The sequence below is a fragment of the Leptotrichia massiliensis genome (assembly GCF_900104625.1).
Taxonomy (GTDB): Bacteria; Fusobacteriota; Fusobacteriia; order Fusobacteriales; family Leptotrichiaceae; genus Leptotrichia; species Leptotrichia massiliensis.
This window is the reverse complement of sequence record NZ_FNVZ01000005.1, coordinates 686,368-798,278: the sequence shown is the minus strand read 5'-3', so window position 1 is coordinate 798,278 and position 111,911 is coordinate 686,368. Positions and strand designations below refer to the sequence as shown.

The following is a 111,911-nucleotide window of genomic DNA, read 5'->3' as shown; positions in this document are numbered from 1 at the left end:
ATAGCATAGTTATTATTTTTTATAAAGTTATAAACTCCAAAATTTCCAATAAATTCTTTTGTTTTTTCAAAATTTATGAAAAAATTATCATAAGAACTTACAAGTTTACTATCCGAAAGTGTGGTCAAATTTTCTTCAGGATTTAAAATATACTTGACGTTATATTTATCAGCCATATTTTTAAAAGCCATATTGTCAGCAGGCGTATTAAAATCCCCAGCGATAATTATATCATCCTCATCTGTCAATTTAGAAAAATATTCATAAACATTTACATAATTTGCCGCCTCAAGCAGTCTCTGCTTTTCCTTATCACCAAAAACCGAATGTGCAATGATATATACAAAATCAAAGTTTCCAGCCTTAAAATAAGCACCATACGGCTCTCTCATAAACTCATTCTCATCCTTTTCCTTATAAAATCCAAGCCCTCTTGCCTCAGAAAATTTGCTTTTCCTATAAATAAATGCAAAATATTCACGATAGTTTTCACTTCCTACAGAATTTTCCGAAATAATATAATCCCACTTCTCACTAGTCAGCTTTTCCAAATATGCTTGCGTTTTTTTAACTCCCTTCTCATTCATAACCTCTTCCAGCCCGATTAAATCAAACTTTGCCAAAATCTGTGCAAATGTCCGATAATCTTTTTGTTTCTCTCCAAGCCGTAATGCATTAAATGATGCTACCAAAATCGTATTTTCATGCTTATTTATATCAATTTCCTCACTTATCTGCCCCTTTTTAAAACAAGAAAATATTCCAAAAATTAAAAATACAAAAATTATCCTTTTTACTGTTCTATTTTTCATCTCAATCAACCCCTTGATCTTTTAATTTTCTATTTTAAATTCAATATTATTCATAACACACCATTTCGGTATTTCCTCCAAAATTTCCAAAAATTTCTTCTGTTCACTCTTAATCAATTCATAATCTACCATTTTTGTAAAATTTATACCAAAATTACAGCGTATCTCCTCTCTTTTCTTAGATATTCTAAACTCCAAATTATATTTGCTCGCTTTATCCACTGCCATACTTATAATTTCCTCAACTTTTATTCTGTTAATGTAATCTCCAGTATCTATAACTATTTTATCTTGATAAAAAGTTATGCTGTAAATCAATGCTTCCAACTTTTTTCTCAAATTATTTTTTTTAATAAGAAATTTTACAATTATTATAAAAAGAATTATTACTACCATAACTGGATTTAAAAATTTTACATATGCAAGAATTCCCAATGTTAAAACATAATAAAATACTTCTGTAAACGATAGGTTTAAAAAATTTACAAATCCAGAATTCTTTTTAAAATCGTCTAAAAGTTCAGCTTTTCTAATTTTAAAAACTTTTTTCTCATAATTTGATAAAAATTTTTCTCGTGCCTCATTGTCTTCTATCTGCTCATCGTATTTCTCTTGAAGCTTTTCTCTACTTATTTTTCTTGAATCATAATTCCAAATCCACTCATTTATCAATTCATCTTTCATATGAAACTTCTGCTCATCTAAAATCAGCCTTTTTGTTTTCAAACTTTCGATATAATCTGCCAACTTTTTGAACTCATAATCATCCAGTTCACTTACATCTATTTCTTTTCCATCTAAAAATTTCAATTTTTTATATTTTATTAACTCTTTATACTTATTTTTATCTCTAATTTTATAATTTGGTTCTGGTGTGATAATTTCCAAAAAAAGACTAAATCCTTCTTTATTTACATACTCTGTTTCAATAACTCTTTTATCAAATTTTTCAACATAAATAGCTTCTTTCAAATCATCATCTTCAAAATAATAAATTATTTCATTTTTTATTACAATTTTCTTTTCAAAAAATGACTTTTCATAAATTTCTGTGTTCATTTTGTCTATCTTTCACAATCTAAAATTTAAATTCCAAAACAATACTCTCACTAATTATTTTCCTCAATTTTTCCTTGTCCTCAAAACTCAACCAATCCGTACTTTCCTGTAAAACCATTCGCCTTCCAAAATATTTTACTTTTTTAAAAGCTCTTAAAACTTCAACTATAACAGTTCTTCTAGGATGCCTTCCTGCAAATCTTTCATATGAAACTTCCTCCAAAACGACTTCCTTTTCCATAAAGTTCAAATTAGCTTTCCTTATCCCAAATTCATAAAATTTTACATTTTTATCCTCAACAACTATTTTTATCATAGAATAATAAGAAATGTATAAAAATAAATAACTAAATATAAAAATAATTATTTGAATTCTATTAACAAATACGCTGTAATTAAATATAGCTGCTAACATAAAGATATTGCTTTCTATTATTTGAGCCTTTCTCTTTAGTACTTCAAAAAGCAATATAAATATTGCATTTAAAATTGGAAAAATAATAATTTTTAAATGAATAGAACTTTCATCTACTGGGAAATTTTGAATATTTGGAACAAACATCCATAAACATAAAATCACTATAAAGATAAATACTTTTATGAGTTTTCTTTTCAAAATTTCAAAATCCGTCTTAAATACAATTTTCTCCATTCACATTTTTCCTTTCTAAACATTTCAATATCCGTTTACTTTTATTTTTAACTCTCTGAGATAATTCCTATATTTTTGACTATCTTCTCAACATCTTCGCTGCAATCTCCACCATCTTAATTGCCAGCTCATGATTTTCCCCAAACAAATTATAAGCTCCGTCTTCGCTCAAAACTCCACATTTCAAGTCTTGTGGCAAAACACCGTTATTAAAATCTTCTACATCTAAAAACCAATTTTCACTGCTGTAATATTCATCCAGCTTTTTATAATCTGACAAATTTTCTTCCAGCTTATCCAACACTATATTCAGTTTCCTAAAAATATCTGCTGATTTATCCATAATTTTTTCCATTTCTTCAACTCTTTTTATTTTATCATTTTTCATTAAATTTACCTCTTTTCTTATTTTTAATTTATATTTAATTTTTTCTTATTTTTTCAAAAAAAGCTACCGGTTTGCGATAGCTGTATTTTTATTATTATATTCCTAATTTTAAATTTTTATTAATTTGCTCTTTCGATGTATTCACCAGTTCTTGTGTCAATTTTGATTTTATCTCCAATTGCTACAAACAAAGGTACTTGTAAAGTGTAACCTGTTGATACTGTGGCAGGTTTTGTTGCACGTCCGATTGTATCTCCTTTTAGTCCTGGCTCTGTATAAGTTACTTCTCTAACTACAGTATTTGGTAATTCTACACCAACTGGAGTTCCTTCGTACATTAACACTTGTATAATCATTTCTTCTTCCAAAAAGTTTACCGCATCTCCCAAATCCTCAGTTGACAAAGTAATTTGCTCAAAAGTTTCCTGATCCATGAAGTTATATTCCCCATCAATTTCATATAAAAATTGCATTTGATTTCTGTCAAGAATGATGTCATCCATAAGTTCTGTTGCCAAAACTGTAATTTCCTGAATTTTTCCAGAAATTAATTCTTTTGTTTTAAATTTTACTTCTGCTGCTCTTTGTCTTTTTCCTGATGTTGACTGATGTCTTTCAGCTTTTAATATTAAATATGGGATGTTGTCCTTTCTATATGTACTTCCTTGTCTTAATTCTGCTGCTGGTTTCATTAATTTTTTCCTCCTAAATTTTTACTTTATTTATAATTTATTTTTTAACCTATTATTTTTCATAACTATAATAGAACGATCATAGCTTTAAATTCTACATCTAATATTTTATCAAATAAGTTGCAGTTACTACTACTCTTAACTTTTTATAAATTTGATTAGCCTCATTTTCATTGATTCTTCTTACATCTTCTGTATCTTCAAGCATTTCAAACTGTCCTTGACTAATATTTTTTAGCCCACCAATTTCATTGTTATTTACTTTTAACATTTCAATTGCTCTTATTTCAGCATTTCTTGAAGCATCGACAACTAAATCCTTTTTGTATCTTTCAATATTTGTTATAAAATATTTAGGCATATTTATTTCTATATTGTTACTTTCAAGTTTAAGTTCTGATAATTTTTCATAAAACTCTTCTGCCTTATCAATATTTTTTGTAACTATTGAAATTGTTTCAATTCCATCATAACTAGAAATTTTAACAGCTGGTAACATTGCTGTAGAATTTGAAGATGATTGTTTTGTATTTAATGCATTTTCCAGATAATTGGGCTGAATACGCAGATTTCCTATACTATATTCATTTGTGTCAATTTTAAGGCTTTTAATTAAATCAGTTACCAACGTTTCCCTGTCTGATATTTGTTTTTTCAATTCATCCAGATTATCAGACTTTTGAGTAATAACGATGTTTATAAGTGCCTTATCTGCTTTTATTCTACGTTCAGCGACTCCCTTTACCGTAATTCTGTTTTCATCCTTATTCGCTTTATTCATAGCATTTGAAACTAATGCCGAAGATATTATTAATCCAAAGGATAATATTATAGGGATTATTATAAATTGTATCTTTTTCAATTTTTACTCCTTTACTGAACTTTACACCTGTTATAGTATTTAAGTATCTAAAATTATGATTTATTTACATAAAAGTTCTATCAAATTATAGATTATTTTAATAAAAAAGTCAATTGCTATACAAAACTTTTTTAACTTTTCTTTTTTGATTTAAAAAAAAATAAAACAAGGGTAATAATTATACTACCCCTGTATTAATATTAATTACTTTGTTTATACATTAACCAGCCATTAAAGTATAAAAAGCTACTGTCTCGTCCACTTATTCTATTAATCTGTCCATTTTCCAGATACCATTTATTTCTATTCATTACTGCATCGTAATTTTTTTCTTCTGCTAAGCTAACTGTGATTGTTACAGGTCCTGTATTTTTTACAGAGCCTCCACTGTTAATTACACAATTCTCAAAGGCAATATCAGCCATATATCCATGCTCAGCAAATGAATCATCAACTGTATCAGTACCAAATGCAGATTCAGCAGGATTTGGATTTATACAATAACTACCTTTTTTTACTGTCACTGGATTTTGTACAGTTAATTTTCCATCTGATTTTTGGACTTCCCCATCATCTGTTTTTGGCTCAATTTTTGGTAATTCCGTAGTCTGTTCTTGAGTCGTTGGATTGTTTTGAGGTTCTGTTACAGCTGTTATATTTTCTTTCTTTGATACTGTTGCCATTTCTTTTTTTAAACTCTCTCTTTTTTTCTTATTTTGACTTCTCAAGTAAAAGATTCCAGATCCAACAATAACTATTGCTACTGCAACTAATGCTGCTAGAATTGTAGTCATTTTATTTGAAATATACTTTTCTTCAACTATTTCTTCTTCCTGAGACTCTTCTTCTATCTGTTTAGGTTCCGTTTCTTGTTTTTCAGCTGCTCCACCTAATCCACCAAATACAGTTTTTTCAAGTTCTTCTTTCTGCTTTTTTAAATCTATGATTTCCTTTTGGCGTTTTAATTCCTCTATTTCTCTTTCCAGCTGCTCCTTCATATTTTCACCAAATTGGTTATCATCCATAATATCCTCCTAAAAATTAACAATACTAGTCAACAGTAAACTTTATACTGTTATAGTTATTTTTTACATATCCAAATTAAATGTCATAAGTTTATTAAACTTAGAATCCATTTTATCAGGAGCTGTCCATTCACCATTTATTTTTGTATATGGCACGTCAAAGGTTTCTTCCATATATTTTAAATTAGGATCTTTCACTTTTTGATCAATTAATTCCTTCATCCATTCAAAAATTTTATGATTCATCTCCTCTTCTGTTACGGATTTTCCTTTCATTTGTTGTGCTCCTTTTTCTGCTTTTTGATTAAGAAGTGTTCGTATTTCTGACAAATCAGGAGATTTTAGCGTTACATTTAAAATAACTTTATCCCCATTTTCTGTTACATTATTTATCGTATAAGTTATTTTTTTATATGCTTCACTAAATGCATTTGTTGCTTCAAGAGCATCTTTATCCGTAATTTGAGAAGCATATTCTCCTCTCTGAAAAATTCCAATAGCTTCCTTAAAAATAGCTTCAGCTGCTTCTTTTCCACTCATTTGATCTGTTTGTACTTTTGGAGTTGTCACACTTGCCATAGTTTGACCTTGAAATACGCTAGCTACTGAGTCACTCTTAAAACTTGATTTTTTCTTTTTATTATTTGAATTTAAGAAAAAAATTCCAGTTCCTGCGGCAATAGTAACTAATGAAATTGCAGCAAATAAAATTATAATTTTCTTTTTATTTGAAAAAAAGTTTGTTCCTTCATATGAACTATATTCATTTTGCTTATCTTTTTGAACTTTTTTATCAGTATTTTCATTCTTTTCTGTAGTCTTACTTCCTCCTACGCTATCCAACATTGTCTTTTGAAGTTCTTCTTTTTGTCTTTGCAGCTCCCTAATTTCTTTTTGACGTTTTAATTCCTGAATTTCTCTTTCCAATTCTTCTTTTGATTCTTCATTAAATTTATTATTGTCCATAATATATTCCTCCTAAAAAATTATATCTATCTTTTACAGTAAATATTATACCACAAAAAATTAAAAAAGCAAGTATTTTTTTACAGAATTTTTTTTACTGTTATTTTATAGTATATTTTTAGTTGTAAAAGTATGAACTATTTTTTACATTTGATAATTAAATGACATTACTTTATTAAACTGTGGATTATTGTTTTCTAACTCCCAATTACCATCTTGTTTTACATACACCATATCAAATGTTTCTTCTAGATATTTTAAGTTAGGATCATTTAACTTTTCATTTATTGCTTCTCTTAAAAATTGTTTACTTTTTTCTTCTACTTCAGCATCTGATTTTCCAGCCAGTTGTTCTGCGACTTTTATTATTTTATCTTTAAATATTTTTCCTGCTTCTGACAGATCAGGATATTTCATAGTAATATTTACAAGAACCTTATCTTTGCTTTCTTCTGTTGTTTTGTTAATTTTATAAGTTATTTTTTTATATGCACCACCAAATATTTCTAGTGCTTCAATTGATTCCTTATCATAATTTAATTTAGAAAAGTCTCCTTTTTGAAGTGCTTGCATTGAGTCTTTTACATCATTTTCAGCGGCTTTCTTTCCATTTTGACAACCCACTACTGTCAACATCAAAACTAGTCCTATAACAATTGATACTATTTTTTTCATATCCATTCCTTCTTTCTTTCTTTTTTTTGTTTTTTATCTTCCCCATTTTTCAGGATTTTTACTCCATTCCAAAGCGATTTTCGCCTCATCCTGTGTCAAATAATCACTTTGAGCTAGTAATTTTATTAAAACATCAAAATTTGAAAGTGAACTGAATTTACAACTATATTTTGCATAATTTTCCTTTGCACTGTCAAATCCATAAGAAAAAATTGATTTTACTTCCAGTTCCTTCACTTCTTCCTTTTGAAGTACATCAACTGCAATAAGGCTGCTTTTTCCAGTTGTAATCAAATCTTCAATTACAACGACTTTTTTCCCCTTGACTTCGGCACCTTCAATCTGTTTTCCTGCACCATGATCTTTTGGTTTATTTCTAACATACGCAAGTGGTTTTTTGATTCTGTCAGCAATAAATGCAGCCCAAGGTATTCCAGCAGTTGCAACTCCTACAATCACATCCACATTTTTGTCAATTCTTTCAACAAACGCTTCTACAATCGTGTCTCTTTCGTCTGAAAATCCTAATACATAACGGTTATCACAATAAATCGGACTTTTTATTCCAGACGCAAACGTAAAAGGCTCTCCCACATTGATTTTTACTGCTTTCACATCAAACAATGCCTTTGCCACTTTTTCTTCCAGTGTTAAATTAGCCATATTCCCATTTCCTTTCAAATTTTGATTTTTTGTTTTATTTCTTAAAAATTATCAGTATAACGGTAAAATATTTACTTCGAAAAATCAATTTCTTTTCCTTTATGAATATCATTAATTTTTCCATTTTTATAAACAATCTCACCATTTACAATTGTCAATGTATTTTTCCCTTTCAATTTCCAATTTTCATAAGGAGTCCATCCACATTTTGACTCAATTGTATCATCTACAGCAACAATCCATTCTTTTTGGGTATCAACAACAATTATATCAGCAAAAAAACCTTCCTCTAATTTTCCTCTTTTTTCAATTTTCATTATTTTTGCAGGATTTTCGCACATTAATTTTTGAATCATTTCAAGCGATATTCTTCCTTCATTAAAAGCGTTAATCATAAGTGCAAGCGAAGTTTCCACTCCTGGCATTCCAAATATAATTTTTTCCAGCTTTTCGCTTATCAAATGTGGAGCATGATCTGTTCCAATTGTGTCAATTTCTCCACGATTTATTGCTTCCCACAAAAATTCATTGTCAGATTTTTCCCTTAGTTCAGGTTTCATTCTCAAAAGCATTTTATTTCGTTCTGTACTTTCACGAATTTCAGTATTTAAAAATAAATGATGGGGAGTAACTTCAGCATAAATTGGATGTTCTTTTGTATTCAATTCATTATTTTTTTTGGCGTTTATAACTTTTTTCAATTCATTCTCTGATGGGATATGACAAACATAAAGCCCTTTTCCACAATTTTTATTTAATTCTATTGCCTTATCAATCATTTCATTCTCAGCGTGGACTAGCACCAACTTAGAGTTTTTAAATACTTTTTTCAATATTTCATCATCTTCAATAAGCATTTCCCCAGTTGTTACATTCATAAAAATTTTTACTGTATTTGCTTCACCACTACTTAGAACTTTTTTTATTTCTTCAACATTATCATTTTTGCTTCCACCAAAATGAAATCCAAAATTCACAATTGCCTTTTCACTCGCCAACTTTTTCTTTTCCAGTAAATTTTCCAATGTTGTAGTAGTAGGAATCGTATTGGGCATATCGTAAAAAGTCGTAATACCAGCTTTGGCACACGCACGTGAACCTGTTGTAAAATCCTCTTTGTACGTAATTCCTGGCTCTCTCATATGTGTATGCACATCAATAACTCCTGGCATTACTAATTTTTCTTCAATATCAATAATTTTTGTATTTTCATTATTTTCAAATCGGCTTTCATCAATATTTTCAGAAATTTTTTGAATAATTTCGCCATTTATCAAAATTTCAATTTTTTTTCCAAAAACATCTATCCCATTTTTTAAAATAGTAATTTTATTTTTTGCCATTTTTACTCCCAAATTCATCAATTAATTTATTTTTTATCTACCTTCCAAACTTTTTAACAATCTTTCCATTTTCAAAATTTGTAAATCTAGTTTTTCATCCAATGACATATTTTTTTCTTTATTTTTTTTAGCTTTTGCTTCTAATCTTTTTTCTTGTGCTGGTGTAAGTTTTTTAGCCTTTGGTGCCTCTTTTTGAATTGGTGCTACTGCTGTCTGAGGTTCTTCTTCATTTTTTGCTGTTTGATCTGATTCTGTTTCCTCAGATTCTGTCTGGTTTTGTTTCATTTCTACCTTTGGAGCTTCTTCAGCTTTTGTGTCTAGGTTTTCACTATACCCCAGTTGATATGCTCCTAAAATTCCCAATACTAATAGTAATACTTTTTTTTTCATAACTTTCTCCTTTATTTTTATAAATTTAATACTCCTTATTTTAATACAGCTTTCTTTGAATTTCATTAATTCTGTTACAGATTTTATATTTTTTTATTATTTTTATTTTTTATCTAAAAAGATTTAAGCTTTATAGTGCTTCTGAAATTTCTTCCAAAACTAATTTTGCACTTTCCAGAGGGTTTTCAGCCTTAGTTATTGGACGTCCAACTACAAGAAAATCCACTCCTTGTTTTATCGCCTCTGCCGGTGTCATAATCCGTGTCTGATCATCGTTACTTTTTCCATCAGCATTTAGTGTAAATTTAGGACGTACACCTGGACAGACTGCCATAAAATCCTTCCCCAGTTTCTCCTTCACATCTTTTGCCTCCTGTGGCGAACATACGATTCCGTGCATTCCACTATTTCTGGCAATTTTGGCAAGATTTAGTACAATTTCCTCCAATTTCAGCTCACTTTTAAACATTTCAAAAATGTCATTTTCTCCCAAGTTTGTCAAAATTGTTACTCCAATCAGAAGACTTTCTGATTTACTTTCTTTTACCAATTCAGCAACTTCCTTCATAGTTTTGCTTCCATTTGAACAATGAATATTAAACATAAATACATTTTTTTTAATAGCATTTGCACAAGCCATTTTCACAGTATTTGTAATATCATGAAACTTCAAGTCCAAAAACACCTTTTTCCCTTTTTCGTGAAGATAATCCACCAGTTTCCCATCTGTATTAAGATAACTTTCCAGCCCAACTTTGTACATCGAAATATTATCTCCCAACTCTTCAACTAGCTTCTTTGCACCTTCCATATTATCGTAATCCAATGCAACAAATATTCTTTCTTTTGCTCTCTCATCAATTTTACTCATTTATTCATTATCCTTTCTTTTAATTTCCCTTATTTCAAATATTCCCATAAAAATTAAAATCAAAAAATTTGTTATAACTATTATAAATGCTGTAAAAAATGGAATTGCTGCAAAAACAAATATCGACAATATCATTATAATATTTAAAAAAGTTACAATTCCCCATGCTTTATAATTAAGTGTAATTTTATATTTTTGATTATCTGATTCCACATTTATAATTTTTTTAGGCGTTTTTGCAAATAAATTATTATATATTTGGAGTGTTTGTTCTCCATAATCTACATCAATTTCTGTTTTTCCATTAGATTTTACTTCTATATTTCCTTCATCATTTATTCTTAATTTGAAATTATCTTCCCTACCATTTAAAGATATTTTTGATTCTATAATAATTTTAGGCATTAAATATCCTCGCTTTCTTCAAATCAACTATTTTAAATTACTTTGATTAATAGTTTTTTTTCTTATCTTTTGTGTTGTTTTAAACAAATCTAGTTATTGTAATTAGACTAAAAACATAGTATTATTGAAAATACTTATTAACACTACTTTACGGTGTATTTAAAATTAAATTATTGAATTTGTATTTCATCTTCCAAAATTACTTTTTCACAATAAAAGCATTTATATTTTTCTTTTTCTTCTAAATTATTCTCATTTAAATTTTCAGTGTTTTCTTTTATACGAATAAATTTTGTTTCAATATTTTCATGATTCGAAATACATTTCGGATTATCACATTTCATAAGTCCGATAACTTTATCCAATTTTTCTAATTTTGACTTTTCTACAACTTCATAATTATCAATTATGTTTATTGTAACATTTGGAGCTAGCAGTGAAATATTGTTTAATTCCTTTTCTTCTAATATTTTTTCTTCAATCTTTATAATCCCTTTTCTCCTAAGTGAACTGCTTGGCATATTTGTTGCGACTGTGATTCTTTCGCTATATTCCTTTAATTTTAAAATTTCCACAATTGCAAAAACTTTTTCTGACGGGATGTGATCTATTACAATTCCATTTTTTATTGCCCGTATCAGTAATTCTCTTCCTTCAGACATAATCTTTTCCTTTCCTGAACATAAATTTTCTATTTCAAAATAATAAATTTACAAAAAAAACTCCTTATCTTTTTTCAAAACAGCCATCATCATTGCCTGTCTTACAGGAATCCCATTTTTAGCCTGTTTAAAATATAAAGCATATTTTGTGTTGTCTAAATTTGTATCAATTTCGTCTACTCTTGGCAAAGGATGCAAAATTATCATATCATCTTTACATTTTCCTTCGATATTTTCACGGTTTATAACATAAATACCCCTTACTTTCTCATAATCTTCAATATCTGGAAATCTTTCCTTCTGAATCCGAGTCATGTAAAAAACGTCAATTTTATCAAGACAATCCCTGAAATCCTCTAAAATTTCATATTTTATCCCATTTTTTTTCAGATCTTCCAATAAATAATCTGGCATTTGCAAAATTTGTGGTGCTACAAAATAAATTACCGGTTTAAAATGCGTAAGTGCCTTTACCAACGAATGAACTGTCCTTCCATACTTCAAATCCCCAACAAATGCAATTTGTAAATTTTCAAGTGTCCCTTTTTCCTCCAGAATTGTGTACAGGTCGAGTAAAGTCTGGCTAGGGTGCTGATTAGAGCCATCTCCTGCATTAATTACAGGTTTTTGTGAAGTTTCTGAGGCAAGCCGAGCTGCTCCGTCAAACGGGTGTCTTACAACTATTACGTCTGAATATGCTTCCACCATTTTTATTGTATCTCTAAAGGATTCCCCTTTTTTTACAGACGACTGCTCCACAGGGGGTAATGATAAAACATTTGCACCAAGACGCATTGCAGCCGACTCAAACGACATCTTAGTACGTGTACTCGGCTCAAAAAATAAAGTCGAAATAATCTTTCCATGCAGAAACTTCAACTTCTCTTCTTCCGAACACCCCTCAATCTTCTTTGCCAGCTCTAAAATATCAAGAATCTCCTCTTTTTTCATATCATTCATAGAAATAATATTTTCCACCACTATCTCTCCCTTGAATTTCAATATTTATAGTCAATCCACCTAAAAATAAGATTAAAAATATATAACCAATGGATTTCTCATTTGAAACTAGAATTACTATATTTTCTTTAAATTTATGATAACAAATTTTAATGCCATTTGCAAACTTTTCTTTGAATAATAATTTTTTTATATGCTTGAATAAAATTAAATAATCATAACTACTATATTTAATACTAAGCCCCATTTTGAAAATAGGAATAAATTTTTATAATAGAGTTGTTTGATAATTAATTCATAATCATTCAACTAAATTATTTTTTATTATTTTTTGGACATTTTATTAATAAATATTTTTTCATATTACTATGTTTTTTCTTTTTTATTTTCGTAGGATTGCTCATTGCCGCAAATCCTACAACCTATGGCTAGTCTACGACATTTTTCTGCACTGACAAAAAACTCGCTATGCTCAGACAGTTTTGCCAGCACAGAAAAATGCTCCGACGGATTAATTTATACTAGAATCTGTTTAAAAAGTGAAAATTATGTTTTAACCATTTGAAAATATTAAGTTTATATCCTTTAATTAGAAAAATTTGTAATAAATTCGTTATTTAAATGAGGTTTGGTATAACTTTAAAAACTTTGGTACAAATAAAAATAGAGGGAAAAATTAAAACTCCCTCTTTTCTATAAAAAAACTATTTCAAATCCTTACTTCCCTCTTCTAGAATTTTTATCTGACAAAGTATTTGCTCATCTTTAACAGTTTTTTCTTTCCCATTTTTTATTGCCTCATACAAATCATCATAAACTCTGCCATAATCACCTTTTTCCGAAATAACTTTTTCTTCATGATAATTTCCATTATCATCATAATAAATTAACGTCCCATAATGTTTTGACAAATCTATTCCAAAATCTGCATTATCTGGCATATAAAATAACTTCAGATGTTCTTCTTGTCTATCCTCCGTTTTTTTTATAAAGCATCCTTTAGTTCCGTATACAATAAATGATGCTCTAGGTTTTATCCTAAAGTAGCTTCCTTTTAAACTTACTTTTAAACTTTTACCATTTTCCCTTTCATAAAACAAGTCTATATCATAATAGTCATTCATCCGATTTGTCCCAAGAAGCTGCCTTACATCATAATGCACTTTATCAGGGTTACCGTATCGTGAAATTATCTGATCCAAGACATGCGTCCCATGCCCATATAAAAATGTATTTGCCTGTTTCCCGTCATATTCATTCACATTTTCAGGCACTTCTGCCCTATAATAATCATAGTTAGACTCAATTTCTAAAATTTCTCCTAATTTCCCACTTTCAATAACTTTCATTGTGGTCAAGAAATCGCTGTCAAATCTTCTATTGTGATAAGGCTGCACAATTAGACCTTTTTCCTTAGCTAACCTAAATAACTCCTGTGCTTCTTCCAAAGTTTCAACAAAAGGTTTTTCCACAAGGCAGTTTTTTCCATGTTCCAGCACCTCTTTAGCGTATTTATAATGTAAGTCGGATCTCAGGCAGATAACAACCAAATCAATTTCAGAATCGTTATACAGTTCTTCAATTTTATCAGTGTAATAAATCCCGTCTATTCTCTCCCAAGTCTTATTTTCCAAATTATTTGTAACAATAGTCTTAACTTTTATTTTGTCTTTTCTTTGCAGTAAAAATGGCAAATGGTATCTGTTTGCACTTTTTCCATTTCCAATAATTCCTATCGTCATCATAAAAATTATCCTTTCTAATCAGTATTATAAAAAATTAGAGTAAAAAATACATAAAAAAATGAATTGGCTGTATATAGCCTAATTCTCTACTCTGACTTTAAACTAAGATTTCTTTTAAAATATTATATAATTTAAAAGAGAAAAATTCAAATAAAATATCACAAAATGATTTTTATTCTAAAAATTTCCCTTTTAAACAATTTATAATTCTTTAGTATCTTTTACAATTCCTTTCCATTACTTTCAATTACTTTTTTATACCAGTAAAATGAATCTTTTTTACTTCTTTCCAGCGTTCCGCTTCCATCGTTATTTTTATCCACATAAATAAATCCATAACGTTTTTTCATTTCCCCAGTTGTGAATGAAACCAAGTCAATACATCCCCAAGGAGTATATCCCAAAAGTTCCACACCATCAATTTCAATCGCTTTCTGCATTTCTTCAATGTGTCTTCTTAAATAATCAATTCTATAATCATCGTGAACTTCGCCTTTTTCATCCTTCACATCAATTGCTCCAAAACCATTTTCTACAATAAATAAAGGTTTGTTGTATCTTTCGTACATTACGTTAAGAGCATATCGAAGTCCAACAGGATCAATTGGCCAGCCCCAGTCAGATTCTTTTATGTATGGGTTTTTAACACTTCCGACTAATTTGTCCCCACTTTCCACATCTGATTTATCTGCCTTGTCAACTGACGACATATAATAGCTAAATCCAATATAATCAACAGTTCCTTCCTTCAAGTCAATCAGATCCTGCGGCTCAATATGTATGTTAAATCCTTTTCTTTCCCACATTTTCTTAGTGTAGGCAGGATACTCCCCTCTTACGTGAACATCAAGAAAGTGCCATCTCTTATGCATTTCTTCTACAGATTTCATCATATCGTCAGGATTGCATGAATATGGATAAATCGGTACAAACGCAACCATACATCCAATTTCAAAATTAGGATTTATTTTTTTACCAGCTCTAACGGCTCTTGCACTTGCCACAAATTCATTATGAACAACTTGATACATTGTTTCCTCACGGTTTTCGCCATCTTTGTAAGTAACTCCAGAACAAGTGAATGCAAATATATCAACATCAAGATTTGAAGCCTGATTATTGATTTCATTAAATGTCATCCAGTATTTTACTTTATTTTTATATCTTTCAAAAACGGTAATTGCAAACTTTTCAAAAAAATCAATTACTTTTCTGCTTCTAAATCCACCATAATTTTTTACAAGATTATACGGAATTTCAAAGTGCGACAATGTAATTACAGGCTCAATTCCATATTTTAATAATTCATCAAACAAATCATCATAAAATTGCAGTCCTGTCTCATTGGGCTGTTCGTCATCTCCATTAGGAAAAATTCTGCTCCATCCAATAGAAGTTCTAAAACATTTAAATCCCATTTCCGCAAACAATGCCACATCTTCCTTATATCTATGATAAAAGTCTATTGCTTCATGATTTGGATAATTTTTTCCTTCTATTATTCCATCAGTAATTTCTCTGGGAACTCCATGTGCTCCAGCAGTCATTACATCCGCTGTGCTTGGTCCTTTTCCACCTTCATTCCATCCACCTTCAAGCTGATGAGCAGCAACCGCTCCTCCCCACAGAAATCCTTCTAGAAATCCTTTATTTATCATTTTCATCCTCCTAAATTTTATTTGTAAGACAGCATTTTATAAAAATTTATCAAATTTCATTAGTACATCATTTTTCAATTTTTACTTCCTTGATTATTGCCTTCTAATTAATACTTTCCCATTTAAAAAAGTTATATTTAATTATTTTGGAATATTGGTTTTTATCCCTTGTAAAAAAAGTCTTTAATAACTTTGTTATTCAACGAGGCTTAATCTAAATCCCTTTATTATGAATACAGGAAACTCACACATAAAATAATATTTTTATACGTAATTGCCCTGTTAATATATTTCAAAATTCAATCCAAAACTATTTTTGTTCTAATCTCTTGTACACTTCGATAAATTCTTTTGCCAGCTCCTTAAACAAAATTGCTGTCATCAAGTGATCTTGTGAATGTACCATAATTAATCCAACATCAAGTTTTTCTCCTCCAGCTTCCCTTACAATCAAATCTGTCTGTAATTCATGTGCCTTCAGCATTTGCTCAGTAGACTGCTTCATAAATTCTTCCGCTTCATCAAATTTCCCTGCCTTCGCCGCATTCATAGCCTGATAAGCCAAACTTTTAGTTTCCCCTGCGTGTCCAATTAATGTCATCGCAATCATTTCAATATCCAATACTTCTTCAGCCATGGTAATTCCTCCTAAATGATTATTTTTTGTTTTATCAAATTTTATATTAAAATTTCTTCTTAATTTTGTTATAACACACGTTTCCCTGTATGTCAATTTTTCATATTTTTAATTCATTTTTCGTCTATTTTTATTAATTTTATTATTAATTAAAGCATAAATCCGATATTCTATGAAAATAAACGATTTACAATTATACATTTTTTCGTGTATAATATATATTGAAAATTTTAAAAAAATATAAATTATAATAAAATATTTCACAAAATCTTTATTATAAGGAGAAAAATCACATTATGGATATTTATGCACCAATTAACAAACATTTTTTAGAAAATAAAAAAATAAAAATTTCATTTTCAAAGGTATTGAATAAAAAAGAAAAATATTTTTTAAAGTTTCTTTTTATGGAATATAAGTTGCTGGAAAAATTTGAGAAAGCGACTATTTTACAAGATGTTGATTTAAATGAAATATTAGAGGTGCTTAAATTTTCTACATTTGAACAATTAAAAAAATTTTTGGATAATTTACAAGTGAAAAAGCTGGAGTTCTCAATTTTTAGTAATGATAAAATTGTACTTTATGGACGATTTCCAATTTTGGTGTCTTACAATATTGTTTATTCCAAAATTGAATTTCAATTTGCAAGAGAAATTCAAAATGCTCGAAAAAATAATACTCTATTCTCACTTCTTAGATTTGATTTTCTAGTTTTTATGGGAGACGAGGCTACTTATAATTTTTATACTTATTTAATTTCTGATAAAAACTATAATAATGATACTGTAATTACGTTAGAAAGACTAAAAGAAATGTTTGATACTGGGGATAAATATGAACGTTTTTTTGACTTTGAAAAACAGGTTTTAAAAAAAGCGATTGAAACTATAAATCTTTTTTCTGACATTAAGGTTGTCTATAAAAAAATTAAGGTTGGAGAACATGTAAATAATAAAGTGGAAAAAATTCGTTTTAAGATAATTGATAACAGTAAATCTTCTGAAGAGAAAAACAAGGAGCTTGTTCAGCATATAAACAGCATTATGGACTTGATAAAAAATGATGTAAAAGATTTTCACGCTACTTATGAATTGATAAAAAAGTATATTTTGAAGAAAAATTACGATTATGTTTATACAAATGTTATTTTTACAAAAAAGCAATTTAAAAACAATATAGAAAAGCAGTTAAAAAAAGTTTTGTTGCTTGACTTGGCACAATTTTCAAAAACTAATTTCAGAAATGAATTGGAAATTATTAACATTAAGAGAAAATATATCACATCTTTTTTTCTTCAGTTAGATGTAGCAAATATTCTAAGACAAAATCATTTAGAAAAGGAACTCAGAATAATAGTCGATGATGGTTATTTTAATGAAATTCTTACTTTAAAACATACACAAGTTATGGAAAAAAACTTTTATGATTTTAAAATCTATATTCAATATTTTCAAAATTCAGAGAGTATTATAAAATTTACTAAATTTTTATAAAAAAATATATAAAATTTTATTTTTTTTAAAATATTTGCCTAAAAACTAAACGAAAAACTAAATAGGACCTTATCGTTTATTTTATTTTTAGATTTATAAAGACTTATTTTGATTATATTTAAAACAAAATATAGACGAAAAATAATGGTTTTTTTATAAAATTTGACTTATAGAAAATTAATGGTATACTATGGATATAAAAGTTAATCTCATTGATTTGATAAAACAATGAAGTATAGAACAATAAAAATTTTAAGAAAAGAAGGAAGGATGATTAGAAATGAAAAAAATCTTATTATGTTGTGCAGCAGGAATGTCTACTAGCCTATTAGTAAACAAAATGAAAGCAGAAGCTGAAAAAAGAGGAATTGAAGTAGAAATTTGGGCAGAGCCACTTGATAAAGCAAAAGAAGAATTTGCAAAAGCTGATGTTGTTTTATTAGGACCACAAGTAAAATATGCTTTACCAGAAGCTAAAAAAATCGCTGAAGAAAATAACATTAACATAGATGTAATTAATATGGTTGATTATGGAATGATGAATGGTGCTAAAGTATTAGATCAAGCACTAAATTTACTTTAAAATATTGTATTTATAGTATATTTTTTGTTTAAAGTTTAAATACTAATATTTTTTATTTTTAAATACTTATATTAATCTTGAAATATTAGTATTTAGCTTTAGAACAACTTATTTTAATTCTGTTTGGAATATAGAAAAACCACTTTAATATTAAACTTTAATTTTGTGACTTTACTAGTCTAATTTTGAGAAAGTTAAAGATTAATTTGAAACTTTATAGTTATCCATATCATTTTATTACTTTAATAATTTATTCTTATAAATTATTTTGATAAATATTTTTAAAATTAACATATTAATTACATCATCTATTCGTTTTATATACGACAAATACTTTATTCATTAAATGAAATTGAATATTATTTTAGATAAAATATAGAATATTTACAACTAAAAATTAAAATTTCAAACAATTATTATTTAGGAGGAATTAAAATGGCAAGCATTATGAACAAATTTACACAATTTTTAGAAGAAAAATTAATGCCAGTTGCTGTAAAAGTGGCTAACCAGAGACACTTGGCAGCAGTTAAAGACGGAATGGTTATTACATTACCATTTATTATTGCAGGATCTGTATTTTTGATTTTAGGAAACTTACCAATACCAGCATTAGCTGACTTTTATAAAAATAACGCAACTGGGCAGATTATCGCAAAATGGTTATCTTATCCTGTTGGTGTAACATTTAGTTTATTAGGATTTATTGCATGTGTCGGTATTTCATACAAATTGGCTCAATACTATAAATTAGATGAAATTTCCAGTACAATCTTAGGAGTTTTGGCATTTTTACTAGTAACACCTTTTGATAACAACGGAATTCCATTAGCTAGTATGGGAAGTGGAGGTTTATTTGTAGCTATAATAATGTCACTTTTAGCAATAGAGATTGTAAACCTTATTGTGAAAAAGAACATTATTATTAAAATGCCTGATTCTGTACCGCCTGCAGTATCAAAATCATTTGCTGCATTAATTCCAGGATTTTTTGTTATTTTAGTTTCATTAATAATAAGAATTGCATTCGAAGTTTCTCCATTTGGAAATATTCATAAGGTTGTTGAAATGGTATTAACTAAACCACTTACAGCATTGGGAGGATCTTTCTTTGGAATGATGGGACTTTCTTTCATAACTAATTTACTATGGACTGCTGGAATACATGGTTCAAACCTAGTAACAGGAGGTATAGCAAGACCTGTACTGGATACATTAATGGATCAGAATAGAATTGCACTTAGTGCACACCAACCTCTTCCAAATATAGTTACAACTCAGTTTTTTGATATTTTCCATAATATGGGAGGTTCTGGAACTACTTTCTCTCTTGCTATTATGCTACTTTTCCTTTCTAAGAGTAAACAGCTTAAAGAAATTGGTAAATTAGCAATTGGTCCTGCTTTTTTCAATATTAACGAGCCTATTTTATTTGGACTTCCAATAGTTATGAACCCTATTTTAATTATTCCGTTTATATTGGCTCCTTTAGTTACAGTAATGGTTACTTATCTAGCTATGTACTCAGGATTAGTTGCAAAAGTAACTGGAGTCGCCTTGCCTTGGACAACGCCTCCTTTCATTTCTGGTTTCCTTGCAACGAACCATTGGACAGGGACAGCCATACAAGTAGTAAATTTCTTCATAACAGCGGCTATTTACTATCCATTCTTTAAATTATGGGATGATAAGAAACTTCAGGAAGAAAATGGAACAGCAAGTACAAATTAATCATTAGCGAAAGTTATGGTTAAATTAATAAAATATATTTTACAAAATACATTTTTTGTGATATATTATTTGTAAAGTAAAATAATAAATAAAAATTTTTAAGGAGTGATTACAATGATTAGACAAACTTGGACTTGGTGGAAAAAATTAAATACAATTTAATATTTTTTTGCCAGCTATGTTGAAATTTATTGTAATTACTATTATTAAATATTGTGAGAAAAGCATTGGTGAAACAAAATCAATGCTTTTATTTTATACAATTCTCTTAGTCGGTAAAACGATTTAAGAGAATTTTTTTATTATAAATTTCAACAAAAAATAAAAACAGAGAAAGGAATACACTTATGTTAGCAAATAAACCTACTTATTACTACTCTATTATCAGAAAAAAATTTAGCAATTCCTATTTTGCTGAAGATGAAAGGCAAGTTATTATTGGGATTGACTGTGAATATTTTGATTCTAATGAATATAGCTATGACTCGTTAAAAAAAATATACAATTCTTTTGTAAAACAGAAAAGACTTTCCCCTTTTGCAGGATTTTTTGGGACATTTGCTTATGAGTCGATACATTTTTTTGAAAAAATTGGAAAAATTGAAAAAGAGCAATTTAAATTTCCGCAGTTTATTTTTGCCAATGCAAAGGCATATTTACATTATTCAAAGACTAGTAAAGAATTTTCCTTTTATGGCGACGAAGAAAAATATTTTAATTTTTTAAATGATGAAATTTCTGAAAAATTTAATGATTCTGATTTATTTTATGATATAAAAACAGATTTTGAAGAGGAACAATTACATTATTATGGAATTATTGAAAAAGCAAAGGAATATATTAAGTCTGGAGATATTTTTCAAGTTGTACTAAGCGAACAGTTAAAACTTACGTCAAATATGGATTCTCTTGATTTTTATGTAAAATTGTCAAAGGCAAATCCGAGTCCGTATATGTACCATTTTCCTACGAAATATGGAGACATTGTTGGTTCTAGTCCTGAAATACTGGTTGATATTTCATCCGATAATATTTATATCGCTCCTATCGCGGGAACTCGTCCTAGAGGAAAAGATGCCAACGAAGACGCATTTTTAGCAAACGACTTATTAAATGATGAAAAAGAATGTGCTGAACATATTATGCTTGTTGACTTAGCTAGAAATGATATTGGGAAATTTGCAGAAAGTGGCTCAGTTGTTGTAAAAAATCTTATGCATATTAAGAATTATGAACATGTAATGCACATTGTGACTGATGTTTATGGGAAAAAGAGAAAAGATGTGTCGATATTTGAAGTTATTGCTCAGGCTCTTCCAGCGGGAACGCTTTCTGGATCGCCAAAAATTCGTGCTATGCAAATTATTTCAGAACTTGAGACATTTAAAAGAAATGTTTATGCTGGCGGAATTGGATTTTTGAGATTTAATGGTGATGTTCAACTTGCGATTATTATTCGTACTGCATTTTTTGAAAATAAAAATTATGACTTAAATGAAGTTGATGAGGTTCGGAATGTATTTATTCAGGCTGGAGCAGGAATTGTGTTTGATTCTGTAAAAGAAAAAGAATATGATGAAATTTGCCATAAAAGGGCATCTGTGCTAAACATTTTTAAAAAATTCTGTAATGAAGAAAAAAATAAAAACAATGAAAATAAAAGTGAAAAGGATGTGAAATAAATGATTTTGATGATTGACAATTATGATTCTTTTGTATTTAATGTTGAGCAATATTTGAAGGAAATGACTGATGATGAAGTTATTACTGTTAGAAATGACGCAATAACAATTGATGATATAAAAAAAATGAATCCTAGCAAAATAATTTTTTCTCCTGGTCCAAAACATCCAAAGGACAGTGGAATTTGCCTAGAAATTTTAAATAATACTGATGAACTAGGAAATATTCCAATTTTAGGAATTTGTCTTGGACATCAGGCAATTGGAATGAATTTTGGCGGGGAAATAAAAAGGCTTGAAAATCCGTTGCATGGTAAAACTTCAGAAATTACAGTTTTATCCGAGAATTCTGTATTATTTAAAAACTTGCCAAAAAAATTTAAAGTTATGAGGTATCATTCACTTTATGTTGACGATATTCCAGAAGAACTTGAAGTTACGGCAAAGTCTGAAGATGGGGTTGTGATGGCTGTGGAACACAAAAGTAAAAATATTTTTGGAATACAGTTCCATCCAGAATCAATTTTTACTGAATATGGAAAAAATATGATACGAAACTTCTTGAATATTGAAGTTTCAAAAACTTTGAAAAATAATGAAAATTTAAAAAATAATAACGAGAAAGGAAACTTTATAGATATGAATAAATATTTAAAAAAATTACAGGAAAATATTGCATTAACAGATACTGATTTTCGTGAAATCTGTAAAATTATTGACAGCAAAAATTATGACATTGTACAACTTGGAGCCTTGCTTGTATTAATTTCAGAAAAAAGCCTTTATCCTGAATCGCTTACAGCATTTGTAAAAAATATCCTGGAATATAGCGCAACTTTTGAAGATGATTCTGATATGATTGATGTTTGCGGGACTGGCGGTGATGGATTCAAGACAATAAATATTTCGACAGCAGTTGCATTTATTCTAGGAGCAATGGGAGTAAATGTGGCAAAACACGGAAACCGTGCAATCTCAAGTAAAAGTGGAAGCAGTGATGTGCTTGATAAACTAGGAGTACCGCTTGAAAACTCTCTTGCAAATCAAATTGAAAAACTGCATGTAAAAAATCTTGCTTTCTTTCATGCCCCATTTTTCCACAAATTAGTTGGAGAAGTGCGAGAAGTTAGAAGCCGTCTTGGAATCAGAACTGTCTTTAATATTTTAGGTCCACTGCTTCACCCAAACACAAAATTAAAATACCAATTGGTCGGACTTTACCACGAGCCTGTACACAGATTGTACGCTGAAACATTACAATTACTGGGAAGAAAACATGCATTAGCTGTTCGAGGAAATGATGGGCTTGATGAAATAACAATTTGTGATGACACTAAAATTATTGAAGTAAAAGGTGAACAAATTCTCGAATATACAGTATCTCCTGAAAGTTTTGGCTTTAAGCGGGCTTTCCATTCTGAAATTGAAGGCGGAACTCCAGAGGAAAATGCTGAAATTTTGGTAAAAATCCTAAAAGGTGAAGAAAAATCAGCAAAATTTGATATTGTCGTATTGAATGCAATGTTCGCGCTTTATACTGCGGATGTAGTAGATCACCCTGCGAAAGCAAAGGATATGGTTTTAGAAGCGATTGAGAGCGGGAAGGTTTATGAGTTTTATAAAAATTATGTGAAAATCACAAAATAATTTTTTGGATATAATTAATAAAATTACTAATTTGTGTTTTTTTATAGATTGTAACTGATAAAAATTTGAAAAATATCTTTTTTATTAGTTGTAAGTATGATAAAATATTTATAGAGGTGATTTTATGATAGAAAGAAAAATTTATTTTGAAAAAATTAAACCCTTTATAGATAAAGATATTATTAAAGTTTTGACTGGAATTAGGAGAAGCGGTAAATCTGTAATGTTAAAATTGATTATGAAAGAATTGAAAAAAAATGGTATTGACGAAAATCAATTTATTTATATCAATTTTGAAAATTTAAGAAATAGACATCTTTGCTATGCGGATACATTGAATGAATATATATTGGAAAAAGCAGAAAATATTCAAGAAAAATGCTATTTATTTTTGGATGAAATTCAGGAAGTAAAAGAATGGGAAAAGTGTATAAATTCATTAAGAACAGAAGATAAGCAATTTGATATTTATATAACAGGTTCCAACGCTAAACTATTATCAGGAGAACTTGCAACTTACCTTGCAGGAAGATATGTTGAAGTTGAAATTTATCCTTTTTCATTTAAAGAGTTTTGTTCAATATACCAAAATATAAATCAAAATATTTCAAAAGAAGAAATGTTTGAAAAGTTTGTCAAACTAGGTGGAATGCCATTTTTACATAATTTGAATTATGAAGTGGAATCAAGCATGCAATATTTAAAAGATATATATTCATCAATAATATTAAAAGATATTACTCAAAGAAACAATATAAGAAATACTGAATTATTAGAGCGAATCATCAATTACATTGTAATGAACATTGGGAATACATTTTCTGCAAATTCAATTTCAAAATATTTTAAAAGCGAAAATAGAAAAGTTGCAGTAGATACTGTGCTAAATTACATAAAAGCCTGTGAAAACGCATTTTTGATTCACAAAGTCCCTCGTTACGAAATACAAGGTAAAGAAGTTCTAAATGTGAGTGAAAAATATTATATTGCAGACCATGGAATAAGAGAAGCAATTTTGGAAACAAACGAAAGAGATATAAATCAAATTTTTGAAAATATTGTATATATGGAATTATTGCGAAAAGGCTATAACATAAAAATCGGAAAATTGAATAATTTAGAAATAGATTTTGTCTGTACAAAAATAAATAATGAGAAAATTTATATTCAGGTAGCATATTTACTTGCATCTGAAGACACTATAAAAAGGGAATTTTTACCATTTGAAAAAATTAATGATAATTATCCAAAATATGTAATTTCTATGGACAGATTTGATATGTCAAGAAACGGGATAAAACATTTGAATATTATTGATTTTTTATTGAAAAACTAAAAAGAAACTGAAAATATCTATAAATTAAAATTTTTGGAAAGAATGGTGCGAATATGATAAAAACTTTATATAGGGAACAGTGTTTAAGATATTTTATAGTACCTGAAATGGTATTGTTAGCTATATTTATCTGTTTTGTTCCATTTGGGTTTACTATATTATTAATCTATCTTTTAAATAATTTATTTGGTAATATTTTTCAAAATATTCCTCTAATTTATCTTTTGCTTAAAATAATACTAATGTATTTAAGTTCAATGAAATTAAAAAAAATAAATAAAATTGAAGATGAAGAAAAAAAGAAAAAATCAAAAAATAGATTCAAATTAGTAATTTTTCTAGTAAATATAACAATATTCAGTATCTATGTTGGCTTAATGATAAATGATGTTTTGAATGCATTACCATACATTTAAAATCGAAAGGAGAAATATGGATATTTTAGAAAAAATAAAAATAAAAAGAGATATACAGCTTGAAGACGAATTAAAGTCTTTTGAACAGCCATCCTTAAAAAAGGCACTTAATCAAAAGGGAATTCAGATTATTGGGGAAATTAAGAGGGCTTCTCCATCGAAGGGAAAAATTGCGAAAGATGATTTTGATTTGTTAAAACAGGCACAAAGTTATGTAGATAAAGGGATTGCGGCTTTTTCGATATTGACGGAAAAGGAATATTTTAAAGGGGAGAATGATTTTATAAAAATTGTTCGGAAAAAATTTCCAGAAATGCCAATTTTGAGGAAGGATTTTATTTATACTCCGTTTCAGGTGGCGCATGCTAAATTTTTAGGAGCTTCAGCGATTTTACTGATTGTGAGAATGCTGGATGATAAGACGCTTTTGGAACTTCATAAGCTGGCACAAGATTTGGAAATGGATGTTTTAGTAGAAACTCATGATGAAGAGGAAATAAAAAGAGCTTTGAAGATTCCGAATTTGGAGATTTTGGGGATAAATAACCGAAATTTGAATACTTTTGAAGTTGATATTAAAACTACGGAAAAACTGATAAATGAAATTCCAAGCGATGTTTTGAAAAATTTGACTATTGTAAGTGAAAGTGGATTTTTGTCAAAAGAAGATGTGAAGTATGCAGAAAAATTGAATGTGGATGGACTGCTAATCGGAGAGGCACTTATGAAAGGGCTTCTTTAGAATTTGATAAAATAAATATTCTGAAACAAGGGGTCAAAGATTCTTGGGAAAATAAAAAACTTAGGTTGTTAAACTGGTCTTAGAAAAATAACTTTAAATTTATGGAAGGAAAAAAATTGGAGAAAAAAGAAAATAATGTAGCAACTGACAATCTTGTAGAAAATACTACCAAATTAAAAGTTTGTGGAATTAGGAGCATTACTGAAATTAATGAATTGAAAACTTTGGATATTGACTATTTCGGATGTATTTTTGCAGAAAGTCAAAGGCAAGTGGATAGTGAACTTGCGGCTAAAATTACACGGATTGCACATAGACATGGGAAAAGAACTGTTGGAGTGTTTGTGAATGCTATGATTGAGAATATTATAAAAATTGTGGAAGAAACAGATATTGATGTCGTTCAGCTGCATGGAGATGAGTCAGTGGAATATTGTATGGAACTTACTCAAAAATTAGAAAAATTGTACGAAAAAAATTGTTTTAGAAAACGTAAAAACTTCCCTGCTAAAACAAGGCTTTGGAAAGTTTTTGGCGTGACTGATGAACTTCCGAATATTACTGACTACAAGCCATATATTGAATATCCTCTATTTGACGCAAAAGGAGTAAATCGTGGTGGAAATGGAATTGTCTTTGATTGGAATATTTTAAAAGAATTGGAAGAATATTCGTTTGTGTTAGCTGGAGGGCTGTCGATTGAGAATATTCAAAAAGCGCTTGACTACAAGCCTGCCATTTTGGATATAAACAGCAAAGTTGAAGTTAATAATAGAAAAAGTAAGGAATTAGTTGAAAATGTTGTAAATTTGGTAAAAAAGAAATAATAATAATTTAAAAAGATTGATATGAAAGGAAAAAAATATGGGAAATAAACATTTTAATGAAAAGGCATATTTTGGGCAATTTGGTGGACAATTTGTACCTGAAACTGCGATGTTTGCTTTATCGGAACTGGAAACCGAATATGAAAAACTAAAGAATGACAAGGAATTTTTTGAAGAATTTGATAATTTGCTAAAAAATTATGTTGGGCGTGAGACTCCGCTCTATTATGCCAAAAATTTGAGCGAACATTATAACCACGATATTTACTTGAAAAGAGAAGACTTGAACCATACTGGTGCTCATAAAATTAATAATGCGCTTGGACAGGTTTTGCTTGCTAAAAAAATGGGAAAGAAAAAAGTGATTGCTGAAACTGGAGCTGGACAGCACGGAGTTGCTACTGCTACTGCGGCCGCTCTATTAGGTTTAGAATGTGATGTTTACATGGGGGCTGTTGACATTGAACGGCAAAAATTAAATGTTTTTAGAATGGAGCTTTTGGGTGCGAGAGTTATTTCTATTGAAGACGGGCTTAAAACTTTGAAGGAAGCGACAACTGCGGCTATTCAGTCTTGGGTTGCTGAGATAGAAACTGTGTTTTATGTAATCGGTTCTGTTGTAGGGCCTCATCCATATCCGACTATTGTGCGTGATTTTCAGTCAATTATCGGTTACGAAGCAAAAGCACAGCTGGAGGAACTTGGAAAACATGCTGATCATGTGATTGCCTGTGTTGGTGGAGGAAGTAATGCTATTGGTATTTTTAGTGCATTTTTAGAAGACAGCTCAACAAAACTTTACGGGGTCGAAGCTGGAGGATATGGAATTGACACAGATATGCACGCTGCCACATTGACACTTGGAAAACCTGGAATTATTCATGGAATGAAAACTTATGTTCTTCAAAACAAATATGGACAAATAAGTCCAGTTCACTCAATTTCCGCTGGACTTGACTATCCAGGAGTAGGTCCCGAACATTCACATCTATTTGATACAAAAAGAGCAACTTACGCACCGATTACTGATGATGAAGCAATGAAGGCGTTAATGCTTGTTACAAAAAAAGAAGGAATTATTCCAGCAATTGAGAGTTCCCATGCGTTAGCCTATCTTGAAAAATTATGTCCTACGCTTTCTAAAGACAAAAGAGAAACTATCGTCGTAAACGTTTCTGGACGTGGAGATAAAGATATGCACACTGTTTTTTCTGTGTTAAAAGATAAGGAAACTGGCGGAAAAAATGGAATTTATGAGTTAAATGGAGGTTTGGAAAATGAGTGAAAAAAGATTAGATAAGAAAATTATTGATATTTTTAGAGAAAAAGAAAAAGTAAACATTGGTTATATTGTCGCAGGATACCCAAGCGTTGATTTTACAAAACAATTTTTAAAAAATTTAGATAACACGGCTCTTGATATGCTAGAAGTCGGTATTCCCTACTCTGATCCCATAGCTGATGGAAAATTGATTTCACATGCTTCATTTCTCGCTTCAGAAGCTGGAGTTACTACCGACACCGTATTTGATTTACTAACAGAAATAAAAAACGATATTTCAAAACCTTTAATTTTCTTAATTTACTACAACTTAATATTTGCTTATGGAATTGACGAATTTATCAAAAAATGCTGTGAAGCTAACATTAAAGGTATAATCATTCCAGACTTGCCTTACGAAGAAGCCTTTGAAATGTCGGAAAAACTAAGAGAAAACAATATCGCTCTTATCCCTCTTGTAAGCGTTACTTCTGGAAGCAGAATGAAAAAAATTATTTCTCAAGGTGACGGCTTCATTTATGCAATCGGTTCTCTTGGAGTTACAGGTTCAAAACAAGTTGATTTGCCACGTTTAGAATCTTTTATTAATGAAATTAGAGAAGTTTCAAACTTGCCAGTTTCATTAGGATTTGGAATAAAAAATAATGATAATGTGAATACGATGAGAAAATATGCGGATGGAGTGATTGTGGGAACGAGTATTGTTGAATTTTTAGAAAAAAATGATGTGAATTATTTGATTCAGAAAATTAATGAGTTGTTTGAGTAGCTATTATTAAACTTAAAAAGAGGTCTCATAAGTGAAAATTTTTTTGTTATTAAATTAAATATAAAATTTATGATTTTAAATTTTTCTTACCTTATGAGACGTGCTCCTTTATATGAAATATAAATAAAAAGCAAATTATGTTAATTTCTATTTTGTTAAAAATTTTCTATTCCCTTCAACAGTTCTCTTAATGTATCAGAATTCGCTTTTGGCTCATTAATAGCTCTTTTCCAAGCCTTACTACCACGTACGTTGTGAAATAATCCATGAGAATGCATTAGAAACAAATGTGGTCGAAGAGATTGTTTTTCCATATTTTCAACATAATAAATCATTTTTTCAATAATTTCTTTACGAGTAATATTTATTTCTTTTCCATAATATTTTCCAAATTCAGTTAAAATCATAGGATTGTCATAAACTTCACGCCCTAACATTACGGAATCCACATATTTTAAATGATTGTCAATTTCTTCGATTGTTTTTATTCCCCCATTAATTTCTATATGTAAATCTGGATTTTCATTTTTTACACGGTAAACTTCATCATATCTAAGCGGTGGAATAGTTCTGTTTTGTTTTGGATCAAGTCCTGCCAATATCGCTATTCTTGCATGAATTATATATTTGTTTACACCAGCTCTTCTAGTGATATTAATAAAATTCATCATATCTTCGTATTTGTCAAGCAGTGTACGCTCAAAGCTCTCAGGCAGTATATTTTTCCCATCAATCCCAATTCTATGCTTTATCGAAATTGGCTTACTTGTTGCATCTTTCATTGCTCTAACAATATCTGCAACTTCTTCTGGAAATCCCATAAGATAAGCCCCCATCATATTTCCAGAAACTCTGTCAGACGGACAACCAACATTTAGATTTATTTCATCATAATTATATTTTTCAGCAATTTTTATGGCTTCATATGCCTCTTTTGGATTAGTTGCTGCAATTTGCAAAACAATAGGATGCTCAACTTCATTAAACCCCAAAATATAATCTAAATCTCCATTTAAAATTGCTTGTGCAGTTATCATTTCAGTATACAGCAAAACATCCTTATTTATCATTCTCACAAAATTTCTAAAATTCTTATCCGTCCTATCCACCATCGGAGCTATGCTTATCTTATTTTCCACTACATTTCCTTTCATACATTTTTTATTATTTCAATTTATCTTGCCTTGTAATATTTCATTGCTTCAGGTAAAAATTTTCTAGCAGCCTCAATTCTATTTTTTCCAGATGGATGTGTAGAAAGGATTTCTGCTCCTTTTCCTGTTCCTAGCGAATCCATTCTCTCAAGAGCTGTAATCGCTTCAGACGGATTATATCCAGCCATTGCCATAAATATCATTCCGTATTTATCTGCTTCATATTCCTGAGTTCTATTAAATTTTAAAAGGGTAATAGAAAGTCCACCAGAAACAAGCGAAGATACTCCACTTCCACCTGTCACTGCATCTGTCACAGTAGCAGCAATTCCAGCAAGAGCTTTGTTGCTTGAAGATTCAGCATGGTGCCCTCCAATAACATGCCCAATTTCATGCCCCATTACAAATGCAATTCCAGCATCAGTATTTAAAACTGGTAATATTCCAGTATAAAAAGCAATTTTCCCACCTGGCATAGCAAACGCATTTACCTCATTTGTTTTTATCAAATTAAATTCCCATTGTAAGTTTGAAACTTTGTTCGACATTCCATTTTCATTTAAATATCGTTCTACTGCTGATGAAATTCTACTACCAATTGTTCTTAATCTTTGTCCATCTGCTGTATTATTTGCAAGCAATCCCTTTGCATTTGCCTGCTGTATAAGTTGTCTATAAGCTGAAACCGAACTTGAGGCTACACTTTCATCACTCACAAGTTTAAGCTGCCTTCTCCCAGTAAGCGGTGCTACTGTACAACTAGCAATCATTCCTAAGGCTGTTATTAAAAATAATATTTTTGAATACTTTTTCATTATTAATCCTCTCTCTTTTTTATTTTATAAATTAATATTCTTTATATAATTTTACAATTTTTTCTTAAAATTTTCAATATTAATTTTCTTATAATTGTTTTAAAATTTGTAAGTTCTGTTAATACCGCATAAAAAGCGATTTAAACGCTAGTTATTTTTTACAGTACTTATTCTTTTTGTTACGTACTTGTTACATACGGTACAATTTACAAAAATAATTTTACAAGTTTTTTCTTATTTTCCTTTATAGTTTCATCACTTTCTTCAAATACTCCGAACCTGTCGAATCCAACTATCAACATTAAAGCAACTGCGTTTGTGCCTATCAAAAGCCACAAGTCCTCTCTTTTGGATTTCTCTTCTATATCCTCGAATATTCTTTCAGAAGTTTTTCCTTTCAGCTCGTTTCTTATGGTTGTTAAATTGTTTTTTCTTTGATAGCCTCTTAATTTTAACGTTGATACCGAACTTAAAAAGATTATTCCTAGTATTACTATTAAAAATTTTCTACTTCTGTGATACATTTTCATCTTTACCATCTCTCTTCTTGACAAAACCGAGCTTTTCCAGCAGAAGTTCTAAAAATCCTGTACTGATACCATATCTTTTCTGGTTTACTGTTTCCAATAAAGCCTCTCCAAAAAATCCTAAAACAGGACTCCAAGGGTATAGGAAGCCAGCATTGAAATGTCCTACAACCTTGTTAAGCGATAAGGCGATAGCCATTGTCATTCCAGCAACGGCTATCCTTTTTATATATGGTTTCACTGGCTGGTTGTCTATCATTTTCTGTGCAACTACACCAAACAGCACTCCTGAAAAGAAAAGTATGAGGAAAAGTCCGTGATTGTCTATTATTACCTTTAAATCCTCTATCATTGATTATGCTCCTTATATTCCTATTGCTGTTTTTTCTTCTCCAAGTATTTTGTGTATTATTTCATCCACATTTACAGTTTTTTCAAGTGCTTCAGCACCTTTTAATAATAAATCCTCAGTGAATCTCTCAATATCATCAGGAATGTATGGGTTGTTTATCTCTTGTGCTTTTTTTACAAATTCCTTAAACTTTCCAAAAAAGTTGTTTTTAACAGCTTCCAATTTTTCTATTCCTTTTTTAGCTCCAAAGATTATTTCCTTCTCTAGTACTTCTTTTCTAGTGAAATCTACCAACATCCCTATTAAAATTACTTGTAACTGTTTATCCATTTTTTATCTCTCCCTTTTCTTATTTTAATTAATATCAATTTTAAGCTAACTAGAAGATTCTATAATCAATTTTACCTTGCTAGCTAACCAATTTATACCAAAATTATTTTTAACGCTTGTATTAGGCTTATATCAAAGCCATTTTCACATTACTTCAGTTCAAAGTGTGGCGTATCTTTCATTTTCCAGTTTCCACCCCATTCAATATTTACATTTTTGGATTTTGCTACTTCCAAGATGTGATTTGCAATCAATTTCAATTTCTTTTCATCATACCCTTCTTCAGATGTAAATTTTCTGTACACACCGTTCTCGATAACTCCACAAGGGAATATGTCAACAGCATGCCCAAATCCATCAGACTTGATTTGATGGTTTGATTTTGAAGTAACACCATTGGTATATGTTACGATTTTCCCTGGTTTAGTCCTTCCTAACGCAAATAATGCTTTTTGTTCTTCTGTTGTTCTTGCTCCACTCGTAATTCTAAAATCATACGGACTGTTTTCAATTGCAGCTTTCATTACTTCGACAAGTTTTGGATGTACTTTTTTCATTTTATCCAGACTTGATTGGGCAAAAGAATATTTTTTGTTATCTGTTGCTGTACTTTCCTTATCCCAATCTTTCAAATACTCCTCCTTTCTCTGAACTCTGTTTAACCAACCTGTCAAAAACTTTTCTTGAGTTCTGTCAGCTTCAACTTTTCCTTTGTAATAGATTCTTTGTAAGTTATGATAAACTTCCAAAAATTTTTCAGGATCTACTGAATTTAATGCTTCCAATGTTTTGTTTCCGATTATTCCGTCCACAACCAAATCACTTCCGTTAATCTGATTCAATGCTACCTGTACGTTTTTTGTTCCATTTCTGCCGCTATTTACAGCCCAGTCGCATATAGATAGTGCCACTTTATCATTTACAACTTTATCCAGCTTGTTTCCTAAGTAATATTTTTTCAGATATATATTTTTTGGAAAATCTATTGTTAAATCTTGCATATCTCCCTTATATCCAAAGTCTCTTGCTTCTTCTTCAATGATTCCGTATTTTGTTTCTCCTCCCTTGTCATTCTTATCATTTGAATATCCGCCCTCAACTTTTAGTAGATAGTCAAAAATCTTTTCAAATCTGTTCATTTTTATTCCACCTTTCTTCCTAATAATTCCATATTTTTTAAATATTTGTATAATTTTGCAGGGCTGAACTGATAGCCAACCCTATCCTTTAATGATTTACCTTTATAGGTCAATGTGAACTGCAAAGCGTAATCTATTGCATTGAGACAAAATTCACTGCAAAAATACCTATTATCATCCTGCACCTTATCAGCATAGAAAAATTGTCCTAAAATTCCTAAATAATCATAGCCCTTACCTTGAGCTGTTCTAAAAAATTCAATCACATCTTTGGGATCGATATTTTTATCAAGCTCATAAATTTCCATATTTTTCTGATACTCAAATTTCCTTGTCCTAACTCCTCCAGGATTAGATAAAAAAATTTGACCATTGTAAATAAATTCACAGTGAGAGTATTTACCTAGCGTCCACAATGCTATTAAATGCCCTATCAGTCTCTTGGGCTTGTGGAAACATATATATAGCTTATCCTGTTCAAGTTTCATAAAAATCTCCTAACTTTGCTTTATTTCGCTTTCAAATAATTTGTTATATTCAACTTCAGAATTAAACGTTTTCAGCTCCTCAACTGTTTTACTTTCTAAACTATGTGATAGAGTTGTCTCGGCAACCATTGAAGTAGTCGTGTGTTTTCTCATTATTTCCGACATCTCTATGAACTTCTGCACCGAAACATTCACATACTTTTCGGATCCGTCCTCGGTATAGAACTTCCAGTTGCTGTACTCTGTACTCATTAAATCACTCATTACTTGAGTGAAGTCCAGTTTTCCACCTTTGGCTATTTTGCCCATTAATCCAAGAATGAATTTTAAAACTAAACTGAATAATATTTTGGTTATATTACTTTGGTCTATCGTCCTGTTATGTTGTAAATACTTTGTTCCTTTCACTTCAAACTCAAAAGGTTTTTTCTCCCTTTCAATTCTCAGTTCATAAAGCTCCTGTTTTAATTTTTCAATCTTCTCTTCCTTCTTATACTTGACTTGATTGTCTTCAATGTACTCAAATTCAGATAACTCAACTGTCTTGATTTTTCCGTTTTCTATCAGTTCATTTTCAGCTAAAGTATATTTTCCAGCCTTGTAAAGTTCCTCTTTTGTTGACTCTCTTAATTTCCCTTTTTCTAAAACTGGATTTTGGTATTCAATTTCTGAAAAAATATGATTTTCCGAATCCCAGTCTGGAAAAAATAAATTCGGCTCTTTTTTAAAATCTTCTAATCCTGAAACAACAGGTCTTCCAATTATTTCCAATGTGTTTTTATCGTATATATTTATTATCATTTTTACCTCCTATATAATATAGCTAACTGAAAATATTATACTTGCTGTAGACACTGTCGAACCTCTCCATTTAGCAGTTCCATCCGGTTGTATATATATTGTCCCAGCAGTTCCATTAAATTGTGAAGCGTTCACAGACAAAAAGGATTTCGGTCTATAGCCTTCAGGAATACTGAAGATTACTGTATTATCGTTTGTGTATCTCAAAGTATCTCCACTATCAAATATGATAGTCACTACGTTTCCAACTTTTTGAACGATGTTACAAGTTGTTCTACCTTGTCCTGTTGCTTCAGAATGAACGTACAACTTAGCTTGCTGAACTTTGGATAAATTTTCCACTTTATCCGAAAGTGGCTTATTACTTATAGCTCTAAATTTAGAACTTTCGTTGTACGTTAAATTTGTGTCCGCGATACATTCGTAATAAAATTTAGTCACGCTATCAAAGTAAAATTTCCCTTTAACTTTATTTCCTGTGTCTTGAATATTCCCTCCAAACTCTAGACCTATTATTTTCGCCAATGCCTGTATTTCCAAATATTTTCTGTCTGCTGACTCTCTTGTTAAATATGTTAGCGAATTGTCTATCGTTACATTTATAGTTGCAGCCTGATCTATTACAATGATACATTTTTCAATAATATCAATTGCATTTTTCCCATTGTAAACCGGAATATAGTCGCCGTCTGTCCCTTTATTGTATGCATACAAAATCTCTGTTCCTGAATCATCTTGGGCGTATATTCCCATTTCAGAAATTTTATAAGAGTTTGCTATAACACTTGCTCCACTTCCAGTTTTGTTAGAAACGACAAATGTAAATTCCACGTTTCCGTTGGCTTTTCTCTCATAAGAATTTATCGGAAATTCATTTCTCTTGTCAATCAAATCTGTTAATTCTCTATCATTTCCTGTATTGTATCCTGCTCCAATTTTAAATTTTGTAACATTTATTTTGGTTTCGTTATTTACGGCTCTTGCTATAAGCTCTCTCCCTTTGTTTGTTATTTCCCATCCAATATAATTAGCCATTTCCTCCTCCTATCTTATTCCTAAATTATTTTCTTTTACTACTACATTTACAATTCCTTGATTCAATTTTTGCTCCATCCAAGGAAGTTCAAAATCTCTTTCATTCAGAATATTAATCACTTGTTTTTCAGAAAAAATTCCTACATATTTACCCAAATTTGAGCTTCTTTCAAACGTCAACGCTTCCAGCCAGCTACGTTCGTTCTTGTATTCGTTTACAACATCAAGAACTTTCAAATAATCTTTTTCATCTTTAAGTTCTCCCAAAGTAGATATTTTAAAATATCCTGGTCGACCACCATACTCAAACCATTCTTTTATTTCTGCATTTCCAAAAAGAATTTTACAAATAGCCTTTACACTTCCAAGTGTTCCTTTGTTAAAATGGGCTATTACTGCTATTTTTACCAATTCTCTCTTGCTTTCAAGACTGGCATTTTCTCCAACATAATCTACGTGATATTCCCACAATAAATAATCAATTTCCGTTTCACTTAATTTATCAATATCAAGAAAAAATTTACTTATTATTCTGTTTTTCTGTTGTTTTATTGCATAATCTATTGATTCGTATATCCATTTTGTTGTTTTATCTGTAAGAGTCGATTTTGCGGCAATGTCAGTTAATTTTAAATCTTGTACAGTTATCATAACTCTTCAACTCCTTGATAGTTGCTTGTTATATCGTTATTTATTCCAACCTGGTTAAAATTCAATTTTTGGAATACAGGGCTTCTTAGTACCACTCTTTTTACTCCAGCAATTTTTAATCTTTTAATCAGTTCGTCTGGATTAATATCCTTGCCTATCTTTTCTTTCTGCCAACTAATAAATTCCTGAATAGTTTTATCAACATTGGATTTTATAATATTTACAAGTGTTTCGTTATCCTTATCAATATAATAATCAAAATCTATAGAATAGTTGATTTTATTTGGTTCCTTTATATTTACATTATCAGTTAGCGGTCTTACATTTTCTTCATTAAGTACTGCCTTTACTTTTTCCTTAAGCTCCTGACTCACTGTACCGGTATCTGTCCAAATGTACACATCTACATTAGTAGCACTAGGAGAATGAACTTTGACATCAATAATGTTAGTACTTGCAGTTTTAGTCCAAAATATATAAGCTCCTGAACTTCCAGCTGTTGTGAAAGATTCAGGAATTTCTCTTATTCTTTCCCTGTAATTTTCGTCCGCTTCTTCATTTGTTCCTGAATTACTTTCTGTAATGTTTTCAACCTTCTGATAATTTGGAAATATATCCACCATATCTTTAATTTGTCCAACTGGAATACCATTTCCAATTGTTCCTACTTTATTACATGTAGCTTTTCCGTCTATTGACAGATTTCCTTTCAATATTTTGTATTCCTCATTTGTTTCAAAATAAAGTTCATTGTAACGTATTCTTGAGCCTTTCGGAATAACTATGTCAGTTGCTTGAACACTAGATATATAAAATCTAAATGTTGCTATTGCTGGTTGTTCTACAAGTCTTTTTCCTCTGTTCCCATAGATTTCTCCTTTCAGGTCAAGCCTTTCATTTCTGGCATATCTCAAATAATTCTGTTTTATATCATCATTATATTTCTCTTCTAACAAAGCTAGCTGATACGCTACTGTGCTGAAAATTAATGTTTCAGGGCTTGCTTCTGTCAAACTCCTTCCGCTAAGTTCCTTAAATTTATTAATCATATCTCTTTTTATTTCCCAAGCATCGCTATCTATTGCTTCATATTCCTCAAAATCATCCAATATTTATCACCTCAATTCCCAGTTCAATATCAAAATCATTATTGTGTTTATCTATCATTTTTATTTCTGTGGTTTTTAAAATTGCCCTCGGCTCATATTTCCTGAACATCTCAAGCAACTGAGACATTATTTTATTTTCCACAACGTTTATATTTTTATCAATCAAATCACTATCAAAACTGAAATCACGGTTAAGTGGCTGTTCTTCCTTACAAACTCTTAAAAGCATTCCAACATTTGTTACAACTTCCTCAATATAATTTTTGGGAGAATAATTTATTTCCTGATTAGATGAAACATGTATCACTATTTACCTCCAATCTGATTTCTTAAAAAATTTAACAAGATCTGTCTGTCGGTTTCAGAAAAATTTTTAGCATAATCAATCATTTCATTAACTTTATCTGCTGTAATCATTCCAGCCCTTACTAAATTCATCAGTTCATCAATTTTGGCATCTTTTTTGATTTTTTCAAGCTGGCTCAATATTTCGTTTTTCTTGTTTTCTGCGATTTGAATAGCTTTATCTACTTTTTCAAGCGTGCTGTCTACTTTATTTTTTACTTTTTCCGCAAATTCCTGTAATTTTGTTTTCTGCTCGATTTCAACATTCGCAGCTTCTACTTCAACAAGCTCTTCCTGCTCTTTCTTTTGAGCTTTTAATTGTTCTATTATCTGATTATATTTTTTAGGATCATCTATATATTCCTTTAACGTCAAGTCTAAATTTATATAATCAAATTCGGAAGTTTCTTTGTTGAAATAAGAATTCTTTTCACTCATATCTATTATCAAAAACGGAAAAGCTCCAAATGTCTGTCCTCCTAATGTTAAATAACCATACTCTCCGAACTCCCACATAGTCTTTATTTTATCAAGCTGTTCCGATGGTGTTGTTTCTTGTAATAATGAAGAAATCAATGTAATTCCAAAAGTTATTTCCGTTAATTCTCTGCCTTGATGTCTTAACATACCAGGACCATATATTGGGTTGTGTTCAGAAATTTTAGATTTATATGATCTATTTATCTGATTATTGATTGAAAATACTTTTTTGTCGGATACTTCAAATATTACATCTCCGAGACTTCCTATCATTATTCAGGTCCTCCTGTCTTATCGCCGCCAATCATGATACCACTATGTTTATGTGTATTAAGATTAATACTTCCACCAGTTTTTGTAGTTCCACTCACTTCTAAATCTCCATTAATTACAACTTTTCCGACATTCAAAGTCAATGTATTATCATCATAAGTCCAACTACCTCCATCAGAAAAGGTCCTTTTTACTTCACTTTCACTACTAGAAGCACCTCGCATAGGACAGCCAAGCACTACTCCCTGTTCAGGCATTTCCGAGAAAAATAAACAATAAACAGTTTGCCCTAGTCCAAGTGTATAATTATCACTGTGGCTTTCAGAATAAGAAACTAACACATTAAGCCAATCCGTTGTTTTATCGTCGTCGCCTTTTAACAGAACTCTTACTTTTCCAGTTTTTGAATCTATCGCACTCACTTCTCCTGCTTTTAATGTTTCAATCAATTTAACCACCTGCCTCATCACTTTTTTTGTAACAAAAAAATCACAGCTAAATTAATAACTGTGATAATAGTTTTTATATTGACTTTTTTCCAAAATATGCTATAATATAATCAAATAAAATTCGATTATGTTCAAGCCCTCGTTGTTGGGCTTATTTTTTTTTGCTTTTTTTCCATTTTATAAATTTTATAGTCCAGAAAGTGCAGAATAAAATTATTATCGTTATTGATAATACCAGTTGTATTTTTTCATACATAATAGCTACCTCTTTCTATTTTTTAATTTAAGTGTAGAGAAAAGGCTAGAGGGTTTGGCAACCATAGCCTCGTTGTTGGTTATTTCTTCTTGTCGTTTCCGTCTTTATACTCTTTGTATATCATATATACAAATTGTAATATTGTACAGATACTGGCAAGTAGATGAATTTTTTCGATTATGTTCATTACCTTATATCCTCCTTTCCGTTCTCTACAGAACTATTATATTGCACCTCTTGGAATTTGTCAATGTATCATCACAGTTATTATATTTAGTTGTAATTGTCCTATAAATAATTTACTTCTTCTTATTTCTGGCTTTTCGTCCTCTTTTCTTGCTAGAACTCTTACTGCTTCTACCTTTTCTGCCTTTAGATTTAGCCTGTTTTTCTGCTTCTTTTTGCCGTTGTTCCTCTTTAGTCTGGGCAATCGCATTTTGTTCAGCATTTTCTCTTGCCCCAAGTTTCATAGCATTGATTTCACAGGCGTAGTCGCCAGTTACATTATGCGTTACTTTATCTATTACATATTTACCTTCAAACTTTCCCCAACTCTCATCTAGTTCTATTATTGCTCCAGCCAAGTATTTAGTATTTCCATCAACATTTAAAGTTATCTGATATTCCTGTTTCATATTCTCTTTTAATGTTTTTTTGGCTACTTTCTTGGCTGTGCTTTTCCCTTTTGTCTTAACTTTTAAAGTTTTTTCTTTTTTACTTCTGCCCTTTTTACCTTCGGCTTTATTTTTTAACTTCTCTTTCGATTCCTTAACTGTTTTTCCTTTTTTGGAGGAATTTTTACTTCCTGATTTTTTACTTTTTTCCTTTTTAAAAGACGCATAACTCATTTTTACCTCTTATTTTTTCTTGGATTTAACCTTTTTACTGGACTTCTTATTTTTAGAAGATTTGCTACTGTTCTTTGGTTTTTTATTTTCTGATGATTTTTCTTCTGAGCTTTCAGTTGTAACTTGATTACGTTTTTCAAGCTCCTGTTTCGTGATAATTTCCCTGACAACCTTTTTCCTGTCGGGATCATAATAGGAAACTTCAACCTTGTCATAAATTCCCTTGTTTTTCTTTTTCAAGGTAAAACTTCTGATTCTTTCATCCCTAACATTAAAAATGTCAATAGTCTCATTTTTTTCCATTTCTTCGTCATCGAAAATGATTATCTTGTCATCAGACACTTTCATATTCAGTCCTGTTTCCTTGACAACTCTATTAATAAAAGCCAAATCTGTTTCTTGATTTTGGTCAAGTCTTTCAAAAAATTCGTTATCTGCATATATTTCTGCATTCATTTCATGCTTATTTGCAATCTGTGTAACGAGTTCTTTCAAGGTTATCCTTTCCCAAGCAACACTATTCTTTTGGTCTCTAATATTCTGGTCTAAAGGCAAAGCCAAGCATTTCAGATTAAGCCTATTATTTTCAAATGTCGGCTCATCCACATAAAAAGTTCCCAAATCCAAAAAATTAGTTTCATTTTCCTTTTCTTCGTGAATGCCAACAAGTAATTGAGCATTCTCATCAGGATACCACTCTTTCAGCCAACGATAATCTAAATTTTCCAGTTCCAGCTCCAAGTCGTCTATTGCATTCTTAGAGTTGTCGGTATAGTTTAGAGATGAAATAGAATGGGCTATCTCATCAGAAATATCAACTTTATTAAAAATAACAATTACTCTTATATTCCTAGCAAAAGCCACTTCTATTCACCTCTTTTCCAAGGCGGCAAACGCTCATCGTTATCATTTTCTTCATCAGTGATTTCAGGAATAATAATAGGAATGTTGGCATCGAAAATGGCAATGTCAATTAATCTTAAATTGCTTCTTATCAAATCATGGAAGTACCCTTCACTTCCGTAAACTTTGTAGGATATTAAGTCCCAAGTGTCGCCTGAAACTGTTCTATACACTTTTACCTTTGCCATTATCCAAATGCCGTCCTTTCTCTTTTGTTTATATCTCCTGCTATTACTTTCCTTACAATTCTTTCAACTTCCGATGGATTTCCACCATTTACATTTATAACGATTGAATAATTGTTTCCGCCATAAGAATTACCACCTTTTAAATTGCTTACTCTGTCTTTTAAATTAGCCACTTTATCCCTCAAAGTGCTTCTAGTTTGAGAATTATTAAGTATTCTCGTACCTTTCGGAAGATTCAAAAGCATTTCACTTTCAGCTAGAAAGGCTGGTTTGCCTGGTATCTGAATTAATTCTGCCCCACGTTCTGCTACTGTTGTAAGTCCACCTTCAAAATAATTTGTTCCTGTCCATTTTTGTCCAAAAAGCCCTCCTATACCTGCTGATATTGGATTATTTGCAGCAAAATTTTTAATCCCGTCCCAAGCTTTTTTAAAATAATCTGCCACTCCGTCAATTGCTTTTTTTAATCCTCCAGCCATAGTATCGAAAGCACTTTTTACTCCATTCCAAACTTCCGTTGCCTTTGTTTTTATTTCATTCCACTTGGTCGAAAAAGAAGATTTAACACCTTCAAATCCTGATTTTAAACCTCCCCATAAAGCCATTGCTTTACTTTTTATAGCATTCCATACAGCTATTGCCGCTGCTTTAATTTTGTTCCAAATTGCTTTAAAAAATGGGGCGAAAGGTCGAAATATTGCTTTGATTACTGTAACTGCAGTTATAATAACAACACAAATTGCAGCCCATACAACAACAGCAACAACTTTAATTGCTGTCCAAACTGCTTTAAAGACTACAACAAGTGTCATCACAATTCCTTTTATTACTGCAACTGCTCCTATTATTATCGTTTTTATAACATTAAACACAACCACCACAACTACTCTTATGGCAGTAAATGCGACTTTAAAAATTGCAACGAGCACTTTTATACGCACATTCATTTCCATTAAAGCACCGATAATAACAAATTTTATAACATTGCCTATTACAGATAAAACAGGTTTTAAAGAATCAAATAACGGTTTCATTTTTCCTAACTCTTTTGTTGCTGATGAAGATAATTGACCAAAGGCATTTTTTAAAGTATCTGCTACAGCTTTAAAATGTGGGGCTATCTGTTTTATTCCATTATTGACACCATCTCTAAACCATTTCCATTTAGCATACAACAATACAAACACGCCTACAATGACTGCTCCTGCCAAAACATAAGGATTGGATAGTAATGGTCCTAATTTCATCATTGCTGGTCCTAATTTATTAATAATTGGAAATGCTGTTTTAAGTCCACCGGCAAAATTTCCGGCGATTTTAAATTTATCGAATATCAAGATTCCTTTGGATATAGTGCTGAACAAAGGAGAAAATACTTTTATAGCTCCACCAACTCCCAGCGATAACAAAGCAAAACTGGCTACTGCCTTCATAATTCCTGATGCTAGTTTTGGATTTTGTCTTATCCATTCAGCAACTTTCTTTATCATTGGTGTTAAGGCTTCCACTGCACTTTTTATAGTAGGTGCTAGAGCTAATCCTAAATCAGCTAAAGCATTCATCATTTGATTTTTAGCTAATTTCAAGCTGTTTGCTAAAGTATCCATTCTATTTTTATATTCTTTTTCAACCGCACCATTAGCCATTTCTGATTTCGCTTTTACCAAATTTTCTCTTAATTTATCAGTTTGATTTGATAATGTTGCAATACTGTCTATTGCCTGCTCTCCGAATAAATCGTTCAAGACTCCTGCTTTATCAGCAGTATTTAACCCTTTTATTTTTTCTAAAACTTTTAGAATTGTTCCTTCAGCATCTTTTGCCATATCTTGTGCAATTTGGTCTCCGTTAAGTCCTAAAAACTCAAAAGCACTTGCCTTTCTTTTAGTATCTGCCCCTTTTCCAAGTTCTAAATACAGTTGTTTTATTCCTGTTGCCGCTACTTCAGGCTGTTTTCCCATTGATATTAGTGTTGCTCCAAAAGCAATGTTAGCTTCTTTTGCTATTCCCATAGTTTTGGCAACACCACCAACTCTATTTGAGAAATCAACTAATTGAGCCGCACTTGAAGCTGTATTATCAGCCATATAGTTTATCGTGTCAGCAAATGCAAAAACTTGTTCCTTTGTAAGTCCTAACTGCTCTTTTGTTTTAGCCAAAAATTCTCCAGAAGCCTGTGTAGACATATCGAATGCAACCTTTAGTTGTTGAGCTTTATTTGTGTATTCAACAATTTGATCTCCTACTATTCCTGACTGTGCTAAAGAGCCAGCAATTTCATATAGTTCTGGTTGAGATAATGGTGAATTTTCCGAAATTTTTCTAATGTCTGCATAATATTTTTTTGCTTCATCGCCTAACATTTTTCGCAAATCCGCCTGACTTTCCTCTACATCCATATAAACTTTCATAGGTACTGCCAATGCTCCAGCTGTTGCTATTCCTCTATTAAAAGTTCTGTCACCAAATTCTTTAACTTTCCCAATGTTTTCCTGTCGAGCTTGGTATCTTTTTTGAGCTTCTTTCAGTTTATTCATCTTTTCAAGTTCAGAATTTACTTTGGTTAATTGAGATTTATAACTTCCTAAACTTTGATTTTCACCTTCAATTGCACTTCTTGCAGCTTCAAACACATGTTTTTGACGTTCTTTTTGTTTGTTTAAACTGTTTACAACTTTTTCTTGCTCTTTTATTTTTTTTGCAAGTTCAGTATTACTTTGCCCTGTCTTGTTGTATGCTTCTTTGAGTTCGTGAAGTTTTCTTGCGGCATTAAGATATTCCTTGCTTACATTTACATAAGCACTTTTTAATTTTTCGACTTTTTCCAAAGCTCTTTGAGCCTTTTCCAATTCCTTAGCCTTTTTGCTTAATTCTTCTGCACTTTTTGCCGTACCTTTCATAGCATTTGCAACCTGTGCCATTCCAGTCAATGCTCCTGCTACAGCCGCACTCATAACTATATTCAGTTCCATATTTTTAGCCATAAATTCCTCCTTTCCTGTTGCTTTTTTACACTTTTCAATGTATAATCCTAATGAAAATAAATTTTAAATTAGGTGATTTTATGAAAAATAATAAAAAAGATAATATTCTTTATATAATTTTTGCATTTTTGGGAACTCTCCCTGCATTATTTTTAAATATTTTTCCAATCTTATTTTGGGGAATATTCCTATTTTTTATGATACTTTTGTGTCTTTCTCTAGGAACATTTGGTATTTTTATCATAATAGCAATGATAATTACTGTTATAATATCAGCAGTTTATATTTTTGGAGGCAAATAGTCTCCATTTTTTTATTCCTTGCTTTCCTCATACCTCATTTCTGCTTCCTGTATCAGTTCCTCTGCTCTTGTCTGCCAATATTCCAGTTCATACAGGCTACAAGACATTAGTGTCTCATAGCTCATATTTAAACTGCTTTTATATTCATTTGAAAAATTCAATGCTTCAAGAATATCAGTTACTGTATCAAGCAGCTGTATTATTTCTGGTCTTCTTTCTTCATTTCTTCCTCTTGTACTTCCGTTTCCTCTATCACGAAGTTCTCTGTATCGTCTGCTGAACCCAAGCCTGTGTTCAAAAAACCCTTAGTTTTATTCAAAACTTTTATATAATCAGTCCCTTTAAGCCCAAGCAAGTCGCCATATTTGATTCCGCTAGCTTTTGATGCAACCGTTAAAGCCCAGCCATCTTCAAGCTCCTTTACTGTTGCCCCTTTATTCCTTGCCTTATATTCTTTCTCTGCAAAAACTAAATCTTGCCCTGATAACTCTTCTAAATCTAATACAATTTCCTTAACATTTTTTGCTCCAAATTTATATTCTCTTCTTAATTTAATTACTTCTGCCATTTTATATCCTCCTAAATTTTTACATCAATCCTAACAGTCTTCTGATTTTTCCATTAGTTTCTCCATTTATATTACTAATTCTATTAAATACATCAAGAAGTGCTATTTCTTTACCATCTATCATCACTTTATAATAACTTAATGATAAATCAAGCGATGCTTCAAGTTTATTTCCTGGTTTTAATTTTGGTCCGTCAAACTTTTTAAGCATCCCTTTAAAAGTTACATCTATTCCTATGTAAGTTGGTGCGTGCGTTATTTTATTCATTTTTTGAATTACACCTTTACATTCAATCATTAACTCTCCTTCGTTATTAAAATTCAAAAGAGTTTCATCAATGCATTCCATTTTTATTTTTGCTTCCAGCTTTTTATAGTGCCCTGTAAGCACAGCATCGTATTCTGACACCATTCCAATTTGATTTAAACTTACAGTTGCCGTTTCCAAATTAGGCAGCTCCACTTCACCGATTCCTACCAGGTTATTTTGACCATTGATAAATATTTCAACATCGTTTAACGCTACTGGTATATTTGCTTTTCCCATTTTTTAACCTCCTAACTTCCTAAATTATTTGCAAACGCCTGTAAAGCATCCACGTCGTATTTTTTCTTAAATGTCATGGATTTTAACCCTGGAGCAATTCCAAGTTTTATAATCCAAGTAACATCTCCATTTATTACATTTGTTAAATTATTATCTTCTTCTGATAATACAGCCTCTGCAGCAAGGAAATGATTAGCCGCAACAAGTCCATTTAACCTTATGTTCATAGATTTTGTAATAGTTTCAGCCAATTTAAGTGTAAATCTCTTATCTATGCTATTGAAATAACTAATTACTAATTCATTTCCTATATACTTGAACATTCTACGAGTATAGCCAAATTTGTCTTTCGGATCTGTTGCTAGAGGATTCTTTGCTGTTTCAGTTCCCCAGCAACGCCACCCTTTAAAGTTTATTGCCGTTACAGCTCCGTTTTTATTCAAAAAGTTCGCTTGTTGTTCCTTATCTAGCATTATTTCTTCAAAATTTCCACTTGAATTTTTATATGCTAAGGCATCTATCTTATAAGCATGGTTTGAAGGTGCTTGCGATGGAATGTTGTCGTTTTCTGAATCCACTTTTAATGATAACGCTCCATAGTGGATAGAGTGAAAATACACATTTCCTGATAGTTTCGGGTAACCGTATAAAATTACCTGATCTTCTGACAATATATTTTCACTGTCTTTCCAAGATACGATTTCATCATATCTTTTATCCGCGGGTGCATTTATCAAAGCTACTGCCTCAAACATTCCTGAATTTATATTTTTAGCTTTTGTTGCCATTACAGCCGCTACTGCACTGTCGTTTGAAAAATCTGGAACATCAATGAATGCTGGAAGTTCTGAAAATTTCAAATACACTTCATCAACCAAATCAAGCCCAGTTCTCTGCATTGTGTTAATGTTATATCCACCAATTGCTTCTTCTTTTTTCACTTTTGTTAAATCCACTTCATAATATTCAATATCAATTTTATTATTATTTGGTGCAGTTGCATAAATTTCCAGTCCTTCTTCTGTCCATAAATATCTTGCATCCGATATTTCAGAACTTGTCGAATTATCTTTTATAACAAGAGTGTCTGTTATAATTTTGTGGTTTTTCACAAGCACTTTCCCGCTTTTCATTTCCAGCCCCTGTGCTGTTTTTTTGTTATCAGACTTGTGTTTATCCAAATCTAAGATATTTACGACAAACAAAGGTGCTACTGCATAAAGCTCAAAAAATACTTTTACTGCCTGAGAAATACTGAAGTCTAAATCATAAGTATCTCCAAAGTATTCAAGGGCTTCTCTTAACGTTCCAATTCTCACAACTTCATTAGTTTTCCTTTTTCCCTTTTTAACCTTATGAATTGGTGCCATTCCCACGATAAAATGCCCATAATCGAGCGTAACAGGCAAATTTATATCACTTGCCGCCTCTGTCTGATACGTTCCGTGTTTATACGCCATCATTTTCTCCTTTCACACTTTCTAAAAGTTCATCTGTTAGTTGCTCAAGCAAGATTTCATTCTTTTCTGCAAAAGGTAAATCATCTGCTTTAATAAGCAATTTTTCAAGTAAAGGATATTTTTTTCTTATTTCTTCAATTTCTTCTCCAAAATATATCCCGCTCTTGTTAAGTCTCACATCAGGCAAATCAATATTCTTGCCTATATAAACATATCTTGTTTCTGTTTCCATTTTTCCTCCTATAAATTTGTATATTCTGACACAATAGGTTCTGCATAAGCTGTAAATTTTAACCTAGAATAAAAATATGGATTAGCCTGATCACTATAAAAAGCAACCTTGATTTCTTTATTCTGTTCCAATACAAACTCTGCATTTCCGATATTATTTTTAACCCTTGTTGTTTCTTCAAGAAGTTTTCCAGCTATATATCTAGCCATTTCTAAATTTTTTAGATAATCCTCTTCCTTTTCCTCTTTTGTCCCAACCCAAATTTCAAAATCAGAAAAAGCATTATAATAGTCAACACCAGCTCTATCTTGTCTGAATTCTAATGCTCTTAAAATAACAAACGGAAAATAATCATTCGTCTTTTTCCCATTCTCCCTATCTTCAAAACTGTTCGAAGGTAAGAAACCTCTATAAACATTAAATCCTTTTTCTTCCATTATCTTTTTAAGAAACTCATAAATCTTCTTTTCTGTATGAATCATTATTCCAATATCCTTCCAAGTTCGTGATCTATTCTTATATTAAATTTCTCTTCCATAAATCCTTGTAAATAATCAAGGATACTTAATTCTCCAAGCATTTGAGGAGCAGATGGTCCCATTCTACGTTTTATTGGCAAAGATTTTCCTGTTTCTCTTGTAAATGCCCCCAATCTTCCATCAGAATAAGCGATAAAGGCGTTTGGTAAATCTCCACCTTCTCCTTTTTTGACTACTGCTGAAACCATTGTTTTTCTTCTTGTTTTTGGATTTAATTTGAAATGATCTAACCCAATCATTCCCCCTTTTGAATTTATTTTTCCAACCAAGTTTCCTGGATTGGCATTAAATACGTTTATTGATTCTGCCAATTTTCCTCTTGCAACAGTATACATTGCAGTAGTTCTTCTCATTTGCTCCGTTTTCGTCATTGCAAGAGAACGATTTACTGCAAATGCCACAGCTTTTGGAAATTTATCAGGAAATTGACTCAATGCACTTTTTACTTTTTCTAGTTGATGCGGATCTAATTTTATATCAAACATTTAGACCTCCTCATATTTCACCAAATCTATCTCATGTATTCCCATATCAAATTTACTTAGCATAACTTCATAAGTTTCTCCATCCAATGTCATCATTTCCCCAGGATGTGGCTTAATTCTTAAATCCTTTTCTCCAACAAAGACTGTAAATCCTTCCTGAAAAGTTCCTTCTTCCTGTGTAATAAGTCCATTTTTCTGTTTATTCTGAAATTTTTCCTCATCAATCACACATTTAATTTCACGTCCATTAAAAGTGTGTGTTGTACCAAATTCATCAATATTCAAAAATACATTTCCAATATCATTGGCAACCATTTCTTTAAAATTCATAGATTATCACCTATTTATTTTTATTCTTTTTATCTCCTTTATCATCTTTTTCTGTATCTTGATTATCTTCATCAACTAAAGTTTTAGATACTACTTTTTCAGTAGTATCCGTTATTTCTTCAATCAATTCTCTTTCAATACAACTTTTTACAACTGATTTTTCTAAAATATCCACTTCTGCCCCTGCTTCATAACTAACTCCGCTATAAATCAAAGGCTTTAATGCTTTATACTTCATCACAACCTCCTATTTAACCTTCAGTATTTTTATAGCTTCTATGTCATAAACTACTGGAAGCGGTCTTGATTCTGTTCTAATTTCCACTGTATTTGATTTTGAATCTTCATCAGTAAATACTGAACGCTCTGCCACAATAATTCCTTGTTTTACATCCGCTGCTGGTCCATAGACAATCGTATTGTTGCTTGGTGCTAGCAAAACTTTACCTTCAGGGATAAGTGGCTTATTTTCATACGTTTTACCATCAGCTTTTAATACAGAATGTTGTGATTGATAAGAATAAATAGGCAATCCAAATGGTGCAAGAGTTCCAATATAGATTGCTCCACCTGCAACTTCTCTAGGATTGATTTCTCCCGCATGATAATTTCTAATATCCAGTAATTTCTGAATTTTTTCATTTTCTACAAATAATTTTGCAGCCACAGGATCCATTAAAATCATTTCAGGTCTTAATCCTGTAGTTTCCCCAATTTTTGTTATAGCTGCCTGTAAATCTCCAATTATATCTGCATTAGGCTGTGTCCATAAAGTAGCAGGAGTAATTTCTTCAACTGTTCCAAATTTAATTTCTCCTTTTATTCCTTCACCTTCCACAACAACTTTTCCATTAAACAATGCTTCAGTACACATAATTTCTTCACGTCTTGTAATTTGTTCCTCAAATTCTGCAAACGATTCAGCAAGCAAGTCCGCTTTTCTTTCTTCAGGACTTTTTCCACCATATATAGTTTCCCCTGCCGTTTTATTAAAAAATAACTCGAAAGCTGAAAAAGTTCTTTTTGGTGCTACTTTTGGAGCTTGAAAAAATTTACTTTCGTAAGTGTTTTTTACCATTTCTGTTCCTGGAATAAATTCAGATACAAAAGGTGCTACAAGCTGTCTTCCTTTTCTAAATTCTATTTCCATTTTTTGATTTTCTGATGTTTTCCTGTTTTTAAAAAAATTATCTCTAATAAATGATTTTGGTCTAATTACATTCTGGTCATACAACCCGATAAATTCTATTACTGCTGGCATTATTCCTTACCTCCTAATCCTTTTATTACAATTCCTTTATCTCTAGCCGCTTTTGTAAACTCCGCTTTTTGTGTACCTGCTTTCACATTTAATCCCTCAAAAATAAATTCCCCTGAAATAGCTACAGTTGTTTTAGTTTTTGCCGTTGTTCCGTCAGCATTTTCCATAACTATTCCAAATAAATCAGTTCCATCTGAAAGTTCAGCACCTGCATTTACAGCGTCTCCTCTTTTTACATTCTTACCTTGTGGCACTTCAAATTCCATATATTTATGCCCTGTACCACTTAAAAACTGTTCGCTGGCATATTCGTTGCCTTTTGTTACAAAATCCATTATTTGCCCTCCTCTGTTTTTTTATTCATTAAAGAAAAAATGTTTGAAATATTCACTCCCATAAATTTTTTCTCTTCATTATTTTCCGCTGTACCATTATTTGGAACTGGCGGTGTAAAATTATTTTGACTATCATTCTTAATATTTTGTAATTTCTTAATTCTTTCTTCCTTCTGTTTATTCAAAATATTTACTGCCAATACACTAGCTTCTACTGGCTCATTATATTTAGCATTTTCAATAAGTTCAGAATAATTTGATACATCCAAGTTATCAATTTCTCTCATTCTTTCCCTTTCTTTGGTTATTCCAGCTTCCTTACCTTCATTAAAGATTTGATTGTAAAGTTCTGGAAATTTGTTTTTTAACTCTTCTAACGTCATATTTCCTCCTTCATTTTTCTGATTTTCTGTCGAATTTAATATATCTCTAAATTTATCAGCTATTTCTTCAGGACTTCCTGTACTATTTACAGAAATATTTATAATTCTTGAATCTTGATTTTTCTTTTCTTTAAAATTTTTAAATCTTGAAATATCAAAAGCCATATTGTTTATAATCAATTTATTCTCAATAACTTCTTTTTCCACACTTTCATCTAATATTTCATCAACAAATCCATATTCCTTAGCTTCTTCTGCACTCATCCAAGTTTCGTTATCCATTAATTCCGACAACGTTTCCTTGTCAGTCTTTGCTTTATTTAGATATGTCTCAATAATGCTATTTTTAACTTTATTTAACATTTCAAGTGTTTTTTGCATATCTTGATTATTTCCGTAAGCGAAAGTTATTGGATTATGTACCATAAATAAAGCATTTTTAGGCATTCTTACAGTATCACAAGCACTTGTTATGATAGTTGCAGCACTTGCTGCCAATCCATCTATATTTGCTGTTATTTTAGCCTTATGATTTTTAAGAGTATTCGCTATTGCTACAGCACTAAATACACTCCCTCCCGGACTATTTATGTGCAAAGTTATATTTTCCACATCCCCAAGATTTTCAATATCCTGTTTAAACGCCTTATCAGATATATCATCCCAATATTCATCACTTCCAATGCTCCCATAAAGTATCAGTTCAGCTGATTTTTCCTCATCATTCTTCATCACGTTCCAAAATTTGAGTTGTTTCGGCATTCAATACCACTCCTTTCTCTGTTAATAATTTATTTTCCTTTGCCAAAATTCTTATATTCTGCTCAAAATCTCCTCCATTAAGTTCGGCTGTTTCTCTCGTCCTAGTCGATAATCCATTATTGATTCTTATAACTGCCGCATTAGCCTCTTTCAACGGATCTATTTGCCCTTGAGATGGTCCGTTCCATTGAGAGCCACACCACGCTTTATCTATAAGAAAATCAGTTCCATAATTTTTAAGTTCAACTCTACCTAACAAATACGCTTCGTTTAACCATTCTTCATAAATAGGCTGGGTAAAATTCTCTACAAACCATTCACGCCTTTTCCTAAACATTTTCCACGCTTCCAGAAGTGCTGCACGACTTGCTGAATAACTTGCCGTAAAATGCTTTATTAAAAGTTCATAAGGAACTTCCAAAGCACTTCCTATTTGTCTTAGAATACTTGTAACAAAAGGATCAAATTGAGCATTAGGTCTTCCTGGATTAGTAGCTTTTGCTTTTTCTCCTGGATTAAGCCCTACAACCATTCCTGGTGCAAGTTCTATAGTAGTTTCATCTTCCGAATCTACCAGCAAATCATTTTCGACTGCTTCAAGTTCACCTACATCAGCACCGCTCGAATTCTCGGCTTCACTTTCAATAAAAATTGCATACATTCCGCTTATAACTGCTGCCATTAGTTCGGCTTCGGTATAATTTCCAAGCTGCTTTAAATTCTCAATAACTGGAGATAATATTGGAATTCCCCTTACCTGTTCAGGTCTTTCTGTGAAAAGTAGATGTATTATATTTTTTTGATTTTCACTTCCATAAACTTTTACAAATTTTTCACTTACTCCCCCAGTTGCGTCTAATGGATGTTCAGACGAAACATAATAGCCTTCTATTCTTCCATTTTTATCTATTTTCACACCTTCGACTACACTTTTATCTGAAATCAGATTGTTTGGAGTGTATATTCTGTCAGGTTCTAAAATTTCCAGTTTCAAACTGTATGGATTTTTTGGAGTTTCAAAATAATTCAATTTTATAAAGCATTCTCCATTCATTAATACTGTCAAAAATACAAGTTCCTGAATCTGATAAAAGTTCATAGTCCCTAGATTATCAATCTTGTCTTTCGACCAAAGCTCAAATTCTTTTTCTATCAAACTTTCTATAGTTTCTGCCTCTTCATCACTAATACCTATTGTCTCATTATCAATAGCAGACTTTAATTTTAATCCGCTCCCAACAACATTTGTATTAATAGTTTTCAATGCACCAGTAGCCACAGAAGTTCCCATATATAAATCTCTCGAACGTTCAATCAACTTTTTACGGTTCTTATAAATATCCTTTTTTACTCCACCACCAGCACTTTGCCAGCCTAGCATTGATTTTTTAGTAGTTGAAGCACCGTGATTTGAATATCCAGTATTAAGAATTTCTAATTTTCTTCTTGCTTGAAATCTTTTAAGTCCTTTTTCTGGATTAAATGCCGTTACCAATTTATCAATAAAATTCATAAAACACCTCCTTTTCTGCTAAAGATTTCTAGGCACACCTCTTCTCACTTTCCTGTTGCCTTTGCCATTTATTTTTTGAAGTTCATTTTCCCAGTAAGCTCTTCCTTTTCTTATTGCATCTATTCCCATTCGAGTAAGTTCCCTAGTTCCAATTTTATAACTAGTTCCAGCCAAAGCTGCTCGTTCAGCTTTGCCGTATTCAACTATCATTTCTAAAATATATTCTCTTGAATAATTTGATTTTCCCATTTTCTAAATTCCTTTCGACAATATTTTTCTTTTTGTTTGCACTTTTGGTCTTTCTGTAACATCAATCAAATATTTTTTACTCAAATCAGGATTAGCTATTTTTAACGCAGCATAAGCATAATTTCTAATATCCAACGGTTCATTCCTTTTAGTTCCTGTAACAACCCACTTAGTTTTTCTTACTCCTTTTTCAAAAGTTGTAATCTTAACTTCTGCAGTCAATCCTTTAAAGTATGTTTCATCATACCCTCTTTCTGCATTATCTGGAAAATGCATATATCTTGGTCCAGGTAAATCAATTCTCAATCTGGCCATAATAGTTTCTTTCCCTGTATCAGTATTTAATACAAATAGCGAAATTTGTCCTTTATTTGTTTTTGTTGGTCTAGTAATAAAAGGCTTCCCTTCAACACTTCCACCCTTTACTCCAAAAATTCTCTTAATCTCACGAGGTTTCACAAATCCATAAGTTGACATAGTATGATTTCCTCCTGTATCAATACAGGTACATATTATTTTTATTTTCTGTCCATTAGCATAGGTAAATTCAGTATCCAAAAACCTTTCAAGCTGATTCCACACATGAGTTTCAGCAGGATTTCCTATGAATACTTTATAATAAATCCCCCAACTTTCTTCATCAGCTCCCCAACCTACAACTTCACATTCCAATCTATCATCTTGAACATCAACTCCCGCAGTCAAAACGTTTACGTTTTCAGGAATTTCGCAGCCATAATGTTCTTTTCTGTGAGATATTTTTTCAAAATCCATTTTATCTCTTTTTTCCTCAAAAGTTTCACCTAATGCAGTATTAGTGAAAACCTTCATAAGTTGAACATCGCCTTTAGATTCCTTGAATTTTTTTATTATACTTTTCCAAGTCGAAAAAGGACTATACAATTCGTTAATATGAAATCCTCTTACTGCTTTCGGATCAATTTCAACATTTCCTGCAATCCATTCTCCCTCTTTCATATTCTTTTTCCACTCATATTCACTTGAAACTTCAAGGCAATCTTGACATTTGTGTCCAATATTTTCAAAAACAATATTTTTCCATTCCAATCTTTGCATTGTTCCACATTTTGGACAAGGGATATAATATTCTTCCTGTGTACTGTTTTCATACTCCTGTTCTATTCTTGATTCCCCTCTTACTGTTGGCGTACTTGTTAAAACAATTTTTTTGTTCCAAAATGTTTTTGTTCTCTCAATTGCTAAATTTAACGGATCACCTTCACCCTTTACATCATTTGGAAATCTATCAATCTCATCTGCCAATAATATCCGTATTGGTCTACTCGCAAGTTCAGCTGCTGAATTACTTCCAGTTAAAATAATATATCCACCTGGAAAATCTTTTTGAGTTTTAGTATCTCTTGACGTTTCATTTTCAATTATTTTACTTTTTAATTGTGGTGTACTAAGTATCATGTCATTTAATCTTGTTGTTGCAAAATCTTCTGCCATTTTTTGAGTCGGCATTAAAAACATTATAGGAGCAGGGTCATAATCTGCATGATGTCCAAAAGTATTCAATAAAAGTTCTGTTTTGGATAATTGAGCTCCATACATCATTATCACTTTTTCTGTTTGTTTATCAGATATTGCTTTCATTACTTCTCTCTGAAACGGTACTCTATCAGTATTCCACCTACCTGGTTCCGCAGAAGTTTTGGAACTTAATATTCTATAATTGTCTGCCCATTCATCAATCGTTAATTTTGGCGGTGGCTTTAATACCGAAATAATTTTTTTAAACAAATTATTTGCTTTTTTTAGGTCTGCCTCTCTTTTTCGGATTGTCATTTTTCTCTTCCTTTAAATTTTTTTTAATTGATTTAGTGTTTGAATCCTCTTCATCCTCATCTTCATCAATATAATTTTTACTTTTAAACATTTCAGGACTATATTCACTTAATTCTGTCAAAGTATCAGATATTCCTGTTAAAATGATGTCCTGTATTTCTCCCAAGTTATCACAAGCAATTACAGCAGGTGCTAATTTATTAGGCAATGAAAGCAATTTTCCCTTTATATTGACAAGCATACTCGTCATTACTTCTTCAATTACTCCCGCCGGATGTAATTGATTCTTTAACTCCGATATTTTTAAGGCTTTCAATTCTGTATCTTTTTTTATTTTCTTTATTTCTTCCCTAATTTTTTCATCTTTCAAATCTACATCTGCATCATTTTTTAACTCCAGATACTCAATATATGAATGAATACTTTCCAAAAATAAATATTTATTTTGTCCGTTTTTTTTGATAACATTTTCCTCTGCCAAACGCCTTAGATGCCTTTCGCTCAAATTCAATATTTTAGCCAGCACAACACCTTTTACAATCTCGTCATATTTTGCTTCCATTTCCACCTCCTATCGGACAGGACATAAACTTAAAAAAAATTAATATCGGGATGTTTTTCGGGACTCGCAAGACCCACAGGGCAAAAAAGTCTCTCCAAAGTACCTTTTTTATTTTTTTGATATTTTGTCTTTTATCTTCTGTGTCATTCGCCTAACCTCTTTATCCATTTCTCTTTTCTTTCTCAAGCTCTCTCTACATCTATCAAGATACATATTATATATTTTTATCTTTACACTATCTATTTTTGTATCCAGTTCATCATTTATATTCTCAAGGTTTTCTAAAAGAGTAAGGCCCTCATCAATACTTTTCTCTATATATTTTTGTAGCCATCTTTTTATTAAACTTGTAAGAATTATCAAATACAACTGGTATTACTAAATAATAAAATATAATTGCCATGATCATCATATCTTTAAATCCTTTTTTATTTTTTGAAAAAAAAAGAGCCACTAAACAAATAGACTATTTCTAATCTATCTATTCAGTAGCTCACTCATCTGAGGTTTATCTTGCTCTGTTTTTATTATTAAATTTTCTTACTGTATATTCTTTTCCAGTGATTTTACCTTTTTTTAATACTAATGTTATTTTTATATCATCTTGATATTCTTTTGATTTTTTCAAATCCTCAAGTAAATATAAAATTTCTTCATCTTTTAATAATTCTGTTATATCTTCTTTTGTAAATTCTTTGTTATTCACATTACCTCCTAATTATACCTTATTCTGTTGATTTTTTCAATCCCATTTTTTTAAAATATTCCTCTTTTAGTTCTTCTACACTCATTTTATTCACTTTGTCGAATTCCAAAATTTTATTTTTAAATTTTTCAAATTCACTTTCCAATTTTTCTATTAATTCGTCCGGATCTGTTTCTTTGTAATCCCATCCACTATCACCAGAAAATGATTTTGTGCTAATAATTTAAATTCCCTATTTTTGTATTCAACATAAACCACAAAATTTTTAAGTATAACTTCATCTTCAATTCCATAACTAATTTCAAATTTTCTATTTCCCATAAAATTTTTGATTAATTCCTTAAACTCTTTATAAATCAAATAATCTAAATTAATTTTTCCCACGGTTTTTCCCTTCTTGTTTCTTATTTATATCTATTGTATCATTTTTACACTCTAATCGCAAAAAAACTTATAATACGAATCAAACAATAAATTACAAATAAATTTATAGACATACCAATTAAAAATCCTCTTATGCTTGTTATTCTAAATTTAAATACCACTATATTCTTTTTAAATCTTATTACTAGGTTATAAACAAACCACACTAATATTAAAACAAATGCTACAGTAAGAAGGGCATTTATAACTCTCATTATTATATTTAACATATCTAATCCTCTTCATCAAACTTCATTAAATCATCATCATTGTATATAAGCAAGGCTATGAGCACAAATATTCTTGCTATACATTTTAAAATATATCTAATTCCTGAATATAACATTTATCCCCCAAAATTTTAAATTCTTTTTCTTATTTCCTCTACACATTTTTTTATACCTTTCAAACAATCTCTAATCATATTGTCAGCACAATCATAATTTTTACGTCCACAAGTTGATAACCGTAAACAATATGCACCCATTTCATCTACCGTCAATCTAACCAACACTTCTAAATTATCTAAAAAGTTTTCTATATTTTTATTTTCCTGATATGCTTCACACATTTTTCTTATTTGCTTTTCCATTTGTTTCAAATAAAATTCAACTGTTTCATAAGCTGTAGTAAATTCCTTTATTCTTACTTTCTCAAAATAAACACGATAAATTTCATGCATTTTTTTAGCAACACTAATATGGGATTTTATTTCATTTGAATAACCGTTTATTTTTCTTTCTTTTATAGTTTCACCAAGTAAATATCCCTTTAAATAACTATACGTTTCTTCAAATTCTCTTACAATTTCTTCTTCCGATAAAAACTCCATCCCATTTGCTCCAACAAAATTAGATAATCGTATATATAGAGTGAAGGTATCACTATCATCAATTTTAAATGAAATTTTTAATCGATCTATCCCATACAGATCACTTTCCTCTTTTATTTCCAAATCACTAATCGGTTCGTCTTTCAAAATTTCAGACAACTCTTTTATTTTTCTTCCAAATAATTCTATGTATTTCATATTAACTCCTTATCCCTAATTGATTATTTCAAGTTCATTTTTTATATCTTGTGGTATATTATTTTTCCATAGATAACTATTTTTCAAAATAAACTGATTGTATTGAATCGCTATATTATTTGCTCTTATCTTTGCTTGTAAGGCTATTTCCTTATTATCATCTTTCATAGACAAATAAATTTGCTTATCACTTTCATAACTGCTTACCATTGCTCTTGCAGTATCTTCCACTTTTTTCAATCTGTCATATCTTTGTCTGTCATTCTGTTTTTCTAATTCATAGTCTATTTTATTAAACCAACTATTTATCCCTAAAAAAGGATTGCAGGCTGTCATAGATAGCCCACAAATAATTAATATAAATATTTTTTTCATTTCATTCCCCTTTATTTTTCAAATTTAACAACTGTATTTCCCACTTTCATTGGAATATCTGTATACACGTATATTCCTGTCCACTCAATATATTTCCCATCTGGAGTAAAGAAAAATACCCCGTTATCATTTTCTCCATAACTTCCATCTACATCAGGAATCCAATTATTTTTACAGCTATAGTTACTTGAAGGATTACATTCATATAATTCACTATCCGGAGTTAAAAAACTATTTAAACTTGACACTTTTCCATCTACTACAAAACTTCCAACTATTCCACCATTTTCTGTAAATAATGTTATATATCCTAACGGACGTTTTACAGCACTTGGTAAATTTAATGCTTTTTCACGCTGTCCATTTACCCAGTAGGCCCTTTTTATTAAATTATATCTTTCTAAACTATAATCAATATCACTAGGTGTTGCTTGATTGCCTGCTAACTTATCACCTATTTTTAAAGTATTCTCTTTATCATTTTTTGTATCATTCCCAAAATTTTCTTCATCACAGCTTGTAACTAATACTCCTAAAATCATCACAATTAATAGTAATTTTTTCATTCCTATTCCTCCGCTTTCCATATTTTATAAATTTCATTACCTATTCCTACACCAAACACGACAGATAATATTATTTTTGCTAATTCTAAAAAGTCTTTTGCATTCGATATAATTTTACTTGCTATATATACGACTATTAAACAAAATATTGTTCCCATTATTTTCCTTACCATATTTCCTCCTAATCTTTTTCTAATTCAATCGGCTTTCCACGACTTTCATTTTTCTTTATAAATACTACATTTTTACACATCATCCCAGCCAAAACGACTTTCTGCGACTGAACTTTATTGAACATATAGACGCTTTACAAATTCTTTACTGTATCCTCCTATCTTCTTTGATGTCTGTAGTCTTTTCTCTCTTCTCATTTTAATTATTCTAGTTCTCACTCCTAAAACTGTTCTATCCAAATCCTTTGCTAGTTCCCTGGCTGTTTTCTCTTTATAATTTTCTAAAATATATTTTTCTTCTTCAGATGTCCAAATTTTAAAATTATTTTTTCTCACAAGACTGTACGAATTTGTAGTTTTATAATATCTAGTAAGAAAGTTAGATATACTATAGAATGTCCTTCCAAGAGTTCCAGCTATCTGTTTTTTTGTGTATCCTGACTCAAACATTTTGATTATTTTTTGTTTTTCTATTTCTGAAAATTCTTTTTTATATCTATAATCACTGTATTTATTGGCTATATAGCCTATTCTTCTAAAATTTTTTCCAGTAATTTCAGCTATTTCCTTTAATTCCAGCTTTTCGACTTCTCTTAAATATTTAATTTCTTTGATTTCTTCCAAAGTCACATCATTCATTTGTCCCCTTTCTCTTGCCTTTATTTTGTTTTTCAAAAAATTCTAATATAATTTCAAAAAAAGTTTATCTCTTCTTTTTGAATTACTAATCTCAAATAAATTTATAATTTCATCATCAGTCAAATTGTTACTATCAAAATTCACTTTATACACATTCATTTTTCTACACTGATTTGTATTCATCTTCACAATATAATATTTTAAACATCTTTTTCTCCTGATTATTCAAATATTAAACTTTTACTTTTATTCTATTTTCCAAACTTTCTATTCTGTTATTTAATGTTTCAACAATATCAATTAATTCATTAATCGCTTCTTGACTATCTTTACTTGTGTCATTTACTGCACCAGCTCCAGCACACAATTCTCCCATCATTCTATAATACCTCCTGATATCATCATCACTATATCCTTTTTTTACTAAAGAATTTATAATTTCTATCGTTTCTTCTGCGGCTTTTAATTCTTTACTCATTTTTATATTTCCTTTCAAATTTTATTTTGTAATAAACTGTTTCAAATTTGGCCTAAAAAAATTAGGCCCTTTTATTATCTTACCGTCTTCACGAAATATCGGTTTTCCATCTTTACCAAGTTTACTCATATTGCTTTTATGAACTTCTTCAAATGCTTCAGGTAAAATTACATCAAATCCATTTTTTACTTCTAATTTAAAAAGATACTCCGTTTCTTTATCTCCCAAAAAAAATATTTTATTTGCAATCTTTTCTATATCACCTTTATTTTTCTCAAGTAGTGTCCCAATGTGGATATAATACATATCACAAACAGCATCTAACATTTCTACTCTATCCTTATTTTTTTCTGCCACTTCATATTCTTTAAATTCTTCATCAAACAATTTTTTTCTTAATTCCATTCTTTCAGTAGTCATTTCCTTTTCCAAAAATTCCTGCTGTCCAAATGTTATATAAAACTCTTTTACAAGTTTAACTAATTTTTCCCATTGTTCCATTTTTTCTACTTTCACTTCCTTAATCTCACAAATTTTTACTAATTCTTTCATATTCTTTTTCACTTTCTTCTTCATTTTTGAAAGTAATTACTGAATATCTCAAAGATTTCTTTTTTACTATTATTTTATTTTTATATCTTTTAATTTCATTAATCTCATCTTTTCTAAATATACTATCTCTAATTTTTATAAACATTCTTTATTACCTCTTTTTAAAATAATTTTTGTTGCTCAATTGTTTTATCCTTTTCAAACAAATTATCAGGACATAATTTTAATAATTCTTTATTTTCATAAATATTTCCAACTACCTCACAATTTTTCAAAGTTCCAACATTTGTACATGGCCTAGAATTATCTTTTTTTGAAAAATTAACACTCCAACTTGAAATCTCTTTTCTATAAATAATTTGAAAATATTTTTTTCCGTACTTTATAATATCTCCTTCAAATATCTCTTTATTATTTTTATCTCTATGTTCTATAGAAAAATTTAATATATACAATTTAGAATCTATATCTAATATTTTATTTTCTTTTGTTATTTTAAAAATCTTACCAGCATTATCTACGAATATTCCATCCTTAATAAATTCTTCTTTAACCTTATCCCAAATTCTAAATCTCACACTAACCTTCTTCCTTTTTTTCAAATATAAATATTACATTCGTAAAAACACTTTCTTCATTCCCTAACTTCATTAAATTTTCTGATACATCTACTCCTAAAACTTTACAGATCTGTTTGTATACATCTAAATTATCAGTTTCAATTTTTAACACATATTTATCCATTTATCCTCCTATATATTTTCTATAGTTTCTATTATTTCATCAATCCATTTTTCATTTTTAAGTTTTCCCAAAACCAATTCTGTTTTCAGTTTTAATAACAACATTTTTTTTGAAAACCAGTCTGTATTTTCTTCTAAAAATTTTATATTATGTATTAAATTTTTCTTATACTTAAAAGGGAAAATCCTCATCATCTTCTGTTTCATCATAATCATTTTTGTTACTTTGATTATTTACAGTATTTTTACTTTCAACAAATTCAAAACTATTTGCTAATACTCTTGTAAATCTCCGTTTTTCACCATTTTTCTCATAATCACTTACACTCAAACGCCCTTGTATAAGAATTTTACTTCCTTTTTTAAAACATTCAGCAATCGTTTCAGCAGTCTTTTCCCATGCTATACAGTCAATAAATTCCGCTTCATTCTTATTTTTCTGTACAGCTAATGTGAAACTAGCATATGCTTTTCCACTTGATGTATATTTTAATTCTGGATTTCTTACCATTCTTCCCATTAGTATCACTATATTCATAATCTATATTCCTTTCTTTTTCAACTCATACAATTTCTCAACAGAATACTCTAAGGCCCTTTCCAATTTATTTTCTGGAATTTCCCAACTAAAACATAAAATTTCTTTTATATCTTTCCTGTTTCTCCTTACAAATTTTCCCAGCTCCTTGTATTCTGTTGTTTTTATTTCATTATCATTTATTTTTAGACAATATAGTTTAATTTTCACTCTTTATTCCTTTATTATTTATCCCATCACCTTTCTGTAAGCATTTTTTGCACTTTCTTCATCAGAATCAATATAAATTTGTGTTGTTTCTATCTTTTTATGCCCCATTAACCTTTGAATATCTTCTATTGCCATTCCACGTTTTGATGCTATTGTTGCAAATGTTCGTCTGAATCGGTGAGGATGTATTTTTTTTATCCCTAAACTTCTTCCTAATTCTCTTATCAAAATTTCTACTCCAGAAATTTCCAACGGTTTATACGGGTGCATTGAACTTAAAAATAATTTTTCTCCGCTTTTCTCTGTCATTTGCCTTACTTCTAAATATTCTCTTAGTGCTAGTTCAGTGGCAGCATCGAAATAAATCATTCTTTCCTTATTACCTTTTTCAAATGTTACAGCACTTCTATTTTCTAAATCTACATCACTCGTTTTCAGATTTACAAGTCCACCTATTCTTATACCGCTTGAAAGTAATAATTCAAATATTGCCCTATTTCTTTTAGAATTAATCTTACCGTATCTAGTTTTATCATTTCCTGATTTCATTATTGCATTTCTCATTACTTCTATATCAATGTCATCTATAGCTTTTTTTCTTTTTACAGGCTCTTTTACCTTTTTTACTTTCTTTGAAGGGTTTCTCAGTAAAATTTCCTGTTCCTGCATCCAAGAATAAAAGCTGCTTATAATTCTTCTGATATTATTAACAGTAACTGGGCTTACTTTATGCTCGAATTGTTTTTTTGCTAAATACATTTTAATATCATTATCTGTAATTTCCACAAAATTTTTATTAACTGCTTTTGCAAAAGTAATTAGGGTTGCTCTATAATATATTAATGTTTTGTCTGATAAATTTTCTGATTTTTTTGTCATCAAAAACATTCTAAGCAAGTTTTCGTCAGAATTTCTATCCACTTTTACAAGTGCATTTTCCCTCTTCTTTAAAACTTCAAGAAGTTTAAATTCTATAAATCTCACATCTTCATTGTTAAATCTTTTAAAAAGCATTTCTTTAAATTCAAAAATTTCATCATTTGTCATTCTCGTCTCCTTTTAGAAAATTTTCATCTGTTCAATTTTATTTCCATATCTTTCCACTCTCATTGGAAAAGTTCCAAATTCTTCACTTTTTAGAATTGCGGGAGTAATATGTCTATCAATTATTTCTCCATTCAATCCGCTTCCTCTTGTTACAACAGCCTTTAATCCATTTAAAGCCAATTGAATATAACTCATATTCACACATAAAGGATCTATATCATTACATTCAAAAAACACTATTTTTTGCGGATTAAAACCCAAATCTTTAATTGCTTTGGCAAATCCTAATACCATACTACCTCCACCAACACAAGGCTCTGACACGATTATTATGCCTTTTTCACATACTTGTTTTATAATTTCTTTTCTGCTGTAACTTAATTTAGCACACATATCCGCAATGTGCTGTGATGTGAAAAATTGCCCCATTTTTCCAGCAGATATTCCCATTGCCATATACAATTCTCCCAAAATATCTTTGTCTGGCTCTTTTTCAATTACAATTGCAAGAATAGCGAAACATTCCATATATTTTTTTAATGTGTCTTTATCATACTGCTTTGCAAGATCTAAATACCTAGTTTCCATTTCTTTATTTCCACAACTAGAACTTATCGCAGCTGCACTTAAATTACAAAAGTCACTAAAGGATCTGTATATTCCCTGTGTAATTGCTATATCTTGTAATTTTTTTATTAATAATTCTTTTTCTACCATATAAAATCCTTCTTTTATATTTTTTTATTTAAACTCTGTATTTTTATTGTCAAATGCTTTAAAATGCCGAGTATAAATATTTTTCAATTCTCTAACCTGTTCCTTTTTAAGATATATCCCTTCCACATAATATTTATTTTTGAATTTTTCTTGTCCCAAAAAATGTTTTTCAATGTGATGTTTTCTACAAAGAGATATAAACCTTCCCTTTAATCCATCATCATATTTATATCCTCCTGCTGTACTGGCGACGGTATCCCAATGTTCCAAATCAATTGATTCTCCATTTTCAAAATCATGTGGCTTATTACATACTGCACATATTCTCTTCTTCAAACAAATATAAACATACTTCTCTGCATCTGGATATATCTGTGCCGCAAATCTTTTTCTCCCATTTTTTTCTTTAATCACAATTGGAACATTATAATCAAGGCCCAACTCAATCAGATATTCAATAAATCTATTTGCTGTATCAATATCTAACGTATCAATTGAATCAGGACTTAATGAAAAATTGGGAATTTCATATTTTTCTGCAAAAAATATTTTCAATATGTCTTTCATATATCCATATTCGCTGCCACCACCTGCAAGATGTTCAGAAAATTGATTTATCAAAGCATATATCATTCTCATCTGCTGTAATGTCATCGCTTTAATTGGAACAATTTCTACTGAATAATTATTTAATATTTTTTCCAGATCTTCCTTTACTCCTGGAACAATCTTTTTCATTGGATAAAATATTTTTATTTTCTTATTCTCAATTTGTGTTCTTAACATTACGATTCTTCCTTAATTTCAATTTTTGATAATATTCCCAGCAATGTTTCCATTTCGGGATTTCTAAAAGCAAAATTCAAATAATCCATTGGATTTCTATAATGATGTTTGTTCTCCTCTATGTGCTGTCTACATGCTTTTTCTGTTAAAAAAACATTATTGAAAATATATTTAAAATCACCAATATAACAATGAAAATACATCCATTCTCTATCCAAATCTTCCAGACAAATATTGTCAATTTCTTTCAAAACATTTTCATCGTCAGTAATTTCCCTTAAAATAGCCTTTACTTCTTCCACACCCTCTGAGGTATATTCAAAAACTCCTAACGAATCCCCTTCAAACACCGCTTCAAAATATTCTCCTTCTCCATTAGGATTTGTTTGAAATTTTTCACTTCTAATTTGATATATTCTAGGATTAGCAGTCATTCTACTATTTTGTGTATTCAATTCGTGCTTTAATTCTTTTAAAAAGTTTATTTCATTCATTGTTAAATTATTTATTATCATTTTTACACTCCTATCAACATTTTATCTTTCAACTCCGACAGATCAACTTTATTTTCAATCTGTGTAGTATTTTTATATTCCAACGGTATAAATTCTAAATTTTGAGTATTCTTTACTCCTATGCTCTCATAAGTAATTCTTTTAGGATTTTTCTGTCCGATAATTTTATAATTACCAGTGTAGTAATCATTTGTTTCATATGGATTTTTTATAAATTCCTTGTATATTCCATCAAATTCCCATTTCAAAAAATTATCAAACTCATCATCTTTCATTGCACACAATCTTTTCCAACCAATAAAATCAATCACAGCATGTATTCCCTTATCCTCAAAATTTATCATCCCACTTTTTCCGTATTTATGAATAGTCTCTATTAACATTTTTTTTGCCAATATCACTTGATTCTCCACATTCCGATTTTTTGCGTACTCAAGTATTTCAGCAATCTGTGGCATAAATTTTTCCTTACTTGTTTTTATAATTTTAAGTGTTGCATTCATAAATTCTTTAGCAGTTAATTCATTTCCTAATGCTAAAAAATAAAGACTTCCTAACTCATTTGGATTTTTTGTATTCGGATAATTTGTACATAATAAATTAAAAACTTTATTAAATTCATCCCTTGTCATCATTGTGTAAATCCTCCTATCAGATCTTCAATACTTTCATCTGTAACTCCTGTAAATCGATTATTAGATTTTTGATAATTTTCTTTTGTATTTTTGACACTAGAATCAGTATTAACTTTATCATCATAATTTCCTTCCAGTACTTTTAATATATTTGCTTTATTAATAAACCAGTCAAATGTTATTTGCCAACTATTTTTATTTTCTCCCTGTAAAAATTTAGAAACATGAACTTTGTCCATTGCCTGAAAAATTTCCTCAATAGTATATTCTTTAAGCAATGTTTTTATTGATTTTTTACGTTTCTCATTTATTTTTAGTCGTGTTCCAGATAGTCCAAATGTATTTGCAATTTCTATCCATTTATTTTTTATTTCCTCACACACAAAAGAAAAATTAATTTTTTCTTTTTGGACACTTGTATTATTATAATAACTATTATTAATATAATTATTATTATTATATTTATTATTCTTATTCTTATTTATTGTCCCCTTATCGTTATACGTGTCGTGCGACGTATCGTTAAAAGTGGCGTTTTCAGGACTTTCATTAATATTTTCTATATTTTCCTCTATTATTTCTGCTTCAATTATTTTATCATCATTTAAATTATCAGAATTTTTTTTATTTTCTAATGCCAAATTTTCCTTAATCATTTTTGGTTTATCAATATATTTTTCTATTATTTTCTTAATTTCCTGTTTTTCACACTGATGATAAATAATTTCTATAAATTTCCTTTGTTTAACTTCTTTTAATTCACTTGAAATTAAATCTTCAAAAGGTTTTCCGCCTTTATTAAGATTTGTTTTTGCCCATTCAAGCAGTATTATTTCCCGTGTTTCAGAATCATATTTAATCAATTTATGCTGCTCCATAAATCTTTTCAATAAATTCCCTACTGATTCAATTGAATATCCCATATCAAATGCTATTTGTTTTTTCGTTATTTTATATATACCTATCTGCGTCGATTTTTCATTTGTCATTAAGTATAAATAAAAAAACTTATCTTCGGGAGTCATTTCTTCCTGAACATAGGGATTGCTCCAAAAATCCGTCTGTATCTGTCTAAACTTAGCCATATTTCTCTCCTTCGACAATAACTATCTCTTTTTATTTTTCCTATTTCTCCAAGCAATAAAATTCTTATATTTCACAAACTTCACGCCTATCAAACTAACATTTTCTCCGTCAATAACAATATACGGATACTGAATTTGAAAATTTCTTATACCCGTATATGTTACTGATCCCACTCCATATTCTAAAATTAAATTTTTTTCTCTTTTCATTTTCTCTCACTTGTGGTATAATAATTTTGAGAATACGAATGTGTTTTTTGATCTTTTATGTCAGTGTTTTTCCACTGGCATTTTTTTATTCAATTTCTTCCTCTTCTTCAAATTCGCTTAATATTTCCATTGTTTCATCAAATCTATTTTTATCGTCAGAAATACCTTTATTAATTTTCTCAATTATTATTTCCATTTCATCATTCAAGGCCCGTATATCGTTTTTAAGCTCCTGAAAACTTTTAGCCTTACTCATTATCAACTTTTCATCAATCCAAGCTCTCAATGCACTCCTAAGACTCGTAAAGTACCATTTTGCTACAAATTGTACTTCACCTTTACTATTTTTCTGTTTACATCCAATCACAAAACATCTTGGTTGACTTTTGATATAATAATTTCCACTCAAATTTATATACATTTTTTATCCTCCAACAATTAATTTCCTTCCAATGCCACTTTTCTTATTTCCGCTATCATTGGAAATTCCCTTTCTATTCTATTTTTTATCATTTTAGAAAAAGCCACTCTCAATTGTTCAATACTTAAATCTCTTAATCCCAAATAATAGATACCTATCTTTTCAGATGTCATTCCTTTTATTCCATAATAAACAATAAAACAACTAAAAACTTTATTAAATTCTCTTAATTCCACTTTTTACTCCCTCCTAATACCCATTTTAATATCTTTACTTTTTCATTCATCTTTTCCGCTTCAGAATCCCATCCTGAAATTCTTACGTGCTTATAAAGTTTCACATTCAACTTTGTAATTTCAATTCCAATTTCTTCCTTTGTTTTCATATTTTTTATCCTCTATTCCTAATTTTTATTCATATCATTTTTTCCTCCAGCTCCAATTTTCTTGTTTTGCTCTCTCAAGTACCTCATGCACTTCAACTTGGCTAATTTTACACCTATTAGCAAGCAATTCCACCTCATAACCTAATAATTTTTTATCTCTTAAAAATGATATTGATAAATTCAAATCATTTAATGTTTCAAGAAATGCTTCCTTTAGATTTTCTATTTCCATAATCCCGCTCCTTCCTATTTCCATTTTTTAAAATAAGATGGCCACCAAAGCAATATCGCCAATAATACTGGAAATGCCAAATTCCCACCAGCAACCCAATGCCCTTTTTCCCTAATCACTTCTAACTGAACCAGTACTGTCATTGTTATCAGGAATATTATTTTTATCAGATTCCTCACTTTCAGCATTTTCTTTCTCCCATTTTTAAATTTCTTCCTTGTCCATTTCTTTTTCCAGCTGTTCTCTTATTGTCATTTTGATAGTCCAACCTTTCTTACAAGTTTCTTGATTCTGTTTTTAATTTTCTTCTCTTCCATTTTTCTTCTTGTTTCTTTATTTTGATTGTTTACTATTACTAAAGCATCATATTTCATTTTAAATTCACATCCCTTTCCTATTATGCTACTACCACATATTTCAGTTCCAAAAATTTTCTATAGCTTATTCCAACATATCTTTCAACATGTACCCTTTGAATATCGTAGTCCCAATTACGTTTCCCAGCTCTCCTTCTTGCTTCTTTTTCATTTTCATCCTTAAATTTGGGTACTGCCGTTCCAAATTTAAGTCTTCCTGTCTGCAATCCAACTCTTACATATTGCTGACCTTTTCCGACAAATTCAGCGGCTTCCTTTATTGTCAATTGCAATTTTGTAGCCTGTTTCCTTATCCAAGATTCTGAAACTTCCATAGTTCTTTCCTTTCCGAGATTGCCGTCCCTTAATTTTTTTGGTGTTTGATTTTTCATTACTTAGTCCCTTGACGATAATTTTCTTTTCCTAATTAACTCCCAATTCCTCAGAATTTTCCCTTTTTAATTTTTCTAATATTGAATCTAATATTCCAAGATTTTTATTTGTCAACTGTTCTTTTTGAACTTTTTCATACCACTTATTCCAAATTTTTTCACAGTTATTTTCTGCTTTTTCCTTTAATTTTTCATCTTGTATCTGATTTATAATGCTATTTATTTTAACTGCCCATCCAGTCATCACTAAATCATTTTTTAGATTATATTTTTCTTTTATCATTTCTTCCGCAACTTTTTTTAATTCACTTACTGTTGCCAAATGAAATGTATCCGTATTGTGAATTTTCATTCTTAAAATTCTCCTTTAAATAAATTTATGTAACTAAAAGAATTTTGTACGATTCTTCTTTTCTTTTTCATCCATATCTTTTAATACTGTGACTATTATTTCATTAATATCATTTTTTTTTTTCGTTTTTGTTCTTACCCTTGTACTATAATTTCTATATTTACTGCTTTTTTTCCTTCGTTTCTTTTTAAAAAACAAAGGATAACCATATAATAATTTTTTAGGTTGCAAAATTTCTTTTTCTTCCTCTTTTTTCCTATCCAATATAACCTTAGTTCCTACCAAAGCTACAATTATAACCGATGTTATCATCAAAATTATTTTTTTCATCTCTCACTCCCTTTCTTTTTATTTTATATATTCTATGATATAATTATTAAAAAATTTTTATCATAGGAGTTTAATTACAATGAATAACAAATATTTTATGCCAAAATACGATTTAAACATTTTAAAACATATTAATGAACATTATAAAATTTCATTTAGAGAACTTTGCTTAAAATATCCAGAAGAAAAATTTTCAACAAACGAAAGGCTTGTTTTTCTAATTTCAGAAGGATATGTTCAATATTATCAAGTCATCGAAAAATCTAATATAGATAATCAAAATTATAAATTTAAAAGATTTATTGTTTCCCCTAAAGGAAAAAAATTTTTACAAGATTACTTTGAACAAAAAAGACAAGACAATATAAATAATTTCAGAACTTTAATTTTAGAAATTATGCGTTCTTTCTTTTTCCCCTTAATCGTTTCTATTATAGCCGCATATCTTACAGCAAAGTTTACAAAATAGTATATTCATTTAGATTTAATAATGAACGAAGTCTTTGATTCTCTTTTTCTAATTTCTTATTCTTAATCTTTAGTTTTACAATTCTCAAAATATTTATTATTGTTTCAATTGTTATCATTACAGAATAGACTCTAATAAATATAATCCAAAACTCTTCTCCCATCCTCTCACTTCCTTCTTTTTTCAAATAACCTCTTTTGTGCTATAATATTATCGCCAAACAAAATCAAACAGAAAAGAGGTGTCACTATTATTAAAGCTATTGTTTATGCGATTTCAAAAGTTATCGCATTGTCTTTTTTGAATTAGTTTTAATATGTGTCCTTACGATTTAATGCATCTAACAAAAGGACACATCTTCTATTTCTACTTCTAAAATTTTTCAATTCCGTACATTTGTATAAATTTTTGTAAATTTCTTGTTTTATTTCTTTTTCTTTTTCAAAATCTCTGTGTTCACTTCTTCTAATTGCAGTAAAAATATGTATAACATCAGTAATATTATTTTCGTCTTCCAACAAATCTATTCCTGATTCAATTTTTGTAAAATCTTTTTTTAAAAAATTCAACATTTCTTCATAATATTTTTCTACTAACTTTTTCTCATTTCCCATCCTCTCACTCCCTTACTTCAAAATCTTATTCATTTTTAAATATCTTATGCTATAATCTAACCATCCTAAATGGAAGGAGGTACAGCGATTATGTATAAAGTTTATGCTTGTCTACTTGGATAATGGACTGAACTTACTGAAGATGATTATCAAATTGGATATAATAATCAATTCTTTTCTCCATATAATTGGGCTAAAGAGGGATATATAAAAAATATTCATAATTTTATCGAAAACAGTTTTTATGATATGTCAATAGTCCAAATTATTCATAAAGATAAAAAATATTTTTTAAGTCCAGTACATATTCAAGTTGTTATAGAAGAATAGGGCTTTTAATACTTTTATAAAAATCTTTTATTTTTTTTAGAGACTCATCTTCTGTAATTTCAACATCAAAGGTGAGTTTCTCTTTTTTATTTTTAAAATATTTTTCTATTTCTTTCACAACTATTTTAAATTCTAATTCTGTAAGTCCTTTTAACGCTTCCATTCCCGCTACAACTTTTTCAGTTTCTATTTCTCCCTGTGCAGGAAGATGTACTCTCATTAAAATACCTCCTTTCCAAAAGAAATTAAATTATTAATTAAATTTACAATTTTTAGCAAATATTCGTAATAACAACATTTGGAAGAAAACTAGAAATATAGCATTGTCTTTAGGAATTTTTTCCTTATCTGCTTTAAGAGATATTTCAGTCAATCTTGCTTCCGACACTGTGATTAATTATTTTAAGTGATTTAAAATTTGAAAATTCTAAAATAATTTTAGTTTTTGGAAAAATATCATTACTATTTTCGGAATGCTGTATTTCGTATGCAGTAACTCCTTCCAAAATTTTTCCATCCATTTGTACCTCTAATGTTTTTTGACTTTTTATATCTCTTATAATCTTAAATTCTGGCAAATTTTCAAATCTTTTATTTACGTCTGACATTTATATTATTATCCTTTCAATAATTTTTCCTTCTCCCATCCTCTCACTCCCTTCTTTCAAATGTTGTTGCCTTTTAGGTAACGCATTGAACAAAAAAAATTGGAGTTGGATTTTTTATATCTAATAGATCTACAAGTTTGTCAATATCGTTTGTTGTCAATGTTCCTTTTTTTATCCTATTTCTAAAGGTTCTAACTTGTAATCCTATTTCTTTGGCTACCTCATCTTGAGTATAGCCTTTACTTATCCATATCTCCCTTAGTCCTCTCTGATTTATCATTCGACCACCTCTCTTTTTCCTATTAGGTTACAAATAAGATACCACATATTTTTACTAATGTCAATACCCGATAGAAAAAAAAAATTTAAATTCAGGAAAAAAACGTTGCATTTTAGGAAAAATGTAGTATAATATCAATAAGAAAAAAATAACGAGGTATAATATGGAAATTTCTAAATCACGAAAAAAAATAAAACCAACTGATAAAGAAATTAAAAGAGCAGAAGAATTAAAAAATTTGAGACTAAAAAATAATCTTAGTTTAGAAGAAGTTGCTCAAAAATTAAATATATCCAAAGTTACGTTATCAAGATATGAAAATACTGATATAACAAATATTCCAATGGGGAATATTGAAAAATTAGCAAAAATTTACAAAACAACTCCTGGATATATTATGGGTTGGGAAAATAATTTAAACAATAATGTTCAAATAGATCCGTATTTTGTAGACACATCAGTCTTAACTCCAGAAGAACTTGCAGAATTTGAAAAAGTTACTGGAGTAAATAAGCAACTATTTTTCAATGATGTTGATGATGAACATGATATGGCTGTATTCAAACGTGCTGTAATAGACATATTAATAAAACAGAGAGAGAACAAAAAATAGGATTTTATGCACAAAACAAATTTTAAAAAGTTGGCAAAAACTTTAATAAAAAAATATGGAACTGATAATCCTTTTAAAATTGCAGAACATCAAGGAATAAAAATTATCTATTCCGATTTTTCATCTTGGCTAGGCCTATACACCTGTATTGGAAATGAAAAAACAATTTTCATCAACATCAAACTTCCCTACTTATCCAAACGAATAGTATGTAGCCACGAATTAGGACACGGACAGCAATCATTTAATGAAGCTGTATCTATATTTATGAAAGTGAAAAACTTCTGTCCGAAACAAGCCAAGTTGAACAAGAAGCAAACGAATTTGCTGCAACTTTAATATTTAACAATAAGGATATTTATAAACTTGATTTAACAGAGTTAGATAAAAAGTTATTAAAAGAATTAGAAAAATATTTATAAATTGGAGAACAATTTTTGTGGAAGAAAATAAAGAAACAATTTTAGTATTTTACGTAAAAGGTTCTGTAAAAAAACCTTATAGAGTTGCTTTTTGGAAAGAAGAAAACTCTAAGGACATACACAGCGGTTGTGGTTGTCCTGCCGGAAGAAGAATGCAATATTGCAAACATAGATTTCAGTTAATTGAAGGTGATCTAACTAATTTAGATGATTCAACTGAAAATGCAAAAGAAAAATTAGAAGTCTTGTATAACTGGCTTGAAGATAGTGATATTGGAGATTTCTTTGAAGATTTTATCAAAGCTAAAACAGGAGAAAAATTAAGTAAAATAATAAATGGTATGAAATTTTATTACTCCGAAAATTTAGGAACTAGAAAAAATCAATGGGGATTTGATGAACCATACTACGAATACAGAGATTTTACAGATGATGAATTAACCGAAAAATTTGGAATTTTACATAATGAATTATCTGAAGAAGAATTTCTAAATATCATTGAATCCAATGTAATTGTAGTTGGAAACAATAATAATAACTATATTTTTGATGAAAATAGAAAATATTATGGCACATTTAACGGAAGCCGACAAAAATTTAAAGGATACGGATTAATAAAATTAAAAGATAACAGATATACAAAATCTCAATATTTAATTGAAAGCCTTAAATATTATAAAACTATTAATATAAAAAGTTTGAATGAAAAGATGAAAGAAATTATGAAATAAGAAAGGAAAAATATTTTTATGAAAAAATTATTATTGTTTTTGTGTTTAGGAGTTTTAATTGTATCATGTGGAGATGAAGAAAGCAAAGAAACATCACCAGAACTTAAAGTTGATAAACAAGTCGAAAAAACAAATGAAGAAGCACCAAAAAAACAAGGTTTTGAACCTAGAATTATAAAAAATCAGGAAACTGGAGAATACATTATACAAGTTTATGTACCAGAAACAGCCACTCACGATGAAATTTATAAAACTATAATGGATCTTCAACTAAAAAAAAGAAAAGATTTTTTAAATGATAATATTGTTATAGTTGCCTACAGTGATGAAGATTTTATAAATAAACGTCTTATGGGAACTCACGCTCAATGGAAAATGGAAAAAAGTGCAACCAAATATATGAAAATCTTACCAAGAACTGAACAATTAACTCCTGAAAATAAAAAAGATTTTCTAGAATATTTACAAATTATTGAAGCACTACAAGATTCTGGAGACGACTTAAAAAAAGCTAAAAAAGAAGCTGAACCTCTTATGAAAGCAAAACATCCTGAAAATTATAAAGATATAATACAAAAAGCAGAAAAATATCTTTACGGAATAGAAAATGAAAAAACTGAGGAAGAAAAATTAATGGAGAGTGCAGAAAATCCTGATCCTAACAGTAGTTATCAAAAATTTAAAAAAGAAAAAGAAAAAAATAAATAATATTCAATAAAGTGAAATTAAACCAAAGAAAAAGAGATTTAATTCCAGAAAACGTAAAAAATTTAAAATAATACTTGACAATTTATAAATTATAAAGTACGATAAAGTATATCAATACCTTTGCAGTACTTTAAATAGTACAGGGTTCCGGCCTACGCAAAGGTTTTTTTTTATAAGGAGAAAAAAGAACAGTTAATACCTATGATGGAAAACATCTATCTTTTGAAGAACAAATAGAACTGTTTGAAAAACGAGGAATGAAAACTGGGGAATATCATTACCCCAGAAAAAAGAAATAGAAAATTTTACAATACATGTGCTAGGAGCGTGATTTAATGGACGAGAGAAAATTTAGTGAATATTTGAATGCAAATTCAAATAAATATATTCAGGATAAATATTCAATGAGTTTAAGAGAACTAATAACCATGCATCAAAACTCAGAGATTAATTTAACACCTGTTTACCAAAGATTATTTAGATGGACTGAAGAACAAGCTAGTAAGCTGATTGAATCTATAATGTTAGGAGTACCACTTCCACCTATTTTTGTATCAGTCCGAAACGGAAATTGGGAAGTAATAGATGGCGTTCAAAGAATATCTAGTATTCTTTGGTTCTACGGAAATCTAGAAAATAAAAAACCTTTAACGTTAAAAAATTTAGAAATTCTTAAAGAATTAAACGATAAAACATACAGCGAATTAAAAAAGAAATATTCGAGTTCTGTATTCAAATTTTTTGACATGAGAAGAATTGATGTTAATTTATTCGTATCTGAAAATATAGAATCTGAATACACTCTTTTTAATAGACTTAATACGGGTGGAATTACTTTATCTGCACAAGAAATCAGAAATTTTTTAATTTCAAAATTAGATAATAAATTTTATGAAGAAATTAAAGCTTTTAAAGATACTAATTTATGCGAACATGTTTTAACCATTAGTCCTAAACAGAATTCAGAAGACTATAGAAGTGAGCTGTTAATTTATGCATCAATTATAATAAATAATGATATTGATTTTGAAGGTAAAAAAGGAATAGAAATATTTAAAAGTATAGCTAAAAATAACTACTCGTCACGTGATAGGTTTATAGATTTATGCATAACAGAAGTTTTAAAGAATGGTAAAGCAATAAAAGATATACAAAGCATAATGAACTTATTTGAAATCATACACAGGCAAGTACCTATAAAACCTTTTGCAAACGGAAGGAAATTTTCACCTTTTTTATACATTTGTGTAATTTCATTTATGCATAAGCATATTAGTGAAAATATAAATTTACCAGAAGTAATAAACAGAATCCAGAATGACGAACGATATAAGAAAAAAGCAAATAGAGGGTCAAACGTAGTAGATCAATTTATCAGCGGTATTGAAATAGGGAGAAACATATAATGAAAAGTAGACCTGATGAGAAATTAATATTTGAATTAACTACTGCTCTGAGTAACAGAAAAAAAGAAATAACAGACTTTTATATGTACATTCAGGGTTGTCAAAGTTCGGGAATTGCGGAAATATTAAATAAATCCTTCATACTACTATTATATGCACATTGGGAAGGATTCATAAAAGAATACACAATAAAATATTTTTCATTCATTATATCTCAGAAACTGGTTTTATCTAAACTTACTGAAAATTTTTTATTAATATATTTAAAAAGTCTTTTAAAAACATATAAAGTTGACAAGAATATTTTTCAAGAAAAAAAGATACTTGATCTGGTTTCAAAAGGTTCTAAATTCAAAATAAAAATTGACGAATATTTTGAAAAATATACAGTAGGAAGTGAAAGCAATTTAAAATTTAAAAATTATAAGAATATTTGTACCATCTTAAATTATAGCTTGATAGATGAAACTAATGTATTTGAAACAAATTTGGAAAAATTAGTGCATAATAGAAATTCGATAGCACACACTGGCTTGAAAGCTAAAGAAAATACCTATTCTGATATTTTAGATATTGAGATTATGAAAAATTTAATAATTGGAGAAATGGAAAATTTTCATAGTTTTATAGAAAAAAATATAGTTAATAGAGAGTATTTAGCGTCTATGCATAATGCTTAAATTATGATATAATAATTTGAGGTGAAATTTTATGATAAAAATAATAAATTCAGATATTATCGAGGCTTTAAATACAATAGAAGATAACACAATAGATTTAATCTTTATAGATCCTCCTTATAATTTGAATAAAAAATATAAAGGAACTTCTGATTTCTGGAATACAGAAAAAGATTATTTAGACTGGTGTTATCAGTGGTTAGAATTGGGTATAAATAAGTTAAAGAAAGACGGCTCTCTGTATTTTATGTGCTCAACACAATTTTATGCATATTTTGATATCTTCATAAGAGAACGACTGCATATAAAATCAAGAATTATATGGGAGTATGATAGTTCAGGTGTACAAGCAAAAAAGCATTTTGGTTCTCTTTATGAACCAATAATCTTTGCAGTAAAAAATAAAAATAAATATACATTTAATTATCAAGATATTTTAGTTGAAACTAAAACAGGAGCAAAAAGAAAATTAATTGACTATAGAAAAAGTCCACCTGCTCCGTATAATGATAAAAAAGTTCCAGGAAATGTTTGGCATTTTCCAAGAGTGAGATTCAAAATGGAAGAATATGTAGAACATCCTTCTCAAAAACCTGAAATTTTATTAGAACGTATTGTAAAAGTTAGTTCAAATGAGAGTAGTGTTGTATTAGATTTATTTGCAGGTTCATTTTCATTAGGAAGAGTATGTAAACGACTAAACAGGAACTATATTGGGATTGAAAAAAGTGCAGAATATTCTAAATTAGGCAATTTAAGGTTAAAATAATCCTACGGCAATAGGATTCGTAAAAATGAGATTAAGAACTAAAATTTTAGAAGGAATAAAAAAAATAGCCCCTACGGCAATAGGGACTAAGCAATGTGATATACTCACAAACACCAATAGAAGTATATCACACAAACCTTTAAAATTCAATACAAGGAGTGTGATTTTTTTATGAAAAATCCAAATGGATATGGAAGTGTATCAAAACTTTCTGGGAAAAGAAGAAAACCTTTTATAGTACGCATTACAACAGGTTTTGATATGGAAGGCAGACAGATAATGAAAGTATTAGGGTACTATGAAACACAGGCCAAAGCGATAAAGGCCCTTGCAGACTATAATGATAATCCGTATAATATTAACTTGAGTGATGTCACACTTAAAGAAATTCTAGACAGAATAATGGAAAGTAAAAAAAACTCAATTGAAAAATCAAGTCTGAAGTCTTATAAAGTGTGGTGCAATTATTTAAAGCCTTTATACAACAAAAAAATAAAAGATATAAGAACTATAGAACTTCAAAATTTTATAGATAATCTCTCCCATTTATCAAGTGGAACTTTAAAAAATTTAAAATCTTTCATAGGAATACTTTTCAAAAATGCAATGGAGATGGATATAATCGTCAAGGACTACAGCCAGTTTATAAAATTGCCTAAACATAAACCAAAAATAGAAAGAAAGGTTTTTACTAGCGAAGAAATTGCTTTACTGTGGGAAAACATTATTGAATTAGAATATGCTGACGTAATTTTAATTCTGATTTATACAGGTATGCGAATAAACGAACTTCTAAAACTTCAAAAAACAAACGTAGATTTAGAGCAAAATATAATCATTGGCGGAAGTAAAACTGAAGCTGGAAAAAATCGTGTAATACCAATACATCCAAAAATACTCCCACTCATAATTAAAAGAATGGAAAACAAGACAGAATACCTGATTCCAAATAGAACTGAAAAAAGTTTCTACAATTATAACAATTTTAGAAAAAATGAATTTCTGAAAATAATGGAAAAGCTGGATATATCACACACAATACACGATACCAGGCATACCTTCGCTACAATGATAAGCGATGTGTCAGATAACGAGAGTGCAATAACTGGAATAATAGGGCATACAAACATAAGTATGACTAAGAGATATACACATACCAACATTGAAAAGATGAGAAAAGAAATTGAAAAAATAAATTGATATATTTTTTGACGGCTGAACAGACAGCCGCCTTTTTTATGAACACTACATATTGTGATATTTATTGTATTTTAACCACAATATATAGTGTGTAATTGTTACGTATTTGTTACATACGTAGTTATTTTACGTGATTTTTAGATACAGTTTAATCGCCACAAAGTACTTTAAATACAGTATTTCTGTTTTTAAGAAGTCTTAATAATCATTTCTTAAAATTTTCAATATTAATTCTCTTATAATTCTTTTAAAATTTCCAAGTTATGTTAAACTGTGTATTAGATATTTATATCAAAATTTTTATTTTAGCTTTTTTCTTTCCAAATTTAACAAACAATAAAAGAAAATTCCATTGACAAACACCCCAAAAATGAAGTAAAATTTAATAACAAAATGAGGAGGAAACTTAATGGCAAAAAAGAGAGCATCAAAAACAAATAAAAACAATAACAAAATCAATGGATTAAATATAACATTTGAATCAATTTTAATTGGAATTATTGGAGCAATACTTGTATCTGCCAGCTCTTTTTATATCGTACTCAAATTTGGAGCATTACCATGGCCAACGATAATGGTTACACTTTTATCAATGATGGCACTAAAATTCTTTAAAAAGACGAATAATAAGGAAATTACAATTACACATACCATTATGAGTGCTGGTTCAATGGTGGCGGGAGGAGTTGCCTTTACAGTTCCAGCCTACATTATTTTAGGCGGAAAATTAACAGACATAAATCAGCGGCTGCTTTTTATCACAATTTTGATTGGAAGCATTGCAGGTTCATTTTTGTCCTACATTTTTCGTTCAAAGTTAATTGAAGAAGAAGATTTGGAATTTCCAATTGGGGAAGCGGCTTACAATCTTGTAAATTCTGGTAAAAATACTGCGAGTTTTCATTATGTTTCATTTGGAACGTTATTTAGCTCAATTGTGGCTCTTTTTCGTGATTTTAGCTTTACAAAAGGAAAAGCTCCTATTATTCCAGCATTAGTTTCACTAAAAAATGTGCCTTTCAGCTTTTACGTATCGCCTCTTTTAGTTGGAATCGGGTATGTGCTTGGATTTTTAAATACATTTGTCTGGTTTTTAGGTGGCGCTGCTGTAATTTTTGTTTGGGAACCGCTTGCAAAAATGTTTAAAATTGCTGATTTTCCCATTATGAAAAATAGTTTTGGAATGGGATTTATGATTGGAATTGGAATTGCTGTAATTTTAAAAATTATTTTTTCAAATAAATCAAAGAATAATTCAGAAAATAGAAGTATCATTACCAAATTATTTATTTTATCAGCCGTTTCAATAATTATAATAATTTTTATTTATAAACTTCCTATATTTCTTGCATTAGTTTTAGTCCTAATCTCGATTTTATGCACGATAATCGCAGGTTATTCGACTGGAAAGACTGGAGTTAATCCAATGGAAATTTACGCCATAATCACAATTCTAGTAATTTCATTTTTAAATAAAATGTTAAACGGATTAAACATTGGCGGAATAAAATTTTCTACAAACTTAAACACTCTGACGTTATTTTTACTAGCTTGTATTATAGCTGTCGCATGCGGACTTTCTGGGGATATTCTAAACGACTTTAAATCGGGATATAAAATGAAAGTAAATCCATCAGAACAGCTTTTTGGTGAATTAATCGGCTCAATCGTAAGTTCTTTTGTAATAACATTCTTATTTTTTGTATTTTTCAGAGTCTATAAAACTATCGATCCAGTAGAAAATACCGATTTGATAGCATTACAAGCCTCCATTGTTGCAACAGTAATAAACGGAATTCCGTTTTTGAATATTTTCTTTATTGGACTTGCAGCGGGACTACTTTTAAGCCTGTTAAATTTACCAGTTTTAACTTTTGGAATCGGAATCTATGTGCCGTTTTATTTAACTTCAACAGTATTTTTAGGCGGACTTGCAAGTTTTTTTGGAAACAGAATTTCACAAAAATCTCACTCAAACCTGCTTTTAATTTCTAATGGATTAATGAGCGGAGAAGCGATTATAGGCGTTATTTTATCAATTGTTGCTTATATTAAGCTGTTTGTAAAATAAAAAAATATCTTTATATATTTAAATTTAGACAAGATTTTGAGTTTAATTTTTTAATAAACTCACTAACAGAAAGGAAAAATAATGATTTTAGGATTTGATATTGGAAATACACATATTATACCGATTTTTTATAATGAAAATGGCGATATTCTAGCAACTTTCAGAATACCAACACATCTGGAATTTACTGAAGATACTCTTTTTGTAATGTTAAAAGAATTTGCCAAAAACAGCAATTTAGAAATTTCAGATATTAAAAATATTGTTGTTTCATCAGTTGTTCCAAATATTAACGAAAATTTTACAAGACTTGGAAAAAAATATTTTAACATCAATCCAATGTTTGTAACACTTGACAATGTAGAAAATGAAATAAAAATTTTGCCAAATATGGAACGTGGTCTCGGTGCAGACAGGATTGTAGACATTTTAGCGGCAAAAAAACTATATCCAGAAAAGGAACTTTTAATAATTGATTTTGGTACAGCTACAACTTTTGACATGATAAAAGATTCCACTTATATGGGTGGCTGCATTCTTCCTGGAATCACACTTTCAATAAATGCCTTATTTAGCAATACCGCTGCCTTGCCAAAAATTGAATTTACCAATCCTGAAACAGTTTTAGGAATAAATACAATTTCACAAATAAATGCCGGTATCTTTTACGGAAATGTTGGTGCAATAAAAGAATTGATTTTACAATACAAAAATTCCTTTCCAAACGCTTACGTTATTGCAACTGGTGGACAGGGACAGAAAATTTCAGAATATATCAAAGAAATTGATGAATATGTAGCAAAACTTGGAGAAACGGGAATTTTTGAATTTTACAACTTAAATAAAAATAAATGAAGGAAATAAAATGAATAAAATAACAAAAAATATATTAATTGGCTCAATAATTACAATAGCTGGAGCAGTTGCAACCCAAAATGTTGTTGCTGGAATTCTTTACCATGAATATAAAATCAAGACATATTATGAAAAAGATGATAAATCTCGAAAAAATCAGGATTTTATGATACTTCTTCACGGTATTTATGGAAAAAGTTCAGATATGGAAAGTATCGCACAAAAATTTAAGAATGATTACAGGATTATCAATATTCAGTATCCTACTACCAAGGACACTGCTGAAGAGATTGTTGAACGTTATATAAAGCCAAATATTGAGGATATTAACGGGCAAATTTATGCAGATAATTTGCATAGAAAAATAGAAAATCAGTATTATGAAATTGATGAAAATGGTAAACGAAAAGATAAAAAAAATGATGAAAATGTACAAAAAAATATAAAGATTAATTTTGTAGCACACTCGATGGGAACTGGGATTTTACGATATTATTTAAAGGAAAATACTCTTGAAAATTTAGGAAAAGTTGTATTTATTTCTCCGCCATCGCACGGAAGCCATCTCGCAGATGTTCCATTTGTAGACAAACTTCCATTTATGCTTGGAAAAGTCGTCCCACAATTTAGCACAAAAAAGGATAGTTTTGTAAATCAGCTTGGCGAGCCTAATTACGATTATATGATTCTGATTGGAAATAAGACAAATAATCCGCTATATTCAATGATAATTCGTGGAAAGGACGATGGAATGGTGCCTTTGGAAACTGCGAAAATGGAATCTGATAATTTTAAAATTATTAATAATACTACTCACACGAGTATTTTAAAAGATAACCGAACAATGAAGGAGATTTCTGACTTTTTAAAAAGTCCTGATATAAAAGAAAATGATGAAAAAAAAGCCAACAAGACGAACTAACTACACAACCAAAAAAACTACAAAAACAAGAAATATTCCAAAAACTGAGCAACCTTTCTTAGAAGGGATTTCCTGTGATATCTATGTTGGAAAAAAAGCTGGCATTAGTGTACGAAATACAATCCAAAAAGCCAAAAAATCAGTCACAGTAATTTCTCCCTTTTTAAGTGGAAATATGATATCTGAAGATATTTTTAGTTCATTAAATAAAGATGTGCAGGTAAATATTATTTCAAAAGATAATGAAAAAATTTATCCTTTTTTACGAAAAAACTTATTTAAATATCATTCAATGCCAGGTTTTGGAAAATTTATTCTCCTCTTAGGAAAACTTATACTGATAATACTCTATTTAATTTTGTCGATTTTAATACTGGAAATTTTTACACTGTTTCTTTTTGATGTTTCCTTTATAAAGTCTGTATTTCCAATTACAAAAGCTAATCTTCTAGCTTTAACAATTTTTCTAGGACTTTTTACATTTTTCTTAAGAACAGTAATAAAAAACAATGAATTTTACTATTCATTGCGTGATAATTTTAATATTCATATTTTAAGCAAGAACTACGATCTTCACAGCAAAATCTACATAATTGACAATAAAATTGCATTTTTAGGTTCCTTAAACTTTACCGACACAGGATTTATGCTAAATCACGAAACTTGCATAAAAACAACCGACAAAACTGCAATTAAGCACTTAAATAACGTTTATAAAGATTTACTGAAAGTAAACCCAATATCACTAAAAGAATTGAAATATAAAATTAGCAAAAAAGATTAGAGTTGCCTAGTTTAACAATTTAGACAACTCTTTTTTTAAATATAATTACAATTAATCTATCGGATTATAGCTTCCGTCCCATTCCAACCCCAAACTGTTAGCATAATCAAAGTTATCTGTTGCAAGTTTACCCATTCTCTTATTTACAGTATAACTGAACAAACGTGGCTCAACATTCGGATCTCTACCACATTTCGCATTATTGCTTCGAACATCAATTTCAAATTCCTCATCAGTTTCATCAACATAAAATCTCATGCATTCTATACCTTCACTACCACCAAATTTATGCTTAACTATTGAATTTTGCACAAGTCTTACTGCTTCATTCTCACTTCTCACAGGTACAGCATTTGCCAATCCCGCACATACCAAAGAAAAAATCAAAACACCAATCTTTTTATTAAAAATTTTTTTCATCAAAATCACCTTCTCTTTCAATCTTTTTTCATATTAATTATACCATATTTTTTTATAATACAAAACTCGATTTTTAAAATAGAAATAAAATTCTATAAATCAATTTGATAGTTTTGCTAAAATTCTTAATTATTCATCTTAAAGACTTTTATAATTTTATTTATAAATATTATTATTAATAAATGTTTTTTCTTATTTTATTTATATATTTTTTAACGTAAGGGCATCAAACGCCATGCCCTTACAACCCCGCTTTACGCAAAACTTTCTTATAAAGAAAAAATAAAACTCGCTTCGTAGAAACTACACTCACTTTCGCAAACAAAAGTTATTTTTGCATAAATAAGTTTTATAATTATAAAAATTATGGCGAAAGAAATACATTCGTATTTAGTTATTTTTTCTTTAACGAAATTTTGCTTATTTAATGTTTTTCAAATTTCAGAACCATACTAAAACAGTTCTGAGTGTGAACCTAAACGAGATAAAGATAATACTAAAATGTCATCATAATATTTATATATTAATAGCCAATCAGGTTCTATATGGCATTCTCTGAATCCTTTGTAATTACTGATTAATGCATGATCTTTATATTTAATATCTAATACTTTCTTTTGAGCTAAAATATCAACGATTTTAAATAATTTATTAATATCTTTTCCTTGCTTTTTGGCTAATTTCAATTCTTTCTTGAATTGTCCTGTAAATTTAATTTTATACACCAAGTGCCTCTCTCAACTCCTCTATGCTGTCATACCCCTTTACACTATCATCTCTTGCAATTCTATCAGCTTCTCTCATTGCTTCTAAAGTCACTTCATTTGGCTCTTCTTCCAATTTCAATTCAAAAGGGATTCTATTTTCCCTAATTGCAGTTTTTAAGAACATATTTACTGCGGTTGTCATTGTCAATCCAAATTTGTTAAACAATTCGTTTGCTTTTTCTTTTGTTTCTTTATCAACTCTAATACTTAAATTTGCATTTGCCATAACAAATACCTCCTTTTTTTCTTCATTGTATCAATTTTTAATTACATTGTCAATACAATAAACCGATGTTAATAATATTGAAAACAGAATTGATTTTAATTTGAAAATTAATTAAAAAATACAATTGTTTAACTAAAAGAAAAAGAGCAAAATACATCCTCTCCAAACGAGAATCCTCTGCCCTTCATATATAAGTTTATCATTTATTAATATGTCCTATTTCCCTCTCTATCCCTACAGTATACATTTCCATACTGCTTATAACATTTCACTCCTCTTTCAGCATCTTCCCTGTTCACTTCATCCAGCAGACTGCAACTGAACGTAGTCATAGCAAGTATAACCAGCATAATTATTTTTTTCATAAATATACATCTCCTTTTATATTGTTTTTTTCTATATCAAATTATCATTCCATTTCATGTATTAACTATTTATGTGTTTTTTTATATTTTTATTATACAATATTTTAAGTTTGGGTGCAAGCTATTTTATATTTTAATATTTTTCTACAACTTATTAATTTCCACTTCCAATTTATCTAGCAACGAATCAAACTGTTTTGCTACAGCCTCGATTGTTTCAATTTTTGATAAGTCAACTCCTGCCTTTTTAAGCTGTTCCATTGGGAAGTCATTTCCTCCTGAGCTTAATAATTGGATGTATTTGTCTAGTGTTTGTTTTTTCTCGCTTTCATCACTTGAATTTATCATTTTTTCATATAAAATCGCTGATGAGGCAAAGCAAGTGGCGTATTGATACACGTAAAATGGCGAGTTGAAAAAGTGTGGAACTCTTGCCCAGAAAATATAGATTAAATCATCTTTTTCTATTATGTCGCCGTAATATTTGTCAAACAAGTCTTCCATAATTTTGCTTAAAACTTCCGCTGTAATCGGCTCTCCAGCTTCTGCCAGCTTGTGTGCCTGATATTCATAATCTGCTAGCAATGCTTGAAAATAGAATGTTCCAACAATATTTCCAATTTCCTGCTCCAGTAGTGCGATTCTTTCTTTTGGATCATCGGTATTTTCTAGCATGTAATCGAGCAGTAGTCTTTCGTTAAATGTGGAAGCCACTTCTGCTACGAAAATTGTGTAGTCTGCCATCGAGAAAGGCTGATTTTCATCTGAATAAAGAGTGTGCAAGGTATGTCCCAGTTCGTGTGCCAATGTAAATACGCTGTCTAAAGTCTTGTTGTAATTTAGAAGCATATATGGGTGAACTCCGTAAACTCCTGCAGAATACGCTCCCGTTCTTTTCCCTTTCGCCTCAAATACATCCAGCCAGCCTTCTGAAATCGCTTTTTTCATTTTTTCTACGTAATCTTTTCCAAGCGGAGCAACTGAATTTAACACTATTTCCTTCGCATCATCATACTCGTATTCCTTGTCAAATTCTATCAGATTAATTGAGCCGTCAAAATTATAATATTTTTCAAGTCCTAAAATTTTCTTTCTCAATTTTAAATATCTTTGCAATGGTTTTGTATTATTTTTCGCCGTATTGACAAGATTTAAGTAAATTTCTTCTGGAATATTGTCACTCTCCAGATGGCTTAACAAAAATGAATCGTAATTGTAGGCTTTCTTTGAAGCAATTCCCTTTTGCAAAATTGAGTTATAAATTGCAGCAATCGTATTTTTTTTCTTTTCATAAATTGTATAAAACGTCTGAAACATCAGTTTTCTGTCTTCCTGATTTCTATTTGTAGACAAAATTTTAGAATAATTGGCAGGCGTTACATCCACTTCTTCTCCAGAATTAAGCGTAACTTGAGGCCATTCCACATCCGTAACCGTAACTTCCGAATAAATGCTTCTCGGTGCTGAAAAGAATGAGCTGTAGTACGACAACAATTTGCTTTCCTTTTCTTCCAGAATATGCTTTTGCAGTCTAAATAAATTTTTCAGTCCAAATCTATAATCATCAAATTCTTTTTTTTCAATCCATTTTTCAATATTCTCACGATTATCAACCAGTTCGGAATTTACCCAGGACAATTCAGTAGAAATCTCTGCAAATAAAAACTGCACCTTCTGCAAATGCTCCACAGCCTCCTTAGCCGACGAGTTCAAATCCCTCGCAAGCTGAGGATAACGATACAATTTATAAGAAATCTTGTCCATCTCCTCCTGCTTCTGAAAAAACTCCAACAACTTCCCTTCATTCCCAAATTGCCCTTTAAACCCAGCCAATTCTTTTTTCAGCTCACTAACTTTCTCAAAATTCTTCTCCCAAGCTGAATAATTTTCATAAATATCTGATAAATTCCATTTATATTCCTGTTTTATTTCATTTCTTTCCATCTTTTCATTCCTTTTCTATTTTTATAATAATTCTTTTTCAAATCTAAAAGTTACATATTTTAAACCCTAGAATTACTTAATTATCAATTTGATAAAAATCTTTAAAAAACTATTTTTCTTTAAATTTTTCATACAAAAATAATATCAACGCAATAGGAATTATCCAACCTGCAACTGATAAAAATACCGAAAGTGCTAATTTCAGAAATGCAATTACTGCCACAATCCCAATTGCTATTACAAGACATCTTATCAATATTTCAAAATTACTTTTTGGTGTAACATCTTTCATTTTTCTACCTTCTTTCTTTTATTTAGAACATTCTTTATTTTAAAACATTTAGACCAAGTTATAAATAATAGACATGTTCGATAACCTGAGTTTTTGTGTTTCCACAAGTGGTCAAGACCCTTTGCTTTAGAATATTTATTTTTATTAAATTCTAAATGTATTTCTTCACAAGTATCCGTTCTTTCCCCTTTTTTGTTTCCCCCTTATCCAAAAACAATTTATACTTCCCAAACCCTCTAATCGTAATCAAACTCCCAATTTCAAGCATTTTAGATTTATCCTTTTCTTCCACATAATCAACTAGAACCTTTCCTTTTTCAATCGGCTCAATTACTTTTGTACGAGATAAATTTGTAATCGTTGAAACAATGCTGTCCAAACGCTTGGAGGGAACTGTAATTAACTTATCATCATATTTATATTGCGGAAGAATATTTTTATTTTTTGTGTCAATAATTTCAATTTCACAAGATGCTTTTCCAATTTGCTTTAATTCCGAAATAATATAATCCGCAATTTTCTCTGATACTGGAATATATCCTGATATTTTCCTGCCCTCATTTTCCAAAATCAAGTCTCCCATAAGCTCCCTTTTTATATTAAGTCCCATAAGGCTTCCTAAAAAATCTTTATGAAGATATTCACGAAATCTTGAATCTATTAATATTTTTAACAATTTATTTGGAAATTGAAAACTATTCTCACTAAACTCATTATTACAGTCCGCATAATCTTCAATTTTTTCATCATCTTGTACCAAACTTTTGCCATTTTTTGCAAAATTATCATAAACATCTCTATTTCCAGCTATAAAACTATCAGGCACAAATGCAATTTGCCGTCTATCACTATCCGCAAAAACTCCATCACAAATAACATTAAGTCCATCCATCCTTTTCCCCAGCTTCTTCCAAAAATTCGGCGTATAAAACTCCTCAGTAAAGCTCATAATCTCATATTCCTTCGCCACTTCATAACAATTATACAATTTGCTAGCCAAATACTCCATTTCTTTCGGAAACTGCCTCAAAAAATTTTCTTTTTTCATATTTCTCCACTTCTAATCTTCATTTACAACCCTTAGATTATCCCAATCTACATTTCTGTCCTTCTCTTCCCTTTTCTTCTGAAGCTCAAATTTTTCATATTCAGAAATCAAACTTCCCAGCTTTGAAATCACATACGCCACAACACCTATATCATCACCAAACCCAATAATCGGCAAAATATCAGGCACCGCATCAATCGTAGAAATCACATAAATAATCGCTCCAATAATTTTTACCTTATCCATCGTTGGAATCTTAAATTCCCCTCTTTTGTCCGCTTGCAACATTCTCACAAGAAGTCCAAACTTTGATGCAACTGCTCCCAAATTATTTTTCAACTTTCCAGCCTTTTTCAAATCTTCTGCTGTAATATTTGTTTTTTTATATTTCTCATATAATTTTTTCGCTCTTTTTAACATAATTTCTCCCCTTTCGCAAATGAAACTTTTGGTAACCTAATTATACTAAAAAATTTCTTACAATTCAACTTAAATAATTATGGATTATTCTAGTTAAATTATAAAAGCTCCGCCAGTTCATTAAAACTAAAAAGTTTATTTTATTAAAGAAAAAAATATTTATTATAAATTTGAATATAAATAAAATAAAAAAAGCGATATCTAAAAGTTTAAAACTCTATACATCACTTTTTTAAATTTTTATAATTTATCCATTTAATCTTAAAAATAAATTCAATATACTTCATTTAAGTTCCATTATCATTACTTTCAATCCTTCATCAGAAATAATATGCTCCAAAAGTTTAAATCCAAAATCTCTATAAAAATTAATTAATCTAGATTCATTCTGACATTCCAACCAGACATATTTAGTATTTATCAATTCCTTTATCTTCAATAACAAATTATATGCCGAAGTTAGTAAATCTTTTCCTGTAATTTTTTTCAAAATATCATCTGAATAATTTTTCCCAAGTTGTCCCAACAAAAAACTACTTGTCATCAAATCACCATTTCTTAATATACTTCCGCTATTACTCAGTTTCTTTTGCTGTGTTTTTGAAAGCACATTCAATTCTTCTTTTGAAAGAATTAAACTTCTATTTGCAATTGTAAAATATCCTAACATTTCTTCAATATTATCATCGTATACAAGATATGTCGAAGAAATACAAGATTTTTCAAATTTGATCGCTTTTTCCTGTAAAAATGTTTCTATATCATTCTTTTTATTTGAAATAGAAATACTTTTAAAATTTTTCAACATTTTATTTACATCTGTTTCTTCATATGTATTCACAAAATTTTTTAAATTGATATTTTCCAATTATTTTGTCCCCTTTTTTCTAAGATTCCATTTTTTACCTATCGCTTCTATAGTTTTTTCATCATTAACCTTAATCTCTAAATCCTCATTTTTATTTACAGTAAATCCTTCTTCCATCATTTTAATAAGCTCTTCAGCCGCTTCCTTATTCAATTCTAAATTTTTGAAAAAACTGCTTGTAGCCATAACTATCACCCCTTATCTTTTATTTCTTAATTAATATAATTATACCACATAAGAAATAAAATTTCCATAAAATTTTAAAAAATAGTTAAAAAAATTAATACAAAAAAGAGAACTACATATTAGTAATTCCCTTTAAAAATATTATTTATTCAAAATATTATTTATTCTAGCCAACGTTCTTTCTTTCCCAATAACTGCGATTACCGTGTACAAATCCGCTCCTCTGGCTTTTCCTGTAATAACTGCTCTAAGTGGCATTAATACTGCTGCTGGACCTTCTCCTATTTCATCTTGCAGTTCGTGCAGGATTTGCTTTGCTTCATCTTCTGAAATTTCTTCATTTAATTTATTGATTTTTTCAATAAACATTTGGATAGATTTTTTACCAGTTTCTGTTTCAAGTGAAGAAGTCAGTTTTTCGATTGATTTTCTTTCCTTTTTATTCATTCCTTCTTCAATTACTGGCAATTCAAATTCATCTTCAAAGTAAATTGAAGCATTTACTGGCAATTCCTTTAATGTTTGTGAACCTTCCCTTGTAATTTCCACAATTCTTTTTAATTTTGAAAATTCTTCATCTGACAAGTTTTCATTTTCATAGTAACCAGCTTGCACAAAATATGGAATAGCCAATTTTGTCAATTCATCCAGATCCTTTAATCTCATGTGATGATTGTTTACCCACCCCAATTTAACTAGGTCAAATACAGGCCCTCCAAGAGAAATTTTATCAAATGAGAAATTTTTTATCATTTCATCAATAGTAAAAATTTCTTTGTTTTCTCCAAAGCTCCATCCCATAAGTGCAAGGAAGTTTAGTAATCCTTCTTTTAAGTAACCTTCTTCTTTGTAGTAGTTCAATGAAACTGGATTTTTTCTTTTTGAAATTTTAGTTTTGTCAGCATTTCTTAAAAGTGGCATGTGATACCATTTTGGCTCATCCCATCCAAATGCTTTGTATAATTGAATATGCTTAGGCGTAGAAGAAATCCACTCTTCCGCTCTTATAACGTGAGTTATCCCCATCAAATGATCATCAACAATATTTGCCAAATGATAAGTTGGGAATCCATCAGATTTTAATAAAACTTGATCGTCAATTTTACTGTTTTCAAATCTAATTTCTCCTCTTAATCCATCATTTACAACAGTTTCACCTTCGTAAGGCATTTTCAATCTAATAACATAAGGCTCTCCAGCCGCTAATTTTGCTTCCACTTCTTCTTTTGACAAGTTTCTGCAATGCCCGTCATATCCTGGTGCTTGTTTCATAGCCGCTTGTCTTTCTCTTAATTTCTGTAATCTTTCAGCAGTACAGAAACAATAATATGCTTCCCCTTTTTCCACCAGTTGTTCAGCATAATCCTTATAAATCGAAAATCTTTCCGATTGTCTATAAGGCCCTGCTTCTCCCCCAACGTCTGGACCTTCATCATAATTTAACCCAAGCCATTTCATCGCATCAAAAATTTGCTGTTCCGAATCTCCTGAAAATCTCGTTCTATCTGTATCTTCTATTCTTAAAATAAAATCTCCGCCATTATGTTTTGCAAACGCATAATTAAATAGTCCAATGTAGGCAGTTCCTACGTGTGGATCTCCAGTTGGAGACGGTGCTATTCTAACTCTTACTTTTTTATTATCACTGTTTGACATTTTTTTCTTTTTTCTCCTATCTATTTTGTTATTCTTTGTATATTATATAATAAAATAAAGTATTGTGCAACAATTTGATTTTATGATATTGTAATAAATTTTATTAATTTATCTTTTTTACTTAAATTCTTTTATTTTTTATTATTTTCAAAAATTTTTTAGGCAGTTTTCTTAATTTTTTAAGTTGTTCTTCATCCCTACACCCAAAACTTACCATCACTGAAACTCCATATTTCTTCAATTCAAATACACTTTTTTTGAAAAATAATTTCTACTTTAATATCTTATAACTCTTTTATATTTATCAAAAGCATCACTTATTGCCTGCTTGTATTCTTCCTTTTCATAAAGGTTTTCTAAAATATATGAATAATATATGGACTCGCTAATCCGTTCTTTCTTATCTAAATCAAAAAACTGAACAATTACAAATTTATATTTTGTTCCTTTATCTTTACACCACTTCCCAATAGTCTCAATAATATCAACTCTATCAATAATAATTTCCTTAGCAGTTTCTTCTTTATTTGTAGGATCATTAACTGCTTGCACTATAAAAAAACGTCCATCGTTTGTTACAGCAGTTATTACTGAATTTTTAAATTTTTTTTGGATAATCTGCTTTATTTCAGTCACATCTTTATCACTTAATTGTTTATATTCAGGACCTCCATCAACCTTAACTTTCATTAAATCGTTTTCATAAGTTGTTTCTGCTTCTATTCTTTTTTTCTTCGTTCCTTCTGATATCTGTTCTGAACTTTCTTGCTTTTGACTCGTCTGTTCAGATGTATTATTTGGTTTATTTTTATTTTCATGTTGATTATTTTTATTACCACACGAAAATGCCGTTACCAGCAACATCATTACAAAAATTTTTTTCATAAAAATCCTCTTTCTGCCAATAAATTAATTTGAGTATATTCAAAATTCAAGTATTCGAAAACTACTCAACAACCTCATAAACTTCACTTGGTTCTCTTCTAGTTTTCGGAGTAATATCCTCATCTCTATACCCAAAACTTACAAAATACGAAATTCCATATTCCTTCAAATCAAACACACCTTTTTCAGAGAAGTATTTTTCAGCCATTTCTTTATTAAACCCTTCAATTGCACAGCTGTCAATCCCAAGAGCCGCAGCCATATTCATCATATTTACCATTGCAATGTAAGTCTGTTTTGAAGCCCAGTCAAATAATGCTCTTTCACTTTCCAGCAACTTAAAATGCTCTTTTTGAAATTTTGTAAAAAATTCTTTTCTAATCTTCAAATTTTCATCAGAAATATTTTTTATTTCCTTCCCAATTTTTTCAAAATATCCGCTATCGCCAGTAACACCTTTTCTAGCCAGCACCATAACAATATGGCTCGCCCCATTCAAACTGTTAATCGCTCCCCAAGCAAACTCTCTCATATCATTCAGCATTTCCTCATTTTTCACAAGAATAAATTTCCAAGGCTCAAGCCCAAAAGAACTAGGAGAAAGCCTACCTGTCTCAATAATTGCCATAAAATCTTCGTCTGAAACAACTTTTGTCTTATCGTATTTTTTGCACGCATATCTTCTGTTAAATATTTCAAACATTTCCTTTTTTGTTAATTCTTTATCTTTTAACATTTTTATCACTTCTTTCTGTATATTTATCATATCTTATATAAACTTTACTATTTTTTTATTTATTTAAAAAATTATTTTCTATTCTAAAATCTTGTAGCTCTTGAATACTGAGAAAACCCTTCTTTAAGTGCTTTTTTATAATCTTCATCTTCGTATTTGATTTGTAAAATATGAGAATAATAAATCGAACGACTAATTTCTTTATTCTGTTTTTTATCATAAAATTGATTAATTATAAATTTAAACTCTATCCCCTTTTCCTCACACCATTCTCCAATGGTATCAATAATATCTACTCTATCAATTGTAACTTCTTTTCCTGTTAATTCTTTATTATTACCATCGGTTACGTTTTTTCTTATAAAAAATCGTCCATCTTTTGTTACGGCTATTAATTCTAAATTGTCAAATTTTTTCCGAAGCATCTTTTTTATCTCTTTTACATCACTCTCGCTAAATTGTTTAGAATTATCGTACCCGCTAACTTCAATATTCATTAATTCTTTTTCATATATTTTTTCTTCTTTATTACCACACGAAACCAAAAATAACAAAAACAATAAAAATAATCCTTTTTTTATCATGCATCAATTCCTTTCATATTCCAATAGAATTTACTGATTTTTGATTTTCTCCATCACATCTTTGTCAAACTTGCCAGCTCTAAGCATCTCAATCTCAAATTTATACGGCGGAACTTTTTTAGCCTTTTTATCATCGTTCAAGGCCACATAAGGTGTTTCCAGAATCTTTGGCAAATGAGAAAATTTTTCAAAATGTGCAATTTTATTTAACACTTCAAATCCAATTTTTCCAAACCCTATATTTTCATGCCTATCTTTATGTGCACCACACACATTCTTACTATCATTCAAATGAATTACCGAAATCCTGTCAATTCCAACAATTTTATCAAACTGCTCAATAACTCCTTCAAAATCGTTTACAATATCATATCCAGCGTCGTGAACGTGGCAAGTATCAAAACATACTGTCAGTTTATCCTTTAATTTTACACCGTCAATAATTTTTGCAATTTCTTCAAAACTTCTCCCGCATTCCGTACCTTTTCCAGCCATCGTCTCAAGTGCCACAGTTGTTTTCTGATCTTTTGTCAAAACTTCATTCAGTCCTTCAATAATCTTATTAATCCCAACTTCTTCACCTTCCCCAACGTGAGCACCTGGATGAAGAACAATTCTCTTCGCTCCAATAGCATCTGTCCTTTCAATCTCTGTTCTCAAAAACTGCACCGCAATCTCAAATGTTTCAGGCTTTATCGCATTCCCAAGATTAATTATATAAGGAGCATGCACAACAATATCATCAATATCAATATTATTCTCCTTCATAAGTTTAAGCCCAGCCTCAATATTCAGCTCATCAATCGGCTTTCTCCGTGTATTCTGTGGTGCTCCAGTATAAATCATAAAAGTATTCGAGCCATAAGAAACCGCTTCCTTAACCGATCCCAAAAGCATATCTTTCCCACTCATTCCCACATGTGATCCAATTTTAAACATTTCTTTTTTCGACATTTCTATTTTACCTTTCTATTATTTCTTTTTTTTCTTCAAAACAGGAAGTTCATCATACATCGCTTCAAATAAATTCTTCAAAAGCTCTTTATTTTCAACATCATCAACAAGCAACATTTCCTTTGCCCCCTCATAAGGAATTTCATGCAAAGCATTCGGCATAAGCTCTTTTGCGGATTTTACAGCCTTCACAAGAAACCTGTCATCATAAATCCCACCAATAACTTTTTCCCTATAATAAAGAATATATTCCTCCATCATCCCTCTATATCTAACATTTTCCACTTCCGACAACTGTTCCAATACAAAATTTAAATATTCTTTACTTGAAGCCATATTTAATTCACTCCTTGCTTTTTTCTTCATTTTTACAATTTTTAACTATATCAGGAATATCTTTTACTACATCCTCAATCAATTTAGAAAAATCTACTGCATTTTTAGCTGTAATAACCGATTTTCCAGTATCTGCTTCAATCTCTTTTCTAGTATTTCCTGCTATTGCTCCACCTCGTTTTGCAACTTTTTTATTTTCTTCCAAGCCATTTGGATTATGAATATTAGTTAATTCTGTTGTTGTAGCTTCTGCAAGCATATTAAGTACAAGTTCTAAAGTTGACATATTATCCCTTAAATTCTCTTTTTTTAATCCTTTTAAATCTTTATATTCTCTAGTTACCATCCCAGACCATGCCTTTGAAATTTCATCTGTAAGAATTGCATATTCTATTCCCTTTTTTACTCCATGCTCTTGCATTCCTTTCTAACTTGAATCGCCTGTAATCTCTGATTTATCCATTCTTTTGAATATCCTTTTTTCAAATATGTTTCCAATGCCCTATCAATAGTTAGTTCTGGATCTGTAATTTCATCTATTCTGTCTTTTCCCACTTGTGCCAGCCACATTTTAAATGGTTCTGCCTTAGGAGACGGAATTGACTGAATAATTCGGAAAATTCCTTGTATATCAGCGACATCTGTTAATCTCATTTTTCCATCAGGTGCTTTTAACTTCAACTGTCGACAAATTGTCGACAATTCACTTTTTTCCTCATCTGTCATTCTTTTTTTCATTTTATACCAATAATCTCTAGCATTTACACTATCCGTTAATGCTCCTACAACATCGACAACAGAAAAATACCATTCTTCTTTTTCATTATCCCAAACAGACCTAATTTTTTTACCTTCAAATATTTGTATATTATTCTCCATTATTTCCCACCCCTTATGTAGTTTTTCGAACTTTATTAATATTTATATTATTTTGCATAATCACAAAATTTCACTCGTATTATTATCTCCACAATTTTTATAATCCTTGCAATTTCTCTCTCATCTTGTAAAGAAAAATCCCTGTCGCTACACTCACATTCAATGATTCTATATTCCCATAAATCGGAATAATCGCCTTTATATCAGAATTTTCTATCAGATATTCAGACACTCCGCCACCTTCGTGTCCAAAAATAAACGCATTATTTTCGCATAATTCTATTTTTTCATAGGAAATCGAATCTTCGTGTAAAGCAGTCGCTATTTTTAAATAATTTTTATTATTCAAAAATTCCACAATTTTTTCAGGTGTTTCATAAATTATGTTTAACTTGAATATCCCGCTCATTGTAGCACGTACTGTCTTTGGATTGTAAACATCTACTGAACCCTTTGTCAGAATTAAATTCTGAAAGTTTGCGGCAATCATTGTTCTAATGATAGTTCCAGCATTTCCCGGATCCTGAATATCATCAAGAATTACAACATCTCCCTGTATATCCTCAATTGTATTTAAATTTTTAGAATACAGGAATATTATTCCCTGACTATTTTCTTGAGTTGAAACTTCATCAAACAGATTATCCTTCAAAATTGTCAAGTTATCATGCTTAGAAATTTTATATTTTTCATCAAAATATTCAAATTTCGATTCCTTTACAATAATTTTATTAAAATTAATATTCTCATTTAAAAACTTTTCCCCTTCAGCCTTAAAAATACTGTTTTCATCACGATACTTCTTTTTATCCAGCTTTTTCAACAATTTATAAAATTTGTTATCTGGACTTGCTATTACATCTCTCATTTTATATTTTCCGCTTTCTATTTATTTAAAAGTACAAAAATCCCAATCTATTCAATTCATAAAGCTCAATTTTAGAGGGATTTCTGTATAATTTAAAATATTTATATTTAATTATTGTTCACAACTGTCTGTGTATTTATAAATTTTATTTTTATCTTTTATTATATCTTCACCATCTATAGTAAATGCTGCAAAGCTTTCAACATCTGCACCTTTAACTTCCTTAGTTCCACAATATACTTTATTTGTATCTTTTGCATAACCTGCCATATATTGTACAAATGATGGAATATCAGCATTTTCAACTTTAGATAAAATATTATTTGGAGTTAATTTAGCTAATCCATTAAAATAATAAACTCCATTTTTATCTTGAAAATAACCAGTATAATTTGAATTAATTAATTCATAAAAACCGTTATTAGAATATTTAAAGGTCTTGCTGTCAAAGTTTAAAGGCATTATTTCATATTTTTCATTTCCAATTTTCCCTTTCAAATAATAAACATTATTTTTATCTTTTATGAAAGAAACAAAATCTTCATGATTTTTAAATACAAATTTGTTTCCAACAAACTCCAATCCATCTGGACTTACACCGTTTATTTTATTTCCATAATAATAAACATTGTTTTTGTCTTTTGAAAATTCATCATTCAAAACCTTAAAACTTTTTCTGTCTGCACCTGCTATTTTTTTTAAGCCCATTTTATACAATTCATTTTCATAATATACATTATTTTTATCACGGAAATAATTTTCCCAGTAATCAAATATTTCAAAAGTTTTAGAATCTACTTTAGGATTTTTTACTGCAACTACTTTTACACTTTTCAGTTTATCAGTTTTTTCATCATATACTGTAACAAGTTTATATATATTTTTACTATCACTCAAAAAATTAAGTGGTATATTTCGTCTATTAACAAGCCTTACAACTTTAAAGCCATTTGGGCTTATATCATTTAGTTTTCTTCCTCTATAATAAACATTTTTTTTATCATATGAAAAATCTTCATCTTCTACAATAGTAAAACTATTTTTATCTACATCTTGTAATTGGATAACATCCATTCTTGTATAATAAATATTATTTTTATCTTTAGAATAATTGCTATCTTTCATTACTTCAAAAGTATCCTTATCAACATTTTTTATTATAAGATACCCAGTTTCTTTGTATGGTGTTATGGCATATATGTTTTCATTATCTTTTCCATAAATAATCGTACTTGAATTACTTGAATTATTTTTTATTATTTCAAATTCTTCAGGATTTTTTATACCTAATTTTTCTCCAGAATAAAATATTTCATTTCCATTTTTAATCAAATCATTATCCAAAACTTTAAAATCTTTTTCATTTATTTTCCCAAGATTTTTAACATCTCCAAAGTAATAATACAGGTTATTCTTATCTCTGGCATAATTTGTTCCAGAAACTTCCTTAAAAGTTTGGGGATCTGCACCTTTTACAATGTCTAATCCAGCATACACATTTTTATCATCTTTGGAATATGATCCGTCTGAAATCACCTTAAATGTTTTTGGATTCGCACCTTCAATTTTTTCTCCTGAATAATAGACTGAATTTTTGTCTTTTGCATGACTATGGTCTCCCTCCAGAACCACAAACGAATTTATGTCTGCATTTAAAATTTTATCTGAATTATAAAATACATTTTTATCATCTTTTGAATAATATTGACTCAAAACTTTTATTGTTTTTGGATTTGCCCCGTTCATTTTCTGAATCCATTCGTTAATTGGACTGTAAACATTATTTTTATCTTTTGAATAATTGTCTGGTAGCACTTCAAAAGTTTTACTGTCCACATCTTCAAAAGATTTATTTCCCAAAAAATAAACGCTTTTATCATCTTTCGCATATTTATCATTCAATATTTTAAATGTTTTCAAATCCACATTTTCAACTTTAAATCCTGAATCATCTTCTTTACCATATTTATAATAAATTTCATTATCCTTTTTCACATATTCCGCCATTCCAAAATTTGCTAAAATAAACACCCCTAATATAACTTTAAAAAATTTAGTTTTCATAAAAATTCCTCCAAATCCTTTTCTAAATAATTTATTCAAAAAATGCTTAAAAATATTTAAAACTCTTCAAAATTGAACTAGATAATTAAAAAGAATTTTAGTAGAATAATTATGATTTCTAAATTCTTTTTCAAAGCAGTCTTACTAAAATATAAATAAAATAATTTTTACTTGTCACTCACAATCATTTTCATAAGTCCTATTTTTATCCTTAACTACAACTCCCTCATCTGCATAAAATATAACAAAACTTTCTGCATCTGCACCTTTAACTTCCTTATTTTTACAATACACTCTATTCCTATCTTTTGAATATCCAAATTGAAGTTCCCTGAATGTCGGAACATCTACGCCTTCTATTTTAAGAAATAGTTTATTTTGGATATCCTCAGTTTTCTCGGTATCCAATTTTTCCAAATTTGAATAACCAAAATAATAAATCCCGTTTTTATCTTTAAAATATCCACTGCGTTTATGAACAGTCTTAAAGGAACTGCTGTCAAAATTTAAAGGTATAAGTTTATATTTTTTTTCTTCATTTTTAGCTTTCAAGAAATAAACATTATTTTTATTTTTAAAAATTATAGCATTTTCATCTAAAATTTCAAATCCATCAGAATTTACGCCTTCCAATTTATTTCCATTATAATAAATATTCCTGTTATCTTTTCCAAAGTCTGCTTCCAAACTTACAAAACTGTTATTGTCAGCCGCTTCCAGTTTTTTCAATTCTTTGCCAAAATCCGCATCATAATAATAAACAGTATCTTTATCTCTATAATAAGTATCAAAGTTTTTATTTATCACTTCAAAACTTTTAGTATCCACTTTTGGATTTTCTATGGTAACTAACTTAGTTTTTACAATTTTACCACTATCTTCATCAAAAATAGTAATCAATTTATATAAATTTTTATTGTCAGTCAGGAAATAAAAAGATTCATTTCTGTTATTCAAATCTATAATTCTAAACTCACTAGAACTTATTCCATTTATTTTTTTCCCCATAAAATATACACTATTTTTATCGTAAGAGAAATCGTTCTCATTTTCTTGAATAACAAAACTATCTTTGTCAGCACCTTCCAACTTTACAACATCATTTCGTGTAAAATAAATATTATTTTTATCTTTTGTATACATATTATTTTTCATTACTTCAAAAGAATTTACATCTGCATTTTTTATTATTTTGCTTGAATAAGTTTCATCAAATTTTGTTGATTTTGAAATTACATACACATTTTTATCGTCTTTTCCGTAAATTAAATTTGGAACGTTATAATACTTGCTCAAAATTATTTCAAAAGTTTCTGGACTTTTTATATTCAGTTTTTCCCCTTCTGAAAAAATTCTATTCCCATTTTTTACCACGTCAATTCCACCAGAATACAAAATTTTAAGATTTTTCTTATCAATTTTATCAATTTTCAATTCCCGATAGTAAAGATTATTTCTATCCTTTGAATAATAAGTTGTTCCAGAAAGCCTTTCAAAAGTTTTCAAATCAGCCTCTTTTATTTTCCGTCCTCCTATAAAGACACTGTTTCTATCTTTTGAATACATCTGAACAAGATTATTAGGCTCTAAAATTATTTCAAAAGATTTTGCGTCAGCTCCCTTTAGTTTTTCACCAAGATAGTAGACATTATTTTTATCTTTTCCATAAGATGCATTTTCTTCCATCACTTCAAAAGTAGCTGCATCGACATTTTTTATCTTTTGACCAAAATTCAGAAACACATTTTTATCATCCTTCGAATAAACCTGATTTAATATTTTTATCGTATCAGGATTCGCATCTTTTATTTTATCAGAGCCACTGTACACATTATTATTGTCTTTTGCGTAATAATCAGGCATTATTATCTGAAATGTGCTTTTATCAACATCATATATCGGCGTTCCAGCATAATAAATATTATACTTGTCCTTTGAATAACCTTGATCAATTACCTCAAAACTATTCAAATCCTGAACATATTCAACTTCAAGAAAACTTCCTCCAATATACAATTTGCCATTATTTCTAAAATACAAAAGTTTGTCCTTATTTTTATAAAGTTTGAAATCTTTCGGATTTATCTCCATTTTTTCATCATAATTGTAAATATATTTTTTATCTTTCCCATTGACTTCCCCAATTACCTGAAAAGTCTTAACATCAGCATCTATTAACTTCTTATCAAGATAAAAAACACTTTTCCCATCTTTACCATAAACATCATTTAATTTTACAAATGTCTTAAAATCGGCATCATTTACCTTTTTCTCATTAGCCTGCTCCATTTCATCCTTATAATAAACAGCGTTATCTTTTTTTATATATTCAGCTATTCCCAGATTTGCCACAAGAAATACAAGAATTACAATTTTAGAAAGTTTGCTTTTCATAAAATTTCCTCCAACTCCTTTTATAAACAATTTATCAAAAAATATTTAAAAATATTTAAAACTTTTCAAAATTAAATCAGATAATTAAAAAGAATTTTAGTAGAATAATTATGATTTCTAAATTCTTTTTCAAAGCAGTCTTACTAAAATATAAATCAAAATAATTTTTACTTGTCACTCACAATCATTTTCATAAATCCTATTTTTATCCTTAACTACAACTCCCTCATCTTCTAGCACGACAGTAAAGCTTGGTACATCCACCCCTTTAAATTCTTTATATTCACAATAAACTCTATTCTTATCTTTGGAATACCCATATCCAAATGCTTTAAATGTTGGAATATCTGATCCTTCGAGTTTAATGAAGGCATTCTGCACATCCTTTAATTCTGAATTTAACAGTTTACCGTAATCAAGATAATAAATCCCATTTTTATCTTTAAAATAATTACTTGTATCCTTATTCGCTATATCAAATGAAGCACTGTCAAAATTTAAAGGTACTATCTCATAATCTCCTTCTCCAGTTTTATCTTTCAAAAAATATACACCATTTTTATTTTTTGCAATATCTGGACCAACAAATTTAAACCCTTCTGAGCTGATATTCCTAATTTGCTTCCCAAGATAATAAAGATTTTTGTTATCTTTTGCAAAATAATTATCCATTTCAGCAAAACTATTTCTATCTGCACCTTCAACTTTTACAAGTTCTTTTTTATCATACATATTAGAATAATAATAAACGCTGTTATTATCCCTATAATAACTTCCCGTGTCTTCTTTAACAATCTCAAAACTCGGAGCATCTACTTTTACATTCGTTACAGTAATCAATTTTGTATTTTTCAATTTATACGTTTCAGGATCAAATTCATAAATAAATTTATATAAATTTTTACTGTCTGTCAATAATGCAAATGTTACAGGCTCCCCAGAATTAACAGTTAAATCAACAATCTTAAAGCCTTTTGGACTGATTCCATCTATCTTTTTTCCATAAAAATAAACACTGTTCTTATCATACGAAAAGCCATGTTCTCCAATAGTAAAACTGTCTTTGTCTACATCTTTTATTTTCACAACATCAGAATACGTAAAATAAATATTATTTTTATCTCGTGAATATGCACCAATTTCCATTATTTCAAAAGAATTTATGTCCGCATCTTTTATTATTTTACTACGAATTTTTTGTCCATTTCCTATAATTACATATATATTTTTATTGTTTTTCCCATAAATTATATTTGGATTATTGTAATAATCATTTTTTATTATTTTAAAATTTTCTGGATTTTCTATATCAAGCCTATTTCCATTAGCATAAATTCTGTTTCCATTTTTTATAATATCAAGCACTCCAGCACTCATGTCTTCTAAATTATCTCTAATTTCATCAATTTTTACTTCTTGATAGTACAAGTTATTTTTATCTTTTGAATAAAAAGTTGATTTTTCTAATTTTTCAAATGTTTTTGAATCTGCTCCTTTTATTTCCATTCCAGAAATATAAACTTTGTCTTTATCTTTTGAATATGTTGCAAAAGCTATTTCTGAAATTATTTCAAAAGTTCTAGGATCTGCTTTTTTAATTATTTCCCCAAATAAATAAACATTTTTATTATCTTTTGCGTAAATATGCATTTCTCCTAAAACTTCAAAACTGTCCAAATCAGCATTTTCAATTTTCCCATATTTTGTAAATACACTTTTATCATCTTTCAAGTAAATTTCACTTAAAATTTTTACTGTTTTTGGATTCACTTCTCTTATTGGTCTTGAACCATAGTACACCTTGTTTTTATCTTTTGCATAAGCATCTGGCATTATTATCTGAAAAGTATCCATATCCACATCAGACAAAGTTACTCCACCATAATAAATATTATATTTATCTCTTGAATATTCATCATCCAGTACTTCAAAAGTATCTACATCTTCAATTTCATTAAGTTCATCTAATCCTTCTAAATCATATATTTTTCCATTATTTCTAAAATATACTATTTTATCCTTATTTTTATAAAATTTAAAATCTTTTGGATTTATTTTTACTTTCTGGTTATACCAATAAAAGTTATCTTTATCTCTTCCAGTATTTTCTCCAACTGCCTGAAACGTTTTAAAATCTGCATTTTCTAGTTTTTCGTCTCCATAAAAAACATTTTTATTATCTTTCCCATAAATCTTATTCAATTCTACAAATGTTTTAAAATCCGCATCATTTAGCTTTTTCTCATCTGCCTGCCATATTTCATTCTTATAGTAAACAGCATTATCTTTTTTTATATATTCAGCCATTCCTAGTTTTGTCACAAGAAAGACAAGAATTACAATTTTAGAAAGTCTGCTTTTCATGCACTTCCTCCATAATTTAGAAAATTTGACTATTTCTATTTCAATGTAACTGGTAATTTTTCTCCACCTAAAATATGGTAATGAATATGATAAACTTCCTGTCCACCATTGTCCCCAATGTTAGTTATAACTCTATACCCATCTTTATCCAATTCCAGAATTCTAGCCACTTTTGCCACAGTCAACTGCAATTTACCAAGCAGTAAAGCATCTTCCTCAGTCGCCGCATCCAAATTTTTAATTTCCTTTTTTGGAATTACAAGCACGTGGACTTTCGCCGCTGGATTTATATCATGAAAAGCAAGAAATTCCTCATCTTCATATACAATATTTGCTGGTATTTCCTTATCTATTATCTTTTTAAAAATTGTTGACATAAAAATCACTCCCTTATTTTATTTTTTTAAATTTTGAAAAGGGGTCAAGACCCCTTATTTTATAATAATATTTTTTTGTTAAACCTTAGTAATTTCCGAAAAAGTCTAACAAATATTTAACGATAAAATTTAATTAGAATCTTTTAATATATTTTCTAAATTACAATTCTATTTTTCCGACTCTTTTAGCATGTCTGCCACCTTCAAACTCTGTATTTACAAATGCTTCAACACATGCTAATCCCAAATCTTCTCCTAAAACTCTAGCTCCTAATGCTATAATATTTGCATCATTGTGAAGTCTTGAAAGTTTTGCTGTATACTCGTTGTGGCAAAGAGCCGCACGAATTCCTTTTATTTTATTTGCAGCAATAGAAATTCCAATTCCAGTCCCACAAATCAAAATTCCAAAGTTAACTTCCTCATCCAAAACTTTTTTACTAACTTCCTTAGCAATATCAGGATAATCAACTGAATCCAACGTATCAGTTCCCACATTCACAATTTCATATCCCTTGCTTCTAAGTTCCTTCATCATTTTATTTTTAAATTCTACCCCTGCATGATCATTTCCAATCGCTATTTTCATTTGTAAAGCCTCTTTTCTTCTTAATAATAAGTTATTTAATAAGTTCTTCTAGTAACTCATTTGAAATTCTTTTCAATTTCCCATTTTCATCCACAAAAACATTTACGGTTTCAGCTTTTGCCTTTAAAACTCCATCTGAATTGTGCATTTCATAAGAAAACCTGATTTTAATATTGTTTATTTCTTCAATTTTCACAGAAACTTCAATTTCTTCATCGTATTTTGCAGAATTAATATATTCAATATTTAGCGTCTTTACTGGTAAAATAAATCCCATAACTTCCATATTCTTATATGGAAAGACATCCCTAAAATACTCAGTTCGTGCCATTTCCATCCATTTTAAATAATTTGAATGATACACAACTCCCATTTTATCAGTATCATAATAGTAAACTCTAAGTTTAAAGCTCTTCTTTTTCATTACATTTCCTTAACTTCAATTTTTACACTTTTTCTATCTTTTTTTGCAAGTGAAGACATAAGAACCCTAAGTGCTGTGATTATTCTTCCGTTTTTCCCGATTACTTTCCCCATATCATCTTTTATTACATTAATCGTTATATCTACAAATTTCCCTTTTTCATTGCTTTCAATTGTATAGCTTTCTGTTGAATCCAATAAATTCTCAACCCAAAAATCCACAGTTTCAAAATATTTACTCATTTTATTTCTTTCCTCCATTTTTTATTTAAAATTTTATTTTCTTATAACTATTATATCATAATTTCAATATTCTTATCAAATTTTGTTTATTAATTTTTTGAAGAAAATTTTTTGGTATAAATTATTATAAAATTTAATTATAAATATTGTTTGTTTGTTTTTATAATATACAATTAATCATAAACGTCCGATAATATAAATTAGTGATTATTAAAAATTTAGTATTGATTTTTTACACAATATTATGTATAACCAATTTGAAATGATACTATGCCAATGAAACCAAAGTAAATAATTAAATTTTTATTGAGAAATGGTTTTGTTGAAATTAATGGCGGTAAAGGTTCTCATAGAAAATTTTTCAATCAAAGTACAGGCAGAACAACCTTAGTTCCATATCATTCTAAAGAATTGAAAAAGGTATGGAACATACAATTTTAACTCAAGCAGGGCTTAAAAAATAGCCTTGTTTGTAAAAAAGAAAAAACAGGAGGTAACGAAATGCTAGTATATCCAGCAATATTCCACAAAGCCACCGAAGGTGGATTTATAGTTGTTTTTCCAGATTTTGACAATGGTGCAACTCAAGGAGAAACATTGGAGGAAGCAATGGAAATGGCTCAAGATTATATAGGGACTTATTTATATGATGATTTTATAAATAATAATGAACTTCCTAAAGCCAGCAATATAGACGATCTTGAAATAAAGATTGGAAATGATGAAAAAGAATTTTATATTCCAAATCAAAGTTTTAAATCATATGTAAGTTTAGATATGCAAAAATATGTGAAAGAAAGCAAAAATCAAATCGTAAGAAAAAATGTATCAATTCCAAGCTGGCTAAACGAAATGGCAAAAAAAAATAATATAAATTTTTCAAATACTCTTCAAAAGGCTTTAAAACAAGAGTTAGGTATTTAAAATTCATAAAATCACAGTTATTTTGACTGTGTTTTTTTATTCGAGATTTTTTTTATACATAATTTTAATTTATACTTTTAAACTATTTAAAAATAAGGTTTTATTTGATATAATATACAAATAAATTATGTTTTTAGAAAGGACTGAAAAATATGAAAAAGATGTGGGAAGGACGATTTCATAAGGAAAGCAATAAATTGTTAGAAAAATTTAATGCGTCCATTACGTTTGATAAAAGAATGTATGAAGAGGATATTGCTGGAAGTATTGCACACAGCAGAATGCTTGCTAAGCAAGGGATTATTGCGGAAAATGAACAAAAAGATATTGAAAATGGGCTGCTTCAGATAAAGGATGAAATTGAAAAGGGAGAATTTGAGTTTAGAATTGAGGATGAGGATATTCATATGTCGATTGAGAAAAGGCTGACACAGATTATTGGGGCTGCGGCTGGGAAGCTGCATACTGCCAGAAGCCGAAACGATCAGGTGGCTCTTGATGTACGAATGTATGTACGAAAAGAAGCCCATGAAATTTCAAAATTGCTTGTAAAAATGGAAAATGTACTGCTAGGGCTTGCTGAAAAATATAAAAATGTTATTATTCCTGGATATACTCATTTACAAAGGGCTCAACCGATTTTATTCTCTCATCACCTGATGGCTTACTTTCAAATGTTTAAAAGGGATATTTCGAGAATTGAGGACTTTCTCAAAAGAAGTGATGAAATGCCACTTGGAGCAGGGGCATTGGCTGGAACTACATTTAATCTTGATAGACATTTTGTGGCAGAAGAACTTGGATTTTCAAAGCCTACGGAAAATAGCCTTGATTCTGTAAGCGACAGAGATTTTATAATTGAGCTTGCAATGATTATTTCAGTAATTTCAATGCACTTGTCAAGATTTTCAGAAGAAATTATTATCTGGTGCACATCCGAATTTTCATTTATAAATCTGGATGATGCCTTTGCAACTGGCTCTTCAATTATGCCACAGAAAAAAAATCCCGATATTGCCGAACTTGTAAGAGGAAAAACTGGCAGAATCTACGGAAATCTTATGGGAATCTTAACAACAATGAAAGCACTCCCACTAGCTTACAACAAGGATATGCAGGAAGACAAGGAAGGAATTTTTGACTCTATTGACAATATCAAATTATCCATCGAAATTTTCTACCTAATGCTTGATACAATAACAGTAAATAATCAAAAAATCTATGCTTCAATGCGAGCAGGATTCCTAAACGCAACAGATGTAGCCGATTACCTTGCAAAACACAACGTTCCGTTCAGACAGGCACATAAAATCGTTGGAGAAATCGTATCCTACTGCGAAGATAAAAAAATCTCAATTGACGACATGAAACTCGAAGAATTTCATAAATTTTCTGACGTTTTCAAAGATGACATTCTTTCAGAAATCACAATTGAAAACTGCGTAAACAAACGAAATTCATTTGGTGGAACTTCCATAAAAAATGTCGAAATGCAAATTGAAAATGGAAAGAAATTTTTAGAAACTTTATAATATTACCCCCATTTTAAAATGAGAATAAATTTTTATAATTAGGTTTCATAATCATTCAACTTTTTTATTTTTTATTTTTGTAGGATTGCTCATTGCCGCAAATCCTACAACCTATGGCTAGTCTACGACATTTTTTTGCACTGACAAAAAACTCGCTATGCTCAGACAGTTTTGCCAGCACAGAAAAATGCTCCGACAGGCTATTTATACTGAAATCTGTTTGAAAAATGAAAATTATATTTTAATTATTTGAAAATATTAGATTTATGCCCTTTATTAGAAAAGATTGTAATAATTTCGTTATTTAAATAGGATTTAGTATCAGGTATAATTTTATTTTTTATTAAATTTTTGGAAGAAATATAAAAAAATTGCATTTTAGATTGAAATATTGTATAATTAAAATATAAAAAGAACACAAGTAATTAATACAAAAAATGAAATACATATTCGACTTAGATAAGAACAATATAAAAGGAGATGAATATTTATGAAAAAGATTATTATGCTGGTTATATTGGCTATGACATTGTTCAGCTGTAGTATTATAGATGAATACAATGAGGCTAAGAGAGAAGCAGCTGAAAGAGGAAGAAAATGTTATAGGAATCAATATGGAAATGTATTCTGTGAGGATAGATACGGAAATAGGGAATTCTAATGTATACTGCAAAGGTACAAAATAAGAAATGATGAATTTATATATGAAGGGCAGAGAATTCTCATTTAGGAGAATGTATTCTTGCTCTTTTTCTTTTACTTAAATAATTATAAAAATTAAATCTAATTTTTAAATTTTAATAAACTGATGGAGTTTTCATTATTAAACCCCATTTTATAAAATAGAAACTATTTTAAGAACAAGAAGTTTTAATTCCTTGATAAGACTATATAATTCAAAATTTATTAAACATTCACTATTTAAATAGGAAATAATATTAAAAAAAATACAAATGAGAGGAAAAATTATTACAATGAAAGAAATTAGACTAGCACAAGAAAAAGATATTCCAAAAATAGAAAATCTGCTGGAACAAATTTTATTAATTCATCACGAAGGTCGTCCAGACATTTTCAAGGCAACTGGAAAAAAATATACAGCAAAAGAATTAACAGAAATGTTAAACGATTCAAACAAGCCAATATTTGTAGCAACAGATGAAAATGATAACGTAATCGGCTATATTTTCTGTATTTTCAAGCAACAAACAAATCACAATGTCCTAACTGATATAAAAACATTGTTTATTGATGATCTTTGCGTTGATGAAAGCACTCGTGGGCAGAACATCGGAAAGAAATTATATGATTTTGCCTTAGATTTTGCAAAAAAAGAAGGCTGTTACAATTTAACATTGGATGCTTGGGCTGATAATGCTGGAGCTGTTAGATTTTATGAAAAATTGGGAATGAAAATTCAGAAGTATGTTTTTGAGGAGATTTTGTAATTTTTTATTGTTTATAATAGCTAATTCATAATCATTCAATTAAATTATTTTTTAGATATTTTGATTAATAAATATTTTTTCGTATTATTATGTTTTTTCTTTTTTATTTTCGTAGGATTGCTCATTGCCGCAAAACCTTATCTTGCAATAAAGGTTTATATTCTTTATTACAAACTTTTACAATAAATAAAGGAGTAATAATTAAAATATAATTATTTCTTTAATAAATCGACGGAGCTTTTATTTGTTCAACTACGACTGTTTGACGACTGTAAGGAGGAGTTTCGGAGTTGGGTAAATAAAAGTCGTAGTCTAGCCATAGGTATTGCGTAGCAATCTTGCCACAATTTTAATTAACAGGATAAACTTTTAATGCAAGATAAGGATTTGCCGCAATGAGCAATCCTGCAAAAAAAAGAAAAAAAAGAAAAAAAAGAATAAATAGTAAAAGCTATTATTAAATAAAATAATCTAATTAAACCCTATTTAAAAAATGGAAACTATTTTAAGAACAAGAAGTTTTAATTCCTTGAATAAGATATATAATTCAAAATTTATTAAACATTCGTTATTTAAATAGGATTTAGTATCAGGTATAATTTTATTTTTTATTAAATTTTTGGAAGAAATATAAAAAAATTGCATTTTAATTTGAAATATTATATAATAAAAATATAAAAAGAACACAAGTAATTAATACATAAAATGGAATACATATTCGACTTAGATAAGAGCAATATAAAAGGAGATGAATATTTATAAAAAAGATTATTATGCTGGTTATACTTGCTATGACTACGTTCAGTTGTAGTATTATAGATGAATACAATGAAGCTAAGAGAGAAGCAGCTGAAAGAGGAGTGAAATGTTACAAATATCCTAGTGGAAATGTGTACTGTGAGGATAGATACGGAAATAGGGAATTCTAATGTATACTGCAAAGGTACAAAATAAGAAATGATAAATTTATATAAGAAGGGCAGAGAACTCTCATTTAGGAGAATGTATTCTTGCTCTTTTTTTGCTTGAATAATTATAAAAATCAGATATAATTTTTAAATTTTAATAAACTGATGGCGTTTTCATTTGTTTAGGTTACGGCTGTTTAACGATTCGCAGATAATTTTAAAATCAATTTTTAAATTTTTTAAAAATATGCTATAATATGCTTAAACTCTTTAACTTAATACAAAATAAAAAGTTAGAGTTTGAATAAATATAGTTACATTTTTTAAATTCAGTTTTAAAATTTGTTACTATAAAAGTTGGTAAATTTAAAAAATTTAGGAGGAAAAATAAAATGTCTGAGGGCAGTTTATTATTACAGATTGTAATAATAATAATTTTAACGGGAATTAACGCTTTCTTTTCGAGTGCGGAAATGGCGATTGTTTCGTTAAATAAAAATAAATTAAAAATATTAATTGAAGATGGAAATAAAAAAGCAATTTTACTTGATAATTTGCTGCAGGAACCTAGTAAATTCCTGTCTACTATTCAGGTTGGGATTACTTTGGCAGGTTTTTTTGCATCAGCATCGGCAGCGACTGGTTTATCCCAATATTTATCTGGTGCATTGCAACCTTTGAATATTCCGTACAGTAATCAAATTTCGATGATTTTAATAACTTTTCTATTATCATATATCACTCTTGTGTTTGGGGAACTGATTCCAAAGAGAATTGCACTTAGAAACTCAGAAAAGATTGCTTTATCATCAGTCGGAGTTGTTGTATTCATTTCAAGGTTATTTTCTCCATTTGTAAAATTTTTGACATTTTCTACAAATTTTGTTCTTACAATTTTGAAAATGAAAGAAGACAATATTGAAGAAAAAGTTTCTAAGGAGGAACTGCGTTCGCTGGTAGAAGTTGGTAAGGAACACGGTGTTATTAACGAAGCTGAACAGGAAATGATTGAAAATATTATTGAATTTGATGAAAAAATTGCACGTGAAATAATGATTCCAAGAACAAAAGTATTTTTGATTGATAAAAATATCTCAATTCATGAGCTTTTTGAAAATAAGGAAATTGGAAAATATTCACGTATTCCTGTTTATGAAAATGAAGCTGACAATATTGTTGGTGTGCTATTAACCAAGGACTTGATGATGGAAGCCTACAAAAAAGGGTTTGATAACATAAAAGTTGCTGATTTGCTGCAAGAAGCGTATTTCGTTCCTGAAACAAAAAATGTAAATGAACTATTTAACGAAATGCAACTGGAGAAAAAGCACATTACTATACTGATTGATGAATATGGAGGTTTTTCAGGGATTGTTACACTTGAGGACTTGATTGAAGAAGTTATGGGAAATATTGCCGATGAATTTGATGATGAAGACTTGTCAATTCGTCAATTATCACGAAATAAATATTTAATTAGTGGAGAAGTTTCGTTAAACGACTTGAATGATAACTTTAACTTTGAACTTGAATCAAAATATTATGACACTTTGAGTGGAATTTTAATTGAAAATTTAGGATATATTCCTGAAGATAATGAAAATATTGAGCCAATCACAATTAATGGTGTTGTATTCAAGCCACAGCGAGTTAGAAATAAAAAAATTGAAAAAGTTGTTATGACTTTTGACAAAGATAAAACAGAAGATGAAAAGTCTAAAAATAAATTGAATGAAGATGAATAATATTTTATAAAAGATATATAGAAATGGAGTTGAGTAAACAAAATGGGCATCACTAATGTTCAACAAACAAGCGGACTTAAACGACTTTTCCCGCTTCTAGCAAATGAAAATGTCAATATGAAAAAGGAAATTATGGCAGGGATTACAACATTTCTTACAATGGCGTACATAATTGCTGTAAATCCAAATATTTTGTCAAAAACGGGGATGGATGCAGGCGCATTGGTCACAGCTACCTGTTTTTCCGCTGCACTTGGCTGTTTTCTTATGGGCCTTATCGCAAACTTGCCTTTTGCCCTTGCTTCAGGTATGGGATTAAACGCATTTTTTGCATTTACAGTTGTACTAAAAGGCGGTATCAGTTGGCAAACTGCTCTGACTGCAGTATTCTGCGAAGGAATTATATTTATATTTTTAACACTTTTTAAAGTGCGTGAAGCTGTAGTAAATTCCATTCCAGAAAATATGAAACACGCTGTTACTGGGGGAATCGGAGTATTTATTGCATTTGTCGGTTTTTCAGGAAGTGGACTGATTGTTTTAAATGAATCAACAAAAGTTAGTATGGGGCATTTTTCTCCAGCCGTTATTATTTCATTTATTGGATTAATTTTAATAGCAATTTTAGATAAAAAGAATGTACGTGGCTCAATTCTTTATGGAAT

General features: G+C 29.4%; 147 protein-coding genes (2 of these 147 only partly in view). 33 read left to right on the top strand and 114 right to left on the bottom strand.

Annotated features, from left to right (window positions below):
- The 19 genes from BQ5344_RS07930 to BQ5344_RS07835 form a co-directional block, all read right to left on the bottom strand.
- Nucleotides 1-812, bottom strand: partial view of an endonuclease/exonuclease/phosphatase family protein gene (locus BQ5344_RS07930; RefSeq protein WP_021769656.1) — the 5' portion only. Its footprint begins 70 nt before the window's first position; only the first 812 of its 882 coding nucleotides appear in the window; the start codon lies at nt 810-812; its stop codon lies beyond the left edge, outside the window.
- Nucleotides 813-833: 21 nt separating this feature from the next.
- Nucleotides 834-1,871 carry a hypothetical protein gene (locus BQ5344_RS07925; protein WP_021769657.1) on the bottom strand — a complete coding sequence of 346 codons (1,038 nt, stop codon included), beginning with the start codon at nt 1,869-1,871 and terminating at the stop codon, nt 834-836.
- A 19-nt stretch (nt 1,872-1,890) separates the two neighbouring features.
- Entirely contained in the window at nt 1,891-2,523 is a 633-nt protein-coding gene (locus BQ5344_RS07920; protein WP_021769658.1) for a hypothetical protein, read from the bottom strand.
- Between the two features lie 79 nt (nt 2,524-2,602).
- Nucleotides 2,603-2,911, bottom strand: coding sequence for a DUF4298 domain-containing protein (locus BQ5344_RS07915; protein ID WP_021769659.1), 309 nt, complete (start codon nt 2,909-2,911; stop codon nt 2,603-2,605).
- Nucleotides 2,912-3,030: 119 nt separating this feature from the next.
- A complete protein-coding gene (gene efp, locus BQ5344_RS07910) occupies nt 3,031-3,603 on the bottom strand; it encodes an elongation factor P (protein WP_021769660.1) in 573 nt (190 codons plus the stop codon).
- A gap of 100 nt (nt 3,604-3,703) precedes the next feature.
- Nucleotides 3,704-4,465 (bottom strand): SIMPL domain-containing protein, encoded by a 762-nt coding sequence (locus tag BQ5344_RS07905; RefSeq protein ID WP_071124879.1) that lies wholly within the window; start codon nt 4,463-4,465, stop codon nt 3,704-3,706.
- A 200-nt stretch (nt 4,466-4,665) separates the two neighbouring features.
- A complete protein-coding gene (locus tag BQ5344_RS07900) occupies nt 4,666-5,490 on the bottom strand; it encodes a hypothetical protein (protein ID WP_071124878.1) in 825 nt (274 codons plus the stop codon).
- A 63-nt stretch (nt 5,491-5,553) separates the two neighbouring features.
- Complete coding sequence (locus BQ5344_RS07895) at nt 5,554-6,456, bottom strand: hypothetical protein (RefSeq protein ID WP_071124877.1); 903 nt, start codon at nt 6,454-6,456, stop codon at nt 5,554-5,556.
- Between the two features lie 144 nt (nt 6,457-6,600).
- Entirely contained in the window at nt 6,601-7,131 is a 531-nt protein-coding gene (locus BQ5344_RS07890) for a hypothetical protein (protein ID WP_036071344.1), read from the bottom strand.
- 33 nt (nt 7,132-7,164) lie between these two features.
- A complete protein-coding gene (pyrE, locus tag BQ5344_RS07885) occupies nt 7,165-7,794 on the bottom strand; it encodes an orotate phosphoribosyltransferase (protein WP_071124876.1) in 630 nt (209 codons plus the stop codon).
- A 71-nt stretch (nt 7,795-7,865) separates the two neighbouring features.
- The gene (locus BQ5344_RS07880) at nt 7,866-9,137 is read right to left on the bottom strand and encodes a dihydroorotase (RefSeq protein WP_071124875.1); all 1,272 of its coding nucleotides are present in this window, start codon (nt 9,135-9,137) and stop codon (nt 7,866-7,868) included.
- 33 nt (nt 9,138-9,170) lie between these two features.
- On the bottom strand, nt 9,171-9,527 hold the full coding sequence (locus tag BQ5344_RS07875) for a hypothetical protein (RefSeq protein WP_071124874.1): 357 nt from the start codon (nt 9,525-9,527) through the stop codon (nt 9,171-9,173).
- A 130-nt stretch (nt 9,528-9,657) separates the two neighbouring features.
- Nucleotides 9,658-10,398: an orotidine-5'-phosphate decarboxylase gene (gene pyrF, locus BQ5344_RS07870; protein WP_071124873.1), complete on the bottom strand. Its 741-nt coding sequence runs from the start codon at nt 10,396-10,398 to the stop codon at nt 9,658-9,660.
- The gene (locus tag BQ5344_RS07865; protein ID WP_071124872.1) at nt 10,399-10,803 is read right to left on the bottom strand and encodes a hypothetical protein; all 405 of its coding nucleotides are present in this window, start codon (nt 10,801-10,803) and stop codon (nt 10,399-10,401) included. It abuts the gene before it with no gap.
- A 170-nt stretch (nt 10,804-10,973) separates the two neighbouring features.
- Nucleotides 10,974-11,465 (bottom strand): aspartate carbamoyltransferase regulatory subunit, encoded by a 492-nt coding sequence (locus tag BQ5344_RS07860; RefSeq protein ID WP_071124871.1) that lies wholly within the window; start codon nt 11,463-11,465, stop codon nt 10,974-10,976.
- Nucleotides 11,466-11,513: 48 nt separating this feature from the next.
- A complete protein-coding gene (pyrB, locus tag BQ5344_RS07855; RefSeq protein ID WP_071124870.1) occupies nt 11,514-12,443 on the bottom strand; it encodes an aspartate carbamoyltransferase in 930 nt (309 codons plus the stop codon).
- Nucleotides 12,444-13,129: 686 nt separating this feature from the next.
- Nucleotides 13,130-14,170, bottom strand: a complete 1,041-nt coding sequence (locus BQ5344_RS07845; protein WP_071124868.1) for a Gfo/Idh/MocA family oxidoreductase — start codon at nt 14,168-14,170, stop codon at nt 13,130-13,132.
- Nucleotides 14,171-14,391: 221 nt separating this feature from the next.
- A complete protein-coding gene (locus tag BQ5344_RS07840) occupies nt 14,392-15,828 on the bottom strand; it encodes a 6-phospho-beta-glucosidase (protein ID WP_071124867.1) in 1,437 nt (478 codons plus the stop codon).
- A 310-nt stretch (nt 15,829-16,138) separates the two neighbouring features.
- Nucleotides 16,139-16,465: a PTS lactose/cellobiose transporter subunit IIA gene (locus BQ5344_RS07835; protein ID WP_071124866.1), complete on the bottom strand. Its 327-nt coding sequence runs from the start codon at nt 16,463-16,465 to the stop codon at nt 16,139-16,141.
- A 296-nt stretch (nt 16,466-16,761) separates the two neighbouring features.
- On the opposite strand from BQ5344_RS07835, the gene BQ5344_RS07830 reads away from it, so the two are divergent.
- From BQ5344_RS07830 to trpA, 11 genes are all read left to right on the top strand, one after another.
- Complete coding sequence (locus BQ5344_RS07830; RefSeq protein ID WP_071124865.1) at nt 16,762-17,961, top strand: replication initiation protein; 1,200 nt, start codon at nt 16,762-16,764, stop codon at nt 17,959-17,961.
- 280 nt (nt 17,962-18,241) lie between these two features.
- The gene (locus tag BQ5344_RS07825; RefSeq protein ID WP_021768746.1) at nt 18,242-18,544 is read left to right on the top strand and encodes a PTS sugar transporter subunit IIB; all 303 of its coding nucleotides are present in this window, start codon (nt 18,242-18,244) and stop codon (nt 18,542-18,544) included.
- A gap of 435 nt (nt 18,545-18,979) precedes the next feature.
- Nucleotides 18,980-20,275, top strand: a complete 1,296-nt coding sequence (gene celB, locus BQ5344_RS07820) for a PTS cellobiose transporter subunit IIC (RefSeq protein ID WP_083378228.1) — start codon at nt 18,980-18,982, stop codon at nt 20,273-20,275.
- A 347-nt stretch (nt 20,276-20,622) separates the two neighbouring features.
- Complete coding sequence (locus tag BQ5344_RS07815) at nt 20,623-21,957, top strand: anthranilate synthase component I family protein (RefSeq protein ID WP_071124864.1); 1,335 nt, start codon at nt 20,623-20,625, stop codon at nt 21,955-21,957.
- Nucleotides 21,958-23,604: an anthranilate phosphoribosyltransferase gene (gene trpD / locus BQ5344_RS07810; protein ID WP_071124863.1), complete on the top strand. Its 1,647-nt coding sequence runs from the start codon at nt 21,958-21,960 to the stop codon at nt 23,602-23,604.
- Nucleotides 23,605-23,728: 124 nt separating this feature from the next.
- Nucleotides 23,729-24,940 (top strand): ATP-binding protein, encoded by a 1,212-nt coding sequence (locus tag BQ5344_RS07805; RefSeq protein ID WP_071124862.1) that lies wholly within the window; start codon nt 23,729-23,731, stop codon nt 24,938-24,940.
- A 53-nt stretch (nt 24,941-24,993) separates the two neighbouring features.
- A complete protein-coding gene (locus tag BQ5344_RS07800) occupies nt 24,994-25,356 on the top strand; it encodes a hypothetical protein (protein WP_071124861.1) in 363 nt (120 codons plus the stop codon).
- 16 nt (nt 25,357-25,372) lie between these two features.
- Nucleotides 25,373-26,098, top strand: a complete 726-nt coding sequence (gene trpC / locus BQ5344_RS07795; RefSeq protein WP_071124860.1) for an indole-3-glycerol phosphate synthase TrpC — start codon at nt 25,373-25,375, stop codon at nt 26,096-26,098.
- Between the two features lie 116 nt (nt 26,099-26,214).
- Nucleotides 26,215-26,925: a phosphoribosylanthranilate isomerase gene (locus BQ5344_RS07790; protein WP_071125513.1), complete on the top strand. Its 711-nt coding sequence runs from the start codon at nt 26,215-26,217 to the stop codon at nt 26,923-26,925.
- Between the two features lie 37 nt (nt 26,926-26,962).
- Nucleotides 26,963-28,210, top strand: a complete 1,248-nt coding sequence (gene trpB, locus BQ5344_RS07785; protein ID WP_071124859.1) for a tryptophan synthase subunit beta — start codon at nt 26,963-26,965, stop codon at nt 28,208-28,210.
- Nucleotides 28,203-28,976 (top strand): tryptophan synthase subunit alpha, encoded by a 774-nt coding sequence (gene trpA / locus BQ5344_RS07780; protein WP_071124858.1) that lies wholly within the window; start codon nt 28,203-28,205, stop codon nt 28,974-28,976. Before trpB ends, trpA begins: the two co-directional genes overlap by 8 nt.
- A 155-nt stretch (nt 28,977-29,131) precedes the next feature.
- On the opposite strand, the gene dusA is transcribed toward trpA, so the two are convergent.
- The 18 genes from dusA to BQ5344_RS07690 all read right to left on the bottom strand — a co-directional run bounded on the left by dusA (nt 29,132) and on the right by BQ5344_RS07690 (nt 44,103).
- A complete protein-coding gene (gene dusA / locus BQ5344_RS07775) occupies nt 29,132-30,130 on the bottom strand; it encodes a tRNA dihydrouridine(20/20a) synthase DusA (RefSeq protein ID WP_071124857.1) in 999 nt (332 codons plus the stop codon).
- A 20-nt stretch (nt 30,131-30,150) separates the two neighbouring features.
- Nucleotides 30,151-30,945 (bottom strand): M48 family metallopeptidase, encoded by a 795-nt coding sequence (locus BQ5344_RS07770; RefSeq protein WP_071124856.1) that lies wholly within the window; start codon nt 30,943-30,945, stop codon nt 30,151-30,153.
- Nucleotides 30,946-31,151: 206 nt separating this feature from the next.
- A complete protein-coding gene (locus BQ5344_RS07765) occupies nt 31,152-31,484 on the bottom strand; it encodes a hypothetical protein (protein ID WP_235846134.1) in 333 nt (110 codons plus the stop codon).
- A complete protein-coding gene (locus BQ5344_RS07760; protein WP_071124854.1) occupies nt 31,453-31,824 on the bottom strand; it encodes a hypothetical protein in 372 nt (123 codons plus the stop codon). The genes BQ5344_RS07765 and BQ5344_RS07760 overlap by 32 nt, the downstream gene beginning before the upstream one ends.
- A gap of 12 nt (nt 31,825-31,836) precedes the next feature.
- Nucleotides 31,837-32,154, bottom strand: a complete 318-nt coding sequence (locus BQ5344_RS07755; RefSeq protein WP_071124853.1) for a hypothetical protein — start codon at nt 32,152-32,154, stop codon at nt 31,837-31,839.
- A 149-nt stretch (nt 32,155-32,303) separates the two neighbouring features.
- Complete coding sequence (locus BQ5344_RS07750; RefSeq protein WP_071124852.1) at nt 32,304-33,293, bottom strand: glycosyl hydrolase 108 family protein; 990 nt, start codon at nt 33,291-33,293, stop codon at nt 32,304-32,306.
- Between the two features lie 2 nt (nt 33,294-33,295).
- Nucleotides 33,296-33,781: a cytoplasmic protein gene (locus BQ5344_RS07745; protein ID WP_071124851.1), complete on the bottom strand. Its 486-nt coding sequence runs from the start codon at nt 33,779-33,781 to the stop codon at nt 33,296-33,298.
- 9 nt (nt 33,782-33,790) lie between these two features.
- Entirely contained in the window at nt 33,791-34,582 is a 792-nt protein-coding gene (locus BQ5344_RS07740) for a hypothetical protein (protein WP_071124850.1), read from the bottom strand.
- 9 nt (nt 34,583-34,591) lie between these two features.
- The gene (locus BQ5344_RS07735) at nt 34,592-35,617 is read right to left on the bottom strand and encodes a phage tail-collar fiber domain-containing protein (protein ID WP_071124849.1); all 1,026 of its coding nucleotides are present in this window, start codon (nt 35,615-35,617) and stop codon (nt 34,592-34,594) included.
- Between the two features lie 9 nt (nt 35,618-35,626).
- Nucleotides 35,627-36,268 carry a phage tail protein I gene (locus BQ5344_RS07730; protein ID WP_071124848.1) on the bottom strand — a complete coding sequence of 214 codons (642 nt, stop codon included), beginning with the start codon at nt 36,266-36,268 and terminating at the stop codon, nt 35,627-35,629.
- A complete protein-coding gene (locus BQ5344_RS07725; protein WP_071124847.1) occupies nt 36,265-37,377 on the bottom strand; it encodes a baseplate assembly protein in 1,113 nt (370 codons plus the stop codon). The genes BQ5344_RS07730 and BQ5344_RS07725 overlap by 4 nt, the downstream gene beginning before the upstream one ends.
- Nucleotides 37,370-37,684: a hypothetical protein gene (locus BQ5344_RS07720; protein WP_071124846.1), complete on the bottom strand. Its 315-nt coding sequence runs from the start codon at nt 37,682-37,684 to the stop codon at nt 37,370-37,372. The genes BQ5344_RS07725 and BQ5344_RS07720 overlap by 8 nt, the downstream gene beginning before the upstream one ends.
- On the bottom strand, nt 37,684-38,475 hold the full coding sequence (locus tag BQ5344_RS07715; RefSeq protein WP_071124845.1) for a phage tail protein: 792 nt from the start codon (nt 38,473-38,475) through the stop codon (nt 37,684-37,686). The genes BQ5344_RS07720 and BQ5344_RS07715 overlap by 1 nt, the downstream gene beginning before the upstream one ends.
- The gene (locus tag BQ5344_RS07710) at nt 38,475-38,942 is read right to left on the bottom strand and encodes a phage baseplate protein (RefSeq protein ID WP_235846133.1); all 468 of its coding nucleotides are present in this window, start codon (nt 38,940-38,942) and stop codon (nt 38,475-38,477) included. Before BQ5344_RS07710 ends, BQ5344_RS07715 begins: the two co-directional genes overlap by 1 nt.
- 537 nt (nt 38,943-39,479) lie before the next feature.
- Nucleotides 39,480-40,028: a hypothetical protein gene (locus BQ5344_RS07705; protein ID WP_071124843.1), complete on the bottom strand. Its 549-nt coding sequence runs from the start codon at nt 40,026-40,028 to the stop codon at nt 39,480-39,482.
- Between the two features lie 9 nt (nt 40,029-40,037).
- Nucleotides 40,038-40,892, bottom strand: a complete 855-nt coding sequence (locus tag BQ5344_RS07700; protein WP_071124842.1) for a phage late control D family protein — start codon at nt 40,890-40,892, stop codon at nt 40,038-40,040.
- Nucleotides 40,893-40,894: 2 nt separating this feature from the next.
- The gene (locus BQ5344_RS07695; RefSeq protein ID WP_071124841.1) at nt 40,895-41,119 is read right to left on the bottom strand and encodes a tail protein X; all 225 of its coding nucleotides are present in this window, start codon (nt 41,117-41,119) and stop codon (nt 40,895-40,897) included.
- Nucleotides 41,119-44,103 carry a phage tail tape measure protein gene (locus BQ5344_RS07690; RefSeq protein WP_071124840.1) on the bottom strand — a complete coding sequence of 995 codons (2,985 nt, stop codon included), beginning with the start codon at nt 44,101-44,103 and terminating at the stop codon, nt 41,119-41,121. The genes BQ5344_RS07695 and BQ5344_RS07690 overlap by 1 nt, the downstream gene beginning before the upstream one ends.
- An 80-nt stretch (nt 44,104-44,183) precedes the next feature.
- Between BQ5344_RS07690 and BQ5344_RS07685 the strand changes: the two genes are divergently transcribed.
- Nucleotides 44,184-44,405, top strand: a complete 222-nt coding sequence (locus tag BQ5344_RS07685; RefSeq protein WP_071124839.1) for a hypothetical protein — start codon at nt 44,184-44,186, stop codon at nt 44,403-44,405.
- Nucleotides 44,406-44,604: 199 nt separating this feature from the next.
- Here BQ5344_RS07685 and BQ5344_RS07680 read toward each other — a convergent pair whose 3' ends face one another.
- The 46 genes from BQ5344_RS07680 to BQ5344_RS07475 form a co-directional block, all read right to left on the bottom strand.
- The gene (locus BQ5344_RS07680; protein WP_071124838.1) at nt 44,605-44,973 is read right to left on the bottom strand and encodes a hypothetical protein; all 369 of its coding nucleotides are present in this window, start codon (nt 44,971-44,973) and stop codon (nt 44,605-44,607) included.
- Between the two features lie 19 nt (nt 44,974-44,992).
- Nucleotides 44,993-45,520: a phage major tail tube protein gene (locus tag BQ5344_RS07675; RefSeq protein ID WP_071124837.1), complete on the bottom strand. Its 528-nt coding sequence runs from the start codon at nt 45,518-45,520 to the stop codon at nt 44,993-44,995.
- An 11-nt stretch (nt 45,521-45,531) separates the two neighbouring features.
- Nucleotides 45,532-46,980 (bottom strand): phage tail sheath protein, encoded by a 1,449-nt coding sequence (locus BQ5344_RS07670; protein ID WP_071124836.1) that lies wholly within the window; start codon nt 46,978-46,980, stop codon nt 45,532-45,534.
- Nucleotides 46,970-47,212, bottom strand: a complete 243-nt coding sequence (locus tag BQ5344_RS07665) for a hypothetical protein (protein ID WP_071124835.1) — start codon at nt 47,210-47,212, stop codon at nt 46,970-46,972. The genes BQ5344_RS07670 and BQ5344_RS07665 overlap by 11 nt, the downstream gene beginning before the upstream one ends.
- Nucleotides 47,213-47,220: 8 nt before the next feature.
- Entirely contained in the window at nt 47,221-47,694 is a 474-nt protein-coding gene (locus BQ5344_RS07660) for a hypothetical protein (protein ID WP_071124834.1), read from the bottom strand.
- Nucleotides 47,694-48,236, bottom strand: coding sequence for a hypothetical protein (locus BQ5344_RS07655; RefSeq protein WP_071124833.1), 543 nt, complete (start codon nt 48,234-48,236; stop codon nt 47,694-47,696). The genes BQ5344_RS07660 and BQ5344_RS07655 overlap by 1 nt, the downstream gene beginning before the upstream one ends.
- A complete protein-coding gene (locus tag BQ5344_RS07650) occupies nt 48,237-48,566 on the bottom strand; it encodes a hypothetical protein (protein WP_071124832.1) in 330 nt (109 codons plus the stop codon).
- 10 nt (nt 48,567-48,576) lie between these two features.
- Nucleotides 48,577-48,804 (bottom strand): GTP-binding protein LepA, encoded by a 228-nt coding sequence (locus tag BQ5344_RS07645; protein WP_071124831.1) that lies wholly within the window; start codon nt 48,802-48,804, stop codon nt 48,577-48,579.
- Nucleotides 48,805-48,813: 9 nt separating this feature from the next.
- Nucleotides 48,814-49,827, bottom strand: a complete 1,014-nt coding sequence (locus BQ5344_RS07640) for a major capsid protein (protein ID WP_071124830.1) — start codon at nt 49,825-49,827, stop codon at nt 48,814-48,816.
- Entirely contained in the window at nt 49,827-50,162 is a 336-nt protein-coding gene (locus BQ5344_RS07635) for a hypothetical protein (RefSeq protein ID WP_071124829.1), read from the bottom strand. Before BQ5344_RS07635 ends, BQ5344_RS07640 begins: the two co-directional genes overlap by 1 nt.
- A complete protein-coding gene (locus tag BQ5344_RS07630) occupies nt 50,162-51,307 on the bottom strand; it encodes a head maturation protease, ClpP-related (RefSeq protein WP_071124828.1) in 1,146 nt (381 codons plus the stop codon). The genes BQ5344_RS07635 and BQ5344_RS07630 overlap by 1 nt, the downstream gene beginning before the upstream one ends.
- Complete coding sequence (locus tag BQ5344_RS07625) at nt 51,267-52,820, bottom strand: phage portal protein (protein ID WP_071124827.1); 1,554 nt, start codon at nt 52,818-52,820, stop codon at nt 51,267-51,269. The genes BQ5344_RS07630 and BQ5344_RS07625 overlap by 41 nt, the downstream gene beginning before the upstream one ends.
- An 18-nt stretch (nt 52,821-52,838) precedes the next feature.
- Nucleotides 52,839-53,069 (bottom strand): DUF6148 family protein, encoded by a 231-nt coding sequence (locus BQ5344_RS07620; RefSeq protein WP_071124826.1) that lies wholly within the window; start codon nt 53,067-53,069, stop codon nt 52,839-52,841.
- Between the two features lie 3 nt (nt 53,070-53,072).
- Complete coding sequence (locus BQ5344_RS07615) at nt 53,073-54,881, bottom strand: phage terminase large subunit family protein (protein ID WP_071124825.1); 1,809 nt, start codon at nt 54,879-54,881, stop codon at nt 53,073-53,075.
- Nucleotides 54,838-55,443, bottom strand: a complete 606-nt coding sequence (locus BQ5344_RS07610; protein WP_071124824.1) for a MerR family transcriptional regulator — start codon at nt 55,441-55,443, stop codon at nt 54,838-54,840. The genes BQ5344_RS07615 and BQ5344_RS07610 overlap by 44 nt, the downstream gene beginning before the upstream one ends.
- A 108-nt stretch (nt 55,444-55,551) precedes the next feature.
- Nucleotides 55,552-55,812, bottom strand: coding sequence for a hypothetical protein (locus tag BQ5344_RS07605; protein ID WP_158663014.1), 261 nt, complete (start codon nt 55,810-55,812; stop codon nt 55,552-55,554).
- 139 nt (nt 55,813-55,951) lie between these two features.
- Nucleotides 55,952-56,149: a hypothetical protein gene (locus tag BQ5344_RS07600; protein WP_021744358.1), complete on the bottom strand. Its 198-nt coding sequence runs from the start codon at nt 56,147-56,149 to the stop codon at nt 55,952-55,954.
- A 153-nt stretch (nt 56,150-56,302) separates the two neighbouring features.
- Entirely contained in the window at nt 56,303-56,533 is a 231-nt protein-coding gene (locus BQ5344_RS07595; RefSeq protein WP_071124822.1) for a hypothetical protein, read from the bottom strand.
- Nucleotides 56,534-56,933: 400 nt separating this feature from the next.
- Entirely contained in the window at nt 56,934-57,602 is a 669-nt protein-coding gene (locus BQ5344_RS07585) for a hypothetical protein (protein ID WP_071124821.1), read from the bottom strand.
- Between the two features lie 15 nt (nt 57,603-57,617).
- Nucleotides 57,618-57,977 (bottom strand): hypothetical protein, encoded by a 360-nt coding sequence (locus BQ5344_RS07580; RefSeq protein ID WP_071124820.1) that lies wholly within the window; start codon nt 57,975-57,977, stop codon nt 57,618-57,620.
- Nucleotides 57,978-57,988: 11 nt separating this feature from the next.
- Nucleotides 57,989-58,543, bottom strand: coding sequence for a hypothetical protein (locus tag BQ5344_RS07575; protein WP_071124819.1), 555 nt, complete (start codon nt 58,541-58,543; stop codon nt 57,989-57,991).
- A 2-nt stretch (nt 58,544-58,545) separates the two neighbouring features.
- Nucleotides 58,546-58,716, bottom strand: coding sequence for a hypothetical protein (locus tag BQ5344_RS12205; protein ID WP_158663013.1), 171 nt, complete (start codon nt 58,714-58,716; stop codon nt 58,546-58,548).
- Nucleotides 58,717-58,830: 114 nt separating this feature from the next.
- Nucleotides 58,831-59,355, bottom strand: a complete 525-nt coding sequence (locus BQ5344_RS07570) for a hypothetical protein (protein WP_158663012.1) — start codon at nt 59,353-59,355, stop codon at nt 58,831-58,833.
- 232 nt (nt 59,356-59,587) lie between these two features.
- On the bottom strand, nt 59,588-59,833 hold the full coding sequence (locus tag BQ5344_RS07565; protein WP_071124817.1) for a hypothetical protein: 246 nt from the start codon (nt 59,831-59,833) through the stop codon (nt 59,588-59,590).
- 21 nt (nt 59,834-59,854) lie between these two features.
- Nucleotides 59,855-60,385, bottom strand: a complete 531-nt coding sequence (locus BQ5344_RS07560; RefSeq protein WP_071124816.1) for a nucleoside triphosphate pyrophosphohydrolase family protein — start codon at nt 60,383-60,385, stop codon at nt 59,855-59,857.
- A complete protein-coding gene (locus BQ5344_RS12200; protein WP_158663011.1) occupies nt 60,360-60,530 on the bottom strand; it encodes a hypothetical protein in 171 nt (56 codons plus the stop codon). Before BQ5344_RS12200 ends, BQ5344_RS07560 begins: the two co-directional genes overlap by 26 nt.
- A gap of 16 nt (nt 60,531-60,546) precedes the next feature.
- Nucleotides 60,547-60,963 carry a YopX family protein gene (locus BQ5344_RS07555; protein ID WP_071124815.1) on the bottom strand — a complete coding sequence of 139 codons (417 nt, stop codon included), beginning with the start codon at nt 60,961-60,963 and terminating at the stop codon, nt 60,547-60,549.
- Nucleotide 60,964: 1 nt separating this feature from the next.
- Nucleotides 60,965-61,129: a hypothetical protein gene (locus BQ5344_RS12295; protein WP_162840183.1), complete on the bottom strand. Its 165-nt coding sequence runs from the start codon at nt 61,127-61,129 to the stop codon at nt 60,965-60,967.
- 171 nt (nt 61,130-61,300) lie between these two features.
- Nucleotides 61,301-61,666: a single-stranded DNA-binding protein gene (locus BQ5344_RS07545; protein ID WP_071124813.1), complete on the bottom strand. Its 366-nt coding sequence runs from the start codon at nt 61,664-61,666 to the stop codon at nt 61,301-61,303.
- Between the two features lie 3 nt (nt 61,667-61,669).
- A complete protein-coding gene (locus BQ5344_RS07540; protein ID WP_071124812.1) occupies nt 61,670-61,876 on the bottom strand; it encodes a hypothetical protein in 207 nt (68 codons plus the stop codon).
- An 18-nt stretch (nt 61,877-61,894) separates the two neighbouring features.
- Nucleotides 61,895-62,923 (bottom strand): tyrosine-type recombinase/integrase, encoded by a 1,029-nt coding sequence (locus BQ5344_RS07535; protein WP_071124811.1) that lies wholly within the window; start codon nt 62,921-62,923, stop codon nt 61,895-61,897.
- 12 nt (nt 62,924-62,935) lie between these two features.
- Complete coding sequence (locus tag BQ5344_RS07530; protein ID WP_071124810.1) at nt 62,936-63,640, bottom strand: N-6 DNA methylase; 705 nt, start codon at nt 63,638-63,640, stop codon at nt 62,936-62,938.
- Nucleotides 63,641-63,664: 24 nt separating this feature from the next.
- Complete coding sequence (locus tag BQ5344_RS07525; RefSeq protein WP_071124809.1) at nt 63,665-64,426, bottom strand: putative HNHc nuclease; 762 nt, start codon at nt 64,424-64,426, stop codon at nt 63,665-63,667.
- Complete coding sequence (locus BQ5344_RS07520) at nt 64,426-64,941, bottom strand: hypothetical protein (protein WP_071124808.1); 516 nt, start codon at nt 64,939-64,941, stop codon at nt 64,426-64,428. The genes BQ5344_RS07525 and BQ5344_RS07520 overlap by 1 nt, the downstream gene beginning before the upstream one ends.
- 2 nt (nt 64,942-64,943) lie before the next feature.
- Nucleotides 64,944-65,576 carry a hypothetical protein gene (locus BQ5344_RS07515; protein ID WP_071124807.1) on the bottom strand — a complete coding sequence of 211 codons (633 nt, stop codon included), beginning with the start codon at nt 65,574-65,576 and terminating at the stop codon, nt 64,944-64,946.
- On the bottom strand, nt 65,573-66,661 hold the full coding sequence (locus tag BQ5344_RS07510; protein ID WP_071124806.1) for a hypothetical protein: 1,089 nt from the start codon (nt 66,659-66,661) through the stop codon (nt 65,573-65,575). Before BQ5344_RS07510 ends, BQ5344_RS07515 begins: the two co-directional genes overlap by 4 nt.
- 21 nt (nt 66,662-66,682) lie before the next feature.
- Nucleotides 66,683-66,871 carry a hypothetical protein gene (locus BQ5344_RS07505; RefSeq protein ID WP_071124805.1) on the bottom strand — a complete coding sequence of 63 codons (189 nt, stop codon included), beginning with the start codon at nt 66,869-66,871 and terminating at the stop codon, nt 66,683-66,685.
- Nucleotides 66,872-66,956: 85 nt separating this feature from the next.
- On the bottom strand, nt 66,957-67,292 hold the full coding sequence (locus BQ5344_RS07500; RefSeq protein WP_071124804.1) for a hypothetical protein: 336 nt from the start codon (nt 67,290-67,292) through the stop codon (nt 66,957-66,959).
- Nucleotides 67,293-67,309: 17 nt separating this feature from the next.
- The gene (locus BQ5344_RS07495; protein WP_071124803.1) at nt 67,310-67,528 is read right to left on the bottom strand and encodes a hypothetical protein; all 219 of its coding nucleotides are present in this window, start codon (nt 67,526-67,528) and stop codon (nt 67,310-67,312) included.
- A complete protein-coding gene (locus BQ5344_RS12195; protein ID WP_158663010.1) occupies nt 67,519-67,677 on the bottom strand; it encodes a hypothetical protein in 159 nt (52 codons plus the stop codon). The genes BQ5344_RS07495 and BQ5344_RS12195 overlap by 10 nt, the downstream gene beginning before the upstream one ends.
- A gap of 34 nt (nt 67,678-67,711) precedes the next feature.
- Nucleotides 67,712-67,909 carry a hypothetical protein gene (locus BQ5344_RS07490; protein ID WP_071124802.1) on the bottom strand — a complete coding sequence of 66 codons (198 nt, stop codon included), beginning with the start codon at nt 67,907-67,909 and terminating at the stop codon, nt 67,712-67,714.
- A 14-nt stretch (nt 67,910-67,923) separates the two neighbouring features.
- Entirely contained in the window at nt 67,924-68,097 is a 174-nt protein-coding gene (locus tag BQ5344_RS12190; RefSeq protein WP_158663009.1) for a hypothetical protein, read from the bottom strand.
- Between the two features lie 63 nt (nt 68,098-68,160).
- Nucleotides 68,161-68,283, bottom strand: a complete 123-nt coding sequence (locus BQ5344_RS12525) for a hypothetical protein (protein ID WP_268872974.1) — start codon at nt 68,281-68,283, stop codon at nt 68,161-68,163.
- Between the two features lie 23 nt (nt 68,284-68,306).
- Nucleotides 68,307-68,657: a hypothetical protein gene (locus BQ5344_RS07485; RefSeq protein ID WP_071124801.1), complete on the bottom strand. Its 351-nt coding sequence runs from the start codon at nt 68,655-68,657 to the stop codon at nt 68,307-68,309.
- A gap of 31 nt (nt 68,658-68,688) precedes the next feature.
- A complete protein-coding gene (locus tag BQ5344_RS07480) occupies nt 68,689-69,009 on the bottom strand; it encodes a hypothetical protein (RefSeq protein WP_071124800.1) in 321 nt (106 codons plus the stop codon).
- A gap of 33 nt (nt 69,010-69,042) precedes the next feature.
- Entirely contained in the window at nt 69,043-69,339 is a 297-nt protein-coding gene (locus BQ5344_RS07475) for a hypothetical protein (RefSeq protein ID WP_071124799.1), read from the bottom strand.
- A gap of 79 nt (nt 69,340-69,418) precedes the next feature.
- On the opposite strand from BQ5344_RS07475, the gene BQ5344_RS07470 reads away from it, so the two are divergent.
- On the top strand, nt 69,419-69,808 hold the full coding sequence (locus BQ5344_RS07470; RefSeq protein ID WP_071124798.1) for a hypothetical protein: 390 nt from the start codon (nt 69,419-69,421) through the stop codon (nt 69,806-69,808).
- Here the strand turns inward: BQ5344_RS07470 and BQ5344_RS07465 are convergent.
- The 5 genes from BQ5344_RS07465 to BQ5344_RS07445 all read right to left on the bottom strand — a co-directional run bounded on the left by BQ5344_RS07465 (nt 69,798) and on the right by BQ5344_RS07445 (nt 71,640).
- Nucleotides 69,798-69,995: a hypothetical protein gene (locus tag BQ5344_RS07465; protein WP_071124797.1), complete on the bottom strand. Its 198-nt coding sequence runs from the start codon at nt 69,993-69,995 to the stop codon at nt 69,798-69,800. The genes BQ5344_RS07470 and BQ5344_RS07465 overlap by 11 nt on opposite strands.
- Before the next feature lie 124 nt (nt 69,996-70,119).
- Complete coding sequence (locus BQ5344_RS07460; protein ID WP_071124796.1) at nt 70,120-70,422, bottom strand: hypothetical protein; 303 nt, start codon at nt 70,420-70,422, stop codon at nt 70,120-70,122.
- A 316-nt stretch (nt 70,423-70,738) separates the two neighbouring features.
- Nucleotides 70,739-70,972, bottom strand: coding sequence for a hypothetical protein (locus tag BQ5344_RS07455; RefSeq protein WP_071124795.1), 234 nt, complete (start codon nt 70,970-70,972; stop codon nt 70,739-70,741).
- A 145-nt stretch (nt 70,973-71,117) separates the two neighbouring features.
- Nucleotides 71,118-71,360, bottom strand: a complete 243-nt coding sequence (locus tag BQ5344_RS07450) for a hypothetical protein (protein WP_071124794.1) — start codon at nt 71,358-71,360, stop codon at nt 71,118-71,120.
- Nucleotides 71,361-71,433: 73 nt separating this feature from the next.
- Complete coding sequence (locus BQ5344_RS07445) at nt 71,434-71,640, bottom strand: helix-turn-helix domain-containing protein (protein WP_071124793.1); 207 nt, start codon at nt 71,638-71,640, stop codon at nt 71,434-71,436.
- Between the two features lie 163 nt (nt 71,641-71,803).
- Here BQ5344_RS07445 and BQ5344_RS07440 point away from each other — a divergent pair, with 163 nt between their 5' ends.
- From BQ5344_RS07440 to BQ5344_RS07385, 12 genes are all read left to right on the top strand, one after another.
- Entirely contained in the window at nt 71,804-72,253 is a 450-nt protein-coding gene (locus BQ5344_RS07440; RefSeq protein ID WP_071124792.1) for a helix-turn-helix domain-containing protein, read from the top strand.
- A 6-nt stretch (nt 72,254-72,259) separates the two neighbouring features.
- Nucleotides 72,260-72,592, top strand: coding sequence for an ImmA/IrrE family metallo-endopeptidase (locus tag BQ5344_RS07435; RefSeq protein WP_071124791.1), 333 nt, complete (start codon nt 72,260-72,262; stop codon nt 72,590-72,592).
- A gap of 100 nt (nt 72,593-72,692) precedes the next feature.
- Nucleotides 72,693-73,406 (top strand): hypothetical protein, encoded by a 714-nt coding sequence (locus tag BQ5344_RS07430; protein ID WP_071124790.1) that lies wholly within the window; start codon nt 72,693-72,695, stop codon nt 73,404-73,406.
- 18 nt (nt 73,407-73,424) lie between these two features.
- On the top strand, nt 73,425-74,114 hold the full coding sequence (locus BQ5344_RS07425) for a hypothetical protein (protein WP_071124789.1): 690 nt from the start codon (nt 73,425-73,427) through the stop codon (nt 74,112-74,114).
- A 335-nt stretch (nt 74,115-74,449) separates the two neighbouring features.
- The gene (locus tag BQ5344_RS07420; RefSeq protein ID WP_071124788.1) at nt 74,450-75,520 is read left to right on the top strand and encodes a DUF262 domain-containing protein; all 1,071 of its coding nucleotides are present in this window, start codon (nt 74,450-74,452) and stop codon (nt 75,518-75,520) included.
- Nucleotides 75,520-76,200: an MAE_28990/MAE_18760 family HEPN-like nuclease gene (locus tag BQ5344_RS07415; RefSeq protein ID WP_071124787.1), complete on the top strand. Its 681-nt coding sequence runs from the start codon at nt 75,520-75,522 to the stop codon at nt 76,198-76,200. Before BQ5344_RS07420 ends, BQ5344_RS07415 begins: the two co-directional genes overlap by 1 nt.
- Nucleotides 76,201-76,231: 31 nt before the next feature.
- The gene (yhdJ, locus tag BQ5344_RS07410) at nt 76,232-76,969 is read left to right on the top strand and encodes an adenine-specific DNA-methyltransferase (protein ID WP_071124786.1); all 738 of its coding nucleotides are present in this window, start codon (nt 76,232-76,234) and stop codon (nt 76,967-76,969) included.
- Between the two features lie 171 nt (nt 76,970-77,140).
- Nucleotides 77,141-78,169 carry a tyrosine-type recombinase/integrase gene (locus BQ5344_RS07405; protein ID WP_071124785.1) on the top strand — a complete coding sequence of 343 codons (1,029 nt, stop codon included), beginning with the start codon at nt 77,141-77,143 and terminating at the stop codon, nt 78,167-78,169.
- A gap of 409 nt (nt 78,170-78,578) precedes the next feature.
- Nucleotides 78,579-80,240 carry an OPT/YSL family transporter gene (locus tag BQ5344_RS07400; protein ID WP_071124784.1) on the top strand — a complete coding sequence of 554 codons (1,662 nt, stop codon included), beginning with the start codon at nt 78,579-78,581 and terminating at the stop codon, nt 80,238-80,240.
- Between the two features lie 81 nt (nt 80,241-80,321).
- Nucleotides 80,322-81,095: a type III pantothenate kinase gene (locus BQ5344_RS07395; RefSeq protein ID WP_071124783.1), complete on the top strand. Its 774-nt coding sequence runs from the start codon at nt 80,322-80,324 to the stop codon at nt 81,093-81,095.
- 10 nt (nt 81,096-81,105) lie between these two features.
- Nucleotides 81,106-82,017, top strand: coding sequence for an esterase/lipase family protein (locus BQ5344_RS07390; protein WP_071124782.1), 912 nt, complete (start codon nt 81,106-81,108; stop codon nt 82,015-82,017).
- On the top strand, nt 81,989-82,801 hold the full coding sequence (locus BQ5344_RS07385; protein ID WP_071124781.1) for a phospholipase D-like domain-containing protein: 813 nt from the start codon (nt 81,989-81,991) through the stop codon (nt 82,799-82,801). Before BQ5344_RS07390 ends, BQ5344_RS07385 begins: the two co-directional genes overlap by 29 nt.
- A 51-nt stretch (nt 82,802-82,852) precedes the next feature.
- Here BQ5344_RS07385 and BQ5344_RS07380 read toward each other — a convergent pair whose 3' ends face one another.
- From BQ5344_RS07380 to BQ5344_RS07265, 26 genes are all read right to left on the bottom strand, one after another.
- The gene (locus BQ5344_RS07380; RefSeq protein WP_071124780.1) at nt 82,853-83,221 is read right to left on the bottom strand and encodes a hypothetical protein; all 369 of its coding nucleotides are present in this window, start codon (nt 83,219-83,221) and stop codon (nt 82,853-82,855) included.
- A 452-nt stretch (nt 83,222-83,673) separates the two neighbouring features.
- The gene (locus BQ5344_RS07375; RefSeq protein WP_006804297.1) at nt 83,674-83,946 is read right to left on the bottom strand and encodes a type II toxin-antitoxin system YafQ family toxin; all 273 of its coding nucleotides are present in this window, start codon (nt 83,944-83,946) and stop codon (nt 83,674-83,676) included.
- Nucleotides 83,939-84,214, bottom strand: a complete 276-nt coding sequence (locus BQ5344_RS07370) for a type II toxin-antitoxin system RelB/DinJ family antitoxin (protein WP_006804298.1) — start codon at nt 84,212-84,214, stop codon at nt 83,939-83,941. Before BQ5344_RS07370 ends, BQ5344_RS07375 begins: the two co-directional genes overlap by 8 nt.
- A gap of 206 nt (nt 84,215-84,420) precedes the next feature.
- Nucleotides 84,421-84,579, bottom strand: a complete 159-nt coding sequence (locus BQ5344_RS12290) for a hypothetical protein (protein WP_162840182.1) — start codon at nt 84,577-84,579, stop codon at nt 84,421-84,423.
- A 144-nt stretch (nt 84,580-84,723) separates the two neighbouring features.
- Nucleotides 84,724-86,523, bottom strand: coding sequence for an oligoendopeptidase F (gene pepF, locus BQ5344_RS07365; protein WP_071124779.1), 1,800 nt, complete (start codon nt 86,521-86,523; stop codon nt 84,724-84,726).
- Between the two features lie 109 nt (nt 86,524-86,632).
- Nucleotides 86,633-86,815: a hypothetical protein gene (locus BQ5344_RS07360; protein WP_006804301.1), complete on the bottom strand. Its 183-nt coding sequence runs from the start codon at nt 86,813-86,815 to the stop codon at nt 86,633-86,635.
- 151 nt (nt 86,816-86,966) lie between these two features.
- Nucleotides 86,967-87,863, bottom strand: coding sequence for a YlmH family RNA-binding protein (locus tag BQ5344_RS07355; protein ID WP_071124778.1), 897 nt, complete (start codon nt 87,861-87,863; stop codon nt 86,967-86,969).
- A gap of 12 nt (nt 87,864-87,875) precedes the next feature.
- A complete protein-coding gene (locus BQ5344_RS07350) occupies nt 87,876-88,283 on the bottom strand; it encodes a YkvA family protein (protein WP_071124777.1) in 408 nt (135 codons plus the stop codon).
- Between the two features lie 283 nt (nt 88,284-88,566).
- Complete coding sequence (locus BQ5344_RS07345) at nt 88,567-89,151, bottom strand: GNAT family N-acetyltransferase (protein ID WP_071124776.1); 585 nt, start codon at nt 89,149-89,151, stop codon at nt 88,567-88,569.
- Nucleotides 89,152-89,337: a hypothetical protein gene (locus BQ5344_RS07340; RefSeq protein WP_071124775.1), complete on the bottom strand. Its 186-nt coding sequence runs from the start codon at nt 89,335-89,337 to the stop codon at nt 89,152-89,154.
- Between the two features lie 141 nt (nt 89,338-89,478).
- Entirely contained in the window at nt 89,479-90,993 is a 1,515-nt protein-coding gene (gene gltX / locus BQ5344_RS07335; protein ID WP_071124774.1) for a glutamate--tRNA ligase, read from the bottom strand.
- Between the two features lie 276 nt (nt 90,994-91,269).
- Nucleotides 91,270-91,878, bottom strand: coding sequence for a hypothetical protein (locus tag BQ5344_RS07330; protein WP_106394740.1), 609 nt, complete (start codon nt 91,876-91,878; stop codon nt 91,270-91,272).
- Between the two features lie 61 nt (nt 91,879-91,939).
- A complete protein-coding gene (locus tag BQ5344_RS07325; protein WP_071124773.1) occupies nt 91,940-92,614 on the bottom strand; it encodes an NAD(P)H-dependent oxidoreductase in 675 nt (224 codons plus the stop codon).
- A gap of 83 nt (nt 92,615-92,697) precedes the next feature.
- Entirely contained in the window at nt 92,698-93,198 is a 501-nt protein-coding gene (locus BQ5344_RS07320) for a hypothetical protein (RefSeq protein WP_071124772.1), read from the bottom strand.
- 30 nt (nt 93,199-93,228) lie between these two features.
- Nucleotides 93,229-94,152 carry a deoxyribonuclease IV gene (locus BQ5344_RS07315; protein WP_106394738.1) on the bottom strand — a complete coding sequence of 308 codons (924 nt, stop codon included), beginning with the start codon at nt 94,150-94,152 and terminating at the stop codon, nt 93,229-93,231.
- An 18-nt stretch (nt 94,153-94,170) separates the two neighbouring features.
- Nucleotides 94,171-94,488 carry a TfoX/Sxy family protein gene (locus tag BQ5344_RS07310; protein ID WP_071124771.1) on the bottom strand — a complete coding sequence of 106 codons (318 nt, stop codon included), beginning with the start codon at nt 94,486-94,488 and terminating at the stop codon, nt 94,171-94,173.
- 7 nt (nt 94,489-94,495) lie between these two features.
- Nucleotides 94,496-94,909, bottom strand: a complete 414-nt coding sequence (locus BQ5344_RS12460) for a hypothetical protein (protein ID WP_235846132.1) — start codon at nt 94,907-94,909, stop codon at nt 94,496-94,498.
- Nucleotides 94,891-95,367 (bottom strand): BRO-N domain-containing protein, encoded by a 477-nt coding sequence (locus BQ5344_RS12455; protein ID WP_235846131.1) that lies wholly within the window; start codon nt 95,365-95,367, stop codon nt 94,891-94,893. Before BQ5344_RS12455 ends, BQ5344_RS12460 begins: the two co-directional genes overlap by 19 nt.
- Before the next feature lie 97 nt (nt 95,368-95,464).
- Complete coding sequence (locus tag BQ5344_RS07300; RefSeq protein ID WP_071124770.1) at nt 95,465-96,235, bottom strand: TrmH family RNA methyltransferase; 771 nt, start codon at nt 96,233-96,235, stop codon at nt 95,465-95,467.
- Nucleotides 96,236-96,346: 111 nt separating this feature from the next.
- Complete coding sequence (locus BQ5344_RS07295) at nt 96,347-98,299, bottom strand: DKNYY domain-containing protein (RefSeq protein WP_071124769.1); 1,953 nt, start codon at nt 98,297-98,299, stop codon at nt 96,347-96,349.
- Between the two features lie 174 nt (nt 98,300-98,473).
- Complete coding sequence (locus BQ5344_RS07290; RefSeq protein WP_071124768.1) at nt 98,474-100,693, bottom strand: DKNYY domain-containing protein; 2,220 nt, start codon at nt 100,691-100,693, stop codon at nt 98,474-98,476.
- Nucleotides 100,694-100,867: 174 nt separating this feature from the next.
- Nucleotides 100,868-103,057, bottom strand: coding sequence for a DKNYY domain-containing protein (locus tag BQ5344_RS07285; protein ID WP_071124767.1), 2,190 nt, complete (start codon nt 103,055-103,057; stop codon nt 100,868-100,870).
- Nucleotides 103,058-103,092: 35 nt separating this feature from the next.
- Nucleotides 103,093-103,434, bottom strand: coding sequence for a histidine triad nucleotide-binding protein (locus tag BQ5344_RS07280; RefSeq protein WP_021744537.1), 342 nt, complete (start codon nt 103,432-103,434; stop codon nt 103,093-103,095).
- Between the two features lie 160 nt (nt 103,435-103,594).
- The gene (rpiB, locus tag BQ5344_RS07275; RefSeq protein WP_021744538.1) at nt 103,595-104,023 is read right to left on the bottom strand and encodes a ribose 5-phosphate isomerase B; all 429 of its coding nucleotides are present in this window, start codon (nt 104,021-104,023) and stop codon (nt 103,595-103,597) included.
- Between the two features lie 31 nt (nt 104,024-104,054).
- Nucleotides 104,055-104,447 carry an acyl-CoA thioesterase gene (locus tag BQ5344_RS07270; RefSeq protein WP_071124766.1) on the bottom strand — a complete coding sequence of 131 codons (393 nt, stop codon included), beginning with the start codon at nt 104,445-104,447 and terminating at the stop codon, nt 104,055-104,057.
- Nucleotides 104,447-104,689 (bottom strand): KH domain-containing protein, encoded by a 243-nt coding sequence (locus tag BQ5344_RS07265; RefSeq protein WP_036069730.1) that lies wholly within the window; start codon nt 104,687-104,689, stop codon nt 104,447-104,449. Before BQ5344_RS07265 ends, BQ5344_RS07270 begins: the two co-directional genes overlap by 1 nt.
- 306 nt (nt 104,690-104,995) lie before the next feature.
- Here BQ5344_RS07265 and BQ5344_RS12040 point away from each other — a divergent pair, with 306 nt between their 5' ends.
- From BQ5344_RS12040 to BQ5344_RS07240, 8 genes are all read left to right on the top strand, one after another.
- Nucleotides 104,996-105,130, top strand: coding sequence for a type II toxin-antitoxin system HicA family toxin (locus BQ5344_RS12040; RefSeq protein WP_235846130.1), 135 nt, complete (start codon nt 104,996-104,998; stop codon nt 105,128-105,130).
- 60 nt (nt 105,131-105,190) lie between these two features.
- Complete coding sequence (locus BQ5344_RS07260) at nt 105,191-105,613, top strand: type II toxin-antitoxin system HicB family antitoxin (protein WP_071124765.1); 423 nt, start codon at nt 105,191-105,193, stop codon at nt 105,611-105,613.
- A gap of 152 nt (nt 105,614-105,765) precedes the next feature.
- Nucleotides 105,766-107,145 (top strand): argininosuccinate lyase, encoded by a 1,380-nt coding sequence (argH, locus tag BQ5344_RS07255; protein ID WP_071124764.1) that lies wholly within the window; start codon nt 105,766-105,768, stop codon nt 107,143-107,145.
- A gap of 490 nt (nt 107,146-107,635) precedes the next feature.
- Nucleotides 107,636-107,806: a hypothetical protein gene (locus BQ5344_RS12185; RefSeq protein WP_158663008.1), complete on the top strand. Its 171-nt coding sequence runs from the start codon at nt 107,636-107,638 to the stop codon at nt 107,804-107,806.
- A gap of 313 nt (nt 107,807-108,119) precedes the next feature.
- Nucleotides 108,120-108,593, top strand: a complete 474-nt coding sequence (locus tag BQ5344_RS07250; protein ID WP_071125510.1) for a GNAT family N-acetyltransferase — start codon at nt 108,120-108,122, stop codon at nt 108,591-108,593.
- A gap of 773 nt (nt 108,594-109,366) precedes the next feature.
- A complete protein-coding gene (locus BQ5344_RS12285; RefSeq protein WP_162840181.1) occupies nt 109,367-109,522 on the top strand; it encodes a hypothetical protein in 156 nt (51 codons plus the stop codon).
- 371 nt (nt 109,523-109,893) lie between these two features.
- Nucleotides 109,894-111,246, top strand: coding sequence for a hemolysin family protein (locus BQ5344_RS07245; protein WP_071124763.1), 1,353 nt, complete (start codon nt 109,894-109,896; stop codon nt 111,244-111,246).
- A gap of 42 nt (nt 111,247-111,288) precedes the next feature.
- A protein-coding gene (locus BQ5344_RS07240) for an NCS2 family permease (protein ID WP_071124762.1) crosses the window boundary here: on the top strand, nt 111,289-111,911 show its start. 760 nt of this gene lie beyond the right edge of the window; the window shows 623 of its 1,383 coding nt (coding positions 1-623); the start codon lies at nt 111,289-111,291; its stop codon lies off the right edge, out of view.

Excerpts from the sequence above, each read along its gene's own strand:
- BQ5344_RS07480 (WP_071124800.1), bottom strand. The coding sequence starts at position 69,009 with ATGAAAATTCACAATACGGATACATTTCATTTGGCAACAGTAAGTGAA.
- BQ5344_RS07800 (WP_071124861.1), top strand. The coding sequence starts at position 24,994 with ATGATAAAAACTTTATATAGGGAACAGTGTTTAAGATATTTTATAGTA.
- BQ5344_RS07825 (WP_021768746.1), top strand. The coding sequence starts at position 18,242 with ATGAAAAAAATCTTATTATGTTGTGCAGCAGGAATGTCTACTAGCCTA.
- BQ5344_RS12525 (WP_268872974.1), bottom strand. The coding sequence starts at position 68,283 with ATGAAATATGATGCTTTAGTAATAGTAAACAATCAAAATAAAGAAACA.
- BQ5344_RS07625 (WP_071124827.1), bottom strand. The coding sequence starts at position 52,820 with ATGAATTTTATTGATAAATTGGTAACGGCATTTAATCCAGAAAAAGGA.
- BQ5344_RS07715 (WP_071124845.1), bottom strand. The coding sequence starts at position 38,475 with ATGATAGGAAGTCTCGGAGATGTAATATTTGAAGTATCCGACAAAAAA.
- BQ5344_RS07385 (WP_071124781.1), top strand. The coding sequence starts at position 81,989 with ATGAAAAAAAAGCCAACAAGACGAACTAACTACACAACCAAAAAAACT.
- BQ5344_RS07380 (WP_071124780.1), bottom strand. The coding sequence starts at position 83,221 with ATGAAAAAAATTTTTAATAAAAAGATTGGTGTTTTGATTTTTTCTTTG.
- BQ5344_RS07710 (WP_235846133.1), bottom strand. The coding sequence starts at position 38,942 with ATGAGGCAGGTGGTTAAATTGATTGAAACATTAAAAGCAGGAGAAGTG.
- BQ5344_RS07260 (WP_071124765.1), top strand. The coding sequence starts at position 105,191 with ATGCTAGTATATCCAGCAATATTCCACAAAGCCACCGAAGGTGGATTT.
- BQ5344_RS12285 (WP_162840181.1), top strand. The coding sequence starts at position 109,367 with ATGCTGGTTATACTTGCTATGACTACGTTCAGTTGTAGTATTATAGAT.
- BQ5344_RS07770 (WP_071124856.1), bottom strand. The coding sequence starts at position 30,945 with ATGAAAAAGTATTCAAAAATATTATTTTTAATAACAGCCTTAGGAATG.
- BQ5344_RS07515 (WP_071124807.1), bottom strand. The coding sequence starts at position 65,576 with ATGATGACAAGGGATGAATTTAATAAAGTTTTTAATTTATTATGTACA.
- pepF (WP_071124779.1), bottom strand. The coding sequence starts at position 86,523 with ATGGAAAGAAATGAAATAAAACAGGAATATAAATGGAATTTATCAGAT.
- BQ5344_RS07315 (WP_106394738.1), bottom strand. The coding sequence starts at position 94,152 with ATGTCGAAAAAAGAAATGTTTAAAATTGGATCACATGTGGGAATGAGT.
- BQ5344_RS07560 (WP_071124816.1), bottom strand. The coding sequence starts at position 60,385 with ATGAAAGAATTAGTAAAAATTTGTGAGATTAAGGAAGTGAAAGTAGAA.
- BQ5344_RS07520 (WP_071124808.1), bottom strand. The coding sequence starts at position 64,941 with ATGATAATAAATAATTTAACAATGAATGAAATAAACTTTTTAAAAGAA.
- pyrE (WP_071124876.1), bottom strand. The coding sequence starts at position 7,794 with ATGGCTAATTTAACACTGGAAGAAAAAGTGGCAAAGGCATTGTTTGAT.
- BQ5344_RS07675 (WP_071124837.1), bottom strand. The coding sequence starts at position 45,520 with ATGGGAAAAGCAAATATACCAGTAGCGTTAAACGATGTTGAAATATTT.
- trpA (WP_071124858.1), top strand. The coding sequence starts at position 28,203 with ATGAGTGAAAAAAGATTAGATAAGAAAATTATTGATATTTTTAGAGAA.
- BQ5344_RS07915 (WP_021769659.1), bottom strand. The coding sequence starts at position 2,911 with ATGAAAAATGATAAAATAAAAAGAGTTGAAGAAATGGAAAAAATTATG.
- BQ5344_RS07670 (WP_071124836.1), bottom strand. The coding sequence starts at position 46,980 with ATGGCGTATAAACACGGAACGTATCAGACAGAGGCGGCAAGTGATATA.
- BQ5344_RS07665 (WP_071124835.1), bottom strand. The coding sequence starts at position 47,212 with ATGGAAACAGAAACAAGATATGTTTATATAGGCAAGAATATTGATTTG.
- BQ5344_RS12295 (WP_162840183.1), bottom strand. The coding sequence starts at position 61,129 with ATGGATAAATATGTGTTAAAAATTGAAACTGATAATTTAGATGTATAC.
- BQ5344_RS07360 (WP_006804301.1), bottom strand. The coding sequence starts at position 86,815 with ATGAAAGATGTTACACCAAAAAGTAATTTTGAAATATTGATAAGATGT.
- BQ5344_RS07370 (WP_006804298.1), bottom strand. The coding sequence starts at position 84,214 with ATGGCAAATGCAAATTTAAGTATTAGAGTTGATAAAGAAACAAAAGAA.
- BQ5344_RS07395 (WP_071124783.1), top strand. The coding sequence starts at position 80,322 with ATGATTTTAGGATTTGATATTGGAAATACACATATTATACCGATTTTT.
- BQ5344_RS07620 (WP_071124826.1), bottom strand. The coding sequence starts at position 53,069 with ATGGGAAAATCAAATTATTCAAGAGAATATATTTTAGAAATGATAGTT.
- BQ5344_RS07475 (WP_071124799.1), bottom strand. The coding sequence starts at position 69,339 with ATGAAAAAAATAATTTTGATGATAACATCGGTTATAATTGTAGCTTTG.
- BQ5344_RS07735 (WP_071124849.1), bottom strand. The coding sequence starts at position 35,617 with ATGGCTAATTATATTGGATGGGAAATAACAAACAAAGGGAGAGAGCTT.
- dusA (WP_071124857.1), bottom strand. The coding sequence starts at position 30,130 with ATGAAAGGAAATGTAGTGGAAAATAAGATAAGCATAGCTCCGATGGTG.
- BQ5344_RS07610 (WP_071124824.1), bottom strand. The coding sequence starts at position 55,443 with ATGGAAGCAAAATATGACGAGATTGTAAAAGGTGTTGTGCTGGCTAAA.
- BQ5344_RS07750 (WP_071124852.1), bottom strand. The coding sequence starts at position 33,293 with ATGAACAGATTTGAAAAGATTTTTGACTATCTACTAAAAGTTGAGGGC.
- BQ5344_RS07730 (WP_071124848.1), bottom strand. The coding sequence starts at position 36,268 with ATGATAACTGTACAAGATTTAAAATTAACTGACATTGCCGCAAAATCG.
- BQ5344_RS07925 (WP_021769657.1), bottom strand. The coding sequence starts at position 1,871 with ATGAACACAGAAATTTATGAAAAGTCATTTTTTGAAAAGAAAATTGTA.
- BQ5344_RS12455 (WP_235846131.1), bottom strand. The coding sequence starts at position 95,367 with ATGGAGAATAATATACAAATATTTGAAGGTAAAAAAATTAGGTCTGTT.
- yhdJ (WP_071124786.1), top strand. The coding sequence starts at position 76,232 with ATGATAAAAATAATAAATTCAGATATTATCGAGGCTTTAAATACAATA.
- BQ5344_RS07860 (WP_071124871.1), bottom strand. The coding sequence starts at position 11,465 with ATGTCTGAAGGAAGAGAATTACTGATACGGGCAATAAAAAATGGAATT.
- BQ5344_RS07420 (WP_071124788.1), top strand. The coding sequence starts at position 74,450 with ATGGACGAGAGAAAATTTAGTGAATATTTGAATGCAAATTCAAATAAA.
- BQ5344_RS07630 (WP_071124828.1), bottom strand. The coding sequence starts at position 51,307 with ATGCCGAAACAACTCAAATTTTGGAACGTGATGAAGAATGATGAGGAA.
- BQ5344_RS07505 (WP_071124805.1), bottom strand. The coding sequence starts at position 66,871 with ATGAAAAGAGAAAAAAATTTAATTTTAGAATATGGAGTGGGATCAGTA.
- BQ5344_RS07875 (WP_071124874.1), bottom strand. The coding sequence starts at position 9,527 with ATGAAAAAAAAAGTATTACTATTAGTATTGGGAATTTTAGGAGCATAT.
- rpiB (WP_021744538.1), bottom strand. The coding sequence starts at position 104,023 with ATGAAAATAGCGATTGGAAATGATCATGCAGGGGTAGAATTTAAAAAT.
- BQ5344_RS07470 (WP_071124798.1), top strand. The coding sequence starts at position 69,419 with ATGAATAACAAATATTTTATGCCAAAATACGATTTAAACATTTTAAAA.
- trpD (WP_071124863.1), top strand. The coding sequence starts at position 21,958 with ATGATTTTGATGATTGACAATTATGATTCTTTTGTATTTAATGTTGAG.
- BQ5344_RS07325 (WP_071124773.1), bottom strand. The coding sequence starts at position 92,614 with ATGTTAAAAGATAAAGAATTAACAAAAAAGGAAATGTTTGAAATATTT.
- BQ5344_RS07640 (WP_071124830.1), bottom strand. The coding sequence starts at position 49,827 with ATGCCAGCAGTAATAGAATTTATCGGGTTGTATGACCAGAATGTAATT.
- BQ5344_RS07330 (WP_106394740.1), bottom strand. The coding sequence starts at position 91,878 with ATGAAAAAAATTTTTGTAATGATGTTGCTGGTAACGGCATTTTCGTGT.
- BQ5344_RS12290 (WP_162840182.1), bottom strand. The coding sequence starts at position 84,579 with ATGAAAAAAATAATTATGCTGGTTATACTTGCTATGACTACGTTCAGT.
- BQ5344_RS07250 (WP_071125510.1), top strand. The coding sequence starts at position 108,120 with ATGAAAGAAATTAGACTAGCACAAGAAAAAGATATTCCAAAAATAGAA.
- BQ5344_RS07845 (WP_071124868.1), bottom strand. The coding sequence starts at position 14,170 with ATGATGACGATAGGAATTATTGGAAATGGAAAAAGTGCAAACAGATAC.
- BQ5344_RS07460 (WP_071124796.1), bottom strand. The coding sequence starts at position 70,422 with ATGGGAAATGAGAAAAAGTTAGTAGAAAAATATTATGAAGAAATGTTG.
- BQ5344_RS12185 (WP_158663008.1), top strand. The coding sequence starts at position 107,636 with ATGAAAAAGATTATTATGCTGGTTATATTGGCTATGACATTGTTCAGC.
- BQ5344_RS07830 (WP_071124865.1), top strand. The coding sequence starts at position 16,762 with ATGGATATTTATGCACCAATTAACAAACATTTTTTAGAAAATAAAAAA.
- BQ5344_RS07755 (WP_071124853.1), bottom strand. The coding sequence starts at position 32,154 with ATGGATAAACAGTTACAAGTAATTTTAATAGGGATGTTGGTAGATTTC.
- BQ5344_RS07535 (WP_071124811.1), bottom strand. The coding sequence starts at position 62,923 with ATGACAAATGATGAAATTTTTGAATTTAAAGAAATGCTTTTTAAAAGA.
- BQ5344_RS07690 (WP_071124840.1), bottom strand. The coding sequence starts at position 44,103 with ATGGCTAAAAATATGGAACTGAATATAGTTATGAGTGCGGCTGTAGCA.
- BQ5344_RS07340 (WP_071124775.1), bottom strand. The coding sequence starts at position 89,337 with ATGGCTACAAGCAGTTTTTTCAAAAATTTAGAATTGAATAAGGAAGCG.
- BQ5344_RS07285 (WP_071124767.1), bottom strand. The coding sequence starts at position 103,057 with ATGAAAAGCAGACTTTCTAAAATTGTAATTCTTGTCTTTCTTGTGACA.
- BQ5344_RS07510 (WP_071124806.1), bottom strand. The coding sequence starts at position 66,661 with ATGGCTAAGTTTAGACAGATACAGACGGATTTTTGGAGCAATCCCTAT.
- BQ5344_RS07320 (WP_071124772.1), bottom strand. The coding sequence starts at position 93,198 with ATGATAAAAAAAGGATTATTTTTATTGTTTTTGTTATTTTTGGTTTCG.
- BQ5344_RS07760 (WP_071124854.1), bottom strand. The coding sequence starts at position 31,824 with ATGATAGAGGATTTAAAGGTAATAATAGACAATCACGGACTTTTCCTC.
- BQ5344_RS07350 (WP_071124777.1), bottom strand. The coding sequence starts at position 88,283 with ATGTTAAAAAGAGCGAAAAAATTATATGAGAAATATAAAAAAACAAAT.
- BQ5344_RS07660 (WP_071124834.1), bottom strand. The coding sequence starts at position 47,694 with ATGATTCATACAGAAAAGAAGATTTATGAGTTTCTTAAAAAGATAATG.
- BQ5344_RS07265 (WP_036069730.1), bottom strand. The coding sequence starts at position 104,689 with ATGAGTAAATATTTTGAAACTGTGGATTTTTGGGTTGAGAATTTATTG.
- BQ5344_RS12200 (WP_158663011.1), bottom strand. The coding sequence starts at position 60,530 with ATGTTTATAAAAATTAGAGATAGTATATTTAGAAAAGATGAGATTAAT.
- argH (WP_071124764.1), top strand. The coding sequence starts at position 105,766 with ATGAAAAAGATGTGGGAAGGACGATTTCATAAGGAAAGCAATAAATTG.
- BQ5344_RS07865 (WP_071124872.1), bottom strand. The coding sequence starts at position 10,803 with ATGCCTAAAATTATTATAGAATCAAAAATATCTTTAAATGGTAGGGAA.
- BQ5344_RS07680 (WP_071124838.1), bottom strand. The coding sequence starts at position 44,973 with ATGGCAGAAGTAATTAAATTAAGAAGAGAATATAAATTTGGAGCAAAA.
- BQ5344_RS07440 (WP_071124792.1), top strand. The coding sequence starts at position 71,804 with ATGGAAATTTCTAAATCACGAAAAAAAATAAAACCAACTGATAAAGAA.
- BQ5344_RS07355 (WP_071124778.1), bottom strand. The coding sequence starts at position 87,863 with ATGAAAAAAGAAAATTTTTTGAGGCAGTTTCCGAAAGAAATGGAGTAT.
- BQ5344_RS07525 (WP_071124809.1), bottom strand. The coding sequence starts at position 64,426 with ATGTTAAGAACACAAATTGAGAATAAGAAAATAAAAATATTTTATCCA.
- BQ5344_RS07455 (WP_071124795.1), bottom strand. The coding sequence starts at position 70,972 with ATGAGAGTACATCTTCCTGCACAGGGAGAAATAGAAACTGAAAAAGTT.
- BQ5344_RS07530 (WP_071124810.1), bottom strand. The coding sequence starts at position 63,640 with ATGGTAGAAAAAGAATTATTAATAAAAAAATTACAAGATATAGCAATT.
- BQ5344_RS12205 (WP_158663013.1), bottom strand. The coding sequence starts at position 58,716 with ATGGTAAGGAAAATAATGGGAACAATATTTTGTTTAATAGTCGTATAT.
- gltX (WP_071124774.1), bottom strand. The coding sequence starts at position 90,993 with ATGTCAAACAGTGATAATAAAAAAGTAAGAGTTAGAATAGCACCGTCT.
- BQ5344_RS07835 (WP_071124866.1), bottom strand. The coding sequence starts at position 16,465 with ATGGCTGAAGAAGTATTGGATATTGAAATGATTGCGATGACATTAATT.
- BQ5344_RS07575 (WP_071124819.1), bottom strand. The coding sequence starts at position 58,543 with ATGAAAAAATTACTATTAATTGTGATGATTTTAGGAGTATTAGTTACA.
- BQ5344_RS07840 (WP_071124867.1), bottom strand. The coding sequence starts at position 15,828 with ATGATAAATAAAGGATTTCTAGAAGGATTTCTGTGGGGAGGAGCGGTT.
- BQ5344_RS07565 (WP_071124817.1), bottom strand. The coding sequence starts at position 59,833 with ATGAGTAAAGAATTAAAAGCCGCAGAAGAAACGATAGAAATTATAAAT.
- BQ5344_RS07920 (WP_021769658.1), bottom strand. The coding sequence starts at position 2,523 with ATGGAGAAAATTGTATTTAAGACGGATTTTGAAATTTTGAAAAGAAAA.
- BQ5344_RS07635 (WP_071124829.1), bottom strand. The coding sequence starts at position 50,162 with ATGGATTTTGTAACAAAAGGCAACGAATATGCCAGCGAACAGTTTTTA.
- efp (WP_021769660.1), bottom strand. The coding sequence starts at position 3,603 with ATGAAACCAGCAGCAGAATTAAGACAAGGAAGTACATATAGAAAGGAC.
- BQ5344_RS07415 (WP_071124787.1), top strand. The coding sequence starts at position 75,520 with ATGAAAAGTAGACCTGATGAGAAATTAATATTTGAATTAACTACTGCT.
- BQ5344_RS07765 (WP_235846134.1), bottom strand. The coding sequence starts at position 31,484 with ATGGTAAAGATGAAAATGTATCACAGAAGTAGAAAATTTTTAATAGTA.
- BQ5344_RS07615 (WP_071124825.1), bottom strand. The coding sequence starts at position 54,881 with ATGACAATCCGAAAAAGAGAGGCAGACCTAAAAAAAGCAAATAATTTG.
- BQ5344_RS07570 (WP_158663012.1), bottom strand. The coding sequence starts at position 59,355 with ATGAATGATGTGACTTTGGAAGAAATCAAAGAAATTAAATATTTAAGA.
- BQ5344_RS07485 (WP_071124801.1), bottom strand. The coding sequence starts at position 68,657 with ATGAAAAATCAAACACCAAAAAAATTAAGGGACGGCAATCTCGGAAAG.
- BQ5344_RS07580 (WP_071124820.1), bottom strand. The coding sequence starts at position 57,977 with ATGAAAAAAATATTTATATTAATTATTTGTGGGCTATCTATGACAGCC.
- BQ5344_RS07745 (WP_071124851.1), bottom strand. The coding sequence starts at position 33,781 with ATGAAACTTGAACAGGATAAGCTATATATATGTTTCCACAAGCCCAAG.
- BQ5344_RS07390 (WP_071124782.1), top strand. The coding sequence starts at position 81,106 with ATGAATAAAATAACAAAAAATATATTAATTGGCTCAATAATTACAATA.
- BQ5344_RS07685 (WP_071124839.1), top strand. The coding sequence starts at position 44,184 with ATGAAAAATAATAAAAAAGATAATATTCTTTATATAATTTTTGCATTT.
- BQ5344_RS07585 (WP_071124821.1), bottom strand. The coding sequence starts at position 57,602 with ATGAAATACATAGAATTATTTGGAAGAAAAATAAAAGAGTTGTCTGAA.
- BQ5344_RS07645 (WP_071124831.1), bottom strand. The coding sequence starts at position 48,804 with ATGAAGTATAAAGCATTAAAGCCTTTGATTTATAGCGGAGTTAGTTAT.
- BQ5344_RS07280 (WP_021744537.1), bottom strand. The coding sequence starts at position 103,434 with ATGTCAACAATTTTTAAAAAGATAATAGATAAGGAAATACCAGCAAAT.
- BQ5344_RS07490 (WP_071124802.1), bottom strand. The coding sequence starts at position 67,909 with ATGGAAATAGAAAATCTAAAGGAAGCATTTCTTGAAACATTAAATGAT.
- BQ5344_RS07425 (WP_071124789.1), top strand. The coding sequence starts at position 73,425 with ATGAAAAAATTATTATTGTTTTTGTGTTTAGGAGTTTTAATTGTATCA.
- BQ5344_RS12195 (WP_158663010.1), bottom strand. The coding sequence starts at position 67,677 with ATGAAAACAAAGGAAGAAATTGGAATTGAAATTACAAAGTTGAATGTG.
- BQ5344_RS07815 (WP_071124864.1), top strand. The coding sequence starts at position 20,623 with ATGTTAGCAAATAAACCTACTTATTACTACTCTATTATCAGAAAAAAA.
- BQ5344_RS07895 (WP_071124877.1), bottom strand. The coding sequence starts at position 6,456 with ATGGACAATAATAAATTTAATGAAGAATCAAAAGAAGAATTGGAAAGA.
- BQ5344_RS07445 (WP_071124793.1), bottom strand. The coding sequence starts at position 71,640 with ATGATAAATCAGAGAGGACTAAGGGAGATATGGATAAGTAAAGGCTAT.
- BQ5344_RS12190 (WP_158663009.1), bottom strand. The coding sequence starts at position 68,097 with ATGCTGAAAGTGAGGAATCTGATAAAAATAATATTCCTGATAACAATG.
- BQ5344_RS07245 (WP_071124763.1), top strand. The coding sequence starts at position 109,894 with ATGTCTGAGGGCAGTTTATTATTACAGATTGTAATAATAATAATTTTA.
- BQ5344_RS07400 (WP_071124784.1), top strand. The coding sequence starts at position 78,579 with ATGGCAAAAAAGAGAGCATCAAAAACAAATAAAAACAATAACAAAATC.
- BQ5344_RS07450 (WP_071124794.1), bottom strand. The coding sequence starts at position 71,360 with ATGTCAGACGTAAATAAAAGATTTGAAAATTTGCCAGAATTTAAGATT.
- pyrF (WP_071124873.1), bottom strand. The coding sequence starts at position 10,398 with ATGAGTAAAATTGATGAGAGAGCAAAAGAAAGAATATTTGTTGCATTG.
- trpB (WP_071124859.1), top strand. The coding sequence starts at position 26,963 with ATGGGAAATAAACATTTTAATGAAAAGGCATATTTTGGGCAATTTGGT.
- BQ5344_RS07295 (WP_071124769.1), bottom strand. The coding sequence starts at position 98,299 with ATGAAAACTAAATTTTTTAAAGTTATATTAGGGGTGTTTATTTTAGCA.
- BQ5344_RS07805 (WP_071124862.1), top strand. The coding sequence starts at position 23,729 with ATGATAGAAAGAAAAATTTATTTTGAAAAAATTAAACCCTTTATAGAT.
- BQ5344_RS07405 (WP_071124785.1), top strand. The coding sequence starts at position 77,141 with ATGAAAAATCCAAATGGATATGGAAGTGTATCAAAACTTTCTGGGAAA.
- BQ5344_RS07695 (WP_071124841.1), bottom strand. The coding sequence starts at position 41,119 with ATGGCAAAGGTAAAAGTGTATAGAACAGTTTCAGGCGACACTTGGGAC.
- BQ5344_RS07740 (WP_071124850.1), bottom strand. The coding sequence starts at position 34,582 with ATGATAATAAATATATACGATAAAAACACATTGGAAATAATTGGAAGA.
- BQ5344_RS07270 (WP_071124766.1), bottom strand. The coding sequence starts at position 104,447 with ATGAAAAAGAAGAGCTTTAAACTTAGAGTTTACTATTATGATACTGAT.
- BQ5344_RS07900 (WP_071124878.1), bottom strand. The coding sequence starts at position 5,490 with ATGGATGATAACCAATTTGGTGAAAATATGAAGGAGCAGCTGGAAAGA.
- trpC (WP_071124860.1), top strand. The coding sequence starts at position 25,373 with ATGGATATTTTAGAAAAAATAAAAATAAAAAGAGATATACAGCTTGAA.
- BQ5344_RS07880 (WP_071124875.1), bottom strand. The coding sequence starts at position 9,137 with ATGGCAAAAAATAAAATTACTATTTTAAAAAATGGGATAGATGTTTTT.
- BQ5344_RS07500 (WP_071124804.1), bottom strand. The coding sequence starts at position 67,292 with ATGTATATAAATTTGAGTGGAAATTATTATATCAAAAGTCAACCAAGA.
- BQ5344_RS07310 (WP_071124771.1), bottom strand. The coding sequence starts at position 94,488 with ATGGCTTCAAGTAAAGAATATTTAAATTTTGTATTGGAACAGTTGTCG.
- BQ5344_RS07435 (WP_071124791.1), top strand. The coding sequence starts at position 72,260 with ATGCACAAAACAAATTTTAAAAAGTTGGCAAAAACTTTAATAAAAAAA.
- BQ5344_RS07705 (WP_071124843.1), bottom strand. The coding sequence starts at position 40,028 with ATGAGTTATGCGTCTTTTAAAAAGGAAAAAAGTAAAAAATCAGGAAGT.
- BQ5344_RS07650 (WP_071124832.1), bottom strand. The coding sequence starts at position 48,566 with ATGAATTTTAAAGAAATGGTTGCCAATGATATTGGAAATGTATTTTTG.
- celB (WP_083378228.1), top strand. The coding sequence starts at position 18,980 with ATGGCAAGCATTATGAACAAATTTACACAATTTTTAGAAGAAAAATTA.
- BQ5344_RS12460 (WP_235846132.1), bottom strand. The coding sequence starts at position 94,909 with ATGCAAGAGCATGGAGTAAAAAAGGGAATAGAATATGCAATTCTTACA.
- BQ5344_RS07890 (WP_036071344.1), bottom strand. The coding sequence starts at position 7,131 with ATGAAAAAAATAGTATCAATTGTTATAGGACTAGTTTTGATGTTGACA.
- BQ5344_RS07545 (WP_071124813.1), bottom strand. The coding sequence starts at position 61,666 with ATGAATATAGTGATACTAATGGGAAGAATGGTAAGAAATCCAGAATTA.
- BQ5344_RS07300 (WP_071124770.1), bottom strand. The coding sequence starts at position 96,235 with ATGAGAGATGTAATAGCAAGTCCAGATAACAAATTTTATAAATTGTTG.
- BQ5344_RS07655 (WP_071124833.1), bottom strand. The coding sequence starts at position 48,236 with ATGTTTGATATAAAATTAGATCCGCATCAACTAGAAAAAGTAAAAAGT.
- BQ5344_RS07290 (WP_071124768.1), bottom strand. The coding sequence starts at position 100,693 with ATGAAAAGCAAACTTTCTAAAATTGTAATTCTTGTATTTCTTGTGGCA.